The following is a 115,343-nucleotide window of genomic DNA, read 5'->3' as shown; positions in this document are numbered from 1 at the left end:
TGTTGCCAGCAACTGGCTCAAGAATAATACAAGAAATCGCTTCAGGGTGTTGCTCGAAGATAGCACGTACTGAATCTAGGTCGTTATAAACCGCGGTAAGTGTGTGCTTTGCAAAATCTTCAGGGATACCTGGTGAGCTAGGTTGACCTAAAGTTAACGCGCCAGAACCTGCTTTTACTAATAAACAGTCAGCATGGCCATGGTAACAACCCTCAAATTTAAGGATTTTGTCACGGTTAGTGAAGCCACGTGCTAAACGAATCGCACTCATGGTCGCTTCAGTTCCAGAACTTACCATACGAACTTGTTCAATTGATGGCACCATCTCAATCACTTTTTCAGCCATTTTGACTTCAAGTTCAGTCGGCGCACCAAATGAAAGGCCATTTTCCACAGCGTCTAATACTGCTTGGCGAATTTGTGGGTGATTGTGGCCAAGGATCATTGGGCCCCAAGAACCAACGTAATCGATGTATTTTTTACCATCAGCGTCAAAGATATATGCACCATCGGCTTTTTCGATAAACAGTGGCGAGCCACCGACACCATTAAATGCACGGACTGGAGAGTTAACGCCACCAGGGATGGTTTGTTTAGCCTGTTCAAAAAGCGCTTCTGAGCGGGTCATGTGTAATCCTTTTAAGTCGTTAGCCAATTATTTATCGGCTTTGCGTGAATACCAATTAACGGGGCACTCGTATTGTTGTAGTTGATTTTCAACCCCAAGTGTTAGAGCAAAAAGTGCCATTCTTATAAGTAAGCCATTATCAGCTTGTCTGAAAATTGCCAGACTAGGATGGCTATTTAAATCATTATCTAATTCATTGGCTTGAGCACGAGAGTCTCTTGGCAATGGATGCATTATCACAGTGTTAGATTTACAGTGTTTGGTGTAAATACTGTGATTTAAACGGAATTTTCCGCGATATTTATCCGCTTCATCTTGTGAAGGGAATCGCTCTTCCTGAATGCGAGTTAAATAGAGTATATCAGCCTGATGTAAATTACCTTCTAGCTGATCTGTAATTGTGATCTGATGACCAGCATTTTCAATGTCACTGATCACATAGTCAGGCATTGCTAAGTCAGTTGGTGAAATTAATGTGAACTTCACATCTTTATACATGCATAACAAACGTGACAAGGAATGTACCGTGCGACCATGTTTTAAATCACCGACCATGGCAATGTGCATGCCGCTGATATCTTGTCCGTGATGCCCCAATTCTTTTTGAATGGTAAATAAATCCAATAAAGCCTGTGTCGGGTGCTCGTTAGCGCCATCACCGCCATTTATCACAGGAACGCGGCTGCCTTGTGCGAATTCTTTAACTGAAAAAGCGTCCGGGTGGCGCATAGCGATAACATCTGAATAAGTCGATAATACTCTTGCAGTATCGTAAAGTGATTCACCTTTAGACAATGAGGATGAGCCCATGCCGACGGTTTCTCTTACGTTGCCACCAAGTAAATTAAATGCGCAACCGAAGCTGACTCGAGTGCGAGTACTAGGTTCGAAAAATAAATTACCTAAAATGGCGCCATCAAGCACTTTGGTTCGTTTTTCACGAAGTGCATAAGGGGTCATATCATTGGCAACGTTGAAAATAGTGTTGATTGAATCAATATTCAGTTGGTTAACTGAAAGGATGTGAGAACCTGTAAACTGTGTCATCAGCCTGATTTCCAATTATTAGGCGAGTAAATAGAACTATCTACTCAGTGGTTATGTAGGGTGGCTGAGGCGAGATTTTAACAGAGAGTGAACCAATATTAAATCATGCTAATGATTATTTCTGTTATTTAAGATCTCACGCCAATTATACTTGCCCAGAACGGATTTCTTGCCATAGGTTAGCCCAGCTAATGACCCCAACGACATTATTGGTATTATTCTGATAAATATACACTTCACCACTGCGTTTTAGTGACAATAGCTCGTACACTTCATTTAAGGTTGCGGTATCAGCAACGCCGTGCATCAAATGCCGTGAAAGGGTGGTTTTATCTTCAAAGGACTGCATCTCAAGGCTGAGCATTTCAATTTGGTTATCAGCATTACGTACCATCACTGGGCGGCCTTGCGCACGTTTCATGACTTCAAGCAGTAAGTCATTATCGTCATTAACGATCACAAAGCGTTTATCCATCAGCGCCCGTACGCCTTTCTTTTGCAGCCCAAGATTAACCGGCGGCACTTTATAGCCAAGCCCCATAATGTCCAATTGTTTTAAAAAAACCGAATTGGTATTAAAGCCCTGATAGGCAATCAAAAAGGCGGGGATAGTGACAAACATGGCAGGTAAAATAATCGCAGCGTCATTGGTGAGCTCTAATAGTGCCACTAATGCGGCTAGTGGCGCACTTAAACACACCCCCATCATCGCCGTCATTCCGATCACGGTATAAAGGCCAACATAAGGCGCAATTGACGGGAAAAAAATCGCACTAACAAGGGCTAACATGGCGCCAATTAATGCCCCTATTCCGTACAAGGGGCCAATTAAGCCACCAGGAATGCCAAAACTGATTGCAGCAATGGTGGCGATTATTTTAGCCACAAGCAATGCGCCTAAAAACCATAAACTTGGATGCTCGCTAATGGCGGCTTCAATGGCTAAATCACCAGAGCCTAGTGCTTGTGGCAGTATTAAGCCGATTAAGGTGGTGATGACCGCGGCAATCATTAATCGATAAATTAAAGGCCAATGCTGACCAATGGCGGTCATTTTAAGTAATGAGTGATTAAACAGCGCCGCAGTGCAGCCTAAAACGATACCGCCTATGGCAAGAATTGGGTATTGATCTAACGGAATACGAGTGACGTTGATTAAGTCATATTCATGAATATTGCCGAAAACTAACTGGCTTGATAATGCACCACATATGGCTGAAAGCATGATCGGAAAGAAGTAATGAATCTTGTATTCGCGCACAATCACTTCAAATACAAATAATACAGCGGCTAATGGCGCGTTAAAAATGGCGGCGATACCTGCAGCAATGCCACTGGCACACATAATGCGCACACTGTTGTCAGGCAATTTAAATTTTTCAGCTAAAAAGCTCGCGCTCACCGCGCCAAGGTGAATAGCTGGGCCTTCTTTACCCACTGAAAAATTTGCCACTAGCGCAATTAATGCTTGAAAAAACTGACCCGCAGCCGATGGTAACGGCACTTTGCCGTAATGTAATTTGAATCGGTGTAAGACATAGGCAATGCCCATACGGCGATAGCGTTTGGAACCAATACCAGCCACCAACCAAATAAGTAATGCGCCTAAAATGGGTAAGTAAGTGCGCCAATCACTGACTGTGTCAGTGAAATGGGTGGCTTCGGCAAGGGTATACACTTGTGCCCAGTTCAAGGTTAAGCGAAATAAGATGATCACACCGGAGGTAATGAGAGCAAATAAAAGCGCTAACGCACAAAGTTGCACACTAATTTTCGCTTGAGAAAGTTTATCTCTCAAATCGTTACGAAGATATTTGCGTGTAACTGCTTTGGTGTGAATAATAGCGGCTTTACTAAACTTGAATTGCACTTTATTGCCTAACTTCCATCTGTGGGCATATTGTTAGCATTGTATTTTATTAAAGGCTTGTTACCTAATGTTAAATTATCGTCGCTTGCTGAACCGCTTGCAAGTTTTAGAACGAAAAAAGCGCACTTCAGGTCTGTATTTATTTGGGCTGATTGTGATTAGTTTCACCATTGGGGTGCTGAGCCAACATTTTGTTATGTCAGAAGTGATAGAACCCGAGCTTAATGCGGAAGAAATTCAGGCATTACAAACGGCTTACCAGAAACAATCTCTGGTGATTTCACGGCTTGAAATGGCAGTATCAATTGCTGAAAAAGCCAATAGCAACATGCAAACCATGTTCAAAGAACAACTGCAACAGCAAAAAACTATCGAACAAGAGTTAGCATTTTATCGCAGCTTAGTGTCACCAGAAAAAGAGGTGGATGGCATTGCTATCCATGGTCTCGAACTGTCAAAAGGCTTAGTCGCCAATAGTTATCAATTAAGATTAATTTTGACCCAAAACCAAAAGCGTAAAACCAGCGTTAAAGGGGTTGCAGATATTGTGTTGGTGGGTTTACAACATGAACAGCAAGTTGAAATTTCATTATCTGACATTGATATTGAAAAATTTGCATTTGGTTTTCGCTACTTTCAAATATTTGATACTGAAATGAACCTGCCTGAAGGCTTTGCTTTACAACGTGTAAAAGCGGTAGTGCTAGTCTCAGCTGCCCGCGGGGTACGAGGTGGACGTATTGAGCAAACGTTCGATATCGCAGAGTTACTAGAAAGCTAAAAAAGAACTAAGGGTAATACTTGAACAAATTAGTCAGGTAATAGATAATCCCGATCTGAAACTGAAGTTAGAGGTAGTAATGACTGAACAAACAGATGCAGCAATGCCAATCCAATTTACCGATGCTGCGGCAACTAAAGTTAAAGGGCTGCTAGAAGAAGAGCAGAATCCTGAATTAAAACTTCGAGTATACGTAACTGGAGGCGGTTGTTCAGGTTTCCAGTATGGTTTTACTTTTGATGAAAAAGTGAATGAAGGTGACTTCACTATTGAAAAGCAAGGGGTACAACTGGTTGTTGATCCTATGAGTCTACAATATCTTGTTGGCGGTGAAGTTGACTACACTTCAGGCTTAGAAGGGTCACGTTTCTTCGTGAAAAACCCAAATGCAACAACAACCTGTGGTTGTGGGGCCAGTTTCTCAGTTTAATAGCTAAACTGAGACCAATAAAAAAGCCGTCATGTGACGGCTTTTTTGTGTCTTAAATTGACTATCAAATCAACTAATAATATTGAAGTTCATCCGCGGCTTAAACCACTTCAGCACTTTTGCATTAAAGCTAATCCACACTTGGATTAATGCCAAAATAATTAGCGCTGTAAAGATAATCCAATCAGGCAGTACCATTTGCATAAAGCCAAAATCAAAAGTAGTCGGCCCAGCGACTAAGTTGTCAGGATCATACATAATGACAGGTAGCATGCTATATAAGGCCAGCTGCAAGATCCCGTAGCCACGAAGCATGTATAAAGCCGCTTTTTGACGTCCTGTAATACCGAGCACCATCATTAAGGTCAATATACAGAGCAATACACCTTGCTGGGCCATTAAACCGCTGACGGACGAGATAACGTAAACCGCCAATAAAGCCATTAACCTTTTAGGGAAAACAGCTTTAGTTTGGCTTTCAGCGCTTTGCTCCATTGCGGGAGTATTATCTTTATCAGGGCATATCTCGCTTGTGGTCACATTTTTATCTGTCATGGTTTATATCTGTATTAAAGTATTATGTTTGTGCTTAAGAATTATTTTTTGCTTAAGAGTTAGTGCTTTGATTGCTTTTTCGGCGTTAAACGTGAATCAAGTTCAAATGGTGGGATCACTACACCCAAATCTTCATGAACTGGGAATACGGCAATGAATAAATCATCTTCTTCCATACCGCTTACCCAACGCTGTTGAAATTCATTAAGTGGAATTGATAATGGTTCACAATCACTCCATTCATCAACAGCCCATAATTTTGCCGCATCTTCAGAAGGCCACATTGGAATACAATCTTCATCTTCAGTGGTGAGCATCACGCAGCCATCTTGATCTTGTAGGCTCCAGATTTGCTGCTCTTGCTTAACTTGCTCAACAAGGTAATCGTATCTTGCTTCTGGGGTCATGTTTAATTGGTCGGCAATAGATTTTGGTTTGCTACTCATGGTGTATTCTCAATAAAATAAGTAAATAGGTTGCGGTATTGGCTAAATTGAGCAGCTAAAGAGCAAGCTTTAGCGTTACCAAATCCCGTCGGTGGCTCATGATAACATCGACTTTTAGATTGAAAAAGAAAAGAGCACTCAAGGTGCTCTTTTATTCGTGACTCAGTGGCTAATGAGTGTGCTTATGTATTGTCAGCTGGCTTTTCAAAAAAGCGATAAATCAAACCTGCAATAATCGCCCCTGCAATGGGTGCAAGCCAAAATAACCACAGCTGAGATACCGCCCAATCGCCGACAAATAATGCAGGCCCAGTGCTACGAGCAGGGTTAACTGAGGTATTTGATACTGGAATACTGATCAAATGAATTAACGTTAGCCCTAAACCAATCGCAATCGGGGCAAACCCCGCAGGAGCACGAGAGTCTGTGGCACCTAAGATGATTAATAAAAAGAATAACGTCATTACCACTTCAGTAATTAATACCGCCGTTAAACTGTAGCCACCAGGAGAGTGCTCACCAAAACCATTTGAGGCAAAACCGCCTGCTAAACTAAAGCCATCTTGACCTGTGGCAATAAGGTATAAAATACCTGCGCCAGCAATACCGCCAGCCACTTGGGCAATAATATAGGGCGCTAGCTCAGATGCGGGGAAGCGACCCCCAGCCCATAAACCAAATGAAACTGCTGGATTTAGATGGCAGCCAGAAATATGACCAATGGCAAATGCCATGGTGAGTACGGTTAAACCAAAAGCTAAGGATACGCCCAATAGCCCAATACCTACTTCAGGAAAAGCCGCGGCCAATACCGCACTACCACAGCCGCCTAACACTAACCATAAGGTTCCTAGAAACTCTGCAAACATTTTTTGCGAAATACTCATTTAACCTTCCTTAATTTAAATTGAATACTGCTGTACGAACAAAAATTAATCACTACAAAGAGTTAAGCAGTAATTTACCGTTATTACAATGTGACTTTGTACAAGAGAGGGAATTTAAAGAAAAAGTATTAACGCTGAACAAAGCTTGTGGGTGAAACCCCACTCACTTTTGTTCAGTTATATGCATCGCTTTGATATCGAGTTTTGATAGCGAGTTTAGGTACTAGTATTGCTATCTATTCACTTACTAAATAGCGCTGTAAAAGCTGCCAAGGATCGCCGCTCTACTTGCGCCAGTCACAGCGGGTAAGTTGGCCGTTAAGCCGTGGTGATGTCTCATAGCAAGCCAGGCAAAGGCGATGGCTTCAACCCATTTGGGGTCCATACCGATTGCTGTGGTACTTGACAGGGTAAAGTTAGGCACCAGCATGGCTAAACGCTGCATCAACTCAGTGTTAAAAGCGCCGCCGCCACAAACAAAAATATCGCCAGTATCCGTGAGTTGATTAATATCATTGGCGATTGTCTGACAGCTAAGATCAAGTAGCGTGGATTGAATATCCTCTAGTGCTAGATGAGAAAAATTAGCCAATTGCTGCTCAAGCCAAGCATGATTAAATAGCTCTCTACCAGTGCTTTTAGGATAGGCCATGGCAAAGTACGGGTGAGTTAACAGGTGAGTTAATAACTCGGCATTGGTGCTACCTGATGCGGCCCATTGACCTGATTCATCAAAACTGAGCTGCTGCTGTTGCAGAATGAATGCATCCATGAGGGTGTTACCTGGGCCTGTATCAAATCCAATAACCTGATCAGATTCCCCTGGCAAGTAAGTGATATTAGCAATGCCGCCAATATTTAAAATAATCCGTGGTGTGTGAGCTTTAGCAAATAACGCTTGATGAAATGCTGGTACTAACGGCGCCCCTTGACCGCCTAAGGCAATATCTTTGCGCCTAAAGTCTGCAATGACGTTAATACCCGTGGTAACCGCTATGGTATCCGCATCACCAATTTGTAAGCTGAAACCATGCTCAAGATTGGGCATGTGGCGAATGGTTTGGCCGTGACTACCAATGGCTATGACATCGGCTTTATTAATAGTGGTGGTTGCTAATAATTCGTTGACCGCCTGTGCAAACAGTAAGCCCATACTTCTGTCCATGCGGCCCATAATGTTCAGTTCATCATTATTAGGACTACATAGACGGTGTAATTGATGCAGAACATGCTCTGGAATTGCTACCGTATAGGTAGCGATTAAGCGGGTTTGGTTATTGCTAAAATCAACTAAAACAGCATCGACACCATCCATACTGGTGCCTGACATTAAACCGATATAATACTGAGGTTTATCCATGGTATTGGCTCATTTATGAAGCGGGCTAGATTCTGTATGAAACTAGCCCAACAAAGGAATGGGTGACTAGAGAAACGCTAGTTCAATCGCGGCATCACAGGTTAATTACTGGCATAATGCTGCTGCTTGTTTTGCTCAATTTTAGCCATTATTTGCTTGCTGAGTATATCAAACTGCGCTTTTTCTTTTTTATCAATTGGCTTAGATTGCGGTAACTTGATGGTTCTTGGATTGCGATGCACGCCATTAACGATAAATTCGTAATGTAAGTGAGCGCCAGTAACGCGACCTGTTTTTCCTAAAGTACCAATAATCTGCCCTTGCTTAACGGTTTCGCCACGTTTTACTTTGCGTTTTGTTAGATGCAGATATTTAGTGGTGTAGGTATCGTTATGCTTGATAAAGACATAGTTACCATTGTATTTGTTATAACTTGACTCAATCACTTTACCGCGACCTGCAGCTTTAATAGGGGTACCAATAGCAGCCACATAATCTACGCCACGGTGTGCTCTAACCTGGCCTGTGACTGGGTGTAAGCGACGCGGATTAAAGCTTGAGCTGACATATTTAAAGTCAACAGGTGAGCGAAGGAAGGCTTTTCGCATGCTACTGCCTGTTTCTGAGTAATATTCGCCATCGGTATAACGTACAGCTGTGTAGCGCTCACCTTGGTTAACAAATTCGGCGGCTAAAATGTTGCCGGTACCAATAAATTGGCCATCAACAAACTCTTCTTCAAACATCAATGAGAAATGATCGTCTTTACGTATATCTAGAGCGAAATCGATATCCCAACCAAAAATGTTGGCAAGTTGCATAATATGGTTAGCTGATAAACCGGCGCTGGCTGCAGCGCTCCAAAAATTAGTACTAATATTGGCGGTGATGAACTTCGTTTCTAAGGTAATGGACTTAACATTGACCTTTTCTTCGAATTTATCATCAAACTTTGAAATCAATAGGGTAGAGACTTTGTCCATTTGATAACTAATTTGAGTCACTTCATCTTGGGCATCTTTAGAGACAATAATCTCTTCACCGGGCATGATTTTGAGTAAATTTTTCTTAGATACAGGCAAACGGGTAATTTGATAAACATCTTTTGGACTTAAGCCTGCTCTATTGGCTAAGCCACCAAAAGTGTCACCTTTAGCGACTTTAAAGGTTTTATGTGACAGTAAATCTGCTTCACGATAGGGTACGGCATTTTCAACATCTGCTTGGGTGGCTAATAAGCCGTCTGAGGCTGTCATTAATGGGTTTAAATCAGCAATAGGATTACTTTCTTGCGAAGGGCGAAGCTGAGCATCATTATTGCTTGCCGTTATAGTGTTTGCTGGGGCGCTGCCTCCAGGCGGAGTTGGGGTTCTAAAGGCCAGCGGTACAGAGTATTGGCTTTGTTTGTCATTGTTACTGACATGACCTTCTTCAGACGAAGGGGCTTGGATGCCAATTCTATCGGAAATATCAACTGTACCAGTGTTAGCTTGTTTGGATGCTTGGGCATTATCTGATGGGAATAACACGATAACTATCGTGAGAATAACTAATGAACACAGTGCAATTTGGTGCACTTTAGGGAGCAATTTAAATAAAGTGATAAACTTTGCCATTGACCTAGGTACCAATTTCTCTTTTTCGTTGTAATCCCCTTAGTGTACACACTTTCAATTACTGTGGCTAACAAGTAACATAGGCGTCTTATTTTTTATCCAAGCTGCAGGAGTAGGTGCCGAAATGGCTGATTTAGACCAAGTGTTAGCAGAAATTAAACGCGGTACTGACGAGATTTTAGTTGAGTCTGATCTGCTAGAAAAACTTAAAGAAGGTCGTCCTTTAAGAATTAAACTAGGTGCAGACCCAACCGCTCCAGATATTCATTTAGGTCACACGGTGATCTTAAATAAGCTACGTACCTTCCAAGAGTTAGGTCATGAGGTGATTTTCCTTATTGGTGACTTTACCGGTATGGTTGGTGATCCTAGTGGTAAAAACACCACGCGCCCGCCATTAACTCGTGAAGATGTACTGGCCAATGCTGAAACATACAAAGAGCAGGTATTTAAAATTCTTGACCCGGCAAAAACCCGCATTGAGTTTAACTCATCGTGGTTAGAGTCACTGGGCGCTGCTGGTATGATCCGTTTAGCATCACAACAAACCGTTGCACGCATGATGGAACGTGATGACTTTAAAAAGCGTTATGCTGGTGGTCAATCAATTGCAATTCATGAGTTTATGTATCCATTACTGCAAGGCTACGATTCAGTCGCATTAAAAGCTGACGTTGAATTAGGCGGAACCGATCAAAAGTTCAACCTATTAATGGGTCGTGAGCTACAAAAAGCGGAAGGGCAAAAGCCACAAACCGTGATCATGATGCCTTTATTAGTGGGATTAGACGGCGTGAAGAAAATGTCTAAATCGGCACATAACTACATTGGCGTTAGCGAGCCTGCAAATGAGATGTTTGGCAAAATTATGTCAATCTCAGATGACCTAATGTGGAGCTACTTTGAATTGTTGTCATTCCGCCCATTGGCTGAAATTGCACAATTTAAGCAAGATGTTGAAAACGGTCAGAACCCACGTGATATCAAAATTGCCTTAGCAAAAGAAATCATCGCTCGTTTTCATGATCAAGCTCAAGCAGACTCAGCACATCAAGCCTTTATTGATCGTTTCCAGAAGGGCGCTATTCCTGATGATATCGAAGAAGTTGAGCTTGAAGCTGGCGAAGGCTTAGCGATTGCTAACTTACTTAAGAGTGCGGCACTGGTTGCTTCAACATCTGATGGCATGCGCATGATCAAGCAAGGCGCGGTTAAAATGGATGGCGAAAAGCTCACTGATACGCGTCAGGTATTTACTGCGGGTATGACCGCGGTATTCCAAGTAGGTAAGCGCAAGTTTGCTAAAGTTTCGCTTGTATAGGCAGACAATAAATTCTGATGGGGCTTAATCCCTAAAAGCAAAAAACGGCTCAATGAGCCGTTTTTTTATGGGTAAAATTTACCAAATAATGGCAATCTACACAGGTTTTTAGCGCGAGTTAACTTTATTGTGACTCAAGTTGATCGGACATGGTTTGATAGTCCATTAAGTCAACTTGTTCTGTCACCCGCTCGGTTTTCATATCGAACTTTAAGGTGGTAACACCAGGCACGGCGATTTCAATAATCTTGCCGGGTTTGCCAAATTGATCACCTGGGCCTCTAAGGTGGTAGTTACCAATGAGTACCACTAAAGAGCCAGTATTAAACATGTGCTCAATATTCAATTTATACTCAAGAACGCCATCATGGGCGCGCTGGAAAAACTCGATAATATGACGACCGCCGGTGTATTTTACATTGGCGGTTTTATCAAAAAAGACGCTTTCACGATTATAAAACTTCTTTAAAGTGCGGTAATCATGGCTGGTTAATGCTTGCATGTATTGCACTGCAAGCTGCTGCTGTTTTGGCATTTCGCCGCTATTAGCCAGGCTTGAAGTGCTCCAAATACTACTCAATAAACAGCATACTAATAAAATGAGTCGCATCTAATGGCCCTTAGTTTTTAAATCGAATGCAGGTAATGATAAATGCCAGCGAATTGCACTTAAGCGAATAATCAAGGTGCTAAACATGGCCAAAAACAGCGCGTAAGTGCTATCCATACCCACTGCAATACTCAAGGTATAACAGATACCGCCAACAATAGAGGCAGTGGCATATATTTCGGTGCGCAGTACCATAGGCACTTGCTGGCATAATAAGTCTCGGATAATACCACCACCGACACCGGTGATTAAACCTAAGATCACCGCAGACATGCCAGATAACCCTAGTTGCAATGCTTTTTCTGCACCAATCACGGTAAACAGAGCCAAGCCAAAGGCATCGGCTATGGGGAGGGTTAACTTAGGTAATTTATGAGGTTTACGAACTAAAATGAAACAGGCAATCACGGTTGCCAAAATGACCACCACATAACTGGGGTTACTGATCCAAAACACCGGTGTTGAGCCAATAAGCGCATCACGAATACTGCCGCCACCAATGGCGGTCACTGAGGCCAAAACAATTACCCCAAATGGGTCCATTTTATGCTTACCTGCGGCTAATGCGCCTGATAAGGCAAAGACCGCGGTGCCACACAAGTCAAAAAAGTAAATCCACTCAATCATTGCTAAGCTCTTTTAAGTGGATATTGAGTGCATCGACCGAAATACGGATTTCAACTACAGATAAAATCAGTGAATAAAGTAAAAATAATAAACTCACCCCAAATACCATTGAGCCGATATCAAACAGCCCCAAATAAATAAAAATCATGCTAATGACACAGATGGCAAAACTGATGACGCCTGCTTCTTGCATGCGTCTAATAATCTTAATGCGCTGACGAAGGTTTTTAATTTGTTCGCTATTAATTGGCTTACCTGAGGAGCTTAAGTTTCTGATTAAAGCTGCTAATGCGAAAAAACGGTTAGTGTAAGCTAACAACAATAATGAAATAGCTGGGAATAACAAACCTGGGGTCGTTAAAGATATTTGCAGATTATCTAACAAAAGGAGTCGCCTCTACATCAAACAACAAAAATGACTAAGCTGGGTATAATAACCTTTTTATAATAAAGTTACATCGCTTGAAACCACCTTAATGCGGTCCACAAAATCGGAATGGCAATGGTAAAGCAAATCCAAAAGCTGATTGCCCATGATGTCAAGCTGATCGCGTTGCGGATATCTTGAGTAAGCGGCATTCTTGATGGGTTTATCTTGCTTAATTCAACTCGTTGCAATTGGTGTTTTAAGATAAATTTTTGCGGCCCGCCTAACTCCACTTCCAACACTTTACTGCCAATGTATAAGCTTGAGTAACCGAACACTCCAGCTGTATGAGCTGGCTGTTTAACTAATGCTGATACGTTTTTTAATTTGCCTTGCAAAATTAAAGTCAGATTCCACAGTAAACTGGGGAGAGCAAAAATGATTTGGTTGAGGGCATAAATAGGGGCGCTGAAGTAGCGGTATTGCGGCACGTAATTAGGCCAGCAATGTTCTAATTGACGTAGCAAATGGATAAATAACACCAAGGGGGCACCGCCAATGGCAAAAAATAAGATGGTGGCGACAGTGCCATAACTTGGGCTGATTAATAGCCTTTCAATGGTGGCTTTACAAATACCGACTTCTGACAAACTATCGGTTTGCTGAATTAGCCATGGGCTCAGTAACTTTTTGGCTCGTTGTTTATCATTAAGCTTTAGGGAGTTTACAACGTCATTCGCGACGGGTCTAAAGCCTGCGTCACTGATGCAAAAATACACTAATAAAAAGTCAAAAAACCACGGGTATACCGCGAGCGACAAGATAAAGTAGACGCTAAACCACAGTGGTAAAATCAGTAACAGTGTTGCGAGTAGGCCGGCGGTAACTTGCTGTTGAGAAGAACGCTGTGGATGGTTAACTTTCGAGCTTAATTTATTAGCCAGTAGCTGAAAAAAAACAATTGGCTGCAAATGTCTAGGTATTGGCGCCACTCTAGAAATGAGCAACGCCATAAAAAGCACCAGACAGTTAGCTAGAAAACTACCATCAACCGTAATGAGCTGTTGGTAAAAAGAACTATCAAACAATGTCATAGCACCTTATTAGTCCACATCCACAGTGTTAACCCTATTGGCAGAACGACATCATTTTGCTGCCAATAACGGCTAAATTAAATTACCTTGGGCTTCTTTATAGGTTTTTTAGTAATGCAATGACCATTAATGCTGAGTAATGACCTGCTTTTACAATGTAGGAATCAAAATCAACAGGCGAGTCGTTGTTAGCATTATCTGATAATGAGCGGATGACAACAAACGGCACCTTAAATTGATGACAAACTTGCGCAATCGCAGCGGCTTCCATTTCACATGCCGCCATAGTTGGGAAGTTAGCCAGCATCACTTTTGTGCGTTCAGGATCGCAAATAAAGCTATCACCCGTGGCGATTAAACCTTCAATCACCTTAGCTTCACCTAATGATGAAATAGCCGCTTTTGCAGCAGTGACTAACTTTTCATCAGGGATGAAAGCAGCAGGCTGCGATGCCATTTGACCAATTTCATAACCAAAGGCGGTTACATCAACATCGTGATGACGTACTTCAGATGAAATAACAATATCGCCAATATTTAAACTGTCAACAAATCCACCTGCAGAGCCAGTGTTAATCACAGCGTCAACCTTAAAGTTGTTGATAACTAATGTGGTTGCAACGCTGGCTGCGACTTTACCAATGCCTGAACGGGTGACGACAACATCTTTACCTGAAAGTTGTCCTTCAACGAATTCGATTCCCGCTACAGTTGAGTGTACTGGATTGGTCATTGATTCAATTAGGTGAGCAACTTCAGGTTCCATTGCACCGATAATAGCGATTTTCATAATTAGCGTCTCAAACAGTTCATTTAAATAATGGCGGCTAATATAGCACAAAAGCAAACAGGGAATGAGCACTGTAGTAGCAATTTCAGCAAATAAAAAAGCGCATCAAAAGATGCGCTTTAAGAGCTTTGCTATCACAAGTTTTGCTATTAATCAGCCCAAGCTGTGTTATTGACCGCGGCTTGTCAGTGGCTGCAAAAGTGAGTTATGCGTCTTCAAAAGCGTTTAAAATCCCTTGAGCTGCATCGCGGCCTTCAGCAATAGCGGTAACGACTAAGTCTGAACCACGTACCATATCACCACCGGCAAACACTTTCGGGTTGGTTGTTTGGAAAGGGTTATCGTCAAACTTACTGGCTTTTACTAAACCCCATTCATTGGTTTCAATGCCAAAGTCGCTAAACCAAGCTGCAGGGCTGGCTTGGAAACCAAAGGCAATGATAATGGCATCAGCTTCAAGGGTTTGCTCACTACCGGCAATGACTTCAGCTTTTTGACGACCAGATTCATCGGCTTCGCCCATTTGAGTTTCTACACACTCAATGCCTGTGACTATGCCATCTTGCTCTTTGATTGCCACCGGTTGACGGTTAAATAAGAAGTTGACGCCTTCTTCGCGGGCATTTTGCACTTCACGGCGAGAGCCTGGCATGTTTGCTTCATCACGACGATAAGCACAAGTGACGCTTTTAGCCCCTTGGCGCACAGCAGTGCGGACACAATCCATAGCTGTATCACCACCGCCTAATACCACCACGTTTTTACCTTCAAGGCTTAAATATGGGTTTTCAGAGCATTCAGTGCCCATTAAATGATGAGTATTACCAATCAAGTAAGGCAGTGCTTGAATGACACCTTGACTGTCTTCACCGGGTAGGCGAGCTTTCATTGCTGTGTAGGTACCCATGCCGAGGAACACAGCATCATAACCATCTAGCAGGCTTTGAAAGGGAATGTCTTTACCAACGGTAACGCCCATTTTAAATTCAATGCCCATACCTTCAAGTACACTACGTCGGGTGGCCATAACCTCTTTATCAAGCTTGAAAGATGGAATGCCATAAGTCAGCAAACCACCAATCTGTGGGTATTTATCATATACCACAGCTTTAACACCGTTACGACTTAAGATATCAGCACAACCAAGGCCCGCTGGCCCTGCACCAATAATTGCCACGCGCTCTTTGCGTGGCTTCACTTTTGTCATATCGGGTCGCCATCCCTGGCTGATTGCAGTATCGGTAATGTATTTTTCAACATTACCAATGGTGACTGCGCCGAAATCATCATTGAGGGTGCAAGCCCCTTCACATAGACGATCTTGAGGGCACACTCTGCCACATATTTCTGGCAAGGTATTGGTTTCATGAACCAAATCTGCCGCTTCTAGAATACGACCTTGTTCGGCCAGTTTTAGCCAATTAGGAATGTAGTTATGCAGTGGACACTTCCACTCGCAATAAGGATTACCACAATCTAAACAACGGTCTGCCTGCTCAGCCACTTGAGGCTGAGAAAACGGCTGATAAATCTCAATAAATTGAGTTGAACGTTTCGAAGCGGCGTGTTTAGTTGGATCTTTACGATCGACTTCTATAAATTGAAAATCATTACTCATCTTAATTTACCCCGCCTTTACTGCAAGTTCCGGGCTTTTTTGCTCAATTTTGAGCAAGTCAGCAACGGCAATGTTCTTCGGCTTCACTAATACAAAACAATCTAACCAGTTCTCAAAATCACTTAAGATCATTTTGGCATGCTCACTGCCAGTGGCGCTTGCATGCTCTTCAATCAAGCCTTTAAGGTGTTGCTGCTGTATTGTTGATTCTAGTTTTTGGGTATCAACAAGCTCAGTATTAACTCGGCGACTAAAGTGATTAAAGCGATCAAAGATATAAGCAAAACCACCCGTCATACCTGCGCCGAAGTTAACCCCTGTTTTACCAAGAACAACTACGATGCCGCCAGTCATGTACTCACAACCGTTGTCACCCACACCTTCAACCACAGCTACGGCGCCAGAGTTACGCACCCCAAAACGCTCGCCAGCTTGACCTGCAGCATAAACTCGGCCGCCAGTTGCACCATATAGACAGGTATTACCCATAATGGCACTGCGCTCACTTTGGAATGGGCTGCCAACAGGAGGATGGATAATAATCTTACCGCCAGACATGCCTTTACCGACATAGTCATTAGCATCACCAATTAGCTCTAAATCTAACCCCGGGCTATTCCATACCCCAAAGCTTTGACCTGCACTGCCGTTAAATTGCAGTGTGATAGGTGATTTAGTGCCTTCTTTACCAATGTTGGTGGCAATAAAACCTGATAATGTCGCGCCGATTGAGCGGTCGGTATTGTTAATGGCATATTGCTTGGTTAACGCCTCACCGGCTAATACCGCTTGGGCTGTGTCTGAAACAATTTGTAGATTTAACTCACCTTTATCAGAAGGCGGGTTTAACTCTTTCCAAGTTATAGCACTTCCGTCAGCGACTTTTGGCTGATATAAAATTGGCGCTAAATCGAGTCCTAACTGCTTGGCTGTTTGGCCTTCAAGGGCATATAACCAATCAGTACGGCCAACTAAATCTTCAAATTTAGCAACGCCTAATTTTGCCATCCATTCACGGACTTCTTGAGCGACAAACTCAAAGTAAGTAATTACTCGCTCTGGCAAGCCATGATAATGCTTGTCACGTAAGTTTTTATCTTGGGTTGCAACACCGGTTGCGCAGTTGTTTAAATGACAAATACGCAGGTATTTACAACCTAAAGCAATCATAGGTACGGTACCAAAGCCAAAGCTTTCTGCACCTAACAACGCGGCTTTAATGATGTCTTGACCGGTTTTTAAGCCGCCATCGACCTGTAAGCGAATTTTATGACGCAAACCATTCTCAACCAGTGATTGATGCACTTCCGCAAGGCCAAGCTCCCATGGTGAGCCAGCATATTTAACTGACGTAATTGGACTGGCACCAGTACCGCCATCGTAACCTGATATGGTGATCATATCGGCGTAAGCTTTCGCAACACCCGTTGCGATGGTGCCAACGCCCGGCTCAGATACCAGTTTCACTGACACTAAAGCTTTAGGGTTGATTTGCTTTAAATCGAAAATCAGCTGGGCTAAATCTTCGATAGAATAAATGTCATGATGCGGCGGTGGCGAAATTAAGGTAACCCCAGGGCGCGCATGACGAAGACCAGCGATTTCAACACTCACTTTATGGCCAGGTAACTGACCACCTTCACCGGGTTTTGCCCCTTGAGCGACTTTAATTTGCAATACATCAGCATTAACAAGGTAGTGGGCTGTAACGCCAAAACGGCCAGAGGCAATTTGCTTAATCGCTGAGTTACGTTCGCTATTGAAACGACTTGGGTCTTCACCACCTTCACCAGAATTTGAACGGCCACCAATGCGGTTCATAGCAACGGCTAAGGCTTCATGGGCTTCCGGACTTAATGCGCCGATACTCATTGCAGCGCTATCAAAGCGTGGGAATAAGTTTCCGGCAGCTTCAACATTTGACTCGTCAATGGCCGCATTTGTGCCTTTAATGCCAATTAAGTCACGTAAGGTCGCAATAGGGCGGTCATCGACTAACGCTGCAAATTTCTTATATTTCGGGTAATCCTGATCTTTAAGACTTTGCTGTAACGTATTGACGACATCGGGGTTGAAACTATGATACTCGCCGCCTTCAACATACTTTAATAAACCGCCTTGTGGCAGTGGTATGTGAGCGCGAAACGCTGCAGTATGAAGCACTTTTTGATCGGTAGCTAAATGTTCAAAGCTTGCACCTTCAATACGGCTAATCACGCCTTTAAAGCACAATTCAATTACATCTGAAGATAAACCAATGGCTTCAAATTGCTGGCTACAACGGTAAGAGCCTACAGTACTGATCCCCATTTTCGACATGATTTTACGCAGGCCTTTTTCAATACCTTGGCGGAAGTTCAACATCAAGATACTGTCATCTTCTACTTGATGTTTCTTTGCCATGGCTGAAATAGACTCATAAGCCAGATAAGGGTAAATCGCTGTCGCGCCAAAACCTAATAGCACGGCAAAGTGATGTGGGTCGCGCGCTGATGCAGTTTCAACAATAATGTTGGTGTCACAACGTAAGCTTTGATCAACAAGGCGTTGCTGCACCGCGCCCACAGCCATAGCGGCAGGGATCACTTGAACATTTTTAGCGGCGGCTCTGTCTGACAGGATTAGTAAGGTTGTGCCACTTCTTGCTAAACGCTCAGCTTCATCGGTAATGCGCTCGATAGCTTGCTTTAAGTTTTCGTGGGCGTCGTAGTTTAAATCAATAGTATTCGCACGGTAGTAACTGCTATCAAGACCAAGTAACTGATTAAAATCACTAAAAAGTAAAACGGGTGATTCAAACATCACTCGATAAGCCACGCCGGTTGTTTCGCAAAATAAGTTTTGCTCGCGCCCAATACAGGTGGTTAACGACATCACATGTTTTTCACGTAATGGATCAATAGGCGGGTTGGTGACTTGTGCAAACTTTTGACGGAAATAGTCATACAGTGAGCGAGATTTTTTCGACAATACCGCCATTGGAGTATCATCACCCATTGAGCCAGTAGCTTCTTCACCTTTACTTGCTAGCACCCAAATAACTTGCTCTAACTCTTCACGGCTGTAACCAAATTGCTTTTGATACTGAAGTAACACATCAGCACTAAAATTACTGGCGCCTTGTTGAGCGGCATCAATTTTGGTCGCAGGTTTTAAGGTGCGGCTATTTTTAGCCATCCATTCTTTGTATGGGTGGCGACGTTTTAAGTCATTATCGATTTCAAATGACGAATACAAACGGCCATTCATGGTATCGAGTACTAATAATTCGCCAGGGCCAACACGGCCTTTTTCTACCACTTCATCGGCAGAATAATCCCAAATACCCACTTCTGATGCCAGTGTTAGGATGCGATCCTTGGTTATAACGTAGCGAGAAGGGCGTAGGCCGTTACGGTCTACGGCGCAGGCAGCATGGCGGCCATTGCTCATTACGATGCCAGCAGGGCCGTCCCACGGCTCCATATGCATCGAGTTGAAATCATAAAATGCTTTCAACTCATCATCCATTTCAGGATTACTTTGCCAGGCTGGTGGTATAAGTAAGCGCATAGCACGGTATAAATCCATGCCACCGGCTAATAGCATTTCCAGCATATTATCCAATGATGATGAATCAGAGCCAGTTTCATTAACAAAAGGCGCGGCTTGTTGTAAATCAGGCAATAGCGGTGAATTAAATTTATAAGCACGGGCTCTGGCCCATTGGCGGTTACCGGTAATGGTATTGATTTCACCATTATGTGCTAAAAATCTAAATGGCTGCGCTAATGGCCACTTCGGCGAGGTGTTAGTTGAAAAGCGCTGATGGAATAAGCAAATGGTGCTTTTGAGACGAATATCGGCTAAGTCAGAATAAAATGCTGGCAAGTCTGCAGGCATCATTAAGCCTTTATAGACAATAACCTCACCCGATAAGCTGGCAACATAGAAGTCGCTATCATCGATGATTTGCTGTTCAAGACGGCGTCTGGCCATATAAAGCCGACGTTCTAAATCTTTTTCACGCCAGCCCACAGGGGCATTAATTAACACTTGGTAAATTTGTGGCAGGCTTTTGCGGCCAATCTCACCCAGTACATCAGGGTTTACAGGCACCTTTCTCCAACCGGCAACACTTAAGGTTTCACGCTGGAGTTCTTTTTCTAAAATGGCTTTTGCGGTTTCAGCTTTGACTGGATCTTGGCTGAGAAATAGCATGCCCACTGCAAACTTGCGGCTAAGGTGCCAATCATTTTCAGTTGCAATGGCTGCAAAAAAGTCTTTCGGCATCGACATTAATAGTCCACAGCCATCACCTGTGCGACCGTCTGATGCTATCCCACCACGGTGTTTCATTCTATCCAAACCGTGAATAGCAGTACGGACAATACGATGGCTAGCATCGCCATCCATTTGGGCTATTAAACCAAATCCACAATTGTCCCGCTCAAAACTGGGATGATATAAGCTCATACAAAAACTCCCTAAACCTAACTTAATACGACTCGGATAATGCGGAGAAGTTCTCATAGATATGCACCCGAACCACCCAAATTAGCTTGATAATGGATAAAGGTCAAACTTAAATTACTCAACAAAATGAATTGTTACTGTTATTACAAATGTTATAAAAAAGCTACTTTACGTTAACGTAAGATGTTTTTTTGTTCGTATAACCTTATGAATAAAAAGAATTTTAAAATTACAAAATTGCCACTTTTACTTTTGGTTAACATTTGATGTTGATTGATATTGATTTATGGATAGTGAATTTATTTTCAAGTACAGTTTGAACAGGTAAATTGCCTTAAATGATTATTTATTCAATTAATTTGACTAAGAGTTGTAACTGCCAAGTTCAAAAATGTGCCCTTTGTCACTGTGTGAATATAAATTAATCGATTTATTTACTGTTTTTTTGATGTGGCACTAAGTTTTTATCTGTCAGAGCCTGTATTGTCTGCCACTTTTTGCCGTCAGGAGCAATTGTGGGTTTAGATGATTTTGTAAATACCTTCGGTGCAGTATGTAAGCAGCAATATGGCGGCAGAATTAAAAAGCTGACAATTGATGCTAAGTTCACTTGCCCAAATCGAGATGGAACCTTAGGTAAAGGCGGCTGCACTTTCTGTAATGTGTCGTCATTTAGTTATGAGCAAGGCACTGAAGCCAGTATCTCTGAGCAATTAAAGCAAGGTAAGCAGCGCTCGCTAAATGATAGTGCCAAATATATTGCCTATTTTCAGGCTTATACGAGTACCTATGATGAGTATCAGGTGCTAAAGACGAAGTATGATGAGGCCATTAAAGATTCAGATATTGTTGGCTTACATATTGGTACCCGCCCGGATTGTGTACCAGATGATATTTTAGATTTGTTAGTCAGTTATCAAGATAAGGGGACTGAAGTCTGGCTTGAGCTTGGCTTACAAACTTCAAACAATGACACCTTAAAGCGCATTAACCGTGGTCATGACTTTGCTTGTTATCAAGATACAGTGCAGCGCGCTCGAAAACGTGGCATTAAAGTCTGTGCTCATTTGATCCTTGGCTTGCCCGGTGAAGACTATAGTGATTACTTGCGCAGTTTGAACAGTGTCATTGAAACCGGAGTTGATGGCATTAAACTGCATCCATTACATATAGTAGAAGGGAGTGTAATGGCTAAGGCATGGCGTCATAAAGGGATGGCATTACTCACAAAAGAAGACTACGCCAACTATGCCAGTGAGCTTATTCGTCATACACCTAAAGATATTATTTTTCACAGAGTCACAGCTTATGCTAAAAAACCGCTATTACTGGCGCCTGATTGGTGCGGTTATCGATGGGAAGGCTTAGTGGCTATCGTGCAAAATTTAGCGGCTAACGGTGGACAAGGGCACTATTTGTCAGCCCAAAAAAACTAAAACTCAATCTTTAACTGCAATTTATGAAAGTTTATTTACTTACTTTATAAGGTTTTTTTAACAGCTTGTTAAAATACTGTACTCATTTGCCAGAAATTAGACTTGAAAAGCCTTGTTTAGTTGCATAGGGGATTTTAGCGAGTATTATAAATTCAATTTTAAAGTTATGAATTGATTAAGAGGTGCCGAGATGGCCACAGTTGAGTTAGAGTCTGTATTGGATCTCAATACGTTAGAGCAATATTGTAGTGCTATTGGTGCTGGAACTTTATTAAAAAGTGTCGTGTTATTTGAGCAGCTAATGCCTGAATATTTAGGAAGCCTCATTAAAGCGAATGAAGCGAATGACAAAGATACCCTTTGTGCTGAAGCGCATAAATTTAAAGGTGCTGCAGGTTCTGTTGGATTAAAGCGTATTCAGCAATTTGCACAGCTTGTTCAACATGGCGAAGAGCCAGCTTGGGATACTGAGCATGATAAATGGTTAGGTCAAATCGTTGAGCATGCAGGTTCAGATCTACAGCAATTAAAAGAATTTTTAGAAGCAAAAGCTTAATTGCTTTTGACTTTTAAAAGCCCCGCAAGGGGCTTTTTTTTGCCTTTAAAAAAGGAACAGCATTAAATTTGCTGATTATGCGGACTAGATCCAGCTTAATTTATTGTTATTTATGTTTAGTTAATTCATTATTTGAATGACATCATCTTATGGTAATCGATTAAATGAAAAACCTGCCAAGCCTTAAAAATCTATTTTATTTAGTGAATTTGCATCAAGAGCAAAACTTTAACCGAGCGGCAAAGTCTTGCTTTGTTAGTCAGTCGACTCTTTCAAGTGGGATTCAAAACCTTGAAGAGCAATTGGGATATCAGCTTATCGAGCGTGATCATAAATCATTTATGTTCACAGCCATTGGTGAAGAGGTGGTTGATAGAGCGAGAAAATTATTGACGGATGTTGATGATCTTGTCGAATTAGTTAAAAACCAAGGTGAACCAATGACAGGTGAAATCCGCTTAGGTTGTATTCCGACCATAGCGCCTTTTTTATTGAGTCGAGTGGTAAAACAGTGCCAAGCTGATTATCCCCAATTGAGTTTATTGCTAAGGGAAGACACCACAGAAAGTTTGTTAGCATCACTGGGAAAAGGTGAGCTGGATTTACTTATTTTAGCTTTGCCTGTGGATACTACAGGTTTTCATAGTATGAAAGTGGGCATTGACCCGTTTAAAATGGTGGTTCATCAGGAACTATCTAATGGGATCCATGTGCCTATTGATTATCAACAAATGCCCGATGAAAGTATTTTCTTACTGCAAAGTGAGCATTGTATTACTGGCCATGCGATTACGGCTTGCCAATTAGGCAATAGCGCTAAGATTAACCCCTTTGCCGCCACGAGTTTACATACTCTGGTGCAAATGGTGGATAGTAAGTTAGGAACGACCTTTTTACCGCAAATGGCCATTGATGCTGGTATTTTGAATGACACTGAACTTAAGATTATGACACCGCCTGGTGAAGCGCCATATCGTGATATTGGATTGGTTTGGCGACAAACCACTAGTCGTATTTCAACCTTTAGAACCTTAGGCTTGATGCTAGAAGGCTTATTGCAAAAGCAGTAATCAAGCTGGCAACGGTTTATCTTGTTTGGTGTTGTTTCATTAAGGGGTTATTTTCGGAGCTACACCAAATACTTCAATTTCGTGTTTTTTACCTTTTAGCATCATTGCACCTAAATCAGTTAAATCGTATTGGCTGGTTTGACGTTCTAAACGGTGGGCGACTTCACCGGAGATCAACATTCTCTGACCTAAAGGGTTACACTGATCTTGAAGCCTTGCGAGGGTATTGAGTACATCGCTAAAGTAGCTAATTTCTTGCTTATGAACGCCAACTACGGCAGCGACAACCTGACCACAATGGGCAGCAGCTTTAAATTTGGGTACAAAACCATAATGTTCTTCAAAGTAAGCGCGATGCCAGTTTAACTGTTGGCTGAATTCATAATAGATATTCATACAGCGATCTTCTTTAACACCTTCATCTAACGGCCAATGAATTAATACGGCATCACCCATATAACGGTAAATTTCAGCTTCATTATTGGTTACTGTATCTGCCAGCATGCTAAAACTATCTTGGATTAGACGACTGAAACGGTAATCACCTAATGTTTCTGCATGAGCGGTAGATGACACCATATCCACAAATAAAAATAGTCGGTGTTCATAACGTGGCTGGTGGTATTTACCTAAACCTATGTTAAGTAACACTCTTGGGCCTACAAGTAGCGCCATTTGTTCAATAAAGGCTAAGCCGACGCGTACCACGGCGAGATAAATCACTAAGGCCTGAAATGCTGGGCTGTATAAAATATGCGCAGTAAGCATTTGCCTTAGTGATACTAAATGGTTTTCTATGGCCCACATGTTTAAAAATTGGGTGACATAAGCCAGCGTCATGGCACCGAGTAGTAAAAATAGGCCTTTAAATATGACTGAAAAAATATAGGGCAGGCGGCTGATGGCGCTAAAATCGGCAATAAGGTTAGACATCCAATGCAGGCAGCCGAATACGAAGCCCATAAAAATAGCTAGCGTTGCTAAGTCTATTTTTCCGATGGCCCATTGAGGTAAATCAGGAGTTTGTGAATATCGGAAAAAGACAAATGCGCTCATGGCAATACACCATGCTAAAATCGCAAATAATAGCTTTCTTGTCTGACGACGTACTTTCACAGGATTATATCGAGTCCGTTGATATTTTAAGACAGGCTAGTTTATAGAAAATTCCCATACTTGTCATAGTGGTATTTACAATAGTTTTAATAAAAAGCCTTTATATTTACAGTTTGTAACGCTAACTAAATGCATTTGTTAGTATTTGGTGGGTAAAGTTGATCTTTAAATAGAAACCTCGGGGATTAGAGAGCTTAATCAGACCGTCTTCGGCAATTGACTCAGTTAATGCTTGGCTATTGGCTGCCTTTGGTCTTAGTTGTAATACTTCACCATGACGAGCGGTGATTTGCTCTACTTTTCCTATGGCGATTAATTCCATTATCTCTTCCCAGTCTTGCTTTAACTGGACATATTGTTGTTGATTGGGTTGCCATAATACTGGTGAGCCTATTTTTCGCTCAGCGACAGGGATACTTCTTTCACCCTGAATGGGGATCCACAGCACGTGTTGTAATTTATGATAAACCACACTGTCTTCCCAAGTGAGCCCTTGAATATTGGTCAGTGGGGCAACGGTGACATAGGTTGTTTCTATTGGTTTACCCTGTTTATCAATTGGAATGGTTTTTAACTCAATCCCCAAATGAAGAAAGTCTTGCTGTGGTTTTGAGCCTGCCGTTGCCCCTAGCTCCATTTCAATCAGTTGTCCTACCCAGCCTTTGTCTCTTCTTAAGTTTTCTGGCACGTTTACGCCATGCTCTTTTGCTATGTCACCTAAACTGACACCAGCCATGTCATAGGCTCTTTGCATCAATTCATCGATTGAGTTTGGTGGGGTATTCATCATGGAGCAATGTCTTACTTTTAAAAGTTCGCGTGTATTAAAGTGTACTGTTTTATCTATTATTTTAAAATGACAACTACTGGTTGTTTTTTGAGCGCCTTGGCAGGTTAAAGTTATCCAAGGTTTTGCAGTAATATATTGCTTTGTTTATTAACGACTTTTATGAATGCTGGTGAGTTTGTTTGACCATTTTATAAAGTTACACTCCTTTTGCTCCACTATTTCACACACACTTATCCACAGAATGAATGAATAACTTTAATTTGTTTATGCTTAGCGGATATTTTTTTGACAGTCAATGGTGAAAAATAGCTTTATTTTGATATTTATAAAATAAATATGTTGTTTTTTGTGTATAACTTATTTCGCCTGTATGGCCACAATTAATAATTACCTTTGCTGTTTAAAAAGTGACCTCTTGTGTGATTTAATTATAAGTTAACAATGCTCCAAAAGGTCAAGTTGTTGTATTAATTCGTTTTTTCGCTGTTGATTTGGTTTTGTTAAGGACAGTGGCTGTCACTGTAATTTAGCCTGTTTAGAGTTATTTTAGAGTTTCAAACAGAGATATCCACAGATTTTGTGGATAATAATGATAACTAAGGTCATCATCTGTTGATAAAAGTTGCTAAGGGCTTATTTTATCCAAGTGTTCTATTGAAATAGTCGTTTGCCCGTAGGCGAGCTTTATGAAACAATCTAGTCATTAATTTGTAGTGAAATTGGAGTCCATGTGATTGATAGCGACGGCTTTCGCGCAAATGTGGGCATTATTATCTGTAACAAATATGGTCAAGTAATGTGGGCCAGACGGTTTGGACAACATTCATGGCAATTTCCTCAAGGCGGTGTAGATGATGGTGAAACCCCAGAACAAGCCATGTACCGAGAATTGTATGAAGAAGTCGGTCTTAAACCTGAAAATGTGCAAATTTTAACGTCAACACGTTCATGGCTGAGATATCGTTTGCCTAAGAGGTTAATTAGGCAAGAAAGTAAACCAGTTTGTATTGGTCAAAAACAAAAGTGGTATCTATTACAACTGAAAGGCAGTGACGACACCATTAATTTGAATTCCTGTGGTCATCCAGAGTTTGATGATTGGCGTTGGGTGAATTATTGGTATCCAGTCAGACAAGTCGTTTCTTTTAAGCGTGATGTTTACCGTAAAGTTATGAAGGAGTTTTCCTCTATTACATTGGCATTTCAAGGCCGCGAGCCTAGCCGAAAAAGAGGCCGTTATAGAAATTAGCTGATCAAAAAAGGATGTGAAGCAGTGCTAAATACGCTTAGGGATATTACACAGTCTGTCGCCAGTGCTAATAGCTTAGAGACGGCATTGTCATTATTGGTTTCCCAAACCAAGTTGGCAATGCAAACGCACTGCTGTTCTATTTATATTCTTGAACAGCAACAATTGGTGCTTTCTGCTACAGAGGGCCTTGCACCTAATTCCATCAATCGTGTCAAAATGCCTTTATCTGAAGGCTTAGTGGGCTTAGCGGCAGAAAAAGAAGAAGCTGTTAACCTTGCCGATGCAAAATCACACCCCAGATTTAAACTATTTCCTGAAGTTGAAGAAGAAGAGTACCGCGCATTTCTGGCAGTACCTATAATCTTTCAAAAACAGGTTGTCGGCGTCATTGTGGTGCAGCAACCGCAGCCGAGACAGTTTAGTGAAAATGAAGAAGCCTTTTTGATGACTTTGGCGGCCCAACTAGCGGTTGTGGTACGTAATTTGAAAAACAAAGCTGCGATCAGTAATGTTCAACAACAAGTCGTCTTCAAAGGTACTTCAGCGTCAAAAGGTATCGCCATTGCTGATGGCTTTGTGCTTGGTGGTGCTATCTCTCTCGATCAGCCCGAAGAACAAGCCACAGACTTAGCAACAGAAATTCAGCGTCTAAAAGCTGCTATGCAACGCTGTAGTGATATTATCAGCACTTTATCCCAACGTTTTGATCGTGAAAATGTAGATGATGTGGCCTCTATTTTTTCTGCTTTACAATTACTGTTAGGTGAAGCCAGTCTTGGTGGCGAGTATCTACGGGAAGTGAATTTAGGTTGGCAAGCCGAATCTGCCGTTAGCCGGGTGTCTAAACGCTATATTGAGCAGTTTATCGCGATGGAAGACCCGTATTTAAAAGAGCGGGCCAGTGATATTCGTGAATTAGGCCAAAAAGTTTTACGCCAATTAATCGAACCAGACAAAATAGAACTCGCACCTGATAAACCGGTCATACTGGTGGCGAAAGAGGTTGATGCCACATTATTAGCAGAGTTTCCTCGAGGAAAACTTGCAGGAATAGTCACAGAACTTGGCGGGGTAAATGCCCACGCAGCAATATTGGCAAGAGCCTTGGGTGTGCCAGCAATTGTTGGTGTTGATCAGGTTTTATCTGCAGATGTTGACAATAAAAAGTTAGTGCTAAATGCCAATAGCGGCCAATTATTAATTTCGCCATCTGATGCCATTATTCATGAATATCTTTGCTTAATTTCTGAGAGTAAAGCCCAGCAACGACAATTTTCTGCTGAAATATCCTTACCCGCTGAAACCTTAGACGGTCAAAGAATACAGCTTTATTTGAATGCCGGTTTATTAAGTGGTTTAAGCACCGATATGGCAGAAGGCGCTGATGGTATTGGACTGTACCGCACTGAAATTCCCTTTATGCTGCATCAACGCTTTCCCAGTGAACTTGAGCAAGTTCAAGTTTATAAACAAGTGCTATCGGCAGCGCGAGACAGACCTGTGGTGATGCGCACCCTTGATGTGGGCGGTGATAAACCATTGCCTTATTTTCCTATCACAGAAGATAATCCTTTTTTAGGCTGGCGTGGCATCCGCTTATCTTTAGATCATCCAGAACTGTTTTTAATGCAATTACGCGCGATGTTGACAGCCAATGCTGACTCTTCACAATTGCAGATATTGTTGCCTATGGTCAGTAATTTAGACGAAATCGATCGAACATTACTTTACCTAGAACAGGCATATTCAGAGCTGACTGAAGAGCTCGCAAGAGAAATACCCAAACCTAAAATAGGGGTAATGCTTGAAGTCCCATCTTTGCTTTTCCAATTAGAAGATGTGGCTAAAAGAGTTGATTTTGTTTCTGTAGGTAGTAATGACTTAACCCAGTATTTGCTTGCGGTGGATAGAAATAACCCCAGTGTCAGTTCATTATTTGATAGTTTTCACCCTGGCGTATTAAGGGCGCTAAAATGGACTATTACTGACTGTAACCGTTTTCAGCTTGATGCCAGTATTTGCGGTGAACTTGCTGGCGAGCCCATGGGCGCCTTATTGTTAGTGGCTATGGGCTACGAAAAACTCAGTATGAACCAAGGCAGTATTGCGCGGATAAACTATCTACTTAGACGGATTAACAAAGCTGAACTTGAGCGATTACTAGACCAGGTATTAAGCTTGTCTAATGGTGAGCAAGTCAGGCAATTATTGAATCTATATTTGCAACAGCTTAATTTGCTGTCGATTTTAGACTAATGACAGGCCAACGTGACGCTTATTGCAGTAATTTCAAATCAGCAATTTAAAATCTGCAAGTTGAAATAAAAATACTGAAGCAAAGTTAGTTAATTAAACAAGTTGATAAAAGCAACTTGGCTAAGTCAATTTACACATTTTTCATTGTTAGGGCTGTACGTTGGACAATATATTGTTAGTTTTTTCACTTTGCTTGTTATTAGGCGCAGTGGTTGGATTTTTTGCTGGTTTGTTAGGCATAGGTGGCGGGCTTATTATTGTACCGGCACTGATTTATTTACTGCCCTGGATAGGCATTGAGTCCAGCCAGCTCACCCATGTAGCCATTGCCACCTCGTTAGCCTCAATTATTATGACCTCGTTTAGCTCTGCTATTGCCCATCATAGACACGGTAATATCCCTTGGGAGCTTTTTAAGCCCATGTTGCCGGGTATTGTGGTTGGTGCGTTAGCATCGGCTTTTATCTCAGAACAAATAGCTGCCAATGTATTACAGCAGGCTTTCTCGATATTTGTCACAGTGATGGCAATACAAATGGCATTTCCATTAAAACCCAAAGCCGTAGCGAAAGTGCCAAGTTTTAAGCTGATGTTTATCGTTTCAATGCTAATAGCTGTTGTTGCCGGCTTAATGGGCATTGGCGGCGGGGTACTGCTGGTGCCTTTCTTGTGCTATTGCGGTTTACAAATGCGTCAAGCGGTTGGCTTTGCGTCGGTAACAGGTTTTTTAATCGCGATAGCGGGTACTGCGGGCTATGTTATTGCCGGATTAAATGCCACTGACTTACCCACTTGGACAGTCGGTTATATTTATATTCCCGCATTAGTGGGGATCATCATTACCTCTATGCTTATTGCACCTTTAGGGGTAAAGGCCGCCAGTATTTGGCCAACGCCGATACTGAAAAAGATATTCGCAGTTTTGCTGATGGTAATAGGTTTAAAGCTCGCGCTTTCTGCTTAAAAAAATTACACTAGCCACGAGTTTTGATAATTAATATTCTGCAAATAATAAACGTTTTAATAATAGGACAATAAAATGCGTCAGTATTTAGATCTCTGCAACCACATCGTTGAAAACGGCCACTGGATTGAAAATAAACGTACAGGTAAGCGCTGTTTAACGGTGATCAATGCAGATTTACAATACGATGTTGCCAATAATCAATTTCCCATTATTACGACTCGTAAAAGCTTCTGGAAGGCTGCAATTGCTGAGCTTATTGGCTACATTCGTGGTTACGATAATGCCGCTGATTTTCGCGCCATCGGCACTAAAACCTGGGATATGAACGCCAATGACAACCAAAGTTGGTTAAACAATCCACACCGCAAAGGTGAGGATGATATGGGCCGAGTATACGGAGTGCAAGGAAGACGCTGGCAAAAACCTTGTGGTGGAAGCGTTGATCAGCTTGCTAAAATTGTCGATAACTTATCTAAAGGGGTTGACGATCGTGGTGAGATTACCACTTTCTATAATCCTGGTGAGTTTGACATGGGCTGCTTAAGACCTTGTATGCATACTCATACTTTTTCGCTTCTCGGTGATACCCTTTACCTAACAAGCTATCAGCGTTCATGTGATGTGCCTTTGGGGCTTAACTTTAATCAAATTCAGGTGTACACCTTTTTAGCACTAATGGCGCAGATCACTGGAAATAAGCCAGGTCTGGCTTATCACAAGATCATCAATGCGCACATTTATGAAGATCAACTTGAATTGATGAAAACTGAGCAACTTGTCCGTGATCCATTCCCATCGCCACAGTTGAATATTAATCCTGATATAAAAAGTTTACGTGACTTGGAAACTTGGGTCACCATGGATGACTTTGAAGTGATTGGTTACCAACATCACGAAGCAATTAAGTATCCCTTCTCCGTATAAATCACATTTCAGCCATCATTTCACCCAATGGCTTTGGTTTACATCTAAACCAAAGCGATTGTCTTCTACTGCGCAAAGTATCGACGATTTTTAAACCCGATAATGAAAATAACAGCTAACCTTTAATGATTTTATGGGGACAGTGTATGCAAAACAGCCTCATTGCTAAGTTGCTTTTTAAGACTAAAAAGACAATGTTAGTTAATAATGCTTGTGATAATAATTTTGCAGAGTATTGTAAATAAAAGATTAATTAATTTAGCTGATTGTATTTTTATTCAGCAGTTGATATTTTTTTCAAGAAGCTTGTTGGTAATTGATTAGCTTAAAAAAGCGATATGTTGGCAATTTGGGCTCACGTTAATACACTTAAATGTGATCTTGTTCGTGTTATTTTGTTTGATACCTCGGAAATCCCGATATATAAGACCCAAACTAACGATTATGATTGTTTGAATAATTCCGCTAGACTCGAATTAATTGTTTTTTGTGGAGAAAATTATGGAACGTGCAATTAAGAATTTCTTAAGTCAAGAATCTGCAGGGGGTATCATTTTGATGATCTCTGTAGTGCTGGCGATGTTAATGGCAAATTCGCCATTAGCGGGTTTATACAGTGGTTTTCTTGATACAGAAGTCCAAGTACGTATCGGTTCACTGGATATAGATAAGCCATTACTGTTGTGGATTAATGATGGTCTTATGGCGTTATTCTTCCTACTAATTGGTTTAGAAGTTAAACGTGAACTGCTAGAAGGTGCGCTTTCAAGCGTTTCAAAAGCATCATTACCTACCTTTGCTGCTATTGGTGGTATGTTGTTCCCAGCGTTATTTTATTTAGCGTTCAACTACTCAGATCCTGTGACTCAAGTGGGCTGGGCAATTCCAGCTGCGACTGATATTGCCTTTGCACTCGGTATCATGGCGCTACTTGGTAGCCGTGTTCCGGTGGCATTGAAAGTCTTTTTACTTGCATTAGCCATTATCGATGACTTGGGCGTAATCGTCATTATCGCACTATTTTACAGTGCTGATTTATCGATGGTAAGCTTGATTGTTGCAGCTATTTCAATTGTATTAATGGTTGCTCTGAACCGCAAAGGTGTCAGCTCACTGATCCCTTACGGTTTACTTGGTCTGATCTTATGGGTTGCAGTGCTTAAATCTGGCGTACATGCCACATTAGCAGGTGTGATTATTGCGTTCTGTATTCCATTGCGGGCTAAAGACGGCTCATCACCATCTGAGCATTTAGAGCATAGCCTACACCCTTGGAGCACCTTCTTCATTCTACCCGTATTCGCCTTTGCCAATGCAGGCTTATCACTTGCAGGTATGAGCGTAACCTCGTTAGTTGAGCCAGTAACTATCGGTATTATCTTAGGCCTACTATTAGGTAAGCCTGTAGGTGTATTACTGTTTAGTTATGTTGCGGTAAAACTAAAATTAGCTGAATTACCACCAGGAATTGGCTGGAGTCAAATTATCCCTGTGGCAGTGATGACTGGTATTGGTTTCACTATGTCAGTATTTATTTCGTCGCTTGCCTTTGATGGTGCACCTGATCAATATGGTGATTTTGCAAGATTAGGTATTTTAACCGGTTCAATGCTAGCTGCATTAGTGGGTTATTTCTGGTTAAACAAGGTGCTTCCTAAAGCTGAAGCAAAATAAGCTGGAGTGATTAAATGAAACTTAAACTGCTAATGTTAGCCTTTGCTATTGGGGCCGTTGTTCCTGCCCAAGCAACGTCATTCAATGTTTGTCAAAAGGATGTTGAATCAAGCGAGTGTAAAAGTTACTTAGATGGTGTGGTTGATGGTGCATTGATGTACCACGACGACGCTTCTGCTAGCCGATTAGACGCTGATAGTGGCTATGAGTCTCGAGCGCTTAAATACCGCGCAGGTAAACGCTATCAAGAGGCTAACCGCAGTTTTTGTGCAGAAAGAGTCCCTGACAAGGCAGATATTGTTTTGGCCATTCAAGAACAAACGGCCAATAAAAACATCAATGACCTAAATGAGTTGTCGATATTAATTGATAGCTTGTTGAACTGCCAGAGACTAAAATAAGTCATCTTTCATTAGCTGGCTTATATGAATGCAACATTTAAATTATAACCATCTATATTATTTTTGGATGGTTAGAAAGAAAGGGACGGTAGCCAAGGCTGCCGTCGCTTTATGTTTAGCCCCGCAAACTATCACAGGTCAAATTCGCGCTTTAGAAGAACGCCTCAATGGCAGTCTATTTAAACGTGTCGGCCGCAACCTTGAATCCACCGAACTTGGTGAAATCGTATTTCGTTATGCTGATAAGATGTTTAGTCTAAGCTACGAAATGATCGATTTACTCTCTTATCAAAAAGATGACTCAGTGTTATTTGAAGTGGGTATTGCTGATGCCCTGTCTAAAGCCTTAGCCAGTCGCGTTTTACTGACAGTGATCCCAAGTGACGGTTCAATGCATTTGAGCTGTTATGAATCAACCCATGAAAGCCTGATAGCAAGGTTACGTGAACATAAATTAGATATGATTTTATCTGATTGTGCTGGCGTATCACTTAAATACCCTGAAATCTTATCCAAAAAGTTAGGCGAGTGCGGTATTAGCTTTTTCTCTTCATCAAAGCCCTCTGCTGACTTTCCAGCATGTCTTGAGCAAGAGAAATTACTGATCCCAGGCAAGCGTACTTCCCTTGGGCAACAGTTACATCGCTGGTTTGCTGAAAAAAATCTTAATGTGAGTATTTTAGGTGAGTTTGATGATGCAGCTATGATGAAAGCATTTGGTTTGTTTAAGCGCGGTATATTTGTTGCTCCCTCTATTTATCGTCATGATATACTCTCCCAAGGCATGGTATTACTGGGTGAAACCACTGATATTAAAGAAGAGTATCATGTCATGTTTGCTGAGAGGATGATTCAACACCCTGCGGTTCAACGCTTGTTAGAAACAGACTTTAATGATTTGTTTGCTGGTGTTGATCCACAAGTTCAAGATGTTGAGCATCGAAGTTTGCAACATCTATAAAGTATCCGAAGAGATGTTAGGAGAAGTACATTGGAATTAATGAATATAGCAAGAGTGCGCTGGGCTTGTCGAAGAGGGATGCTTGAGTTAGATGTTCTTTTTCAACCTTTTGTAGAGCAACATTACCAAGCTTTAGCTGATAAAGATAAGCAAACCTTCATTGATTTATTAGCCTGTGAAGACCCTGAGTTATTTGCTTGGTTTATGGGGCATGAAGTTTGCCCTGATGCTGCTATGGCTGACATGATAGTTACGGTTCGTGGTCGCCCTCAACCATAAGCTAGTTTATAGCGATATGAGCTTACTGCAAAAGATGAAGGTGCTTAACTGATGCATTTCAGCTTAAGCGCTTCATTTAATCAATTTTTATCACATATTGTATTGCTCTGTGTGTGTTTAAGCAGCTTTATTCTTTGGCCAGATTATCGCCACTGGGCTTATCAACTGGCATTCTATTTTATTCTTATCTCGTATCTGGCTTTTTTTGTCGCTCATCTGTTGGCGTTAAGGCATTGGCGTTGCCAATTTTCTTTACTTGATGCAAGTAAAGGTAAGTTATCCCAAGGGCAAGAATTTCAATTATGGCGCAGTTCAATAGTCACTGTATTTGCTACAGTGATGTTTATTGAACTTGACGTTTTAGATGAGCGGGGAGTTGCAACTCGGGGAAAAAGGCAGTTATTAATTGTCTGGAGCGACATGCTTGACGACAGCAGTTACCGAAACCTGTGTCGTCAATTAATCGCATATCAAAAGCGTTAATAATCTTAACGCTATCGTTCAGGTTGTAAAATAGTTGGCTTTGGATTATCGACTTGCTCTGGGTAATCGGCATTATAGTGTAGGCCACGACTTTCTTTTCTTTCCATGGCGCAGCGAATGATTAACTCAGCTACTTGAACCAAGTTTCTCAATTCCAGTAAATTGTTACTGACTCTGAAGTTACTATAATATTCTTGAATTTCTTGTTGTAACAATGCGCAGCGGCGTAGCGCGCGCTCCAAGCGTTTATCGGTTCTAACAATTCCTACATAATCCCACATGAATAAACGCAGTTCATGCCAGTTATGGGCAATGACCACTTCTTCATCTGAGTTACTAACCTGACTTTCATCCCAGAGTGGCACAGGCCCTGGTGTCGGCACTTTTTCAAGCAAGCTTTCAATATCTTGAGCAGCAGCTCTAGCAAAAACCAAGCACTCTAATAAGGAGTTACTGGCCAGTCGGTTGGCACCATGTAAGCCGGTGTAGGCTACTTCACCAATGGCATATAGGCCATTGATATCAGTTTGACCATGCAAATCTGTCATGACGCCGCCGCAGGTGTAATGGGCTGCAGGCACCACAGGGATGGGATCGGTGGTGATATCAATACCAAATTCTAAACAGCGACTGTAAATCGTGGGAAAATGTTTGATGACAAATTCAGCGGGTTTATGGCTGATATCTAAATACAGACAATCAGCACCCAAGCGCTTCATTTCATAATCGATTGCCCTTGCCACAATATCACGGGGAGCAAGTTCCGCGCGTTCATCAAATTCAGGCATAAAACGGCTACCATCAGGTCGTTTTAAATATGCGCCCTCACCACGTAATGCTTCAGTGAGCAGATAATTTCTAGCATCAGCATGATACAAGCAAGTTGGATGAAATTGATTAAACTCCATGTTGGCAATACGGCAACCCGCTCGCCAAGCCATGGCGATTCCGTCACCACTAGCAATATCCGGATTAGAAGTATATTGATATACCTTTGAACAGCCACCTGTCGCGATAGCAACAAATTTGGCTGTTACCGTTTCAACGTGCTCAGCATCGCGGTTCCAAATATAAGCACCCACTACACGATTACCGGGGCGGTTTAATTTGCGAGTGGTGATTAGGTCAATGGCATTATATCGTTCAAGGACCTTAATGTTCGGGTGCGCGATTGCGCGTTCTTGCAAGGTTGTTTGTACGGCTTTTCCTGTTGCATCGGCTGAGTGCAAAATACGTCGATGGCTGTGACCACCTTCACGAGTCAAATGATAAGGTGCTGCGCTTTGATCGCCGTCAGTTTCTTCTTTATCAAATGCCACACCGCATTGAATTAACCATTGCATCGACTTTTTGGCATTTTCAGCCGTGTAAGTCACCACTTCTTTGTCACAAAGTCCTGCGCCAGCAATGAGCGTGTCGTTAACATGTGATTCAATAGTGTCCGATTCATCGAATACAGATGCGATTCCACCTTGGGCATAATAAGTCGAACCTTCCGCCAAAGGGCCTTTAGAAAGTAAAATAACTTTAGACTTTTCAGCTAGATGCAGGGCAAGTGTTAATCCTGCTGCACCGCTACCTATAACCAAAATATCAGACTGGTGTTCAACTGCTTGTTTCATAAGGTATCATGGAGTACTTAATATGTTCCTCAATGGTAAATCAATTACGCTTTTTTGGGTACTTAGACATTACTATTAGATGGGGTAATCGCTAATTTTTTAATTAAATTAATTTTTTTTCATTCAATATCGAACTTTTTCAAAGCATGCGAGTCTACTTTAATGTGAATATGATTCGAGCGACTGAGAAATCAGTATTATAGATTTAGGAGTAGTCGGCTCGGATGAGTGGACAAATAAGTGATCAACAGTTAGTTGAACGTGTTCAGCGTGGTGATAAAAACGCCTTCAATTTGCTAGTCCAAAAATACCAAAATAAGGTAATGAGCTTAATTTCGAGATACATACGAAACCAAGCGGACATAGCAGATGTTGCACAAGAAGCCTTTATTAAAGCTTACCGTGCATTACCCAACTTTCGGGGTGAAAGTGCTTTTTATACTTGGCTTTACCGTATTGCAGTAAACACTGCAAAAAATCATTTGGTTTCTCAGAGCAGAAAAACACCGGCTAACAGTGTTGACGCCGAAGAAGCTGAATACTACGAAGGCAGCGATGCATTAAAGGAATTTGCTTCACCAGAACGCTTGGTGTTATCAGATGAAATTAATCGGGTGATTTTTGAAACGTTAGAAACGTTGCCAGAAGAATTGAAAATTGCAATATCATTACGAGAACTCGATGGTATGAGTTACGAGGATATTGCCAATATCATGGATTGTCCTGTTGGGACGGTGAGATCAAGGATCTTCCGCGCACGGGAATCAATCGATAAAAAACTCCAGCCTTTGCTGGAACAGTAACAGTCTTTATGACATGGGTGAAAAATGCTTAAATCAGGTCAAGAATGGGTTTCATCAGCAGTTGACGGCGAAGTTGATGCAAAAACATTAGCGGAATTGTCAGCAGACGAAGGCTCACATAGCAAATGGCAAAACTATCACATGATAGGCGATGCAATGCGCGGCGAGTTACCACAGACAATTGATTTGGATCTTTCTGCTAATATTGCAGCGGCAATAGAATTAGAGCCAGCCATTATTGCACCTCAGACTCAAACAACTTCAGTACATGATACTGAAACCGTGAACGAGACTAAGAAAGATAATGTGGTACCGTTTTTCAAACAGTTTGGTCAATATGCAATTGCTGCAACTGTGGCTATGGTAGCAATTGTTGGTGTGCAAAATTATGAGCAAGACCCAAGTGTCGACTCACCATTACCTGTGTTAAATACTCGTCCTTTAATTGGGACTGCGTCACCTGTTAGTCTCCAAACTGGGGCTGTACAAAATCAATCTAATATCAGTAACGATAATATGGTTGAGCAACGTCGCCGTATAAATTCTTATATCCAAGACCATATGCTACAACAAAGGTTGAATTCAGGTGCGGTTGTGGACAACAATAGCGAAATTGAACTAAACGATTTTAATCATTAATTCGGAGTTAGCTTGCGTCTAATCCTGTTAGTACTTGCTGTATTGGCTTTCCCTAGTATTGCCGAAGAAGAAAAATCAGCGAAAGCTTGGCTTGAAAGTATGAGCCAAGCATTACAAACCAAACAATTCAAATCTTCTATTATTCAACTGCAAGCCGACCACATACGACCACTGGTTTATCTGCATGGTACGGTCAATGATAAAGAAGTCGCTTTTCTAGAGTACCTCAATGGCCCCCCTAAAAATGCGGTCAGAGTTGCTGATACGGTAACATTTATTGAGCATGACCAACCGGCATACAGCATCAGCGCTCCCCGTATTCAAGGTCTTTGGCCTGCTATTTTTGCATCTAATATCAATTCTTTAGAGCAGGGGTATCAATTTGTTTTAGGTGGAAGAAGCCGTATAGCTGGGCGCCCTGGGCAAATGATCCGCATTATTCCGGTTGATGAACACCGCTTTATGTCACAAGTTTGGGTGGACATGGAAACCCATTTACCACTGCGTTATGACATGATTAACCAAGACAAACAGCTTATTGAGCAAATGATGGTCATTGAGCTAATAGAGCTTGGTGAGCCAGCGAGCATTTTAGTCGAAGCTGAAAAGCAAGAACTGCCGCCTGTGATGAACCCAGCTGAACGGATTGAAGGACAGAATTGGCAATTTACTTGGTTACCTGCAGGGTTTCATTTAGTAGTAAAAGATCATCACCGCTTACTTGGCAGTGATGAATCAGTTGAATATATCGCTTTAACCGATGGCTTAGTTAACATTTCAGTGTATGTGGCCAGAATGGGTGATAGTCCAATGCCTGATGAGCTAATTACCCGCAACGGCCTTTCAATGGTGGTTGAGCAAGTGGGCAATGTTGAAGTAGTTGCTGTGGGTAAAGTGCCTGCAGATACGCTTAATCGTATTGCTAAAAGCCTAGTGTTGAAATAAAGATTCTTGAAATAAATGGTCTTGAAATAACGAGTATTAAAGTAACTAGCCATAAAACAAGCGTTAAAATAAGTGCTAGAATCACTAGCACTTAACCTACAGGGCGCCTTTCGCTATGACTCAACAAGTAGACTCAACATCAGCGCAAAAACCTCAATCACCTCCAGCATTATCGCAATCGATGTTGGAGGAGGTGGCGACGGTAATCGCTTACGATCCCAAAGGGTGGGTCACCGTTGAGATTGAACTTAAGAGTGCTTGTAATCATTGTTCAAGCAGTGACAATTGTGGCACCTCAACGGTTGCTAAAGCCTTTTCGATTAAAAAGCAGCAATTCTCTCTGATGGCAGAACAAGCCTGCGAAGCGGGTGATTTACTGAAACTTGCTCTGCCTGAATCCGTGATATTAAAAGCAGCAATGCTGGTTTATATCACTCCTTTAGTTGGGTTATTTTTAGGCGCTATTATGGGGCAGGGCTTAGCTGGTCTTTTGGATATCAACACTGACCATGGCGCAATGATGCTTGCAGCGATAGGCAGTTTCATGGCTTGGAAAGCCGGTAAAAGCAAAGCGCTAACGCTTGAAAAAGCCTCGACGCCCATCATTACAGCGTATTTAGGCCAAGGGATCAGCCTTTCGCGGGGGTAGATAGCATTATTTATCAGATATGAAGGGTGATTTTATTATTGTTTTTTGTCCAGTTATTGATTGTGATTGGTATTAACCCCTTTATCAGGTACAATTCAACCTCATTATATCCACCATTTTAGTAGTAGCCATTTCACCCACATGAAACACATTAGAAACTTCTCAATTATTGCCCATATCGACCATGGCAAATCAACATTGTCTGATCGCCTTATCCAATTTTGTGGTGGTTTATCAGACCGTGAAATGGACGTTCAAGTTCTCGATTCTATGGATATCGAACGTGAGCGCGGCATTACCATTAAAGCGCAGAGTGTTACCCTCGACTATAAAGCCGATGATGGTGAAACTTATCAGCTGAACTTCATTGATACACCCGGCCACGTTGACTTCTCTTATGAAGTATCCCGTTCACTTGCTGCGTGTGAAGGTGCATTGCTAGTAGTTGATGCCGGTCAAGGCGTTGAAGCACAGACACTTGCAAACTGTTACACCGCCTTAGAAATGGATCTTGATGTGGTACCGATTTTAAATAAAATCGATTTACCTCAAGCCGATCCTGAGCGTGTCGCTGCAGAAATCGAAGATATTGTTGGTATCGATGCTATGGAAGCTGTGCGCTGCTCAGCTAAAACGGGTATCGGTATTAAAGATGTACTAGAAGTCATCGTATCGGATATCCCACCACCAGAAGGTGATATCGATGCACCACTTCAAGCGCTGATTATTGATTCATGGTTTGATAGTTACCTTGGTGTTGTCTCGTTAGTACGTATTAAGCATGGCGTCTTGAAAAAAGGTGACAAGTTTAAAGTTATGTCTACCGGTCAAAACTACAATGCTGACCGTGTTGGTATCTTTACGCCTAAACAAACAGATACACCTGAGCTTAAAGCCGGTGAAGTTGGCTTTGTTATTTCGGGCATTAAAGAAATTCACGGCGCACCAGTAGGTGATACCTTAACTCACGCTAAACATGGTGCCGAAGAGCCTTTACCTGGGTTTAAAAAGGTTACACCGCAAGTTTATGCCGGTGTATTCCCAATTTCGACAGATGAGTTTGAAAGCTTCCGTGATGCATTAAACAAGCTAAGCTTGAACGATGCATCGCTGTTTTTCGAGCCTGAATCATCTTCAGCATTAGGTTTTGGTTTCCGTATTGGTTACCTTGGCTTATTGCACATGGAAATCATTCAAGAGCGTCTTGAGCGTGAATACAACCTTGATTTGATTACCACAGCACCGACGGTTGTTTATGAAGTTCAATTGAACAATGGTGAGGTGGTGTATGTAGATAACCCATCAGATTTACCGCCAATCAATAACATCGACATGATCCGTGAACCTATTGTTGAAGCAAACATGTTGGTGCCTAAAGAGTACTTGGGTAACGTTATCACTTTATGTGTCGAGAAGCGTGGCGTACAAACCAATATGGTTTATCACGGTAATCAAGTTTCTGTGACTTACGAATTGCCAATGGCTGAAGTCGTCATGGATTTCTTTGATAGATTGAAATCAACCAGTCGTGGTTATGCCTCATTAGAGTATAACTTTATTCGTTTTGAAGAAGCGGATATGGTGCGTTTAGATATCTTGATCAATGGTGACAGAGTTGATGCGCTAGCAATGGTTATTCATCGTTCAAACATTCGTCATCGCGGCTTAGCTTTAGTTGATAAAATGAAAGAGCTGATCCCAAGACAGATGTTTGATATCGCGATTCAAGCTGCGGTGGGTAGTCAGATTATTGCCCGCTCAAACATTAAAGCAATGCGTAAAGACGTTACCGCTAAATGTTATGGTGGTGATGTCTCGCGTAAGAAGAAACTACTAAATAAGCAAAAAGAAGGTAAGAAGCGCATGAAGCAAGTCGGTAACGTTGAAGTGCCTCAAGAAGCGTTCTTAGCTGTATTGAAACTTAATGATTAATCCTGCATAGGTTTCATTAGAGTTCAGATAACGCCGCAGTTTGCGGCGTTGTCATTAGCAAAAGTTAATTTTGCAACAACGGTTTATTCGTATAATTTGTAACATTACAGTTAGTGCTTAACGATGTATTCCATAGGATACTCATTATTCAGCGGTTTATTCATTAAACTATTATTTGAAAGTGTTAAAGGCAGGAGCTTAAATTTCAATGGCAGCCCATTTTTCTCTTATTTTAACCATAATAACCCTTGTGAGTGGGTTAATTTGGTTAATCGATGCAACGATATTTGCCCCTAAACGTCGTGAAAGCTTAGCCCTTGCAGAAGCAAAGCAACCTGATTTGAGTGATGATGCAAAATACAGCATTACGCGTGAATCAACCTTGGTTGAATTTGCCCATTCAATTTTTCCGGTTATCGCATTTGTATTGATATTGCGTTCATTTATTTATGAGCCATTTCAAATACCATCAGGCTCAATGAAACCGACTTTACTGGTAGGTGATTTTATTCTGGTAGAAAAATTCAGTTATGGTTTACGTGACCCCGTCTTTCGCAGCAAGCTAATTGAAACAGGTGAGCCTGAGCGTGGCGATGTGTTTGTGTTCAAATATCCTCAGCAGCCTGAAATAGACTATATTAAAAGAGTGGTTGGTTTACCCGGTGACCGTATTATTTACCAAAATAAGCAATTTCTTATTCAGCCTAAATGTGATGCAGCAACAAATTGTCCGCCAGCAAAAGCAATTAAGCTAACGCCAGTTAATCGTGGTGAGTTTACCCATGAAGGTGTGTCGTTATCTCGCTATACCGAGCAGTTAACTGATGTAGAACATGATATTTTAATCAACCCATCTCGCCCTGATTTTAGCTCACATTTCTTTGAGCAACCGGGTACGGCAGTGGGTGAATTTATTGTGCCAGAAGGTCAGTACTTTGCCATTGGTGATAACCGTGACAACAGCACTGATAGCCGCTTTTGGGGCTTTGTCCCTGAAGCTAACTTAGTAGGTAAAGCGGTAGCGATTTGGATTAGTTTTGAATTTGAACGACCTGCAAGTAGTTGGTTACCAACATGGGTACCAACCGGGGTGCGTTTTGACAGAGTAGGTGCGATCAAGTAATGGAACCAATTAAAAACTTACCGCGACTGTGTCGTACGCTGGGTTATGAGTTTACTAATGTTGATTTATTAACTCAGGCATTAACTCATCGTAGTGCTGCATCAAAACATAATGAGCGCCTAGAGTTTCTAGGTGACTCGATTTTATCAATCATTATTTCTGATGCCCTTTATCATCAGTTCCCTAAGGCTACTGAAGGTGATTTAAGCCGTATGCGTTCCACCTTAGTCAAAGGTGAAACCTTAACGGTTATCGCAAAAGAATTTAAGCTAGGCGATTACCTCTACTTAGGCCCTGGCGAGCTTAAAAGTGGTGGATTTAGACGTGAGTCTATTTTAGCTGATGCGGTTGAAGCAATTATCGGGGCGATTTATTTAGATGCTGACATAGAGACCTGTCGTAAGTTATTACTGACCTGGTACCAGCAGCGTTTGGCTGAAATCAAACCTGGCATCAATCAAAAAGATCCGAAAACGATTTTACAAGAATATCTGCAAGGTTATAAAAAGCCCTTACCTGAATACCATGTTGTTGATGTAAAAGGTGAGGCCCATGACCAGACATTTACAGTTGAATGTCGCGTAGCAGAAATCAATAAAGTAGTGACAGGCGTCAGTACTTCAAGAAGAAAAGCTGAGCAGCTAGCTGCCGCTCAGGTATTGGAGCTTATTAATAAATGACCAAAAAAACAGACTTGCCAGAGAACTCACCAGTTGAGCCGAGTTTAGATGAATTATTGGCAAGGATGAATGGCGCTGCGCCAGCCGCTACAGCAAAATACGAGATCACCTATTGTGGCATGGTTGCTATTGTCGGCCGCCCTAATGTGGGTAAATCGACCTTACTGAACAAGTTACTTGGGCAGAAGGTCAGTATTACCTCTAAAAAACCGCAAACCACTCGTCATCGCATTATGGGTATCCATACCGATGAAGCTAGGCAAATTGTTTTTGTTGATACTCCAGGCTTACATATTGAAGAAAAGCGTGCGATTAACCGCCTCATGAACCGTGCTGCAGCAAGTTCGCTTGCTGATGTCTGCATGGTTGTGTTTGTGGTTGATGGCATGACGTGGACTGAAGATGATGAGATGGTGCTCAAGAAATTAGAGCAAGGCAGTGGTCAGCGTAAAACGGTTTTAGCTATCAATAAAGTCGATAATATTAAAGATAAAGAGTCTTTATTCCCTTATCTTGAAAAGTTATCTGCTAAGTTTAAATTTGATGAAATTCTGCCTATCTCGGCTACTAAAGGCACGAATATTCAACGAATTTTAGATTTAGCCAGTGAGTCGTTACCTGAAGCTGGATTTTATTTCCCAGAAGATTACGTCACTGACCGTTCGCAACGCTTTATGGCATCAGAAATTGTCCGTGAAAAGCTAATGCGCTTCTTAGGTGATGAATTGCCTTATGATGCCACCGTTGAGATTGAACAGTTCAAAATGATGGAAAACGGCGTTTATCAAATCAATGCTTTGATTTTGGTCGAGCGTACGGGCCAAAAACGTATGGTTATCGGTAATAAAGGTGAGCGTATCCGCACTATCGCCACCCAAGCTCGACTTGATATGGAAACCTTGTTTGATAATAAAGTTTTCTTAGAAGTTTGGGTTAAGGTTAAGTCAGGCTGGGCAGATGACGAACGTGCTTTACGAAGCTTAGGCTATGGTGAAGACTAAGCCGATGCTTTACTTAATACCGACTTTAGCGACTGTGTAACCCTGCTATGTTAAGGGGGTACATACTACATCATCGACCATACAGAGAATCCAGTGTGATCGTTAACCTGTTAGTTGATGATGTAGGAAGGGTCGATGCCTTAGTCAGAGTAGGTAGCGGAAAAAAATCCCTTAAAAGTATCATTCAGCCATTTCAGCCGCTGATATTCCAGTTCAATAGCAAATCAGGCTCTACTGATTCTTCGCTTAAATTTATTACCCAAGTTGAACCCGCAGCGCCGGCATTACCCCTTAAAGCTGAAAGTTTATATTCTGCTATGTATCTTAATGAGCTGCTGGTTAGGGTACTTAATTCAGGCCAACATGCTGAAGGGTTATTCCTGCATTATCACCGCAGTTTAATGGGCTTGGCGCAGCAATTTAGTTCCAGTCATTTACGCTATTTTGAGATGGAGCTACTTTTAGAATTAGGTGCTTTGCCATCACTGGACTACGACACCTTAGGTGAGATGATCATGGCAGGTTGCAGCTATCGTTTTGTTACTGATGCCGGTTTTGCTGTCGTAAATCAAGCCGCATCAGAGCATTTTACAAGCAGTCGTAACTTGCTCGCTGGTGAGATGCTCATTCAGCTCAAGCAAAAACAATTAACCCCAGAGCACCTAAATCAAGCCAAAGGGCTCATGCGCTATCTGTTAACGCCGCTATTAGGCGGTAAGCCATTACTTAGCCGTAAGTTATTTATTAAACAATAACTTTTTAATATATGAGCAGCCAGTGGTTTACATTAGAATAGGCCCACTAGTTTGAAATATTACTTTTTAGATTTGCTAGTTAGCGAGTCAGTTTTGCCAATTAAGGAGCCACAATGAGTGGAATTTTATTAGGAATTAACATCGATCACATTGCCACTCTTCGTCAAGCTCGTGGAACCAGTTACCCTGATCCTATCCATGCCGCAGCGGTTGCAGAACATGCTGGCGCAGATGGCATCACTATTCATTTACGAGAAGATCGCCGCCATATTCAAGACCGTGATGTGTATTTGTTGGCTAAAACCCTTAAAACGCGGATGAATTTTGAGTTTGCCGTTACCGATGAAATGATTGCGATAGCCTGTGAAGTTAAGCCCGCCTATGCCTGCCTAGTGCCAGAAAAGCGTGAAGAGCTGACCACAGAAGGTGGCTTAGATGTGGCAGGTCAACTTGATAAAATCACTCAAGCTGTCACGACGTTAGCTGCAGAAGGCATCAAGGTATCTTTATTTATTGATGCCGACAAAAGCCAAATAGATGCTGCTGTAGCATCGGGCGCACCTTATATTGAAATCCATACCGGTTGTTATGCCGATGCTGAAACGGATGCTGAGCAGGCTATAGAGTTGGCGCGCATTACTGAAATGGCCAAATATGCTCACAGTAAAGGCTTGATTGTTAATGCAGGACATGGATTGCATTACCATAACGTCAAAGCTATTGCAGCTATCCCTGAGTTGTATGAGTTAAATATTGGGCATGCTGTTATCGCTAGAGCAGCCATTGACGGTTTAGCGACTGCAGTAAAAGATATGAAAACATTAATGCTAGAAGGGCGTAGAGGCGAATAATGGCCATTGTGGGTATTGGTACAGACATTATTGAGATAAACCGCATTGAGCTGCAATATGCCCGTTTAGGGGATAAGTTAGCTAAGCGTGTACTCACGCCTACAGAGCTTGAAATTTACCAATCTTCAAAAATAGCCCATCGATACCTAGCAAAACGTTTTGCTGCCAAAGAAGCCGCAGCGAAAGCCTTAGGCACTGGTATTGGCCGCGGAGTTTCATTTCAGCATATTCATATCAGTAATGATGACAATGGTGCGCCACTAATTAGCTTTACTGATGGTGCATTAGCAAGGCTTGAGCAACTAGGCGCGACCCGCGGCCATATTACTATTGCTGATGAGCAGCATTATGCCGTTGCAACTGTGATTATTGAGTCTTAGTGACTGAAATTGTTAATATTAAATATCTAAAGGCGCTTAATGCGCTTTTTTGTGGTTGAGTCTTTTTAGGGCGAAACTTGAGTTTGCTGATATCGATAGGGTAAGTTAACGTGAGTTAACCATTACTCACAAAAAACTAACAACTAAAGGTGGTGATATGAAATCAGCGGTCGAGCAGTTAGCAACTTATAAAAGTGTGCACTTAAACCCGAATAATATTCGCACCCATTTCATCGGCGTACCGCTGATTATCTGGTCAGTATTTTTGATGTTAAATTTTATACCGGTGAATTTGCTGTCTTTGCCAAATTTGTATATCAATGTGAATGTGGCATCCGCGTTTGCTATCGGTACTTTAATTTACTACTTCATCTTGCATAAAGGTTTAGCGTTAGGATTAACGATTTTTATTGTTCCAGTGCTTATCACCACTACGCTGGCAGCGCAGCATGGGGCGGGCTGGCTTGTGGCCATTGCTGTATTTGTTGTTGGTTGGGCGATTCAGTTTATCGGCCATAAATACGAAAAAGCCAAACCAGCTTTTATTGACGATTTAAATCAACTTTTGATAGGGCCGTTTTTTTTAATGGCAGAGTTGTATTTTATGCTTGGCTTTGGCAAAGAACTTGAAGAAGAAATCACCCCAATAGCGCGGGATAAACGCAGAGCGTTAGAGGCTAAAAAGCGTCAAACCGCATAAGTTTGATTGAATTTTCGGTATTAAAAAAGGCGCTCAATGCGCCTTTTTAGCTTTTTAATAGCTTAAAACTAACTAATGTTAGTCATCCTGCTCAACTTCAGTAAGCGCAGCATCCGGTATGACTTTTACCGTTTTAATCATGTTATCTGATACCTCTAAAACCTCAATGTCATAGCGGCCTATTTTAAGGCGAGTACTGGCTGATGGTATCTCTTCAAGGTGTTCGATGATCAACCCATTTAAGGTTTTAGGTCCATCGATGGCAAAATCCCATTTCATTTCTTTATTTAAGTCACGTATGGTGATGCTGGCTTCGATAATGAAACTGCCATCTTGTTGAATATCAATATCTTCACTGGCAGTGGTAATCATTGAAGTGGTGAAATCACCGACAATTTCTTCAAGAATATCTTCTAACGTCACCAAACCTTGAATATCACCATATTCATCCACTACTAAGCCAAAACGTTCTTTATTCTGCTGAAAGTTAGACAGTTGTACCGTTAACGGCGTGCCTTCTGGAATGAAGTACAATTCTTTTACGGCTCTTAATAATGTCGACTTACTAAATTCTTCTTTTGACTGCAGTCTTAAGGCATCACGCAGGTGGATAAAACCGACGGCATCATCGATATTATCGCGATACACCAACACTCGTGTGTGCGGGCTTTGAGTCACCTGTTTATTAATCAGTTTGAATTCGTCATTAACGTTAATGGCATAAATGTCTGAGCGCGGGATCATAATGTCTTCAACCGTGACTTTTTCTAAATCTAGAATCGACAAAAGCATTTCTTGATGTCGCTGCGGGATCAATGCCCCAGCTTCATGAACAACCGTGCGTAATTCTTCTTGACTAAGGGCATCATTAACACTGACATTTTTAATTCCTAATACCCGTAAAAAACCAGAAGTGATTAAGTTAATTACTTTCACTAGCGGCCATAATATCGACAGTAAGGCTTTTAATAGCAAGCTTGACGGAAAGGCAATACGTTCAGGGTGTAAGGCGGCAATGGTTTTTGGGGTGACCTCGGCAAAGATGAGAACCACCAAAGTCAAAACACCTGTGGCAATAGCTACGCCCATGTCACCAAATAAGCGCATGCCAATAATGGTTGCTATAGCAGAGGCTAAGATATTAACCAGATTATTACCAATTAAAATCAGGCCGATTAAGCGGTCGGGTCGCTCTAACATTTTTAGTGCACGAATAGCACCTTTGTGGCCGCTAGCTGCTAAATGACGTAAGCGATAGCGATTTAAGGTCATCATGGCGGTCTCACTACCCGAAAAATAGGCTGAGATACAAATTAACACCAACAGAGAGAAGAGGAGTGCGCTGGTAGAAATAGCGTCCAAAAATGGCTCCAGTTATTGTAGTAAAAAAAAGACGAATGATGAGTATCAATCATTCGTCATGAGTGTCAAGCTTGGTTAATACTATTCAACCAAATATACGGTTATCGTAAAATAATTTCAGTAACGATTCGTGCGCCAAAATAAGCCAGAGAAAGTAACGTTGCCCCAGATAAGGTATATATTACAGCTGTACGAACACGACAACCGATGCTGTAATGCTGCCAAAGCATCACACAGTAAACCACCCAGGCCATAATTGATAAAATAGCCTTGTGACCTTTGCCATCTTCAAACATATCTTCCAAGAAGATAAACCCTGTCGCCAGTGATAATGTTAGTAGCATCACTCCGATAGTCACCAAATGGTACAGCTGTTTTTCAACTGTCATTAATGGCGGCATGCCGGGGCTCATCATGGTTTTCTTGTTTTTCAATTTATTTTGGATTAGCCACAACTGAATAGCGTACAAAGCTGCAATCATCAAGGCACTGTAGGCCATAAGCGATAATACAATATGTGCTAGGATTTCTGGGTGAACATCAAAGTGGATGATGTATTGAGGGGGAATGAGCCACAGCACAGCAACCGAAATAACTGAGCAAGCATAAACCACAGGCACCACAACAATCACTTTTAAGCGGTGCATGATAATGGTAAAGCTAAAGGCAATAATCCAATTAACCAGTGAAATCACATTGGTTAAACTAAAGTTTTGCCCATCAGCGGTAAAAATGGTTTGTGATAATGCAATGCCATGAAGCACAACGGCAATGGATGCAAAGATAGCAACGAGCTTGCGATTGGGACCTTCTACGTGGAAAAGTCGGCTTGTCACTAAAATAAGTGCAATGCAATAAAACAACATCGCCGAAGCTGGGAAAATGACCATCTGGAATAAACCTATCAAGTTATGAGTGCCGTTGTTTTTTACAATATAAAATCAGCACATCTTTAGTTAGTTAAGATTAACACGAACGCCCCCCAATAGTGGAGTGACCTAAGACTCAAAATTTAACAGTTTCCATCATTTAACTGCAAATTCTTTACGAAAGATGATGAATATCAAATCTGATAGCGCAGGCTGATGTCGCATCTTGAAGTAGTTTGGGTATAATGGGCGCCAATTATGGAATCGTTTAAGGTATACAGCAGCGCATGTTTGAGAATCTATCTGACAGACTGTCACGCACCCTCAAGAATATTAGTGGTCGTGGTCGCTTAACCGAAGACAACATTAAAGATACCTTACGTGAAGTGCGCATGGCGCTGCTTGAGGCTGATGTTGCTTTGCCAGTGGTACGCCAATTTGTTAACAGTGTAAAAGAACGCGCTGTTGGTCAAGAGGTGTCAAAAAGTTTAAGTCCAGGACAAGCATTCATTAAAATTGTCCAAAACGAACTTGAAATTGCAATGGGTGAGGCCAATGAAGCCTTAGACCTCGCTAGTCAACCGCCAGCAGTATTAATGATGGCAGGTTTACAAGGTGCGGGTAAAACCACCAGTGTTGCCAAACTGGCTAAATTTTTACGTGAACGCGAAAAGAAATCAGTACTGGTAGTGAGTGCCGATGTTTATCGCCCTGCAGCGATCAAACAGCTAGAAACCTTAGCCACCGAAGTAGAAGTTGAGTTTTTCCCATCGGATGTGAGCCAAAAGCCAGTAGATATTGCTACTGCCGCGATTGCCCATGCCAAGCTTAAGTTCATTGATGTTGTGATTGTCGATACCGCAGGTCGCTTGCATGTTGATGAAGCGATGATGGATGAAATTAAAGACCTTCATGCAGCCGTTAATCCTGTAGAGACGCTCTTTGTTGTCGATGCTATGACTGGCCAAGATGCAGCTAATACTGCAAAATCATTTAATGAAGCATTACCGTTAACCGGTGTGATCCTGACAAAGATTGATGGTGATGCACGTGGCGGCGCGGCGTTATCGATTCGTAATATTACTGGAAAACCGATTAAATTCTTAGGTGTCGGTGAAAAAATTGATGCCCTTGAGCCATTCCACCCTGAGCGTATTGCTTCACGTATTCTTGGTATGGGCGATGTGCTTTCACTCATTGAAGAAGTAGAACGTGGCGTTGATAAAGACAAAGCCATGAAGCTTGCTTCAAAAGTGAAATCAGGTGGCGGCTTTGATTTAGAGGATTTTCGCGAACAACTGCTGCAAATGAAGAATATGGGCGGCATGATGAACATGATTGAAAAGCTGCCAGGTGTAGGCCAATTACCACCCGAAGCGTTAGCCCAAGTTCAAGATGGCAAGATGACCGGCCAAATGGAAGCTATTATTAATTCAATGACACCAGGTGAGCGCAAGCGTCCTGATATCATTAAAGGTTCACGAAAACGTCGTATTGCCTTAGGTTCTGGCACTCAAATTCAGGATGTTAATCGTCTTTTGAAGCAGTTTACTCAAATGCAAAAAATGATGAAAAAAATGTCAGGTAAAGGTGGCATGAAAAAAATGATGCGCAGTATGGGCGGTATGATGCCTCCGGGAATGAAGTTTCCAGGACGTTAATGCCTAAGTTTTTCATGGATATCTATTCAAATACCGCCGGTTAGATTTATTTTGACCTATTGCAGGCATTAGCCTTCGATGTAAAAATCGTCGGATTTGGTTGCAATAGTTGAAAAGTCAGGTAAAATCTTCCGGCTTTCTACTGGGGCCCTTCGCGAACACGGAGTCCCAGTTTTTTATTTTTGCTTCTAGCAAATCATTAGAGGAATAAAACGCATGGTTACCATTCGTTTAGCTCGTGGCGGCGCAAAAAAGCGTCCATTTTACAGTATCGTTGTAGCAGATAGCCGCAATGCACGTGACGGTCGTTTCATCGAACGTGTTGGTTTTTTCAACCCTTTAGCTAAAGGTCAAGAAGAAACTTTACGTTTAGATTTAGATCGTGTTGATCATTGGGTTGCAACTGGTGCTGCAACTTCAGATCGCGTAGCAAAATTGATCAAAGACGCTCGTAAAGCTGTTGCTTAATAGCGTTAAGGTATAAAGATGAGTAGTAATCAACAACCCATCGTACTAGGCAAAATAGGTTCTAGTCATGGTATTAAAGGTTGGATGAAAATCACCTCTTATACCGATTCTGTTGAAGGTATTTTTGAATATTCCCCTTGGTACATAAAAGAACAAGGTGAATGGCGTGAGGTTAAGGTCTCTCAGTGGCGTTTTCAAGGTAAAGCACTCGTGGCTTGCTTAGAAGGCGTAAATACACGAGAGGATGCGCAAGCACTTACAAATTGTGAGATTGCCATTCAGTCAGACCAAATGAAAAACTTGTCAGAAGATGAATTCTACTGGCGAGATTTGATTGGTTGTACTGTGACTAACACCAAAGGTTACAACATGGGTGAAGTCGATCAGATCGTGGAAACAGGATCGAACGACGTACTCCTTGTTAAAGCTAACGTAAAAGATGCTTTTGGCAAAGCGGAACGAATGATTCCCTTTGTCCCTGAGCAGTTCGTCCTTGAGGTGAACTTGCAAAGCAAACAGATATTAGTGGATTGGGATCCAGACTTTTAAGTCGAGGTACATCATATGCGGTTAGGGGTAGTAACCCTGTTTCCTGAGATGTTTCGTGCCGTTACAGACTTTGGAGTCACGGGTCGAGCCGTTAAAAACGGCCTGTTAGAGTTGCAAACGTGGAATCCTCGTGATTTCACCCATGATCGACATAACACTGTTGATGACCGACCTTACGGTGGTGGTCCAGGCATGTTGATGATGGTGCAACCGTTACGCGATGCTATTCATGCAGCGAAAGCTGCGGCAGGTGACGGTGCAAAGGTGATTTATTTATCACCTCAGGGACGTAAGCTGGATCAGCAAGGCGTTTCTGAGTTAAGTAAATCAACAAGTTTAGTGTTGGTATGTGGTCGATACGAAGGTGTTGACGAACGTATTATTCAATCTGAAATTGATGAAGAGTGGTCAATTGGTGATTATGTGCTTTCGGGCGGAGAATTACCGGCGATGACCTTAATTGATTCAGTTGCAAGGTTAGTACCTGGTGTACTAGGTAAGCAAGCGTCAGCAGAGCAAGACTCTTTCTCTGATGGCTTATTGGATTGTCCACACTATACACGCCCTGAAACTTTAGATGGTGTCGGTGTACCAGCAGTGCTTTTAAGCGGTGACCACAAAAAAATTAGACTCTGGCGGTTGCAACAAAGTCTTGGTAGGACTTTTTTAAGACGACCAGAATTATTTGAAAATCTAGCTCTGACTGGCGAACAAAAGACTCTTTTAGCGGAGTTTGTCAAAAATTTAGACAAACCTGTGTAGTCATAAGCCCAGTTATTTCTAGAACGGAGTAAGTTATGAACAACATCATTAAAATGCTCAACGAAGAGCAAATGAAAACAGATGTACCTGAATTTGGTGCTGGTGATACAGTAGTAGTTAAGGTACGTGTAGTTGAAGGCAACAAAGAACGTCTTCAAGCGTTTGAAGGTGTGGTTATCGCTAAGCGTAACCGTGGTCTTCATTCTGCATTTACAGTACGTAAAATCTCTAATGGCGAAGGTGTTGAGCGTGGTTTCCAAACGCACAGTAAACTAGTAGCTAGCATCGAAGTTAAGCGTCGCGGTCGTGTTCGTCGTGCTAAGCTTTACTACTTACGTGATCGTTCAGGTAAATCTGCACGTATCCGTGAAAAGTTGGCAACTAAGTAAGACTAGTTACCCGCTTAAAAAAATTAGATGCAGTGTTCGCACAATAGCCCGCCTTTATGGCGGGTTTTTGTGTTTTTGGAGAAAATTAAATTTAGTGGTTGATTAGTGGCTTAATCCAAGGCATAGTTAGCCCAACCTTGTAATGGCGTAGCGGTACAGTGTTACTTTTTAGTAAGGTCAGTTAGTGCAGTCATGGTTTACGCGATAGCCCCAAGACAGAAATAATTTTTTAAGAAGTGAGAAATATCATGCAGCAAGATACGATTAATAACGTTCATATTAGTTCAGAGAAAGTACTGGTCACCCCAGCAGAATTAAAAAAAGCATTGCCGCTGTCTGATCACGCTTATCAGTACATTCTTGACGCACGTAAAACCGTTGCCGATATTGTCCACAAACGTGACAATCGAGTATTAATCGTTACTGGCCCATGCTCTATTCACGATATCGATGCTGCCAAAGAATACGCCCTAAAGCTTAAAAAATTACATGATGATCTCAGTGATGAGTTTTATATCTTGATGCGGGTTTACTTTGAAAAACCACGTACGACAGTAGGTTGGAAAGGCCTTATCAACGATCCTGATATGGACGAGTCATTCGATGTTGAAAAGGGACTGAGAATGGCGCGTGAGTTGATGATTTGGCTTGCAGAGCTCGAGCTGCCGGTAGCGACTGAAGCGTTAGACCCCATTAGCCCACAATATATGTCAGAGCTGGTGACTTGGTCGGCCATTGGTGCCAGAACCACAGAGTCGCAAACTCACCGTGAAATGGCATCTGGCTTATCCATGCCAGTAGGATTTAAAAACGGCACTGACGGTAAACTTGGAGTGGCGATTAATGCACTGCAATCTGCGGCAAGCAGCCACCGCTTTATGGGCATTAACCAGCAAGGGCAAGTGTCATTACTGCAAACTGCAGGTAACCCCGATGGCCATGTGATTTTACGTGGTGGCAAAACACCTAATTATGATGCTGACAGTGTGGCAGAGTGTGAAGCGCAGTTACATCAAGCCAAATTAAATGCCAGATTGATTATTGATTGTAGTCATGGCAATTCATCAAAAGACTATACAAGACAGACACTAGTTTGCGAGGATGTATTTAAACAAATACATGCAGGTAACCGTTCAATTATTGGGGTGATGCTTGAAAGTCACTTAAATGAAGGTAATCAATCCAGCAATAAGCCTCTGTCAGAACTGGCTTATGGGGTATCGGTAACCGATTCTTGTATAAATTGGCAAACTACTGAGACATTGTTGCGTAGCAATGCTAATTTACTTAAAACAGTATTACCTAATCGATTCGCAGCATAAACGCGGCGATGGATGGATTTAAGCGATGAATGAAAAAACCACTTTAGATTTAGACAATTTGCGTGAGCTCATTGACGGCGTTGATCAGCAACTACTGCATTTATTACGTAAGCGATTAGATCTTGTTGCTCAAGTCGGGGCGGTTAAGCATGCTGCTGGGGTGCCGATTTACGCACCGCAGCGTGAAGCGTCAATGTTGGCGAAACGCCGTAAAGAAGCCAGTGAGATGGATGTTTCACCGCAACTTATTGAAGATATTTTACGTCGTTTAATGCGTGAGTCCTATTTGAATGAAAAAGATGTCGGATTTAAGCAAGTAAAAACGGATCTTGGTCATATTGTCATTGTTGGTGGTGAAGGCCAACTTGGTGGTTTATTTAGTCAAATGCTGACGCTGTCTGGCTATACTGTAAAAAGCCTTGATAAAAACGACTGGCATCGCGCAGACGAGTTATTTGATGGCGCTGGCATGGTGATCGTTACCGTGCCAATTAATGTCACTTGCGAGGTGATCAGCAATCAATTAAACAATTTAGCTGATGATTGTATTCTTGCTGATTTGACCTCAATTAAAACTGAGCCTTTAAATGCCATGCTTGCCGCTCACAATGGCCCTGTAGTGGGTTTACACCCAATGTTTGGCCCTGATGTGGGCAGTTTAGCAAAACAGGTTGTGGTGGTGTGTGATGGCCGTGAACCCCAAGCTTATCAATGGTTGCTCGATCAAATTATTATTTGGGGTGCACGCATTGTTAACGAAGATGCACAAAAGCATGATAAAGCCATGCAACTAGTGCAAGCCATGCGTCACTTTTCAACTTTTGTTTATGGTTTGAACTTATGTAAAGAGCAGGCCGATATTGAGACGCTTTTACAATTTAGTTCGCCTATTTATCGTTTAGAGTTGGCTATGGTGGGGCGTTTGTTTGCTCAAGATCCAAAGCTGTATGCTGATATTATTTTTGCCCAAGAAGGTAGCCAAGTCGCCATTAGTGATTATCTCGATAACTATGGTCAAGCGCTTCAACTACTTAAGACCGGCAATCGAGATGAATTCGTGTCTCAATTTGAGCAAGTTGCAAAATGGTTTGGGGATTTTGCGCCACAATTTCAGCAAGAAAGCCGCGCTATGCTACAGTCTGTCAATGATATGAAGACCAATTAAGCCGAGTTAACGCTGAATAATATTGCGAAATCATCAAACAGGGATTAAGGTTAAAGGGAGCTGCTTTTAAGTAGCTCTTTTTTTCGGACTAATAGGAGTGATAATCTAATGACAAATACTGAGGTTTACACCGCAGAAGATTTATCGCTTGGGCATTTTTTATATGCACTAATGAGCGCCTTTCCACTCTTTTTTTTACCAGTGTTTTTTAGTTTATTAATTAATATTTCCCAAAACCGTATTCCAGCAAGCTCTTTGCTGGGCTCTCATTTAAGATGGCAACGTAATAGCATGACAGGTTTGATGCCATTATTGATCTTAGGCTATTTTACTCCTCAATTATGGCTTAGTGTCCCGATATTTGTATTAGCTTTAGGCTGGTTTAGTTATCGTATTTTTAAAGGATGGCTTGGGTTAAATGATAATGTCAGCATGTATTAATTGTTGATTAACCAATAAAAAACCGAACTTAAAGTTCGGTTTTTTATTGGGCTAAAAGCAACCGCATGGTTTGGATAAATGATGCGGTTGGTTGCTGGTTTTATTGATGAAGCTCGTGTAGCAAGTGATGTTGGTCATCTGCCTCTGCCAGTTGTTGCTCATTCAGAATCAGCCCGTTGGCCTGTAGTTGCTTAACCGCTATGGCTTGCTGATGTAAAAGTGGGCTGTTAACCGCGTAACTGGTATTAACAATAACTGGCAAGTGGCATTGATGCTTTATTGCAATTAATCCGGCTAAATCCAATGACAGTTGCTCAGGATTAGTAAAGCTTCTAATGCCTGCTTCAACCAAGATCAGTTGTTGATTACCCGTGGTTAAAACTCTATCTGCAGCAGTAAGCCAGTCAGAGGTACTTGCCATAGTATTGCGCTCAAGCAATACCGGTTTACTGATAGCGCCAGCTGCATCTAACAGTTCTTTATCAAACATCGCCTTACCGGCAAGATAAACCATATCGGCCGACTTTACTGCGATATCGAAGCTGCTTACTGAGTCAACTTCAATGGCACTGAACAAGCCTGCTTGCTCAACGATATGACAATAGTTTTTAAGGTTTAACGGCGATAAGTTATCTGTAGATGAAGCTTGTAGCAATACCCCTTGATAACCAGACTCTTTCACCTGCTTCACCTTAGCGGCAAATAAGTCATCGGTGTCTGTAAGGGTCATTTGTTGCAGCGCAACTAAGTCCTTTTCACCAATGGCACACTGTTTGGTTTCAATAATGGTCTGCTCTTGTCGATACAACTTCGAATGCTTAGGGGCATCAAGATTGTCACTGGCAGTTTTATTGGGGGCTTTAGAGCTATTTGGCTCAATCACTAGCTGACTACTATTAAGTTGAGTTGGTTTGACGGTTTCACAAGGGTAACAGCCCAGCACTTTTATAAAGCGTGTCAGTCTTTCTAATTCTTTTAAGGCTTGCTGCATATCATGGTTTGCAAGATTTTCATCAACATCAAGGTAGAACATTTCTTCCCACGGGGTGCCAGGGATTGGGCGAGACTCTAACTTACTCATATTAATGTTATGGGCTTTTAATACGAGTAGCGCCTCAACTAGCGCGCCGGGCTTTTGTCCTGTAGCCATAATCAAGGTGGTTTTTGCCGGCAGTTGTGACGGCACTGCTACAGCTTTGCGTGCAACCACAATAAAGCGGCTTTGATTAATTTTTTGGTTGGCTAACCCTTTTTCTGTGGCACTTAATTGATATAAGGCGCCGCCTTCAGCACTGCCAATAGCGGCAACACTGTCATCATCTGCGTCAATGACTTGCTGCATGGCTTCAGCACTGCTTGAGCAATAGGCCAGCGTTAAGTTTGGATGTTGTGATAACCACTGACTGCATTGGCTAATGGGCTGTGGGTGAGCAAATACGGTTTTGATTTGTTCTAATTCAGCATTATTTTTGGTGAGTAAGCAATGGCCCACTTCAATGGTTGTTTCTCCGACAATTGAAAGAGAGGTGTGTTGCAGCACGTCATACACTTCATTAATTGAACCCGATGAGGTATTTTCAATAGGTAAAAAACCTAAGTCAGCATGGCCGAGTTCAACTGAACTGATAATTTCATCAAAACTTTGGCAGCCTAAATCAATCATTTCTACTTGGCGGCGCTGACAAAAACGGCTGGCGGCGAGATAAGAGTATGAGCCTCTAGCACCTAGGTAGGCGATGGTCGATTGTTGTTGCTGGATTTCAGGGTTAGCACGGCCATGTAAAAAGGCTTGTTGATTCAAGACTGAATCTTCAATAATGCTTTGATAAAGTGAGATAACAAAGTGAGCATCTAAACCTTGCTCTCTACCTTGTTGAACTAAGCGTTCTAATAATTCTTTTTCCCGCTGCGTATCTCTGATGGGCCTAACATCGACTTCTTTACTTCTGGCGACATCAAGGCTTAATTCACGCCTTTTGGCTAGTAAGGCTAATAAGTCCTTATCTAGTGAGGTAATTTGTTCTCTGGTCTGACTCAATTCTGGCGCTTTTTTCATAATAGCCTCAATGACGACTGCTTAGCTGACGTGGTGTTGAACAGCGAGCATTAAATATTTAATAATAAAAAGCCCCCCAGTTGGGAGGCTCTAAATTTCATTTTCGTTTTTACACAAAAAATCGGCCTCAATATGGGGGCTGAATAAAAAAGAAAATAAAATTGCGGCTAGTGATATTTTTCATACTGTAAAATTAAAGCGCTAAGCTATCAGTGTCAATCAAATAATGATCAAGTTTGCCCATTGTTTATGGTTTGCATAAAAAAGCGCACCCGAGGGCGCGCTTTGGTTTAAGAGTAATAAAAAACATCAAGCTGCGGTTTCCTCCTTATAGACATACTCAAAATCATTATCGGTTTCAGTTGTTGGTGAAACGTGACGTTGAGCCTGGGGTTTATGAGTCAGGCGATTTAGCTGTTTTTCCAGCTTTTTACCCATTGCAGTTATTGCTGCGTAAAGGTTTTCATTTTTCGCCTGGGCGAATAGTTCTCCACTTGGCAAGCCTACTGACGCTTCTATCTTAAAGAGCTGCTTTTCCTGAGTGATAATTACATGCGGGTTAATGAGTTGTAGATCATGTCTTGCGAGTTTTTCAATTTGTCCTTCGATACGTTCAAGAATCGGTGCAGTTACTTCAAGTTGCTTGCTAGTGATTTTCAGCATATTTCGAACCTTCTGTTGTTTGCTTAAGTTCAGATTACCAAGCTCTGAAAGAAAAATCGTGATCTAAATCACGTTTTGTAGGCCTTTTTAGACTGTTTGATTCATATTTGATCGCTTAGACAATTTAGCTAAAAAACCGCTTAAAAAGTCTTGAAACTCAATCTAAATAGGCGCATATTTGAATGGATAACAACCTAGCTTACCTCCCAGTTTTGAACGATTTTTGTTCACCAACTCCATTCTATGCAGCGGTTCAACGTCATTGAAACCATGTTTGCTGCCAACGTTTATACTGCTTGTCATCACTGGCTCCAAATATCTTTCTAAGTTTGACACTCATATCCAGATTTAAGGCCGTACTTATAGGCAAAGCCCTATTTTCAGAGCTGATTAAATAAACCCAAGTCTTGTGTTTTAATCCAATAATACAGAAACATGTAAGCTGTTGATGCTAATTGCTCCACAAGTGCTAGAGTTTGCACTTGTTTGATGAAACGCTGTAATACTTAATTACTTTTCTTTACCTTAAGGGTCTATGAGTGCAAGAATTTGCTCTTTATAATCAAGCATATTAAAAGAACTAAGCTTAAGGCACATCTATGAGTATAGAACAAAAAAAAATTAAGGTATGGGATATACCCACTCGATTATTCCACTGGTTTACGGTGGCGTTGCTGATTTGTTTGTGGTGGACAGCAGATGCAGGAGAGATGGAGTGGCACCAAGTTTGTGCTTATAGCTTTTTAGTGCTGATTGTCTTTAGGTTACTGTGGGGGGTTGTAGGTAGTGATACCGCAAAATTCAAAGACTTTGTCGCTGGACCTAAAAAAGTTATTGGTTATTTACGTGAGCCGTTAAAAGAGCCTGTTGTTGGCCATAACCCTATGGGTGGTTATATGGTGATACTAATGCTATTTGTGCTCACATTGCAGTTGCTAACGGGCCTATTCGCTACAGATGATATCTTTACCGAAGGACCGCTTTACGCCATGGTGTCTTCTGATACTGCTTCATTTATGACATGGTTACACAAAATGAACTTCAATTTTATCCTTGGGTGCATCGCATTGCATCTTTGCGCGATTACGATTTATGCCATTAAAGGACACAAGTTAGTAGGTGCGATGATTTCGGGTAAAAAAACCTTAACCCATGAGGAACATAAATTACTGAGCGCTGAGCCTAAAATGAAATCACCGTTACTTGCTTTTGGGATTGTCATGATACTTGGTTCAGGTGTCTGGGTATGGCTTATTGCACCTATCATTGCGTTTATGTGATTGAATTAATTCAAGAGACTGTCAGAAAAAAGCCCACTTCAGTGGGCTTTTTATTAGCGAGCTTAAATATGAATAGCATATTTAAGGCGCTGAATTTTTAACAATGTTTTATGGTTAGTCTTTCTTGTACATGTCATGGCAGCCTTTACAGCTTTTGCCTGTATTACCAAATGCTTGCTTGATTTGCTTTTTATCACCTGTTTGGGCTGCCAAGTCTAACTTAACCGCATTTTCTTGGAATTCGGTCATCTTAGTATCAAAGTCTGCTTTATTTGACCAGATCTTTGCTAAAGCTTCTGTATCGCCGTTATCAGAGCCTGCAATAAAACCTTCATGAGGGATTTTAGCTAGTGCCGCTAAATTAGCAGCGCGAGTTTGAAATACGGTTAATTCAAACTCTTTTTTGCCTTTCATCATTGCAGCCATATCGCCAAATTGGTAGCGGATTAAACTAAAACCTGCTTTACGATAATCGATAGCGTCATTGGCATCTTCAAAGTTATGTGCGTTGACAGTTGGAATAAGCAATGCGCTGACAGCTAAGGCCAATATTTTATTTTTCATGACAGATCTCTTTTTATTTATTGATTTATAGGTGTTTGTCACATTTTAAGCATAAATTTGAACCAAGTGCGAGTCTAGTTTTGTGTTTAATTGTAAATTTGATTTTTACAATAATTATCAGGCATATTTTGCATATATGATTTCTGTAAAAGCTGAATTGTTGCTACACTTTGTACTGTCGAGGCATTACTAAAAGAGAGCGTTATGCGAGCTAATTGGGATTCAGTTGTAGAAAAGGTACTAAGCTACCCAAATTCTGACGAATTAGGCATTTTATTTCAGTTATTAATGACAGAAGAAGAGCGTAGTGCAGTTGCTGGTAGGTTAAAGGTTTTTCAACTTTTATTGCAAGGTGAGCTAAGTCAGCGTCAAATATCTGCAGAATATCAAGTGAGCATTGCGACCATTACTCGCTGTTCAAACTATTTAAAAAATATGCCTCAGGCGCAAAAAGACAAAGTCCAGCAGCTGATACTGGACTAGTTACTTATGTCGCGCTAGCTATCTAAATTTAGCTTTAATGTTCGTTGAGGGATGCTTATGGCATCGATAGCTGATACGGCGCAGTAATATATAGCCTCCGTATGTAAAAAGCCCTATCGACAGTAACTGTGCTGAATCTTGAGGGAAAAAACGAAAGGTGATTACGGCCGAAATAATGTAAATGAATGGCATAAAGCCATATATTGAATCGGGTAGGTAACCCTCGACTCGTTTTCTTTTCTTATCCGTTCGGCGGTTTCTAGAGCGTAGGTTCCAGACATGAGCGCCGTAAAAAAAGACTAATATTGAAGCAACGACAATATAGGGTTGTTCAATGAAAGGTACGCTAGCTGCGCCGACAATCATATAGGCGTAAGGTAAGATTTCGTATAGCGGTTTAATTAACATAAGCACTCCTTCGCTTTAAATTAATTTTCAAACAGCAACAAAGGTTAACTCTATAACCTTCAAACCCAGCTGCTTTCTAGTTACCAAAGCACAGAGAAAGAAACAAAACCTGTGCCCAGCAATGCTTGTGGTTAAGTTTCACAGACAATCTATCTATGATTAATAATAACGTAAAAAAAATACGTCAACCTAAAAAAGGCTAACGTATTTAATAATTCAAACTTTAGGCTGAGTTAATCCAGTCTAAGTTATTGAATCAATGTCTAGGACAAAAATTGTTTATTAGACTTTAGTGGCAGCCACAACCGCCATTGCCATCACAACCCGGTTTGTCAGTACCACAAGCTTCATGGGCGTGCTCGCTGCCACAACCACCAGCAGCATGAATATGACCATGGGCAATTTCTTCGGCAGTTGCTTCACGTACATCCATCACTTCAACGCTGAAGTTTAATGCTTGACCAGCTAAAGGGTGGTTGCCATCAACAACGACTACAGTATCTTTTACTTCAGTAACTTGAACTGGGCGTTGACCCATTTCAGTTTCAGCAATAAAACGCATACCTGGCACGATGTCTTCGATATCGCCGAATGCTTCAAGAGGGACTTCTTGTTTTAGGCCGTCATGGTATTCACCATATGCTTGTTCAGTTGGAATATTCGCGTCAAATTTGTCACCAACAACTTTACCTTCTAGCTCAGTTTCTAAGCCTGGAATTAAGCCTTCAGTTCCGTGTAGATAAACCATAGGTTCAGCTTCAAATGAGCTTTCGATTAAACGACCTTCTTGATCGGTTAAACTGTAGTGAATAGTTACTGCTGCATGTTTTGTGATTTTCATAACGACTCCAATTCTGAATGTGGCGGCATAATACTATTGTTTTTACAAAGTCGCGATAATTTGTATCAGCTTTTGCTTATTCAATCACATGTTTTTAAATCAAGTATCTCGCTGGCTGACATTTGCTTTAAATCGTGGCGCATCCGGTTACTTATCCTTTGACAATGGATGTTTTTACCATTGTTGCTGTGACTAAATTTACGCGCAGTACACAGGTCACTGTTTTTAAATAGATTAGATGAATCATTTTCATGGTGATTTGCGCTGCCATGTTTATGAAAATGCTAATTTTAGTGCTTAGGCACTGAAATTTAATGCAAGATGACTTTTGGCGCTTTTGAATAACCATATAAAAATCATAATAATAGTAAGCATCTGACTTGTAAGTATTTATTTTTGTATATCTTTTTTGGATTACGTTTACGTAAACATACTAAAAACTTGTTTTGGAGGCGTTTTTTAGTGTGATAGCTGCGATTATTGTGATTTCAGCAGTGATTCAGCTTGTTATCAATAGAGTACTTAAAAATAAACCACTAATTAGGGGTTGACAACCTACCTTAAAAAAAGCAATTCTGTTATCAATTCAAAACAAACACATATTAAATCGAGTGTAATGATGAAATCCGTTAACCATGTTGTAGTTACCATTATTACAACCACCACAATTAACATTGTGGGGGCGGGCTGATTACACCCTAAAGATTTATAACGACAAGCCCGCTTCCCACAAAGAAGCGGGCTTTTTGTTTTCAGATTTAAAATTAATATTTAGTGCTAGCGAGTTAAGGGAGAAGAATATGAAAGTGATGAAGTTTGGTGGAACCTCGTTAGCCAATTGGCAACGTTTTTTGATGGCAGCAGACATTATTGAACAAGCTGCAGCTGAAGAGGCTATTGCGACTGTGTTATCAGCGCCTGCAACTGTTACCAATGCCTTGTTAGAGTTAGTAAGTCTCGCACAAACCAATCAAGACTATGCAGCGGTATTAGCCCATATTGAGTCGGTTTTTAGTGGCCTTTTTAGTGACGCTGAACAAGCGTTAATTTCACCGCAGCAAAAAGCGCTACTGGATGAAAAGCTGGCGCTGCAATTAACTGACTGGAATGACAAAGTCACTGGAATAAAGCTGCTTAACGAATGCCCCGATCATGTTCAAGCGCAGGTTATCGTCTCTGGCGAGCGTTTATCGGCAGCCTTAATGGAACAAGTGATGCTGGCAAAATCACTTACCGCAGCGCAATTTGACCCAAGAAAATTATTCTTAGCCCATGGTAAGCCACTTGAATCTATTGTTGATATCAATGAAAGCAAACCGCGTTTTGCTGCGCTTTCATTAAATGAAGCACGGGTATGGATTATGCCAGGTTTTACTGCTGCTAATGAGCAAGGTAAAACAGTGACTTTAGGGCGAAATGGCTCAGATTACTCTGCAGCGGTTTTAGCAGCTTGTCTTGATGCCTCGAGCTGTGAAATTTGGACCGATGTCGATGGGGTTTATAACACGGATCCACGCGTGGTATTAGACGCTAAATTACTTGAACAACTTAGCTATCAAGAAGCTATGGAGCTTTCTTATTTTGGTGCTAAGGTGTTGCACCCTAAAACCATTGCACCGATTGCTCAGTATCACATTCCTTGCTATATCAAAAATAGTTTTAACCCATCAGCGCCTGGCACATTAGTGTCTAATCGGCCTGACAAAACAGGCTTGCAGGTCAAGGCCATTTCTAACCTTGATGAACAAACCATGTTTAACATTTCAGGCCCTGGCATGAAAGGCATGGTGGGCATGGCCAGTCGTACCCTTGAAGCGATTTCTCGCAGTGGTATTTCAGTTTCATTAATCACTCAAAGCTCGTCTGAATACAGTATTAGCTTTTGTGTTAGCTCTAATGAAGCTTATAAAGCAAAACAAGCATTAGAAGTTGAATTTGAGTTAGAAATCCAGTCTGAGTTACTCGAGCCTATCGAATTAAGACAAGATTTAGCGATTGTGTCGCTTATTGGTGATGGCATGAAAACCCATAAAGGCGCCGCTGCTAAGTTTTTCAGCGCCCTGGCTAAAGCCAGCGTTAATATTATCGCCATCGCCCAAGGCTCGTCAGAACGTTCGATTTCTACTGTAATTGAGCAACGTAAAACTAAGCATGCCATTGCCGCCTGTCATCAAGCCTTCTTTGATGTTCAGCAGTATTTAGATGTGTTTTTAGTAGGCAGTGGTAATGTGGGGGCAGGGCTATTAGAGCAAATCAAACAACAAGCCTCGATGCTTAAAGAGCAGCATATAACCATGCGAGTATGTGGTATTGCCAATTCTCGTAAAATGCTTCTGAGCAGTGCTGGGCTAGATTTAAATAATTGGCAGGCTTTATTGGCTGATAGCGATACAAGCTATGATCTCGCAGAGATGCTGGCCTGGGGTAAAGAACAGCAACTGCTAAACCCTGTTTTAGTTGATTGCACTTCAAGTGAGTTGGTTTCAGATCGTTATCTTGATGTGATGAATGCTGGCTACCATGTCGTCACCCCGAATAAGAAAGCCAACACTCGTGATTATGCTTACTACCAACAATTGCGCACAACGGCGTTATTGCAGCGCAGACAATTCTTGTATGAAACAACCGTAGGTGCTGGCCTGCCAGTGATTGATAACTTAAAGAAACTGCTATATGCCGGTGATAAGTTACAGCGATTTAATGGGATCTTATCTGGTTCATTATCTTATATATTCGGCATGTTAGATGAAGGCATGAGCTTATCAGAGGCCACCTCAATCGCTCGTGATAAGTGTTTTACAGAGCCGGATCCTCGTGAAGATTTAAGTGGTTTGGATGTGGCGCGAAAAGTACTAATTCTTGCTCGTGAAGTGGGCATGCCATTAGAACTTGATGATATTAATGTTGAATCAGTTCTGCCAAGCTCGTTTGATGATTCAGGCGATGTAGACACCTTTATGAATCGTTTACCACAACTTGATGCGCAAGTCAGTGCGCGAGTTGAATCGGCAAAAGCGCAAGGTAAAGTACTGCGTTATGTGGGTCAGATTGAAGCAGGTAAGTGTCATGTACGTATTGTAGAGGTTGATTCATCAGATCCGTTATACAGCGTAAAAGGCGGTGAGAATGCACTGGCATTTTACAGCCGTTATTATCAGCCTATTCCATTTGTATTACGCGGTTATGGTGCGGGTACTGATGTGACTGCAGCTGGCGCGTTTGCGGATGTATTAAGAACTTTAAACTGGACTCGCGAGGTGGGGCTATGAGCAAACAAGTCACTTCGGATAAAGCGATAACTGTTTATGCTCCTGCTTCAATGGGTAATGTCGGTGTTGGATTTGATCTACTCGGCGCTGCGCTTGCGCCAATTGATGGCAGTTTACTGGGTGATAGAGTGATGATTGAAGCGGCTGATGCTGGTGTTCATTATTCTCAAACGGGTCCATGGGCGCATAAGTTACCAGAAGATGGTAAACAGAATATCGTCTATCAATGTGCTGTGTTTTTTCTTGAAAAACTTAATGCTAAACAAGGTGTGGCTATTTGTTTAGAGAAAAATTTACCAGTTGGCAGTGGGCTTGGTTCTAGTGCAAGCTCTGTGGTTGCAGCACTTTATGCATTAAATGAGCATTTTGAGCAGCCTTTTGATGAACAAGCATTATTGCTTTTAATGGGCGAGTTTGAAGGAATGATTTCAGGCAGTGTTCATTTTGATAATGTTGCCCCTTGTTATTTAGGCGGCATGCAGTTGATGCTAAATACTCCCAATAAGGTGTGCGCTGGTATTCCTACGTTTAAGCAATGGTATTGGGTGGTGGCCTATCCGGGGATCTCACTGTCAACGGCCAAGATGCGCGACTTATTACCACAGCAATACGATAAAGCGGTAGCCATCGATTTTGGCCGTCATTTAAGTGCATTTGTGCATGCAAGCTATCAGCAAGATCCAAAGCTTGCTATTAGCGTTTTAAAGGATGTGATGGCTGAGCCTTATCGAGCCGATGCGATTCCGGGTTATAGCCATGCGCGCGCAGAACTTGAAACCTTAGGCATGTTAACCACCGGCATATCAGGAAGTGGCCCAACGCTGTTTTCTGTAACCGATAATCTAGAAACTGCTAAAGCTGCTAAAGCATGGTTAGAGCAGCATTATTTATCACAGGCTGGTGGGTTTGCCCATGTCTGTCAACTTGATGAGCAAGGTACGCGTCGAGTTTAGTCACCACATTTTAATTTTAAAGGCGTTTAGAAATGGAATTATATAATTTAAAGCACCCATCACAAGTGGTCAGTTTTAGTGAAGCGGTAAAATTAGGTTTAGGTAAAGATAGAGGGCTTTTTTTTCCAAAATCTATTCCTGTGCTTGATAATATCGATGAGCTACTCGCGTTACCTTTTGTTGCAAGAAGTCAGCGTATTTTAGGGGCTTGGCTTGCTGATGAAATTGGTCAAGATAAAGTTAATGAGTTAGTTAATGCAGCATTCATTTTTGATGTGCCTTTAGTGAAAGCTGATGATAAACGTGCGTGTTTAGAGTTATTTCATGGGCCTACATTGGCATTTAAAGACTTTGGCGCGCGCTTTATGGCGCAATGCGTTAATTTATTAGCGGGTAATGAAAAGCTGACTATTTTGACGGCGACCTCAGGGGATACTGGCGCGGCGGTGGCAGATGCTTTCTTTGGCCTTGACGCTGTACAAGTGGTGGTGATGTACCCCAAAGGAAAAATCAGTGAGCTGCAAGAGAAGATGTTCACGACTCTAGGTAAGAATATTCATACTGTCGCTGTTACGTCAGATTTTGATGCTTGCCAAACACTGGTTAAGCAGGCATTTGATGATAGTGATGTTCGTGATGGGCTGCACTTAAACTCGGCTAATTCAATCAATATTAGTCGGTTATTGGCGCAAATTTGTTACTACTTTGAAGCGGTAGCTCAAATGAAGCAAACCAGCAATGCTGAGATTGTGCTGTCAGTGCCTAGCGGTAACTTTGGTAATTTAACCGCAGGTTTATTTGCCAAGGCGATGGGCTTACCTATTAAGCGCTTTATTGCGGCGACTAACTCAAACGATACTGTGCCACGTTACCTTGCTGCAGGTGATTGGGCGCCAAATACTACCGTTGCGACTATGTCTAATGCGATGGATGTGTCCGAGCCATCAAACTGGCCAAGAGTCGAAGCCATTTGTGAGGCGTTAAATTGGCCGTTATCGTCTATTACAGGGGTGGCGCTTAATGAAGCGCAAACAACTGCGGCGTTAAAAGAGTTATATCAGCTGGGTTATCAATCTGAGCCTCATGCCGCAATTGCCGCACAAGCTTTATCTGATGAGCTTAAAAGTGGTGAAACCGGTATTTTCTTAGGAACGGCGCATCCAGCGAAATTTAAAGATGTGGTCGATGTGCAATTACAAATCGATTTACCATTACCCCAAGAGCTTGAAGCTGTAGTGAATAAGCCGATTTTATCTGCAGAACTGAGCGCTGATTTTACCAAGCTGAAAGAGCACTTATTTAACATTCTTAAATAATAAAGCTTTAATATCAGCTTACTAAAGCACCTTAGGGTTCTTTTTGTTATTTAAACTCATCTGAATGTTTCAGATTTGTATTTTATGATCTCGGTCATAACATCTGCGCAATCCATAGTGTAGATTAATAATACTAGAGGTTTAAACTTTTTAGACATGAAGGAATTGTGGTAATGGAGAAGATGATACTTAAAAGGCTAATGAATGATCACAAACACATAGCCATATTATTGAATATTCTAGCCAAGAAAAATCACAAACTTTCTCAGGGTGAATCAGTTAATTTTGCGCTTATTCGTGATGTCGTCGAATATATGCAGGTTTATGCTGAGCATAGTCACCATCCGGTAGAAGATATTACTTTTGATTACTTTATTAAGCACTTTCCTAGCCCTAGTACGACCAGGCTTCATGATGAACATAGCAGTCTAGCAGAGTCATCTGGTGCATTGATGTATAGTCTGAATTTGATACTTTCAGATGTGGTGATTTCCCGAGAAAAGTTGGTTTCCGACTTAAAAGCGTATGTTGAAATCCAAATGGCTCATATGCAATATGAAGAAAAAGAGCTATTTCCTCTGTTTGCTAAGCACATGCAGGGCAGTGATTGGGATAAAATATGGCAACAATGTGAGCAGCGTTTAGTTGATGATCCGTTATTTAACGATAGTGATGATAATATCTTTGAAGAGCTTAAAGAGCATATTGCTGAAGTTGAACCACAGTAGCTGACTCTGTGTTATCTCCCCTAAAGGATTAATGATAACGAGTTACAGTTAAAAGCATTGCAATTAAAAAGAGCGCTATAAGCGCTCTTTTTATATATAGACCTTTGAATAACTATTCAGTTAGTTATCTTGCTTACAATGGCATCGCATCGAAATCAAAATCGAAACTTGTGTCAATGTCTTGAAGTTCCTTAAGTAAGCGCTGTTTATCCTTTAACGCTTCTATTTCTCGCCATTTACGTTTTTTATTTGAGCTTTTTGAGCGAGTTGGTCTTTCAACAACTTGGTCTAGCGCACCACCATAGTCTAAACGATCCATGGTAAACCTCCCTTGTTATTATGATGTCTCTATTCAAATAAATATCATATTCCGTCACTATAGTGCAATAGTTATGTTTCAATATTGTTAATGGGAGGTGATATTTAAGTGATGTTCAAGTGGTGTTTTGCTGGCGTATTTAGAGGCTTGTGCTATGAGGAAATGAAAGTGCATATAAAAAAGCCAGCTTTAGCTGGCTTTTTTAGTGTTTAAATCTGACCTTGACGGTATAAATTAATTAATGAATTACTGGAGCTATCAAGCTCTGTGGCATCATTTTTGGCGCCGATGCGGTCTAGGACATCGTTGCCAAGGACTTTACCTAATTCCACCCCCCATTGATCAAAAGAGTTAATTTGCCAAATAGCGCCTTGAACAAACGTGCGGTGTTCATATAAGGCAATTAACGAACCTAAGGTCGTTGGAGTTAGCTTATCCATTAATAAGGTATTACTTGGCTTATTACCTGCCATTGTCTTGTGCTTAGCAATAAGGGCTTTATCAGCATCAGGCGTATCTTTGCCTGCCAATTCCGCTAAAGCTTCTTCATAAGTGCGACCTTGCATTAATGCTTGGGTTTGGCCAAAGCAGTTTGAAGCAAGCTGGTTATGATGTTCACCTAATGGATTGTGACTTTGCAGTGGCATAATAAAGTCAGCTGGGATAAGTGCTGTACCTTGATGTAACAACTGGTGATATGCATGCTGACCATTGGTGCCTTCACCACCCCAGATCACTGGGCCGGTATTGAAATCTACCTGAGTTCCATCAAGCATGACCGACTTACCATTACTTTCCATATCAAGTTGCTGGAAGTAAGCGGGTAAACCACGTAAATAATGATCATAGGTCAAAACTACATGGGATTGTGCATCATGAAAATTGCTATAAAGCACTGACAACATGCCCATAATCACAGGCATATTTTGTTCAAGTGGCGCTTGGGCAAAATGTTGATCCATTTGGTTGGCACCATCAAGCAGTTGCTTGAAGTTATCCATACCCACTAATAACGCTATGGGTAAGCCAATGGCTGACCATAATGAATAACGTCCACCCACCCAATCCCACATAGGGAAAATATTGTCAGCATCAATACCAAACTCAGTCGCTTTAGCAACGTTTGATGTTACTGCAACAAAGTGCTTGGCGACATCGGCTTGGCTACCACCTTGCTCGAGGAACCAGTCTTTAGCGCTTAGGGTATTGGTCAGTGTTTCTTGGGTGCCAAATGACTTAGATGACATAACAAATAAGGTTGTTTCAGCATCTAAGTTTTTAAGCTTCTCACAGATAGAGCTTGCGTCAACGTTAGCCACAAAATGGCAATTAAGGCCTTTTTGCCAATAAGGCCTTAATGCTTGAGAGACAATTTTAGGGCCAAGGAAAGAGCCACCAATGCCAATACTGACAATATCAGTAATGGTTTTGCCGGTGTAACCTTTCCATTCACCTTGAGATACAGACGCCACAAACTGAGTCATCTTTGCTAGTGTTTGCTGCACTTCAGGGACGATATTCGCCCCTTCAGCCATAATTACTTGCTCAGGATTACTCCTCAGCGCTGTGTGTAATACTGCACGGCCTTCGGTGTTATTGATAATATCGCCATTAAACATGGCAGAAATTTTAGCTGATAACTGGGTTTCTTCAGCTAATGCAAACAATAATCCTAAGCCTTCCTTATCGATACGGTTTTTAGAATAATCTAATAATAAACCGCAGCTTTTGAGGCTCATCTTCTCAAAACGTTTAGGGTCATTAGCAAATAGCTCCCGCATATGGGGAAGCGCTGCTGTATTTTTCTTTAGCTGCTGCCAAGTATTACTCTGAGTTAAATTAGTCATGCAAATCACTCCGTTGATTAGCTAAGTTTTGCGTTTAGCATAACCTCAAGTTTACCTTGGTCGATGGCAAAGTTGCGAATGCCTTCAGCAAGTTTATCAACAGCCATTGGGTCTTGGTTATATTCCCAACGGAACTGTGCTTCGGTTAATGGTGCTGGCGCGGCAACCGTTGTTGTTGCAGGTTTTAGCTTTTGGCTAATAACAGTATCGCTATTGGCTAACTCTTCTAATAGCGCAGGGCCTATCGTTAGGCGGTCACAGCCCGCAAGCTCGATAATTTCGCCAGTGTTACGGAAACTTGCACCCATTACCACAGTGTTATAGCCGTGAAGCTTATAGTAGTTATAGATATCGGTTACTGATACCACACCAGGATCGGTTTCAGCGGTGTAATCAAGACCTGTGTCTTTCTTATACCAATCTAAAATACGACCAACAAATGGCGAAATAAGGTAAACACCTGCTTCAGCACAAGCTCGGGCTTGAGCAAAGCTAAATAATAGCGTTAGGTTACAGTTGATGCCTTGTTGCTCAAGCTCTTTTGCTGCGCAGATCCCTTCCCAAGTAGATGCTAACTTGATCAGAATGCGAGATTTATCAATACCGGCTGCTTGATATAGGTTAATTAGCTTATGGGCTTTTTCGATAGAGCCTGCTTTATCAAAAGAAAGTCTGGCATCGACTTCTGTTGAGATGCGGCCTGGAACAATCTTAAGAATTTCTACACCGATGTTGACGGCTAATTTATCACCTGCGTCTTCAACTTGCTGAGCTGTGTCATTTGACTGCTGTTTTGCCCAAGCAATAGCATCATCAATTAATGGGGCATATTCAGGAATTTGCGCCGCTTTTAAAATTAGAGAAGGGTTGGTGGTTGCGTCTTCTGGTTGGTAGCGTTTAATTGCTTCAATGTCGCCGGTATCAGCAACGATTGTGGTTAGTGCTTTTAGTTGAGCTAACGTGTTCGCCATGGAAATTTCCCTCTCAAGTAACAAAGTTATTTTGTTCAATACAGTTATTAAATGCGATCTTACTGTATTTTCCAACAACATTTGTAAAAAAATAACGCAAATAAACGTGAAATGAGCTCATAAGCAACTAATTGTGTAATTTAATGCCTGATTTATTAGTTGTTTAAGTTGTTTTTATCGTTGAAATAAAAATGTTACCGATAACATCTCTTTATTGGTAAGGGTTTTTATTTTTTAGCTGATGGCTACAAAAACAAAAAAGTCGCTGCAAGCAGCGACTTTTTATTACCAGCTTAATTAGTTGATTATTTTAGAACCGCACGTTTTTCTGTGCCGGTTACGATAGCTTCAATACGACGATTTTGCTTATGGGCTTCAGCGGTATTGCCTTCCATAATAGGTTTAGTAATACCATAGCCAATAGCTTGAATACGACTTGCTTCAATATCATATTTAGCTGCTAAAGCTTCAGCGACTGATTTAGCACGACTCTCAGAAAGGGTCATATTATATGCAGGCTTGCCAACATTAGAAGCGTGACCTTCGATTGATACGGTATGCTCAGGATTTTTCTTCAAGTAATTAGCTAATTTTTCAATGTCAGCATAAGAAGCTGACTTAATAACAGAAGAGTTGTTATCAAATAAAATACCACCTAAGTCATGATTGTCTGTTACAAATTCGTAGACAGTACAACCATTGGCATCAACTTTGTGAGTTGCTGGTGTATCTGGACAGCTATCTTGATCATCCATTACGCCATCGTTGTCGGAATCAATTGGTGCAACAGCAGCTGCAACAACAGGGGCTGCTGCTTTAGCTTTACCAAAGCGGTAGCTTAATTCTAAGCCCCAATAGTTACTTTCCATTTCAAGGGTATTATATTTATCATCGTCTAAGTTTTCGTAGCGACGATATTTAGCCTGCAGCTTTAAGTTTTCGGTAAAATTATAACCGATACCAGCACCGATATAGGGCGCAATACCGCTGTCACTGTAATACTCAGTGCCATAATTTTTTATGTTCTTTAAAAGGTAGTTCATTCCGCCAGCCTCAGCAGACAAACTCCACTTGTCAGCGAAAGGATAAAAACCGACTAAACCTAATGCCATGCCTCTAGCGCCGACATCATTACGTTTATTACTGAAATCTGTCCATTGAATACGACCTAAGTCTCTATAACCGAGTTCAATACCAAAATAGTCATTAAATAAGTAACCACCGAAGACATCCCAAGCATAAGGGTCATCATCTTCACATTGGGTCATTGTTTTAAGGTCGCAATGTGGTTCGTAATTATTAATCCCTAAACCACCACCGACATACCATGGCGTTAACTCTTGTTCTGCGACAGCGGCAAAAGGCAACATTGAGGTGAGTAATACTACTTTTAAGGTGTTTTTCATCATATATAGTCCATTGTTATTTTATGTCACCAAAACACATGTAAACCGATTGTTTACCTTAAGTGTCACCAGCACTTATTTGGCGTTCCTATTATGATTTAGCTGGCAAGCTAATTATCGTCTTAAATTCAATGGTTTTCCATAGTAGTTACGAATATTTTTAAAATATTACCAACAAATACCTAACGAACCCCCGCAAGATGTTGCAGTGTTGGTTTTTTCTAATGAATTGACGATGGGCTTTGTTGTCCGTGGTATAAAGAAAAAGCGCCCAAAGGCGCTTTAACTCGTTATAAACGATTGTAGTTTGTTTTTTGAACTCTAATCTAATTACCGAGTCCAAACCCAATTTTCAATGTCTACTGGGTCAACACCGTTGGCCTTAATGTAGTTACGGTGTTCTACTAATCTTTGGAGCATATCCGTTGTGATTTGAACATGCTGAGTTTCATCAATAACACCTTGTTGGAATAGTTTGTATGCCATATCAATCACAAGGTGATAACGTGATGTGCCATTACGAACGCCCATATCAAATGGTGTTGTAGTTGAACCTTCTTCTTCATAGCCTTTAATGCGGAAACGTTTACTGCCTTTATAATCAAATACCAATTTCTTGATGGTATTTGGATAACCATGGTAGTTAAATACCACGCCTTTATCTTCAGTAAATATTTCATCCATTAACCAAGGCTTATTTTGGAATTTACGACTACCTAAACCGTTACTATTAAGTTCAGTTACACTGACATAACGAATACGCACTCTTGGCAGTAGTTCTCTAATGAGTACTAATGACGCCATACATTCTTGAGTGACATAATCACCACAACCTGCAAGTACTACATCAGGATTATCATCTGATGCAAAATCCCATACCATCACGCCATCTTTAGTTTGCTTACGGGCTTCATCTAGTGATAGCCATTGAGGTAACTCTTTTTTACCTGCAACTAAAATGTTGAGTTTGTCGCGGTCTTCATATGCACGCTCTGTATAAGTGAGTGTACTGTTACCATCAGCAGGTAAATATGCAGAAATAATATCTGGATGCTTTTCTAACATAGCACCTAGAAATGAAGGGTTTTGATGCGAATAACCATTATGATCTTGACGCTCTAATAAAGAAGACAAAACAACATTACAAGAAGGTACAGGTTTACGGAAGTGAACCCCTTGACTGGCATACACATATTTACAGTACTGATCAGCCATTGATGAAACTACTTGAGAGAAGGCTTCATAGGTTGGGAACATGGCATGCCGACCTGTTACTGTGTAACCGTGCATCATACCGAAAAGTAAGTTTTCCGATAGCAGTTCAATAACACGGCCATCACGCGCCATATCTTGATCCCAGCTTTCAATCGGCCATTGCCATGCACGATCTGTTTCTTCAAATACCGCTTGCAGTTGATTTGAGTATGTTTCATCTGGGCTGAAGATACGTAAGTTACGTTGATCTCGATTTAATTTGAATGCGTCACGCATCCACTCGCCCATTTTGTACATTGATACGCCGCGAGTACCACGTGGGGTTTCTGGACCATAACTTAGTTTTTTAAGATCTGGTTGAGCAAGTGCACGGACTACTTCACCGCCATAACTTAAGTGTTGGCGACCACAACATAACTGCTTAGGTGGAATCAAAGATTGAATTTCTTCATCAAAGGTAATTTCACCTTGCGCATTGATACTGCACAGTTCATCAAATTTGTAACTTGCTAACCAGTCATTAAGCGCTTTTAGGTGACCTGCATCTGTTGCACACTTATTGACGATGACTTGATGAGATTCGCAGTTGCCAGCTAGCTTCTTACCGCCAAACTCAGATGTACCTGTCCAGCCTTTAGCTGTTCGCATAAGAATAACCGGCCAGCGAGGCTTACAAACATCTTCGCCGCGACGGGCACGAGTTTGGATATCATTGATCATCTCGTAAGCTAAGTCCATAGCCTCTTTCATTTGAACAAACACATCCTCTTCAAGTTGATCATCAACAATAATGGGATGATAACCTAAACCACGAAATTCAAGATCTAACTCTTCATGACTCATGCGTCCCATACGAGTCGGGCCTGAGATTTTATAGCCATTAATATGCACAATGGGCAGTACCGCACCATTGGTTGCAGGGTCGACTAACCGGTTGGCATACCATGATGCAGCTAATGGCCCTGTTTCAGACTCACCATCACCAACTAAACAAGCTGCGATTAAGTTTGGATTATCAAGAACGGCGCCCCAAGCAACGGATAATGAATAACCTAATTCGCCACCTTCTAAAATTTGGCCGGGGGCTTCAGGGTTTGCATGAGAAGGGTAGCCATATGCTGCTGAGAACTTTTTACAGATATCTTCAATACCTGATTCGTTATAGGGGATGGTTTCTGGATAAAAATGGCTTAAAGAACCTTCAACAAACAGGTTAGCTTGAACTGCTGGGAAGCCGTGACCAGGACCGACTAAATAAATGAATTCTCTTTCATGCTTAACGATTAAGCGATTAACGTTTGCATACACAAAATTGATACCTGGACAGGTACCCCAATGACCTAAAAGTCGAGGTTTAATGTCTGTATGTTGTAGCTCTCTTTTAAAAAGCACATTTTGCTTAAGATAGATTTGTGAGGTAGCGAGGAAGTTAGTTGCTCTAACATATTTTTTAAGAGCAGTGATTTCATTTTGCTGTGTCATAGTGACCTCATTATGAAAGATAAGATTGATTTAGCTTTTAATGAGAACACTGTATTCCCTAAATTGAACCAATAATGTGTTATTGATCTAACTTTGTATTAAAAAAAATCATTAATAAAATGATGTTAGGTTAAGAAATTGTTGAGTCACTTGGTGTTAGGCGATTTGCAATTGTTATTCTAGATGGGGCTTTAGGCGGCTATTTAAATAAATGTGATCACTGTCACCTATGTTTGAAGTTTTTCTATGCTAGTTTTTTCTCGCATTTTTTTGAGAACACCTATAACTAAGCGATAAGTGGTAAAGAGTGGTAATGTTTGCTGGGCTTTACTGGTTAAAGTCAGTAAAGTTAACTTGAATAATGCTAAATAATAATTAACTAATATATTCGCTCACTGAATTTAATAAACAGTAACAGCTTGGCTATTTACGAATACATGCTGAGGCTGCGAACTTAGATTTTGATGAGCTCATTATAATAATTCGATAATTTTATTTTGTCTGAAGGTGTTGCTCGGTTTAAGCATATTTTTACAAAATAAAGTTATTCCAAGGAATAGATTAAGCAAATGGCAATGTTAGAAACAATTGTTGGTTTCATGAACAATTTACTCTGGGGTAAATTGTTAGTTTATGGGCTGGTAGGCGCAGGTATCTTTTTTACTGTTCGTCTTGGCTGTATTCAAATTACTCATTTCGTACACGGCGTTAAAGTATTAGCGATTAGCCGCCGCCCTGGTAAGCATGGCTTATCTTCATTTCAAGTTTTTTGTACCAGTATGGCTGCCCGTGTCGGAGCCGGAAATATGGCTGGTGTTGCGGTTGCAATCGGTGCCGCAGGTCCTGGGGCAGTATTTTGGATGTGGGCCATTGCCATGCTCGGTATGGCGACGGCAATGATCGAGTCAACGTTAGCGCAAGTTTATAAAGTTAAAGACGTTGACGGGCAGTATCGTGGTGGCCCTTCATATTATATGGAAAAAGGCCTTGGCCAACGCTGGATGGGGATTCTATTTTCAATCCTACTGATTATTTGTTTTGGCTTAGTGTTTAATGCTGTTCAAGCAAATACTATCTCTGGTGCAATGACTGCCGTATTTGATTTAAATCCAATTTATGTCGGTCTTGGGATTGCGCTATTGAGTGGCCTCGTGATTATGGGCGGTCTTAAAAAGGTCGCTAGAGTGTCAGAAATTATCGTTCCGATTATGGCATTAGCCTACATTGCGATTGCCTTGGTTGTTGTTTTAATGAATGTTGAGCAATTGCCTGCCGTATTTATGTTGGTGATTAACAGTGCATTTGGCTGGCAAGAGGCCGCTGCTGGTGGTGTAGCATACAGTGTTGCTCAAGCAATGCAGGCGGGTATTGCTCGCGGCTTGTTCTCTAATGAAGCAGGTATGGGTAGTGCCGCCAATATTGCAGCAAGTGCTTCACCGAATCCTAATCACCCAGCGTCACAAGGTTTTGTGCAAATGATGGGTGTGTTTGTGGACACTATTGTTATCTGTACTGCTACTGCGGCAATTATCTTATTGTCTGGTGATGGTGGCGGCTCTGGTGATGGTATTGCAAGAACCATTAATGCATTAACGCATCATGTGGGTGACTGGGGTGGGGCATTTATTGCCTTTGCTATTTTACTTTTCTGTTTCACGTCAATTATTGCTAACTATTCGTATGCAGAAACTAACGTGATGTTTCTATCTGGCAATAAAAAAGGTGCACTACCAATCTTCCGTATCGCAGTATTAGGTATGGTTATGTTTGGCGCAGTGGCTAAGATTGGCATCGTTTGGGATTTAGCCGACGTTTCTATGGGCTTGATGGCGTTAGTTAATATGATTGCCCTGCTGTTATTGTCAGGTTTAGCGGTGAGAATTATTAATGATTACCGCCAACAAGTTAATAAGGGTGAAGATCCTGTATTTGATACGACTAAGTTCCCAGAGCTTGAAGGTCAGATAGAAGATGGGATTTGGATCAATAAAGAAGTTGAAGTGACCAAGTAACTCACTTTACTTAATCGCGAATGTTAATTGCAGATTAATCAAATCTGAAAAAAGCATTTAGCACAATCTAAAAAACCATGCAGTAATTGCATGGTTTTTTTTATGAAGCTCAGTATGATAGATAGCATGAATTAGAGTCCATTTTATAAAATAGGATTATCAGCAATGCTAGTATTAGTTTCTCCTGCCAAAACACTTGATTTTGAAACGCCTGCATCAACCAAGAAGTTTACTCAACCGACTTTGCTAGATTACAGCCAACAATTGATTGACGTATGTCGTGAATTGACGCCAATGGATATTGCCTCTTTAATGAAAGTGAGCGATAAAATAGCAGGTTTGAATGCGGCTCGATTTGCACAGTGGCAACCACGTTTTACTCTAGATAATGCCAAGCAAGCTATGTTTGCCTTTAGGGGCGATGTATATACCGGCCTTGATGCTGATTCACTGTCTGATATGGAAATCGATAAGGCTCAAAAGCACCTACGAATTTTATCTGGTTTGTATGGCTTACTGAAGCCGCTGGATTTGATGCAAGCCTACCGTTTAGAAATGGGCACCAGCTTGGTAAACCCCGCAGGTAAAAGTCTTTATGCATTTTGGGGCGAGACAATCACCAATGAAGTTAACGCAGCTGTTGCTAATCAAAGCGATGATATCGTCATTAATTTAGCCTCAAATGAGTATTTTAAAGCGGTTAAACCCAAACTACTTAAGGCCACTTTAATCACCCCGGTATTTAAAGACTGCAAAAATGGTCAATACAAGGTGATCAGTTTTTATGCCAAAAGAGCCCGCGGCTTGATGGCGCGTTACATTATCCAAAACGATGTGACGTCATTGGCACAATTGCAGCAATTTGACTTAGATGGCTATTATTACAGTGAAGACTTATCGACACCTGCAGCGCCAGTGTTTTTAAGAGAAGAGCAAATTAAGTAACCACTACAAGTTTCAGTGTAATGTAACGGGTAAAAAAATACTTAATAAAAAAGCAGCTAAGGTTTGAACTCCTTAACTGCTTTTTTGCGATAAAAGGCTGATAGATTATTTCTTATCGGCCTTTTTAGCTAATGGGCGTAAGTTAAGTTCTGATTGCGCCATGATATAAGCAAATTGCGCATAAGCAGCGACATTTTGCGCTAATGCGGTAGGGTCGATTTTATCTAAAGTGTCGTTAGGGGTGTGGTGATAATCAAAGTAATCAGTACCATCTTGTCGAAGGGACGCCACAGGGACACCTAGAGAGGGCATCATAGACACGTCAGGGCCACCAGAAGCGTTATTGTTCCCTAACTTAACCCCGTTGATGGTCATTGAACTGTGCTCAGTTTTAACTTGCTCAAATACGTGTGGATTAACGTTGAAATCAATTTGGTAAATCTTGCCTGCGCCAAAATCAGATTCTGCGGCAATATAATGATTAACCAGCTCGTCAGCATGTTGCTTTGCATAAGCCTTACCGCCAACTAATCCCACTTCTTCTGCGGCATATAATACCACTCGAATGGTTCTCGCTGGTTTTTGAGGTAAATCTTGAATCAATTTCGCCGCTGCAGTCACAATCGCAACGCCTGCACCATCATCAATTGCACCCGTGCCTTCATCCCAAGAGTCAAGGTGAGCGCCAATCAGCACCACTTCTTCAGCCTTACTACTGCCAGTTACCTCGGCAATAACATTGTAGGATGTAGCGACCCCTAAATTCTTTGAAGATAGGTTAAGTGATAAGCTGATGTTCTTATCTCTTTTTAACATGGCATTAATCATATCAGCATCTGGTGCAGACAATGCAGCAGCTGGAATTTTTGCCACTCCATCTTTGTAACGCATCATGCCGGTATGGGCCATGCGGTCATGATCGGTACCTATTGAGCGAATGACCACAGCGACAGCGCCTTTTTCTGCTGCAGCAACCGCGCCTCTTGAGCGGCCGCCAACAGACTGACCATAGCCTTTACCACTAATATGGCGCTCGGTTTTATGATCAATAAAGACAATTTTGCCTTCGACTAATGCTGGATCGGCGACTTGTAGTGCAGCAAGGGTGTCAAAGCGCACTATCTGGGCTTGTAAACCTGACTCAGGCGTTGCCACGCTGCCACCTAGAGCGCTAATGACCAGCGGTTGCTCAAACGGTGAGACGATTGATGCCTGAGCATGGCCTCGTGACCAAGCTGGGACTTGGACAGATTCCTTATAGACCTTATCAAAACCTAAGCTTTTGAGTTTATTCATCGCCCATTCGACTGCGATGAGATCTTTCTCGGAACCGGCGAGTCGAGGGCCGACTTCCACTGTCAATGATTCAACAATGTCATAACCTAAAGTAGAAGATAACGCCTTTGTGGCTAGTTGCTGGCTAATTACATCGTTAGCAGACGGTGGTAATTGTGTTACTTGGGTATCATTTGTCTGGCTTTGACAGCCTGATATAGCGGCTAAAACTATCCCTGTAAAAATTGATTTCTTATAGTTTTTCATGAGTTTCCTTCATTTTTATTAGCTACGTCTCATTTTTAAAAACAATCTACCAAAAAGTGTGCTTCATGTCGCTGCCCGATTTGTTAGGGAAGGCTATATTAGTCTCAGTGATGATTAAGGAGAGCTAACGCGTGATGAATATAGAAATGATGCAGCAGCGAGCAGATCATGCTGTGGTAATGCTAAAGGCACTGGCAAATGAACGCCGTTTATTTATTTTGTGCCATTTGCTGAATGAAGGCGAAATGTGTGTCGGTGAGATGAATAAAAAACTAGGTCTAAGCCAATCTGCGTTATCGCAGCATTTAGCTTGGCTGAGAAAAGACAATCTCGTTTGTACACGTAAAGAAGCGCAAACTGTGTTTTATTCACTTAAAAGTGATGAAGTTCGTGAGCTAATAAAAGTATTGGATAATTTATACTGCCATTAATGGCAATAATTTTGATACCTATAACGTCTTAACAATATCTTGCTACTGATGACAGTAAGATCGAGTTAAGGCGTTTTTTTATGTCTTAAATATGGATTTGATATTTAGCGCAAAAATGTCCGTAAAAGCTTGAAGGCAGGGCAAGTGGAGAGAGTATTTTTTGTGAGTTATTTTATTGCAGGTATAAAAAAACCGACCTAAGTCGGTTTTTGTAATATAAATCGCTAAAATTAAGCAGCTAGTGCTTTGATTTTTGCGTTTATACGTGCCTTTTGACGAGCAGCTTTATTCTTGTGAATAAGGCCTTTAGTCGCCATACGGTCAACAATTGGTTGTGCTGCTGCGAATGCTTCGGTAGCCGCTTTGTGGTCACCGCTCTGGATAGCAGCGATAACTCTTTTAACGTATGTACGTAACATTGAACGACGACTAGCGTTATGCTGACGACGTTTTTCAGACTGAAGCGCGCGCTTCTTTGCAGACTTGCTATTAGCCAAGGTGCAACTCCTAAAACTGGGTTTAATACTTTGAGGGCGAGGAATATGCCTGCTTTTATTCATTTTGTCAATGAATATGATAGAAATAACGTCGAAAAGACAAATAAAACTACCTGGCTCGGTTATCTTCAACCCAACTCGTGTAAGATGTGGCGCAATTCTATCAGTTCTTATACCCCATAGACAGCATTAGAATCGAAAATTTGAGATATATCAGACTTAATTTAAACGCTTGTGTGCGGCTTTGGAGTGATGCTTGAGTAAATCGTTATTAAAATCAGGTGCTATCGTCAGTGTTATGACCTTGATATCTCGGGTGCTTGGCTTGGTTAGAGATGTAGTCATTGCCAACTTAATGGGTGCAGGTAGTAGTGCCGATGTGTTTATCTTTGCCAATAAAATTCCCAATTTTTTACGTCGATTATTTGCTGAAGGTGCTTTCGCACAGGCATTCGTGCCGGTGTTGACAGAATACCAACAAAACAAAACCCCAGCTGAAACCCGTGAGCTTATAGGTAAAGTGGCCGGTACTTTGGGCGGCATAGTGAGCGTTGTAACCTTAATTGGTGTTATCGGCTCACCGATACTTGCTGCATTATTTGCTGGTGGCTGGTTTTATGATTGGATGAACGATGGGCCGGATGCGGCAAAGTTTGAACTTGCCTCTATGATGCTCAAAATTACCTTCCCTTATTTATGGTTTATTACCTTAACCGCACTGGCTGGCTCAATATTAAATACCCGCGGTAAGTTTGCAGTTTCTGCCTTTACGCCGGTATTTTTGAATATTACCATTATTATTGCCGCTTTAGTGTTTGCCCCCAAGATGGAACAACCTGAAATCGCTTTAGCTTTAGGGGTGTTTTTTGGTGGTTTAGTGCAGTTTTTGTTACAAATTCCGTTTTTACTACGTGAAAATGCCTTAGTAAAACCGTCATGGGGCTGGAACCACAGTGGGGTCGTGAAAATCAGAACCTTAATGATCCCTGCATTATTTGGCGTTTCTGTTTCGCAAATCAATTTACTGTTCGATACCTTTATTGCCAGTTTTTTAATGACAGGCTCTATTAGTTGGCTTTACTACTCAGACCGCTTACTTGAGTTCCCTTTAGGATTGTTTGGTATTGCCATTGCGACGGTTATTTTGCCAGCTTTATCTAGAAAGCATATTGATGATAAAGGCAGTGGTTTTAGTGACACTATGGACTGGGGAGTAAGAGCCATTTTATTATTGGGCATGCCAGCCATGCTGGGATTAATCATTCTTGCTCAGCCGATGTTAATGGTGCTTTTTATGCGCGGCGCATTTACAGTATCTGATGTTGAGATGGCATCGTACAGTTTAGTGGCTTATGGTTGTGGCTTACTGAGTTTTATGATGATTAAAGTATTGGCGCCGGGGTATTACTCACGCCAAGATACTAAAACCCCAGTTAAATTCGGTATTATCGCCATGGTAAGCAATATGGTGTTCAATATCATTTTTGCCATTCCATTTGGCTACGTAGGACTTGCAATTGCCACTTCTATGTCAGCCTTTCTTAATGCCGGCCTGTTATATCGAGGCTTACACCTAGCTGGTGTCTATAAAGTCAATCGTTCAACCATGGTATTTTTCGCTAAAGTGGTCATTGCGACACTCGTGATGGCAGCGCTTTTAGTTTACTTATTACCAGAGCAGCAAATGTGGTTAGATATGGCAATGCAAGTTAAGGTTTACAGCCTGTTAAAACTCATCATATTAGGTGCATTAGCCTATTTATTCAGCTTAGTGCTAATGGGGCTAAAACCTTGGACAATGAAACGTCGATCATGAATGCTGATTATCCATTCTATCTAGTATATAATCAGCCGATTTACAGTAGCAGTTGTTTGGCGTAATGGAACTAATTCGCGGTATACATAATATTTTACCTTCGCATAATGGATGCGTGCTCACTATTGGTAACTTTGATGGTGTGCATCGTGGTCATGCGCAAGTGATTAATAATTTAGTTAATAAAGCTAAACACTTTCAGCTACCTGCTGTAGTAATGACCTTTGAGCCACAACCGCAAGAGTTATTTCGCCAACAAGATGCCCCTGCAAGAATTAGCTTATTAAGAGATAAAATTAGTTTGCTAGAAGAGCTCAATATTGATCGTCTTCTGTGTGCTAATTTTAATACTCGTTTTGCTAATCAACCGGCAGAGCAATTTATTGAAGATTTATTAGTCAATAAATTAGGGGTGAAGTATCTAGTGGTTGGTGATGATTTTTGTTTTGGTAAAAACAGAACTGGCACCTTTGATATGTTACTTGAAGCGGGTAAAAAGTTTGGTTTTACTGTGGTCAGTACCCAAAGCTTTATCTTAGGTTCGACCAGAGTGAGCTCCACTGCGGTTCGTGAGCAGTTAGCATTAGGGAACTTAGAGCAAGCAAGGCGTTTACTCGGGCACCCAGTGTTACTGTCAGGTAAAGTGGCCCACGGCCAAAAAATTGGGCGAACCATTGGTTTTCCAACTGCCAACATTGCATTAAAGCGCAAAGTATCACCTGTTAGAGGGGTGTTTGCGGTAAAAATGTATTGGGATGGCAGTGATATTTATGAAGGCGTTGCTAATGTTGGTTTTAGGCCAACTGTTGAAGGGCAAGTCTGTCAATTAGAAGTGCACTTATTCGACTACTCTGGTGACTTATACGGTAAAAGAGTGGAAGTTGAATTAGTGGCAAAAATCCGTGATGAACATCCGTTCGAGTCACTGGATGCGTTAAAAAAACAAATTTTGAATGATGTAAATGAAGCAAAAGCTTTATTTAGCAATGATGCAGGTTGAGATTAATCAGCCCAAATAATGGTATAGGATCAATGACCGACTATAAATCTACTTTGAATTTGCCGGAAACCGATTTTCCGATGCGCGGTAATCTGGCTAATCGTGAGCCAGCTATGTTAGACCGTTGGACTCAAGACGAACTTTATCAAAAAATTCGTGACAGTCGAATTGGTCGCAAACCGTTTATTTTGCATGACGGCCCCCCGTATGCGAATGGCAATATCCATATTGGTCACTCGGTAAACAAAATATTAAAAGATATCATTGTTAAGTCTAAAACAATGGCAGGTTTTGATGCGCCTTATATTCCTGGATGGGATTGTCACGGCTTACCAATTGAATTAATGGTAGAGAAAAAAGTTGGCAAACCAGGTCAAAAGATTTCAGCTGCTGATTTTCGCGAAGAATGCCGTAAATACGCCGGTAAGCAAGTTGACGGTCAACGTGAAGACTTTATTCGTTTAGGTGTATTTGGTGATTGGCATAATCCTTACTTAACCATGGATTACAGCACTGAAGCTAACATCGTACGTTCTTTATCTAAAGTGATTGAAAGCGGTCACCTGCACAAAGGTGTTAAACCTGTTCATTGGTGTACTGACTGTGGTTCAGCGTTAGCAGAAGCAGAAGTTGAATACGAAGATAAAACCTCACCCGCTATTGATGTGGCATTTAATGCCGTTGATAGCGCAGCGGTTGCAGCGAAATTTGGCGTTGAAGGTTACACAAACACGGTTTCAGCGGTTATTTGGACCACGACGCCTTGGACTATCCCTGCTAACCGTGCATTATCATTAAGCCCAGAGCTTGATTACAGCCTAGTTGAGCTCGTTAAAGATGGCGTAACTAAAACCGTTATTTTAGCTGAAGTGCTAGTTGAAGGCTGTTTAACCCGCTTTGAAGCTGAGTCACATCAGGTTATCGGTACTACAAAAGGCGCTGAGCTTGAGCTAATGCGTTTCAAGCATCCTCTTTCTGCATTTGATGTGCCTGCCATTCTTGGTGACCACGTAACAACTGAAGCTGGTACTGGCGTAGTTCATACTGCACCAGGTCATGGTCAAGACGATTTCGTGGTTGGTCAAAAGTACGGCTTAGAAGTCGCAAACCCTGTTGGTGACAATGGTGTCTATAAAGCTGACACTGAGTTTTTTGCTGGTCAACACGTATTCAAAGCCAATAAGAGTGTTGTTGATTTATTAGAAGAGAAAGGCCAGCTGTTGTGTCATGTGGCATATCGTCACAGCTACCCACATTGCTGGAGACACAAAACGCCCATTATCTTCCGTGCAACGCCACAATGGTTTATCTCAATGGATAACCATGGCTTGCGTAAGCAGGCGTTATCTGAAATTGAACAAACGCAGTGGATCCCTGACTGGGGCCAAAGCCGTATTGAAAAAATGGTTGAGAACCGTCCTGACTGGTGTATTTCACGCCAACGTACCTGGGGCGTACCAATCACGTTATTAGTTAACCGTGAAACTGAAGAATTACACCCTGATAGCGTTTCTATCATGGAGCGCGTTGCGCACCGTATCGAGCAACAAGGTATTCAAGCTTGGTGGGATCTTGAGATCAGTGAACTGATTGGCGATGAAGCCGATCAATACCGTAAAGTGACTGATACTTTAGATGTTTGGTATGACTCAGGTTCTACTTTCTCATCAGTTGTTGCATCACGCCCTGAATTCCAAGGCCACGAGATTGACTTATACCTTGAAGGTAGCGATCAGCATCGCGGCTGGTTCATGTCTTCATTGATGATTTCAACGGCAATGAATGGTAAAGCACCTTACAAGCAAGTACTAACACACGGTTTCACCGTTGATGGTAAAGGCCGTAAGATGTCTAAATCAGTAGGTAACGTGATTGCACCGCTACAAGTTATTAATAAGCTTGGCGCTGACATCTTACGCTTATGGGTTGCAGCAACTGATTACAGTGGTGAGATGACGGTTTCTGATGAAATCTTAAATCGCAGCGCTGATTCATATCGCCGTATTCGTAACACCGCGCGCTTTTTACTTGCTAACTTAAGTGGCTTTAATCCAGAAACGGATATGATTGCTACTGAAGATATGGTGTCACTGGATCGCTGGGCAGTACGCCGCGCTGCAGCACTACAAGAAGAAATCATTGAAGCTTACGAGCAATATAATTTCCACTTAGTGACCCAAAAACTAATGCAGTTCTGTTCTGTTGAGCTTGGTAGCTTCTACTTAGATATCATTAAAGATCGCCAGTATACTGCTAAATCAGATGGTCACGCTCGTCGTAGTTGCCAAACTGCTTTATACCATATTGCTGAAGCAATGGTACGTTGGATTGCACCAATCTTAAGCTTTACCGCTGATGAAATCTGGCAGCTACTTCCTGGTGAACGTGAGCAATACGTGTTTACTCAAGAATGGTACCAAGGCCTAGAGTCAGTGACCTTAGCTGACGATTTAAATGATGAATACTGGCAGCAACTTTTAGCTGTTCGTAACGAAGTCAATAAAGTATTAGAGCAAGCCCGTCGTGATAAGCGTATTGGTGGCTCACTGCAAGCTGAAGCGACTTTATATGCTGATGAAGAGTTAGCGGCAAAACTGGCTCAAGTGAATGATGAGCTACGTTTTGTATTGTTAACATCTAAAGCGATTGTTGCCCCATTAAGTGATGCGCCAGCTGATGCAATTGAAACAGAGCTTGCTGCATTAAAGCTTGTTGTTGCAGCAAGTGAAGCCCAGAAGTGTGAGCGTTGCTGGCACTACAGCGAAGATGTTGGCACTGTCGAGTCTCATGCGACATTATGTGGCCGCTGCGTAACTAACATCGAAGGCGATGGCGAACATCGCGACTTTGCATAAAGGACTTGCTTGATGCCACTAACATGGAAAGAAAGCGGCATTCGTTGGTATTGGGTAGCTGTATTGGTATTTATTGCCGATCAGCTATCTAAGCAATGGGTGTTAGCCAATTTTGAGCTGTCTGAATCAATACAGCTGTTACCTATTTTTAATTTCACCTATGTGCGTAATTACGGCGCCGCGTTTAGCTTTTTAAGTGAAGCCGGTGGCTGGCAGAGGTGGTTTTTTACCATCATAGCCGTTGGTTTTAGCACACTGCTGACGATATGGCTGCGTAAACAGTCAGCGTCGCTGTGGCGCACCAACCTTGCGTATACGCTCATTATTGGTGGCGCCATTGGTAATTTAGTTGATCGTTTAATGCATGGTTACGTAGTGGACTTTATCGATTTCTATTGGAAAACCAGCCACTATCCAGCATTTAATATTGCTGATTCAGCTATTTTTATCGGTGCAGCATTGATTATTTGGGAAGCGTTTAAACCCGAAACCCAAGCGGCAGAAAGTTAGGGAGTCTATTTTGTCTGAGCAACAACTTGCACGTTCCATAGTGTGTCATATGAATATCATTTTAGAAGATGGCTCAACGGCAGAAAGCACCAAAGCATCAGGAAAACCAGCGCGTTTTAATGTTGGTGATGAGAGCTTAAGCCCTGCATTTGAATCAGAAATTTCAAGCCTGAATAAAGGTGATAAGCACAGCTTTACCTTAGATGCGATTGATACTTTTGGTGAGTCTAATCCGGATGCTGTGCATCATATGGACAGAAGTAAATTCCCTGCTGATATGGCATTAGAACCTGGTGTCATTGTTAGTTTCGGTGGTCCAGGCGGCAGTGAAATCCCAGGTATGGTTCGTGAAGTTGCTGGTGATTCAGTGACTATTGATTTGAATCACCCACTAGCTGGGCAAAAGTTAACCTTTGAACTTGAAGTGGTAGAGGTACTTTAAAATGCTTAAAGTTGATCCTACATCGCCAGAACTGAACATCTTACTGGCAAATCCGCGCGGTTTTTGTGCTGGTGTTGATCGGGCGATTAGCATTGTCGAACGTGCTTTAGAGTTATTTGAACCACCGATTTATGTCCGCCATGAAGTCGTACATAACCGTTACGTGGTACAAAACCTAAAAGACCGCGGCGCTATATTTGTTGATGAGTTAGAGCAAGTGCCTGATAACAGTATTGTGATTTTTAGTGCTCATGGTGTTTCTCAGGCTGTTCGCAAAGAAGCAAAAGTGCGTGGTTTAAAAGTATTTGATGCCACGTGTCCTTTGGTCACTAAAGTGCATCTTCAAGTTACTCGTGCAAGCCGTAAAGGCGTGGAGTGTATTCTGATTGGCCATGAAGGCCATCCAGAGGTTGAAGGCACTATGGGTCAATACGACAACACTGAAGGTGGGGTTTATTTGATTGAATCCCCGGAAGATGTAGCGTCTTTAAAGGTTAATAACCCAGATAACCTATGTTTCGTCACGCAGACCACATTATCAGTTGATGACACGCTAGATATTATTGCGGCCTTGCAACAACGTTTTCCTTCCATTGAAGGGCCGCGTAAAGATGATATTTGTTATGCCACTCAAAATCGTCAAGATGCAGTGCGCAATATGTCATCAGATGCAGACTTAATGATTGTTGTAGGCTCAAAAAATAGCTCTAACTCCAATCGACTGCGTGAACTCGCTGAGAAAACTGGTACAGAAGCCTATTTAGTTGATACCGCTGCCGATGTTGATGAAGCTTGGTTTAAAGATGTAAAAAAAGTAGCAGTGACTGCTGGCGCTTCAGCGCCTGAAGTGCTGGTTCAACAAGTTGTTGACGCGATAGCTAAATTTGAGCCATCGGTAATCACTGAGGTTGAAGGTCGTAAAGAAGATACTGTCTTCGCTGTACCCGCTGAATTGCGCTAGCACTAAATAAACACGCAAACTAACTAAAAGCTAAAAAACCGTAAATCTGTAAAGGTTTACGGTTTTTTTATATCTGCAACTAATAGACTATACTCTTGAAACAGTCTAAGTTAACGATTTACTTATATTTGGCAAACAACTAGACACCTTTCGGTTACATCTTGCTCAAGTGTAGGTAAACAGATATTATTAACCGCTAAGTGATGGATTTATAAAAAGATAGTGATTTAACATTCGTCAATGTATTGGCAAATAATGGAGATTTAACACTCATGCCTGTTAAAAGGAATGGATTTTCTTTAATAGAAGTTATGGTTTCTCTGGTGATTCTGACTGTAGGGTTAATTGGGATTTTTAATCTTCATATTGTTTCTAAACGAGGTAGTTTTGAATCATTTCAGCAAACCCAAGCTTCTTACTACGCCAACGATATTATAAACCGCATGCGATTAAATCCGTCACAGCTAGCCAAATATGCAGAGGATTCACCCTATTCGGGGGCACCAGATCCAGCCAGTAAAATCTGCGAGGGGGGAGCAATATGTACAACTGCTGAAATGAGAGAGTGGGACATATTTGAATGGCAGTCAGCATTTACTGGCGAAGCTGAAAAGGATGGCACTAATAATGTTGGTGGGCTGCCTTCTCCGAATGGTTGTATTTATGTCGAACTGAATAAAGTTGTTGTTGTGATGAGTTGGACTGGGATCAGGAAATCCCATGGCACAGAGACTGGCTACTCTGAATACGTAAAAAGTTGTGGTACTAAAAATAATAAAAAAAGAATTTTCGAAATTCAAACAGCAATCTTTTAGGTTATAAAAATGATTAATAGACAAAAATTTCAAATAGGTATGTCGCTTGTTGAGTTGATGATTGCAATGCTTATCAGCCTATTCATTTCTGCTGGTTTGTTTTCAATGTTCAGTATGTCTTCCAGTAATGTCACTACAACAAGCCAATTTACTCAATTACAAGAAAATGGACGCATCGCACTTGCCATAATGGAGCGTGACATCAGTCAATTAGGTTTTTTCGGTGATATTACAGGAACAGATTTATTACTGGGAGTAAATACATCAGTTTCTGCAACTGGGCCAACCAGTGATTGTGTTGGAGATGGGTTCAATAATGAAACATTTCCAATTAATGTACCTGCACATTTTAGACGTTTATGGGGATATGAACAGGGCAGCAGTTTGAATACATTAAACTGCAATTCTGCAATTTCTCCGAATAGTGGCACTGATGTTATTCAAATCAAACGCTTAATTGGCCCAGCCACTCTTGAAGCTGACTTAGATGACAATCGATATTATGCATCAGTAGCTTCAAATGAAATTGAATTTTTTAATGGTAATACCACTGCAGCCCCAAATAAATTGAATAGTCGAATCTGGGAGTTTCAGCATCGTGTTTATTTTATAAAAGATGATTCAGGCATCCCAATTCTAACTAGACGTACACTCAGTCTCACTGGGGGCATGAGTAATGAAGACCAATTAGTTGAAGGTATTGAAAATATGAGGTTTTTATACGGATTCGATGATGATGGTGACTCTACCCCTGACTCTTTTATGCCTGCTGATCAAGTTTCTACCATGATGTGGGACAATCAAGGATTTCAACGTTTAGTGGCTATTAAAATCTATGTACTTGTACGCTCTATTCAAGAAGATGACAGTTATGAAAATGAAATCGTTTATCAACTTGGTGATAAAACGATTGCAGCAACAAACGATAAATATAGAAGAAAAGTGATGTCAACGACAGTAGTACTTGATAACCCAGTACTTATTAGAAATTAAAAATTAGGTATTTCAATGATTAATCCAATTAAGAAACAACAAGGAATGGTGTTATTTTTTTCCTTGATTGTTCTCATTGTTATGACAATTATCGGAGTCGCTTTAGCTGTTAACTCTAGTCAATCCTTAAGAATGGCTGGTGCTGGCGGGGATAGAATATCCGCACTTTCAAAAGCTCAAGGCGGCTTAAATATCGTTATTAATGATAGCGTAGCCCATAGTTTTAGCACAAGGACTGTTGATGATGATGATGATGTGGCAGAAATGGATGGAACACAAAATATTAAATTGATGCCTGCAGATAACCCAGGGATTGATGTGAATTGCCAGCGAACGGAAAAAGCCAACGCTGCAAATTTGATTAGCTGCAGACGATTAGAAATTTCGAGTTCTGCTACATTTGGTAGAGCCGGTGTCGGTCAACTTACCGTTACAACTGGCATTGAGCAAGAAGTGCTCACTGGGAGTTAAACATGATTACTAAAATAACTACAATTGCTTTAAGTTTTGTTGGATTAGGTTTAATTGCTAATAGTTTCGCCGATGACACAGAATTATATGTACTAGAGTCTTCAGTTAGAAGTGGCGATAATCCACAAGTCCTTATTATTCTTGATACTTCAGGGAGTATGGGAGGGGGAGATGGATTAGGTGATATGGAAACATATCCTTTTCTTGCCTCTGAAGCGCCTACAAGCACTACTAAATTATATTACTCCTTAAGTGCTGATGATGTTCCTGAAGCAGGTAGTCAACAATATTTTTTATACCAAGATAATAGGTGCCAATCGTCTGCACAATTTATTGAAAATTTTGGGGTTTATTCTGGATACTTTAGAGAGTACCAATCGAGCACCTGGCAAGAATTACCAGTAAATGACGGTAGTAATATAAACGTTGTTGATTGCTTTGAAGATATATCAATTGCTGATAGCGGTAATAATGGAGCTGCAATCGGTTTTCCTGTTGATGGTCTGGCAAATTCTTATAGCAATGATGCCAATGCACTAGAAAATGCCAAATTAACCAATTTTGGATTAGGTCAGCCCATAACGGTATTTACAGACCGTTATGTCAATTGGTTCCATAACAAACCCGCGAAACAGACAACTAAACGAATGGACGTTGCAAAACGAGTATTGAATGAAGTTATCGTCAATACTCCTGGAGTAGATCTGGGTTTAATGATTTTCAATAAAAATACCAACAATGAAGATCGTCACGGCGGAAGGGTTATATCAAAAATTGAACCTGGAAATATCACAAATAAGAAGAGCTTAGTTACTAAAGTAAATAATACAATTTCAATAGATGGTAATTCCACACCGCTTTGTGAAACTTTATATGAAGCCGCATTATATTTGCACGGCAAAGATGTCGATAATGGGCATAAAACGTCAGGTTCTACTGCGAATCCAAGTTATGACACTGGAGCTGAATCTCCCCCAGGAACATATTTAAGTCCTTTTATTGATAAGGAATGCGGCTCCAATGCATCGATTATTTATATCACAGATGGAGCCCCTCAGCGTGATAAAAATGAAAATGATAAAATAAAAACATTATTGGGATACTCTACAAAAACTGAAGATAAAGATGTAACAGGAAGCGTTAAAGTAACAGCTTATAGTTGGGATGAGCATTATAGTTTGATGCCTCCTTTAGCAGGCTGGTTGGCTAATAATGACGTTAACCCTTATTCAGAGGGTACTCAAATTGTTACTACGCATACTATTGGTTTTAGTGAGGGTGTTGGCAATGCAACTGTATTACTTGAAGCCGTTGCGGATTACGGTAAAGGAGATTACTACTACGCTGAAAACTCTGCTCAATTACAAGCTTCTTTAATTAAAGCTATAGAAGCAATTAAAGCTGATAGTTCAAGCTTTACCTCTCCATCAGTTGTACTTGATAAAACTCAAACTGGTGACGCTGCTTATTTTGCTATGTTTTTGCCTGGAGAAGGTCCTAGGTGGTCTGGAAATCTAAAAAAGTTTAAGGTAAGCGGGACTGGTGATGTTTTAGACAGTAATGACAATTTTGCTTTTGATGATAATGGCAGCATTAAGGTGGATGCTTGTTCATTATGGAGTGCGAGTGATTGCGCTAATTCAGATTATGAGGGTTATGATGTCAATGATGGTGGTGTACTTTCGATATTAAGAGATGAATATAATACAGATGTAAAACTAGCTAATCGAAAGGTTTTAGTTAACACAGGAACAACTGGCGAACTCGTTGATTTAACTGTAACAAATGCCAAAAAATTAGGTAGTTTGTCAAATGAGGAGTTAGCTTTACATTTAAAGGTAGATATTGACACAATTGAAAGTACAATTGATTGGGCAAGAGGAGCCAATGTCGATAGTGAGCTATATGATATGAATACAGCTCCATTTCTAAGACAAGATATTATCGGTGACCCATTGCATTCAAGGCCATTAGTGATTGATTATGGCTCTTTAGGCACCAGAATATTAATGGGAACTAATCATGGTTTTCTCCATATGTTCAAAGATGAAATTGGGGAAAGCTCAACTAGCGTTTCTGAGTCTTGGGCTTTTATTCCGCATGAGCTTTTACCCAACATAAAAGGGTTAAGAGATAACCCTAAAACAGGTGTTCACTCAATATATGGGTTAGATGGAAGTCCTGTAGCACATATTGAAAGAAGTGGCTCGGGTGATGTGACAAAAGCTTGGGTGTTTATCGGTATGAGAAGAGGCGGCAGTTCATACTATGCTCTTGATATTACTTCACCTGACTCGCCTACATTAATGTGGATTAAAAGTGATAATGATTATTCTGATTGGGGACAATCTTGGTCAGAACCGATAATTACGAAGGTTCCAGATTGGCCAAGTGGTGCAACGAGTTCTGCAGATGCTGACCCAGTGATTATCGTTGGGGCTGGATATAATCCGAATACAAAGGATGGCTCTTCAGTTGGTGGTAATGATGTCATTGGAACAGGTGTTTATATACTGGATGCTAGAACTGGTATTAAAGTTCATAGTTTCGGGCGTTCAGGATCTGATACCAATATGCCAAGCATTTCCGATAGTATTCCTAATAAAGTGGCAATTCTAGACAGTAATAATGATCAACTCACAGATCGCATTTATGCAACTGATACAGGTGCAAATGTTTGGCGGTTGGATTTACCCGGTCTATCGACAGACTCCTCAAACCCTTGGAGTGCTTTCAAATTTGCAAGTCTAGGTGGCGGAACAACAACAACTGATATTCGTTTTTTCTCTGAGCCTGTAGTTGCACAAACTACATTTAGTAATGTTGCTGAGCACACCCATACCGAAGGTGGTACAACTACAACGACAATGACATATCAGAGCATACCTTACGATGCTGTCGTAATTGGAAGCGGTCATAGGCCGCATCCACTAGATAAACAAAGAGCGGATAAGTTTTTTACACTTCAAGATAGAAACATCGTTACTAAATCTTATAGTTCAGCTGCTGGAAACACAGCACCAGATACTCTTGATAATACTGATTTGTATAATGTCACATCAGAGTCGCCCGCATCGGATTCAGAGTTAGTCACTTTTGGAGCGAAACGCGGTTGGTATTATAACTTTAGTGATGCGGGTGAGAAGTCATTATCGGCCGCTACGATTGTATCTGGTAGAGTTTTTTTTACATCATACGTACCAGAAACTGGAGCGTCTGAAAACGCTTGTTTAGTGCCAGGCCAAGGTAGATTGTATGGGTTTGATCTACATAAAGGTGCAAGGACATATAACCATACTGAAGATTATTTTGTCATGGGTGAACAGGTTCCTGATACTCCAACACTTGTTGTTCCAAAAAATGGTGATTCAGATAGTTATATGTACTTAATCGGCATTGGTGATGCTGCAAATGAAATGATTAAAAATGATGTACTAGGTGACGATGGTTGCGCTGAAGGAGATGATAAGTGTATCGGTGGTGGCTTAGGTGTTAACAGGATTTACTATCATCAACATGAAAACTAAAATGAGATATAAATGAATAGATTCAATAGAAATAATGGATTTACGTTAATTGAATTGATGATAACCATTACTGTCATTGGGATACTCGCTGCTATTGCTTATCCTAACTATACACAGTTTGCTGCTAAAGGCGCTCGCGCCGATGCACTTTCCGGTTTAATGAATTTGGCGAATAGACAAGAGCAATTTTATTTAGATCACAAGACATTTACTAAGAACATGAAACAACTAGGAATGGATGATGATCCATATATTGTCGATAATGGTTTTTATGAGGTTGATGCTTTTTCAATTGGTGACGGTAGCAAATATACATTAAAGGCGACAGCGATAGGCACTCAAGCTACACGTGATACTGCTTGCCCTGTTATCCAAATAACTTCAGACGGTGTTAAGACTCCTACGGAGTGCTGGGGGAATTAAGTAAATTCTTCATTAGATAAAAAAGAGTTTATGGTTAACCATAAACCCTTTTTTATTATGTTTTTTTGTGTAGCTTATGGCCTTTGATAACGATAAGTAATGTACTGTTGATTATCTCAGAAGAGTTTAAGTACAGTTTACATTGTCAGAAATAATCTGAACTCTGCCAGAGGCGCTTAAAGAGACTTGTTTTGAGTAGGCACTGTCGGTTGTTCCAGGACAATAGGTAATTGTTTGAGCGTTAGAGCCGCTAACTAAGCCATCGGAATTAAAAGTTATGATTGCTGATGATGATGTTTTTATAAAGTCATCGCTATTAAAGCCATCTATATAGCGCAATACATCAGTGTTATTATCTTTAACACCATTTTGATCGTCATCAATAAAGATGGCAATACCACCAAGCCAATCAGTTGTGCAACCACTGCCATCTCCCGGGCAAACAGTCACTCTTCTGCCAAAGCTTACTGCTTGATTTCGTGCGAACACTAAGGCTGACTCGATAGAGCTTGTGGCTGAGCTGCTTCTACTACTTTCATAAAGACTTGATAATCTAGGTACAGCAACACCTACTAAAACTCCTGCAACTACAAGAGTGACCATTAGTTCAACTAAAGTGAATCCGTTTTCAAATCCGTTTTTCATTTGATTCATGCATATTTTCCTCTGCAATACTTAATTAAGTATAAGCCAATATGACTTTGAAATCAGTGTTTTTGTAAGCCTAAAGTTCACTTGAAACACATACGAATCTACTAGTTTTGTTTACATTCTATTTTATTTTTGCGTGAAAACCTTATTCGACCGGATTGATTTACAATGACAGCTTTTGAAAAAGGGCTATTATAAATTTCTGGGCAATATCTAAAGGTTCCATTGGTACCAGATGCAAGCCCATCCGGTTGAAATCTTATGGCTTTTCGATTGTAGTAAACGATATCGTTTGGATTAAAGGCTGGTGCAATATGTAAAATGTGGTCGCCAGTATTGATGATATTTGACTCTCCTCCATCAATGAATATAGTGAAACCTTGTTGCCAGTTGTTAGTACATTGGTTATTTTCGATAGGACAAACAGTTATCCGAGCATTTAGGCTAATGGCATGATTACGGGCCAACTGGATAAGTTGTTGTATAGATCTGATATTGCTTTTACTGCGAGCATGGTTAATCAGATTATTAAGTGATGGAGCTGCCATGGTCGAAATAATTGAAGCAATGGAAACAGCGACCATAACTTCAATTAGGTTAAATCCCTTTAACTGGGTATTCATAAAAATCATCCTTGATTTTTAAGGTTCATTATCTGAGTAGTCGAAAAAGTATAGAAGCTTTTGCTGACTCTGCTAGTTTTAAACTGATTAATACCTACTTTATAAAATAATGAGCAAATTATTCTGGCTTAAAGTAAGATAGTTCAAGTATCCAAACTATTAATAAATAGATTTAAATTTGAGAATGAAAATTTAAATCTATATTTTCCCAAGTGATTAGGAGTGTGTTGATGAAAAAAGTAGAAGCCATTATTAAACCATTTAAACTTGATGATGTGCGAGAGTCACTTGCGGAAATAGGTATAACAGGCATGACGGTTTCTGAAGTGAAAGGCTTTGGGCGTCAAAAAGGTCACACTGAATTATATCGTGGTGCTGAGTATATGGTCGATTTTTTACCGAAAGTAAAAATCGAGCTTGTTATTCAAGATGAGCAATTAGACCAAGCCATTGAGGTTATTGTTGATACTGCTCGTACGGGTAAAATCGGCGATGGAAAAATATTTGTAACCGATATTGAACGTGTTATTCGTATCCGTACTGGCGAAGAAAACGAAGATGCTGTTTAATCTACAATAGATTAAATTAAAAAAGCCTCAATAAATAATTTATTGAGGCTTTTTTATTGGGGATAAATTATAAGCTCACTATTGCCATCATGGTTTGCTTGATGAGTCCCGAATAACCGGCTCAGGCGTAAATACCATCGATTTTTTCTCAGTCGTTTCTTTGCTATTGGCGATTAACAGTTCAGTGGCGACTTTGGCAATTTTCACGTTTGGTTGATGCACTGTGGTTAATTTGGGCCACGTCTGTCGGGAGAAGGGGCTATCCTCAAATCCTACAATGGATAAATCTTTTGGTATATCAAGCCCAGCTAAACGCGCAGCAAATAAAGCCCCTGCAGCTATTTCATCGTTACAGGCGACGATTGCCGTAGGCCGTTTGGTTAAGTTAATCAATTTATTGGCACCTTCTACCCCAGATTCGAAAGAGTATTTACCATCTAAAACCCAGGTGTTATTCACGTTAAGATTATTGTGCTCAAGGGCATCTTTAAAACCAGCTAAACGCTCTTTGGTTGATTCATGCTGCTGATCGCCACTTAAAAATCCAATATCTCTATGACCCATATCAATTAAGTGTTGGGTGATTTCTAAAGCGCCATGTTTATCATTGACAAGTACAGTAAGCCCATTTTCTGCATCAGTGCTTTCGCCTGCAATAATTCTTACATAATTAGCATCTATTTCATCAAGTGCTGCAAGTATCTTCGGGTCTTCTGACATTGGCGGGGTGAGCACTAAACCCGATAGCCGAGAGTGTTTGACCATTTTGGTTAGTTCATCACAAATTGTGTCAGAGGTAGCATTACAAGGGTGGATCAACAACTCGTAGCCTTTATCTTGGCAGGCAGAAAGAATACCGTTCTGCATATCAATAATATAATAAGCATTGGGGTTATCATAAATAAAACCAATAACATAGGATTTTGTGCTTGCTAGATTTCTTGCTGCTAAGTTAGGTTGATAATTTAGCTCATTAATTGCTGCATTGACCTTGTCGACCGTGGTTTGTCTGACTGACGATTCGTTATTGGTGACCCGTGAAACGGTTTTAATTGATACGCCAGCATGTTTGGCAACATCATTTATGGTTACTTTCATTATTTGTTAACTCTTAAACTCAGGCGATGAACTTAGCATTGTATTTATATTGATAACAATCATCCCCAAATGAAGGTTATCAATATTGTAGGTAAAAACAAAAGCTAAGCCGATTTAACTCTAATAGTGCTGATTTTTATCCTAATAGGCAATCTCGAATTGCTTTTCTGGTTGGATGAGTTCACTTTAAAGTCTATTTGTTCTTAATTTGATACAAACATCGTCAACATTTAAGTGTCTGATTTTTATTTATTAATTGTGTTTACATCTGTTTTATATAAGCTGGCTTTGCACATTTTGTCTGCAATAAAGTTATTTTGTTGTGGCAAGACTGTTAAATATTGTGTAATGTTTGCTCTAGACATGACAGCGTTGTCATTCCGATTGGGATGGTTATGTATCCAAAAACGATAATAAAGTTATGGAAGGGAAATGAAGATGCGACCTATTAATTTTAAGAAAAATGTTTTAGCAACTAACATTGCTATCCTACTTGGCAGTATGGTTTCAGTTGCTGCGTTTGCAGCAGATGCTGAAACTACAGAAGAAAATATCGAAAAAATTGAAGTAAAAGGCATGCGTGCCTCGATGAAGGCTTCAGTTAATGATAAACGTTTTTCTAACTCTGTTGTTGATGCGGTAACGGCTGAAGATATCGGTAAATTTCCTGATGGTGACGTGGGTGAGTCATTAGGGCGTATACCAGGTGTGGCTGTGAGCCGTCAATTTGGTCAAGGTCAAGGTGTTTCGATTCGTGGTGCTTCTAGCAGCTTGACTCGTACATTATTAAACGGCCATTCAGTTGCATCTACCGGTTGGTACGATCAACAGTCAATTGACAGAAGCTTTAACTACAGTTTACTACCATCAGAAATGGTCGGTGGAATTGAAGTATATAAATCGTCTCAGGCTGATTTACCTGAAGGTGGTGTTGGCGGTACCGTTATCGTTAAAACCCGCAAGCCATTAGATTTAGATGCCAATACTGTATTCCTTAGTGCTAAAGGCGACTACGGTACAATTTCTGAAGAAACAGATCCTGAATTATCAGGCCTATACAGCTGGAAAAATGAAGATGAGAACTTTGGTTTCTTAATTTCTGCAGCTGGCTCAGAAACAACTTATCAACGCAATGGTATTGAGTCATTAATTGGTTGGGGTGATATTGTTCCGACGACTTTTGAACAAGAGCGTGAACGTACTGCTATTAACGGTTCATTCCAATACAGTCCAACAGATAATTTAAATTTCGGTTTAGACATTATGAGTCTGGACATGAAAGCGAACAACGCAAATACCTCATTATTCGTGATGTTCCCAGATGATAAAGACGAAGCGTGTGAACAGCGTAACTCTTTAGGCACTTGTACTTTCTATCGCCGTGATGGTAATGGTGAAAACCCAGGTTGGGCACAAACTTGGGCGCGCCAAGCTAGCATGGACTCAAATACTTACGATTTCAATTTCGATTACGAAAATGACATGTTTAAAGTAGAAGGTCGTGTGGGTAACACCAAGTCTGAAGGTGGTACTGATTTAACTTCTAACTATGGTTTCTGGTTAGGTACCGCTGCTGATTATGCTGGTACTTATGATGCGACTGGTGAAATCATCAAAATAGATGTTGCTAATAAAAACTTCACCGCAGATGACTTTGGTGGTCAATTGTCCCCTGCAGGTTGGGCACTTAAAAAGCAGCCAAACTCAGATGAAGAAACTTACGCACAATTAGACTTTACTATCCCGACTGATTTAGGTGCGATTACCTCATTCAAAACAGGTGTTCGTTATGCAGATCATGATGTTAGCATGTTAACTTTACCTGCAATCGTTAATGCTGATATAGCAGCAAAAGATGCATCAGCATATTACAGTGGTCAAATTTCATCGGGTGCAGGTTATACCTTACCTAAGCCAGATATGGATGCCATGTTACGTGATGCTAAGGCTGCAATTAATGGTTTCTCGACAGAAGGGACCGTATATAAGGCTGGCTACGGCACCATTAACGAAGAAAACCTATCGTTATATTTAATGGCTAATTTTGAGTCAGACGGTATGCGCGGTAACTTCGGCTTACGTTATATATCAACAGATGCATCATCTGATTATTTCGCGCTGCAAGCTGATGGTACTTATGCCGATAACTTAAGCACTAAAGATGCAAGTTATAATGACGTATTGCCAAGTATCAACGTTGCATTTGATGTGGCGCCAGATGTCATTATCCGTACTTCAGCATCACAAGTGATTTCACGTCCTAATTATGCTGATATGTTTGCAGCTTCGGCACTGCAAGGTTACAACGATGACGTTGCAGGTAACCAAGTGGTTAGTACCGGTAATATCGCCCTTGAGCCATTTAAAGCGACTCAAGCTGATTTAGGTGTGGAATGGTATTTTAGTCCTGACGGGTTAATGAGTGCTTCTTACTTTATCAAAGATATCAGCTCTTTTATCACCTCAGAGCAGAAGCTAGATCAAAGCATTGGTATTGTTGATCCTAATTCAGGTGAAGATAACTGGACTGTTTCAACGAAGAAAAATGGTACTGGCGGTCAAATCCAAGGTATAGAGCTGCAAATCCAAGATGGTTTTGACAACGGCTTTGGTTACTCTGCTAACTATACCTTTGCTGATTCTGATGCTGCAGCTGAGAACTACCCTGATCAAGTTAGCGTATTTTCTGACTCTTCTAAGCACACTGTTAACTTAGTTGGTTACTACGAGATGGATGACTTCTCAGCACGTGTTGCTTATAACTGGCGTAGTGAATACATGATGCGTGAGTTACCAGGTTTCTACGGTAACCGTGAACATCAAGACTTCGGTACACTTGATTTAAGTGCTAACTACAATATCACTGATTACTTAGGTATCACATTTGAAGTAGTTAACTTACTTGAAGAAGACAGTGTTCAATTAGGTGTTGCACCTGATGATGCTGACGTTAAGCCTGAGCTAAAAGGTGGTTACCCAGCATGGAGCTTTGAAGGTGAAGCTCGTTATAAGTTAGGTTTAAACTTACGTTTTTAATCTGATTTAGAAGCATAAAAAGCCTAGCACTTGCTAGGCTTTTTGATTTTAACTTTCCACTGGTAAATACGGTTAAAATCCAATTAGCGACTTATCTACAGTTAACAGTTAAGAGGCGTAATATGAAAGTGCAGAAGATTGTTATTATCGGTGGTGGCACAGCAGGTTGGCTTGCTGCAAATCATATTGGTAAAGCGGTGCAATCATTGGCTGATGTGTCCGTTACGTTAATCGAGTCTCCTGATATTCCGCCCATTGGTGTTGGTGAAGGCACTGTACCTGCGATTAGGCAGTCATTACAAAGCTTTGGAATAAGCGAAACCGAGTTTATTCAGCAGTGTGATGTGAGCTTCAAGCAGTCTATCCAATTTCGAAACTGGCTCGATAAAACCAAACATGGCGCAGATAATCGCTACCATCACTTATTTGATGTACCAAGCCCATTAGGCGATGACTTAAGCGCCTTTTGGAACCAAACCGCCACTGAGGATATGGCTTATAGTGCAATGGTTTCACCTCAGCATTATATTTGTGAGGCATTAAAGGCACCTAAATCCATCACCACCCCCGAATACGCTGGCTCGGTGAGTTATGCTTATCATTTAAATGCGGCAAAATTTGCCCAATTATTAGCCACTAACGCCACAAGTAAATATGCCGTTGAGCATATCAAAGCCAATGTGTTAGATGCCGCAATAGATGATGTAGGCAATATCAGCCGCTTAAAAACTGATAAGCTCGGCGAGTTAGCTTTTGATTTTTATATCGACTGCAGTGGCTTTGAGTCCATTTTGTTAGCCAAAAAGCTTAACGTCGGCTTTGTGGATAAATCCCATCAGTTATTGGTGAATAAAGCCATTGTTGCCCAAGTGCCGACAGACATTACTGAAGCGATTGCCCCTTTTACCATTGCCACAGCGCATCAAGCAGGCTGGATTTGGGATATCGCTTTGCCAGAGCGCCGCGGTACTGGTTTTGTGTATTCTGATAACCACATGACAAGCGCACAAGCTGAGCAAAAGTTTAACCGTTATTTAGGCGGGAAACTAGACCAGTTACACCATCGTGAAATCCCCATGAAAGTGGGCTACCGCGAACAATTTTGGGCAAAAAACTGTGTAGCATTAGGCCTAGCACAAGGCTTTTTAGAGCCAATCGAGGCAACCTCAATACTATTAACTGATTTTGCCGCCGGTTACTTAGCTAAGCGACTACCGCAGACACTGGCGCAAATGCCAGCATTGTCTGAGCGCTTTAATCACACTATAGGTTACGCGTGGGAGCGAGTAGTGGAGTTTGCTAAGTTGCATTATTGCATTTCAGATAGAACTGACAGTGATTTTTGGTTAGATAATCAAAAGCCTGAAACGATACCTGAATCCTTGCAACAAAAATTGCAATTATGGCAGAGCTTTAGCCCGATAACCGATGATCTATTCTCACGCTACGAAGTGTTTAATATTGATAATTACCTGTATGTCTTATACGGGATGCATTATCAAACAAAAAACGTGTCGCTCGAGGCGCAGTACCTTAAAAGTGCCCAGCAGCAGGCCAATAAAATACAGCAAATAGGCCACAAGCTGGCGCTAGACTTACCAGAGCATCGAGCACTGCTTGATAAAATTAACCGTTACGGTTTACAAAAGGTTTAGCTACAGGATTAATAAACTTAGAACCCAGTTGAGTGAAATTTATACTTATAGATGAAAGTTGGCACGATTTAGGTGAAATATCAGCGAATAGCTAGTGGTACTTTATTGCTTGATACGGTAACGTAAGCTGCAGATTAAATGATAGTGGGCTTTATAATAAGTCTCCAGCTAAAGATTTTGGGATTTTTTATTTTAATCTACTAACAAAAGTTTAAAACAAAAGGGATTTGAATCCCTATTTTTATGTATATCATTATTGATTAGAAGCGCCTGAAGGAGCCAAGATGTCTAACCAAATTACGTTACTTGAACACGCAAAGCACGGTGATTTAAAAATTACCGCAACTAATTTTGCACACGTTGCAGATCAACATATTGTTCCAGTAACTTTGCATGAGATTGCTCGTGCAGCTACAGAATACCCAATTGTATTCGTTAAAAACACTGATAGCGGTGAATTCCAAGCTGTTGCTATGTTAGGTCTTAAGCCTGGTCAAAACCTGAGTATTAAAGACGGCAAGTGGCAAGGACTATATATCCCTGCTGTTGTCCGTGACTATCCACTTGGATTAGTACTTAACCCAGAAGTAAAAGACAAAGTATGGATTGGTATTCGCGAATCTGCTGCTGAAGTCAGCAAGACTGAAGGCCAAGCATTATTTGAAGGTGAGCAAGAGTCTGCTTACTTAGAAAACCGCAAAAAAGCCTTAATCGCGCATTTTGAGCAAGATCAAGCAAGCCGCAACATTCTTGGTTTCTTGGCTGAAAAAGAGTTACTAACAACCCAAACATTAACGGTTGATGTAGCGGGTGAGAAGCGCAACATCAATGGCTTATACTTAATTGATGAAGCTAAATTAAATGAATTGTCAGATGAAGATTACTTAGAACTTAGAAAGCGCGGCTTACTAGGTCCTATCTATGGTCATTTAGCATCGTTAAACCAAGTTAACCGTCTAGCACGCACTGAGATCATGGCTAAAGCTTAATCTTATTGTATCGCGCGTATTAAGGCATTATTTCATATATTGAAATAATGCCTTTTTTATTAGTAGCATATTTAGCATAAGATTCTTTTGCTTAAAGCTTTTTACTTCATTCAATCCTTTCTTTACCACTAGATGCCAATATTCTTGGTTATTACTAAGCCAATTAAGCTTAATTTAAGCAATTAAGCCACTGTTATTATTTGTTTTTAATGTCTATTGTTGCAAACCTGTGTCAAAACATAAAAAAAATGTAGAAATCTCGTTCTATATTCGGTAGATTATTAAATGACAGCGTTGTCATTGCTTGTGTGTGAATCGTTGTTTTAAGGTCGACATGGATAATTTATAGGTCCCTATTATCCATGCCTTAATGCTATTTCGGTCGGGCGAAATAGCATTAATTTATACTTTTAGTCTCTCCCCAGAAACGAGTATAAGCTGGGGACAATTTTTGTTCCCAGCTATTTTTTTGCCGGTTTCTTAGTAAGGATAAAACCTAGCAGTTAACGAGACATAGATATTGAACAGGCTAAATACACTAATAAATTTAATCAATTAAATACTGTTGCCGCTAAAAATTAGCTGCAGTAATTTCGCTAAAATAGGCTAACGTCAGTAGTCAGTCAACGCGCGGCATCTCATCAGATGATCATTTAGGGATAAATTGAGGAATATATGAAAAAGACCATCCTTGCATCAGCATTATTACTATCAATAGGCGTAGTGGGTTGCCAGTATTCTTCAGCTCCTTCTACGTCTGATGATGCTCAATCAGCTAATGGTTCAGATCTGCAACATAAGGCTAATCAAGCCGCTGATAGCGCTTGGACTCAAGCAAGCCTAAAACAATTTGCCGCAGATCTAAAAGTCACTTATCGCATGGTGACCAATGTCCCTGAAGAAAGTTGCTCAGCAACACAGCCTGATGAGCAATGTTTTATCGCTGAAATTGATTTAACCAGTTCAGTTAATATTCCCCATGCCGACTGGGCAATTTATTTCAGTCAAATGCGCCCAGTACAAGCGGTGTTAAATCCGCAGTTTAGTATCACTCGAGTACAAGGTGATTTACATAAAATTGCCCCCACCGAACAATTCACTGGCTTTAGCGCTGGCGTAACCCAACGCATTGGTTTTAGAGGCGAGTTATGGCAATTATCTGAAACTGACCCAATGCCAAACTATTACATTGTGGTGGATGGTTTAGAGCCTGTCGTGATAGCTAGCACTCAATTAAGTATTGACGCAGAAACCGGCATGGAAGTTAGACCCTATGTTGAAGCCTTTACGGATGAAAAAAGGCAATATCGCAGAACCGCAACCGATAACTTAGCGTGGAGCCGTGCTGAGGTGTTATTTGAAGCCAATAATGCCCTTGTAGTTAATCGCGAGGCTGCCATTAATCGCATTATTCCAACGCCGCTCAGTGCTAGCGTTACATCAAGTAATACACCGGTAGATTTGTCTCAAGGTATTGAGGTTAATTACCAGCAAGTTGACTCAGCAGCAGTTGCCGCAGCTTTGTCGAGATTAGCGAGACTTGGGGTTAAGCAATCAGATACAGGCTTGTCGTTAGCGTTTGTTAAAAACAGCAAGGTTACAGCAGACGAGCAAGGGATTGATGGCGCTTATCAGCTCAAGGTGGCCATTGACGGCATTACCATTACCGCCGCCACCGACAGTGGTTTTTCATATGGTCTTTCGTCACTTGCAGCGTTAATCGATACTCGAGAACTCAGTATAAATACTATGGTTGTTGATGATGCACCGCGTTATGATTTTCGTGGTATGCACATTGATGTCGCGCGTAACTTTCACAGTAAACAACTGATATTTGATTTAATCGATCAAATGGCAGCTTATAGGCTCAATAAATTACACCTACATATGGCCGATGATGAAGCATGGCGCTTAGAAATTGATGGCTTACCTGAGCTTACTGATATTGGTAGTAAGCGTTGCCATGATTTAACCGAAAGCACCTGCTTAATTCCCCAGCTGGGCAGTGGCCCTTTTGCTGATGCCAGTGTAAATGGTTTTTATAGCAAAGCCGATTATATAGACATTTTGCAGTATGCCAGCGCCCGCCAAGTAGAGGTTATCCCGTCAATGGATATGCCTGGTCACTCACGTGCAGCGATAAAATCTATGGATGCCCGCTACCGTAAGTTTATGGCAAGTGGCGAAAATAATGCTGCTAATGAGTACTTACTGACAGATGCTAACGACACCACAGTGTATTCATCGGTGCAGTATTATAACGATAACACCCTAAATGTGTGCTTGGAGTCGACCTATCACTTTGTCGATAAAGTCATTGATGAAATTGCTAAATTGCACCAACAAGCAGGCCATCCGCTAAAACGCTACCACATTGGCGCTGATGAAACGGCAGGGGCGTGGAAGCAATCACCACAATGCGTAGACTTTGTTGCTAACAATGACAAAGGGGTTAAATCGATCGATGATTTAGGTGCTTATTTTATTGAGCGCGTCGCCAATATGGTCAGCGCTAAAGGTATTGAACCTGCAGGTTGGAGCGATGGTATGAGCCATACTAATGCAGACAATATGCCGGCTAAATCACAAACCAACATTTGGGATGTGATTTCACACCATGGTTATCAAAGAGCCCACAGCCAAGCCAATTTAGGTTGGGATACTGTGCTTTCAAACCCTGAAGTGTTGTACTTTGATTTCCCCTATGAGGCTGATCCTAAAGAGCATGGTTACTACTGGGCGACCCGAGCGCTAAACAGCCAAAAATTGTTTAGTTTTATGCCAGATAACTTACCTGCGAATGCGGAACAATGGAATGATATCGAAAATAACCCCTTTACCGCCGACGATAGCGTTAAAAAAGATGAGCAAGGTAAGGTGACCTCAGCGCCATTACAACAAGGTAAAGGCTTTAGTGGTATTCAAGGTCAAATCTGGAGTGAAACTATTCGCAGTGATGAAGTCGCTGAATATATGATGTTTCCACGGCTGCTAATGCTAGCTGAAAAAGCTTGGCATAAAGCAAAGTGGGAAGTGCCATATCAGTATCAAGGCGCGGTTTATCATCAAAACTCAGGTTACTTTACTGCTGATATGCGTAAGCAGCAGCAACAGCAATGGAATGACATCGCTAATACCTTAGGCCATAAAGAGCTGGCTAAGTTAGATGTGGCTAACATTGAATATCGGGTGCCAACCGTTGGGGCAAAAATTGAAGCTGGACTGCTTTATGCCAATATTGCCTTTCCAGGGCTTAAGATTGAGTATCGTCAACTCAGTGAAGAGAGTGACAATAACGCTGCTGAAACAGCATCATGGCTTGAATACCAAGCTCCTGTAAAGGTATCAGGTAATATTGAGATAAGAGCAATTTCCGCATCAGGAAAACGCAAAGGGCGCTCGTTGTTTTTATAGCTGGCTTTTATTGCTGCGCAGTTAACTAAATACAAAGGACGTTAATCGAATGGTTAACGTCCTTTTTTAAAAGCAAATCAGCAAAACATCCAAAACTTTCAATTTAATTACCTAGCTAAAATCAATATAAATCAGAGCTTTAATAGTTACTTCGCTGTTTGTTTTATAAACACCACAAAAAGTAAATGACAACGCTGTCATTTGTGGTGTAACATAAAGTTAACTTACAAAAGAGCCTATAAAAATCAGTTATAAAAGGCTTGGGTAATAGAGACAAGAGGGATGTCATGAGCGTTAATCAGCAAAATGAATCACAGCTTTATATCGGAATTGACGGTGGTGGCAGTAAGTGCCGCGCCAGCATATTTTGCCCACAAAAAGGTGTAATTGGCACTGGTGTAGCAGGTAGAGCTAATCCTCTTCACGGACTAGAACAAACTTTTAATTCAATTATCGAATCAACCAAGCTTGCCTTGGCAGATGCAAACATAGCACCAAGCTACGCTCAGCAGTTAATCGCCGGTGTCGGCCTCGCTGGCGTGAATGTGCCGCGTTTGTTTGACCAAGTGAACAACTGGCAGCACCCGTTTGCCAAAATGTACCTCACCACAGACTTACATACTGCCTGTATTGGTGCCCACAACGGCGATGATGGTGCCGTGATTATTACCGGTACTGGCTCTTGTGGCTTTGCCCATGTAGGCGAGCAAAGTTTATTAATTGGCGGCCATGGCTTTGCATTAGGTGACAAAGGCAGTGGCGCATGGTTAGGCCAAAAAGCCGCTGAGCATGTATTACTGAATTTAGACGGCTTTGCCGCCGACACCGCACTAACACAATTATTACTAGCACACTTTAATGTTGATGATGCCATGGGCATTGTCGAGCATCTTGCCGGACAGTCTTCAAGCACCTACGCCAAATTAGCCCGTATTGTGCTGTTATGCGCCGACAATGGTGATGAGGTTGCCATTGATATTGTGCAACAGGGAGCGGGTTATATTAGTGAAATGGCCAGAAAGTTATTTGCCATTCATCCTAGTCGTTTTTCGATGATTGGCGGCCTAGCAGAGCCATTATTACATTGGTTAGACATTGATGTGGCTAGCAAAGTGGCTGAAGCGCTATCACCACCAGAAATCGGCGCTATCTTGTTTGCGCAGCAACAGTTTGCCGCAGATAACGGCAAGAGTCTGTAACTCGCCAAATTATCTTGAACTTGCTTAAAATTTTCAGTGTCAACGATAAATTCATCGCCATGCACTGCTCAGTAACTTGATACCTCAATGGATCAACTTGAACATAAATTAAGGTTAACTCGATGACAAATACAATTATGGAACGTGAAGCGCGTTCAGCACCGCAGAAAATCGCTGAGCAACTGGCTGCTAATGCTGGCTTAACCAAAGAGCTTGGTGAAAAACTACGTAGTTTTAAGCCAAAGTTTGTGATGATTGTTGGTCGTGGCTCATCAGATCACGCAGGGGTATTTGCTAAATACTTATTTGAAATTGAAGTGGGCATTCCAACTTTTGCTGCAGCGCCATCAGTTGCCAGTGTTTATGGTAAAAGCTTACAACTTGAAGGCGGATTAGTGATTGTTATTTCACAATCAGGCCGTAGCCCAGATATATTGGCTCAAGCGAGAATGGCTAAAGAAGCCGGCGCTTTTTGTGTCGCATTAGTCAACGATGAAACAGCACCAATTAAAGATATTGTCGATGTGGTATTACCGCTTAGAGCGGGTGAAGAAAAAGCCGTCGCAGCGACCAAAAGCTACTTAGCGACTTTATCAGCCATTGTGCAGTTAACTGCTGAGTGGACCCAAAGTGAGTCGTTAGCTGCAGCCGTTGATTCAATGCCAAGTGCATTACAAACAGCCGTTGACGCAGCGCCGCAATTAACCGCCGAGTCTTTAGCAGGGGTTAATAACCTTGTGGTTTTAGGTCGTGGTTTAGGTTATGCGGTAACCAAAGAAATTGCCCTTAAAATGAAAGAGGTTTGCTCTATTCATGCCGAGTCATTCAGTAGCGCTGAGTTTTTACATGGCCCGGTGACTTTGGTTGAAAAGAAACTGGCTATTGTCGATGCCTGCATTAATGATGAGTCTTATGACAGCCATATCGAGCAAATTGAAAACGTAAAACAACGTGGCGCAGATTTGGTGCATTTAAATCAAACATCATCTGAAATTCACCCGCGTGTTGCGCCATTAGCATTGCTACAACGTTTTTATATCGATGTCGCCGCCGTTGCTGTTGCCCGTGGTATTGACCCAGATCTGCCAGAAGGTTTGAAAAAAGTCACTCAAACACTATAAGTTTGGCTCGACTGTGAGCATTAAGAAGTAAGCAGTTAAAGATTAACGCAATATAAAGAGAACATTATGAGACAAACCCTAATAGCAGACGGTTTTTTTGATGGACAGCAATTTCATCAAGATGCGGTGATCTCTATTGAAGACGGCCACATCATCGCCTTAGATTCAGTATCGAATGCGAAAGAAGTGCGTTTACAAGGCACGTTAGTGCCAGGGTTTGTTGATGTTCAAGTCAATGGCGGCGGCGGGGCACTGTTTAATAGCGCACCAACCCTTGATTGTATTGAGACCATAGGTCGAGCACATGCTCAATTTGGTACGACCGGTTTTCTGCCGACGCTCATTACCGATAAAGTTGAGGTGATGGCGCAAGCCGCTGATGCCGTTGCCGAGGCTATTAAGCTGCAATCTGCAGGCGTGTTAGGGATTCACTTTGAAGGGCCACATTTAAGTGTGCCTAAAAAAGGCGTGCATCCACAATCGTTTATTCGCAGTATTTCAGATGAAGAACTGGCGATATTTTCACGACAAGATCTTGGTATAAAAGTGGTCACTTTAGCCCCTGAAAATGTCTCAGTTGAGGTGATAAAAACCTTAATCGCTAACGACGTAAAGGTGTGCTTAGGTCACTCAAATGCCGATTATGACACTGTGCTGGCGGCGTTAAATGCTGGCGCTAACGGTTTTACACATTTGTTTAATGCCATGTCAGGCTTTGGCTCTCGTGAGCCGGGCATGGTGGGCGCAGCGCTAGAAAGTGATGCAGCATGGTGCGGATTGATTGTCGATGGCCACCATGTTCACAGTGCGACTGCAAAAGTTGCCCTTAAAGCTAAGCCCCAAGGCAAAATCATGTTAGTAACCGATGCTATGCCACCGGTGGGACTGGATGATGATGCCAGCTTTGAACTGTTTGGCACCGAGGTCATACGTCAAGGTGATAGGCTCAATGCCAAATCAGGTGAGCTAGCAGGTTGCGTACTTGATATGGTTGGCGCAGTTAACAATACGGTTAGCATGCTTGGCCTAAGTTATGAAGAAGCCCTTAGAATGGCATCGTTATATCCAGCGCAGTATCTACAGCAAGCTAAGCTTGGCACCATAGCCGTAGGTCAGCGCGCAGACTTAGTGTTGTTAGCTGCTAATGCAAACGATAACTCGCGTTATCAAGTTAACCAAACCTATATTAATGGCGATGTGGTTTTTAGCCGATGCGATAAAGGCTAATGTATGTCGACTAAAACCGCTTTGAAGCCAAGATTAATGTCATTGGACGCCCTGCGTGGTTTTGACATGTTTTGGATCCTTGGCGGCGAAGGCCTATTTGCTGGATTATTTATATTAACTGGCTGGGCAGGGTGGAATTGGTTTGACGGCCAAATGCATCACAGTCAATGGCATGGATTTACCTTTTATGACGTTATATTCCCGCTGTTTATTTTCCTCTCCGGTGTGGCTTTAGGCCTGTCACCAAAACGCTTAGATAAACTACCAATGCAGCAGCGGCTGCCCTTGTATCGTCATGCTATAAAGCGCCTTGGTTTACTTATTTTTTTAGGGGTACTTTATAATCATGGTTGGGGCGTTGGTATGCCTGCAGATCCCGACAGTGTGCGTTATGCCAGTGTGTTGGCACGTATTGGTTTTGCATGGTTTATAGGCGCGATGTTGGTGTGGCATACCAGCCTTAGAACCCAAATTATTGTCGCCATTAGCCTATTAATTGGCTATGGGCTTATTCAGTTATATCTTCCTTATCCCGATCTCACGCTATATTCTGGGCTAGTTCAAAACCCAGAATTAGCTCAAGCAGCTGTTAATCAAACAAGCCAAACCTTTGCCCGCTTTAGCGCCGAAAATAGTATTAACGCTTACGTGGATTCAATACTGCTACCTGGTAGCGCATATCAAAATAGAGCCGTAGATCCTGAAGGGGTGCTATCCACACTGCCTGCGGTGGTAAATGGCTTAATCGGTGTGTTTGTCGGTCACTATATTGTTAAAGCCAAGCCGCCCTTATGGGGGCTTAGGGGTGAATGGCTAAAAGTCTTGAGTATGGTGATTATTGGTGCGGCGTTATTGTCATTAGGCTGGCTATTAGACTTGATTATTCCGGTCAATAAAGACTTATGGACCAGCAGTTTTGTGTTGGTAACCAGTGGTTGGAGCATCATCTTACTCGCCATTTTTTACGCCATTATCGACGTACTTAAATGGCACAAATGGGCCTTTGTTTTTGTGGTGATTGGCACTAATGCCATCATCATCTATATCGCATCTAGTCTGGTTAATTGGCAATACTTAGCCAATAGTTTATTGGGCGGCTTTATTCGCGCCACCTCAGCAGACTGGCAACCATTACTCTTTGTACTGAGCTTACTGACAGTGCAATGGCTAATTTTATTGTGGCTTTATCAACGTAAAATTTTTATTCGCATCTAAAGGCTGTTTATAAGAGCTGTCACTAAGAACTGTTTATAAGAGCTGTTTATTAGAACTGTCACTATGGACTGTCACTAAGAACTGCATGCAAGATTTATTTTGGGGCTTGTGGTGTGATCAATGATGTTTAGTTGCTAATGAAATGACAGCGTTGTCTTTGCTGTATTTATGTTTTAACATGAAATGCACAACGATTATGATCTGCAGCAACATTGCTAGGTCAAATTGTTGATAAAAACTCAATAATAATAAGACTCATATGGGGCGCTAGTAGGAAGTCAGTGCCGAAATATCAATGACAATAAGAAGCAGGGTTTATGGAAACAACAATGAATAATAGTCAGCAAAAAAGCAGCATAGTGCCCATGGCCATTGTGGCAATACTCTTTTTCGTATTAGGGTTTGCGACTTGGCTTAATGGTTCGTTAATGCCATATCTAAAGCAAATCCTTCAGTTAAGCCCTTTTCAAGCGTCACTAATTCTATTCTCTTTTTATATAGCAGTAACTTTTACCGCACTACCTTCAGCTTGGGTCATCCGTAAAGTGGGCTATAAAAACGGTATGGCGCTGGGTATGGGCGTGATGATGGTGGCGGGTTTACTCTTTATTCCAGCCGCTAAAACCCAAGTGTTTGCTTTGTTCTTACTCGCGCAACTGGTTATGGGCACCGGACAAACATTATTACAAACCGCTGTTAACCCTTATGTGGTTCGCTTAGGCCCTGAAGAGTCTGCTGCAGCACGCGTTAGTGTTATGGGGATTTTGAATAAAGGCGCGGGTGTTATTGCTCCTATGGTGTTTACCGCATTAATCCTTGATAGCTTTAAAGATCGCGTCGGCACCACCCTAAGTCAGGTTCAAATTGATGAAATGGCTAACAGCTTAATTCTGCCGTATTTAGGCATGGCAATCTTCATTGGTATTTTAGCCTATGCTGTTAAGAAATCACCGCTACCAGAGCTTGAACAAGATGAAGCTGAAGAGGGCACCAGTAAAGGTCAAATTAAACAGGCACTAGCAAAACCCAACTTAGCCCTTGGGGTGGTGGCCTTGTTTGTTTATGTGGCTGTTGAGGTAATCGCTGGTGATACCATTGGTACGTATGCACTCACCTTAGGGGTTGAAAACTATGGGGTGATGACCTCATACACCATGATATGCATGGTAGTGGGTTACACCTTAGGGATTATTTGTATTCCACGGTTTATATCTCAGCCTAATGCGCTACTTATTAGCGCCATACTTGGGGTGGTGTTGTCCTTTGGTATTGTATTTGGTGATAGCAGCTCATCGGCTATTTCTGACAGTGTATTGGTGCCATTTGGCGGCGCGCAACTGCCAGATACCTTACTGTTAATTGCCTTTTTAGGCTTGGCTAACGCAATTGTTTGGCCAGCAGTTTGGCCGTTAGCCTTATCTGGTATGGGTAAACTAACCAGCACAGGTTCAGCACTACTCATCATGGGTATTGCTGGTGGCGCATTTGGCCCAGTATTCTGGGGCTTAACCAGCTCAGCAACCTCCCTTGGCATGCAAGGCGGCTACTTAGTGATGATCCCATGTTATCTATTCATTTTATTTTATGCCGTTAAAGGCCATAAGATGAAAAGCTGGAAATAATCCTGTTACTCCCCTTCAGGATAATCAAGAGAGCCAATAGGCTCTCTTTTTTTATGCCCAAATCTAGACTGCCATTTTGAACAAATCAAGGTCATGGTGTTGCTCCCAGATCAGATTTAAACCGACATTCTACCAGCACAGGTTGTTTCTGAAATAAATCTGGAAAGGCTTAAATGCTAAGGCGTAATAGCCTTTTCCAGAAAATAAGGTGCTTTCTCGTTTTTTTCCTGAAAATTGAGTTTGATAGTGCTACTTTCCAGAAAGTTTTCATGACTTTTATTCTGCAATCTCAACTTTCTTTTCTTCAGGTTTAATAACCCCTTTTTCCTGTAGCTTGGCTCTTATCCATGTGCGTATTTCACTCACATATGAAGCCCACTTTCCAGGGTTGCTTTGCTGAATCGTCTCAAGTACGCTCTCTTGAATATGCCTTTTAGTGCAGTATTTTTCTAACTCGGTATAGTATCTATGCCAATCAGGTAAGTGTGCCACTTGCTTAGATGCGGCTAAGAGAGAACGGTTGCCGTTATCTTCTTCGATTTCTTCTAACCATCTTTTGTGATTGTATTCTGGAGCTGCTTTTGTATTTACTGGGGTTTCATACTCCAATACAAACTGCCTGATATTTTCAATGGCTTTGTTTCGAAACTGTACTGCTTGATGGTCTTCACCCGAAAGATACTTCTTAAGCTTATCTAACCTATGTTTATTAGTTTTATCTACATCCCCATCAAGTACACATAAGACATCATTGATCGGCTGTTGAGAAAGAAGTAATCCCGCTAATACAACATAGGCATTATCACCAGCGCCAAAATAAGAAACTGAGACATAGTCTTGCCACTGCTCTTCTTCTAGAAGTAAATCTAAAGCTAATTGAGCAAGGTCATCTTCCACGTAGATCTTTAGTAATTTTTGGTTTTTGCCAGTTAGTTGGTTAAAAATTCGAGGGTCAAGATTGGGCAATGTCATCACATTTGTACCTGTATTCCAGATACCACAAATGTTAATGCGTTCTCTGAAGTCCGTAATGGTCTCTCTGTGAGTAGTGAATACAACCTCTAAATTTAATGTTTCTGAAGCAGAAACTAAAACCTCTACAAGTCTTGCGAAAGCACTTGAATGAAGTAAAGCTTCCAGTTCATCAATGATTAAAACGCCATTTTTAAGTTCTGGTGAAAAAAGTTGCCGCAATATTTCAACGACCCTTTTTTCGCCAGCACCCATTGTATGCTCACTATATATTAGTCCGTTAAATCCCAAACCCCAGAAGGTTTTTGTTCTGCTTTTACAAAGTACAAGGGAGTCATATTGGCGACCTAAGACGTATGACATTTTTTCAATGACCATTTGTTTTTTAGGGTGTTCAAGCTCTTGAACTTTGTAATTTGCAAATCGTCCAGCCCCTCGGTTATCAGCAAGTGTAGGAAGGTTTTGCAATCCTATATATTGACTTGGTCTTTCTGGTCATCGGGCATAAATTGGTCTCCAACGGTTGTTCTTTCCGTATTCAACCGTTGATTTTATTCGCTTGGAATTTCCATTTTTTGTCTCAACTTGTGTGTATGAGTGGGTTAGAGTGAAATGGGTATCAGTCCAAGTTGAATGAGTGTGTGGAGTAAAGAAGTCTGGGAATCGATTGTCTGGGTTAGATGATGAACCTATTGGTTTAAAGCAACAAGAAAGAGCATGTAAGATGCTACTCTTACCCGAACCATTTATGCCCATAATCGCGGTTACTCTATGAGGTGAAAAATCAATTTCACAATCGTTCAGGCCCTTCAGTTTAGTTATTGATAATTTATTTAGCCTGAAGTCCTTACGAACAATGGTTGGTTGTGGTTGTTTGGCCATGACTATGCTCTGCTTGTAAATATTTTATTATTATACAGTTGGTTAGTGGTTGGATAAACGAAGATGTACAATTAGTTTCATTTATCGTAGAAGAATGCTCAATTTGAGAAATACTATTTTAGGATGAGCCTCAATATATATCATTTAATCGGTACGATGTTTCTTTTGTTGAGTTTGATTATTCGGTCATTCAGTTCTCTATTTTCGTACTCCCAACAAATTAACATGGCCACCCATTCCAGGTGGCTAAATATCAAACACTCTACTAGGCTTTGGTCATTACTTAATATTAGG

General features: G+C 41.3%; 103 protein-coding genes and 1 other annotated feature (1 of these 104 running past the window's edge). Of the genes, 65 read left to right on the top strand and 38 right to left on the bottom strand.

Annotated elements, in window-relative coordinates; genetic code table 11:
• The 3 genes from hemL to Q4557_RS02370 form a co-directional block, all read right to left on the bottom strand.
• Positions 1 to 628, bottom strand: the 5' end (the start) of a protein-coding gene (gene hemL, locus Q4557_RS02380) for a glutamate-1-semialdehyde 2,1-aminomutase (RefSeq protein ID WP_102439265.1). It extends 665 nt beyond the left edge of the window; only the first 628 of its 1,293 coding nucleotides appear in the window; it begins with the start codon at positions 626 to 628; its stop codon lies off the left edge, out of view.
• A gap of 27 nt (positions 629 to 655) precedes the next feature.
• Positions 656 to 1,675, bottom strand: a complete 1,020-nt coding sequence (locus tag Q4557_RS02375; protein ID WP_102439264.1) for an aspartate carbamoyltransferase — start codon at positions 1,673 to 1,675, stop codon at positions 656 to 658.
• Between the two features lie 145 nt (positions 1,676 to 1,820).
• Positions 1,821 to 3,545 carry a chloride channel protein gene (locus Q4557_RS02370; RefSeq protein ID WP_102439263.1) on the bottom strand — a complete coding sequence of 575 codons (1,725 nt, stop codon included), beginning with the start codon at positions 3,543 to 3,545 and terminating at the stop codon, positions 1,821 to 1,823.
• A gap of 67 nt (positions 3,546 to 3,612) precedes the next feature.
• Here Q4557_RS02370 and Q4557_RS02365 point away from each other — a divergent pair, with 67 nt between their 5' ends.
• Positions 3,613 to 4,326 (top strand): DUF6776 family protein, encoded by a 714-nt coding sequence (locus Q4557_RS02365; protein ID WP_102439262.1) that lies wholly within the window; start codon positions 3,613 to 3,615, stop codon positions 4,324 to 4,326.
• Between the two features lie 79 nt (positions 4,327 to 4,405).
• Positions 4,406 to 4,756, top strand: a complete 351-nt coding sequence (erpA, locus tag Q4557_RS02360; protein ID WP_055024237.1) for an iron-sulfur cluster insertion protein ErpA — start codon at positions 4,406 to 4,408, stop codon at positions 4,754 to 4,756.
• A gap of 69 nt (positions 4,757 to 4,825) precedes the next feature.
• Here the strand turns inward: erpA and Q4557_RS02355 are convergent, their stop codons facing one another.
• From Q4557_RS02355 to Q4557_RS02335, 5 genes are all read right to left on the bottom strand, one after another.
• Positions 4,826 to 5,251 (bottom strand): hypothetical protein, encoded by a 426-nt coding sequence (locus tag Q4557_RS02355; protein WP_102439287.1) that lies wholly within the window; start codon positions 5,249 to 5,251, stop codon positions 4,826 to 4,828.
• 119 nt (positions 5,252 to 5,370) lie between these two features.
• Complete coding sequence (locus Q4557_RS02350; RefSeq protein ID WP_102439261.1) at positions 5,371 to 5,757, bottom strand: DUF2750 domain-containing protein; 387 nt, start codon at positions 5,755 to 5,757, stop codon at positions 5,371 to 5,373.
• A 182-nt stretch (positions 5,758 to 5,939) separates the two neighbouring features.
• Complete coding sequence (gene aqpZ / locus Q4557_RS02345) at positions 5,940 to 6,644, bottom strand: aquaporin Z (protein WP_102519303.1); 705 nt, start codon at positions 6,642 to 6,644, stop codon at positions 5,940 to 5,942.
• A 247-nt stretch (positions 6,645 to 6,891) separates the two neighbouring features.
• The gene (locus Q4557_RS02340) at positions 6,892 to 8,004 is read right to left on the bottom strand and encodes an anhydro-N-acetylmuramic acid kinase (protein ID WP_102439259.1); all 1,113 of its coding nucleotides are present in this window, start codon (positions 8,002 to 8,004) and stop codon (positions 6,892 to 6,894) included.
• Between the two features lie 101 nt (positions 8,005 to 8,105).
• Entirely contained in the window at positions 8,106 to 9,620 is a 1,515-nt protein-coding gene (locus tag Q4557_RS02335) for a peptidoglycan DD-metalloendopeptidase family protein (protein WP_102475601.1), read from the bottom strand.
• Positions 9,621 to 9,744: 124 nt separating this feature from the next.
• Here Q4557_RS02335 and tyrS point away from each other — a divergent pair, with 124 nt between their 5' ends.
• A complete protein-coding gene (tyrS, locus tag Q4557_RS02330; protein WP_102439257.1) occupies positions 9,745 to 10,941 on the top strand; it encodes a tyrosine--tRNA ligase in 1,197 nt (398 codons plus the stop codon).
• A gap of 124 nt (positions 10,942 to 11,065) precedes the next feature.
• Here the strand turns inward: tyrS and Q4557_RS02325 are convergent, their stop codons facing one another.
• The 7 genes from Q4557_RS02325 to gltB form a co-directional block, all read right to left on the bottom strand.
• Positions 11,066 to 11,551, bottom strand: a complete 486-nt coding sequence (locus tag Q4557_RS02325; RefSeq protein WP_102439256.1) for a nuclear transport factor 2 family protein — start codon at positions 11,549 to 11,551, stop codon at positions 11,066 to 11,068.
• Positions 11,552 to 12,178, bottom strand: a complete 627-nt coding sequence (locus Q4557_RS02320) for a trimeric intracellular cation channel family protein (RefSeq protein WP_102439255.1) — start codon at positions 12,176 to 12,178, stop codon at positions 11,552 to 11,554.
• Positions 12,171 to 12,551 carry a DUF2721 domain-containing protein gene (locus Q4557_RS02315; RefSeq protein WP_102439286.1) on the bottom strand — a complete coding sequence of 127 codons (381 nt, stop codon included), beginning with the start codon at positions 12,549 to 12,551 and terminating at the stop codon, positions 12,171 to 12,173. The genes Q4557_RS02320 and Q4557_RS02315 overlap by 8 nt, the downstream gene beginning before the upstream one ends.
• Before the next feature lie 80 nt (positions 12,552 to 12,631).
• Entirely contained in the window at positions 12,632 to 13,639 is a 1,008-nt protein-coding gene (locus Q4557_RS02310) for a cobalamin biosynthesis protein (protein ID WP_303410420.1), read from the bottom strand.
• Positions 13,640 to 13,736: 97 nt separating this feature from the next.
• Positions 13,737 to 14,429 (bottom strand): 5'-methylthioadenosine/adenosylhomocysteine nucleosidase, encoded by a 693-nt coding sequence (locus tag Q4557_RS02305; RefSeq protein WP_102439253.1) that lies wholly within the window; start codon positions 14,427 to 14,429, stop codon positions 13,737 to 13,739.
• Between the two features lie 205 nt (positions 14,430 to 14,634).
• A complete protein-coding gene (locus Q4557_RS02300; protein WP_102439252.1) occupies positions 14,635 to 16,047 on the bottom strand; it encodes an FAD-dependent oxidoreductase in 1,413 nt (470 codons plus the stop codon).
• Positions 16,048 to 16,053: 6 nt separating this feature from the next.
• Entirely contained in the window at positions 16,054 to 20,502 is a 4,449-nt protein-coding gene (gene gltB, locus Q4557_RS02295) for a glutamate synthase large subunit (protein ID WP_102475605.1), read from the bottom strand.
• Positions 20,503 to 21,017: 515 nt separating this feature from the next.
• Between gltB and Q4557_RS02290 the strand changes: the two genes are divergently transcribed.
• From Q4557_RS02290 to oxyR, 3 genes are all read left to right on the top strand, one after another.
• Complete coding sequence (locus Q4557_RS02290) at positions 21,018 to 21,938, top strand: TIGR01212 family radical SAM protein (protein WP_102475606.1); 921 nt, start codon at positions 21,018 to 21,020, stop codon at positions 21,936 to 21,938.
• Between the two features lie 190 nt (positions 21,939 to 22,128).
• Entirely contained in the window at positions 22,129 to 22,494 is a 366-nt protein-coding gene (locus Q4557_RS02285; RefSeq protein ID WP_076542524.1) for an Hpt domain-containing protein, read from the top strand.
• 164 nt (positions 22,495 to 22,658) lie between these two features.
• Positions 22,659 to 23,564 (top strand): hydrogen peroxide-inducible genes transcriptional activator OxyR, encoded by a 906-nt coding sequence (gene oxyR / locus Q4557_RS02280; RefSeq protein WP_303410413.1) that lies wholly within the window; start codon positions 22,659 to 22,661, stop codon positions 23,562 to 23,564.
• Positions 23,565 to 23,603: 39 nt separating this feature from the next.
• Here the strand turns inward: oxyR and Q4557_RS02275 are convergent, their stop codons facing one another.
• Positions 23,604 to 24,680, bottom strand: a complete 1,077-nt coding sequence (locus Q4557_RS02275; RefSeq protein ID WP_102439248.1) for an adenylate/guanylate cyclase domain-containing protein — start codon at positions 24,678 to 24,680, stop codon at positions 23,604 to 23,606.
• 121 nt (positions 24,681 to 24,801) lie between these two features.
• The gene (mutH, locus tag Q4557_RS02270) at positions 24,802 to 25,467 is read right to left on the bottom strand and encodes a DNA mismatch repair endonuclease MutH (protein ID WP_102439285.1); all 666 of its coding nucleotides are present in this window, start codon (positions 25,465 to 25,467) and stop codon (positions 24,802 to 24,804) included.
• A 733-nt stretch (positions 25,468 to 26,200) separates the two neighbouring features.
• Here mutH and rppH point away from each other — a divergent pair.
• The 9 genes from rppH to Q4557_RS02225 all read left to right on the top strand — a co-directional run bounded on the left by rppH (position 26,201) and on the right by Q4557_RS02225 (position 34,667).
• Positions 26,201 to 26,719: an RNA pyrophosphohydrolase gene (gene rppH, locus Q4557_RS02265; RefSeq protein WP_076542529.1), complete on the top strand. Its 519-nt coding sequence runs from the start codon at positions 26,201 to 26,203 to the stop codon at positions 26,717 to 26,719.
• 24 nt (positions 26,720 to 26,743) lie between these two features.
• Entirely contained in the window at positions 26,744 to 28,978 is a 2,235-nt protein-coding gene (gene ptsP, locus Q4557_RS02260) for a phosphoenolpyruvate--protein phosphotransferase (RefSeq protein WP_303410409.1), read from the top strand.
• Between the two features lie 160 nt (positions 28,979 to 29,138).
• Positions 29,139 to 29,942, top strand: a complete 804-nt coding sequence (locus Q4557_RS02255) for a sulfite exporter TauE/SafE family protein (RefSeq protein ID WP_102439246.1) — start codon at positions 29,139 to 29,141, stop codon at positions 29,940 to 29,942.
• A 75-nt stretch (positions 29,943 to 30,017) separates the two neighbouring features.
• Complete coding sequence (locus Q4557_RS02250) at positions 30,018 to 30,869, top strand: thymidylate synthase (RefSeq protein ID WP_303410406.1); 852 nt, start codon at positions 30,018 to 30,020, stop codon at positions 30,867 to 30,869.
• Positions 30,870 to 31,370: 501 nt separating this feature from the next.
• Positions 31,371 to 32,543, top strand: a complete 1,173-nt coding sequence (nhaA, locus tag Q4557_RS02245) for a Na+/H+ antiporter NhaA (RefSeq protein ID WP_303410404.1) — start codon at positions 31,371 to 31,373, stop codon at positions 32,541 to 32,543.
• Positions 32,544 to 32,557: 14 nt separating this feature from the next.
• Positions 32,558 to 32,944: a hypothetical protein gene (locus tag Q4557_RS02240; protein WP_102439243.1), complete on the top strand. Its 387-nt coding sequence runs from the start codon at positions 32,558 to 32,560 to the stop codon at positions 32,942 to 32,944.
• A 28-nt stretch (positions 32,945 to 32,972) separates the two neighbouring features.
• Positions 32,973 to 33,905 carry a transcriptional activator NhaR gene (nhaR, locus tag Q4557_RS02235; RefSeq protein WP_076542538.1) on the top strand — a complete coding sequence of 311 codons (933 nt, stop codon included), beginning with the start codon at positions 32,973 to 32,975 and terminating at the stop codon, positions 33,903 to 33,905.
• A gap of 30 nt (positions 33,906 to 33,935) precedes the next feature.
• A complete protein-coding gene (locus tag Q4557_RS02230) occupies positions 33,936 to 34,184 on the top strand; it encodes a succinate dehydrogenase assembly factor 2 (RefSeq protein WP_102439242.1) in 249 nt (82 codons plus the stop codon).
• 51 nt (positions 34,185 to 34,235) lie between these two features.
• Positions 34,236 to 34,667, top strand: coding sequence for a protein YgfX (locus tag Q4557_RS02225; protein ID WP_102439241.1), 432 nt, complete (start codon positions 34,236 to 34,238; stop codon positions 34,665 to 34,667).
• Positions 34,668 to 34,678: 11 nt separating this feature from the next.
• Here the strand turns inward: Q4557_RS02225 and nadB are convergent, their stop codons facing one another.
• Positions 34,679 to 36,289 (bottom strand): L-aspartate oxidase, encoded by a 1,611-nt coding sequence (nadB, locus tag Q4557_RS02220; RefSeq protein ID WP_102475609.1) that lies wholly within the window; start codon positions 36,287 to 36,289, stop codon positions 34,679 to 34,681.
• 224 nt (positions 36,290 to 36,513) lie between these two features.
• Between nadB and rpoE the strand changes: the two genes are divergently transcribed.
• From rpoE to Q4557_RS02160, 12 genes are all read left to right on the top strand, one after another.
• Positions 36,514 to 37,092 (top strand): RNA polymerase sigma factor RpoE, encoded by a 579-nt coding sequence (gene rpoE / locus Q4557_RS02215; RefSeq protein WP_102439239.1) that lies wholly within the window; start codon positions 36,514 to 36,516, stop codon positions 37,090 to 37,092.
• Positions 37,093 to 37,116: 24 nt separating this feature from the next.
• A complete protein-coding gene (locus tag Q4557_RS02210) occupies positions 37,117 to 37,731 on the top strand; it encodes a sigma-E factor negative regulatory protein (RefSeq protein WP_102439238.1) in 615 nt (204 codons plus the stop codon).
• Between the two features lie 12 nt (positions 37,732 to 37,743).
• Positions 37,744 to 38,676 carry a MucB/RseB C-terminal domain-containing protein gene (locus tag Q4557_RS02205; protein WP_102439237.1) on the top strand — a complete coding sequence of 311 codons (933 nt, stop codon included), beginning with the start codon at positions 37,744 to 37,746 and terminating at the stop codon, positions 38,674 to 38,676.
• A gap of 181 nt (positions 38,677 to 38,857) precedes the next feature.
• A complete protein-coding gene (locus Q4557_RS02200; RefSeq protein ID WP_102439284.1) occupies positions 38,858 to 39,325 on the top strand; it encodes a SoxR reducing system RseC family protein in 468 nt (155 codons plus the stop codon).
• A 141-nt stretch (positions 39,326 to 39,466) separates the two neighbouring features.
• Positions 39,467 to 41,257 carry a translation elongation factor 4 gene (lepA, locus tag Q4557_RS02195; protein WP_102475611.1) on the top strand — a complete coding sequence of 597 codons (1,791 nt, stop codon included), beginning with the start codon at positions 39,467 to 39,469 and terminating at the stop codon, positions 41,255 to 41,257.
• 208 nt (positions 41,258 to 41,465) lie between these two features.
• Positions 41,466 to 42,380 carry a signal peptidase I gene (lepB, locus tag Q4557_RS02190; RefSeq protein WP_102475612.1) on the top strand — a complete coding sequence of 305 codons (915 nt, stop codon included), beginning with the start codon at positions 41,466 to 41,468 and terminating at the stop codon, positions 42,378 to 42,380.
• Positions 42,380 to 43,060, top strand: a complete 681-nt coding sequence (gene rnc / locus Q4557_RS02185) for a ribonuclease III (RefSeq protein ID WP_102439234.1) — start codon at positions 42,380 to 42,382, stop codon at positions 43,058 to 43,060. Before lepB ends, rnc begins: the two co-directional genes overlap by 1 nt.
• On the top strand, positions 43,057 to 44,061 hold the full coding sequence (gene era / locus Q4557_RS02180; protein WP_102439233.1) for a GTPase Era: 1,005 nt from the start codon (positions 43,057 to 43,059) through the stop codon (positions 44,059 to 44,061). Before rnc ends, era begins: the two co-directional genes overlap by 4 nt.
• Before the next feature lie 47 nt (positions 44,062 to 44,108).
• A complete protein-coding gene (gene recO, locus Q4557_RS02175) occupies positions 44,109 to 44,816 on the top strand; it encodes a DNA repair protein RecO (protein WP_102439232.1) in 708 nt (235 codons plus the stop codon).
• A gap of 113 nt (positions 44,817 to 44,929) precedes the next feature.
• On the top strand, positions 44,930 to 45,667 hold the full coding sequence (gene pdxJ / locus Q4557_RS02170) for a pyridoxine 5'-phosphate synthase (protein WP_102439231.1): 738 nt from the start codon (positions 44,930 to 44,932) through the stop codon (positions 45,665 to 45,667).
• Positions 45,667 to 46,047, top strand: a complete 381-nt coding sequence (acpS, locus tag Q4557_RS02165) for a holo-ACP synthase (RefSeq protein ID WP_102439230.1) — start codon at positions 45,667 to 45,669, stop codon at positions 46,045 to 46,047. The genes pdxJ and acpS overlap by 1 nt, the downstream gene beginning before the upstream one ends.
• A gap of 157 nt (positions 46,048 to 46,204) precedes the next feature.
• A complete protein-coding gene (locus Q4557_RS02160) occupies positions 46,205 to 46,747 on the top strand; it encodes a DUF962 domain-containing protein (RefSeq protein WP_102439229.1) in 543 nt (180 codons plus the stop codon).
• A gap of 78 nt (positions 46,748 to 46,825) precedes the next feature.
• Here the strand turns inward: Q4557_RS02160 and Q4557_RS02155 are convergent, their stop codons facing one another.
• Together Q4557_RS02155 and Q4557_RS02150 are read right to left on the bottom strand one after the other, a co-directional pair.
• A complete protein-coding gene (locus Q4557_RS02155) occupies positions 46,826 to 48,109 on the bottom strand; it encodes an HlyC/CorC family transporter (RefSeq protein ID WP_102439228.1) in 1,284 nt (427 codons plus the stop codon).
• A 101-nt stretch (positions 48,110 to 48,210) separates the two neighbouring features.
• The gene (locus Q4557_RS02150) at positions 48,211 to 48,999 is read right to left on the bottom strand and encodes an inner membrane protein YpjD (protein WP_102439227.1); all 789 of its coding nucleotides are present in this window, start codon (positions 48,997 to 48,999) and stop codon (positions 48,211 to 48,213) included.
• Between the two features lie 266 nt (positions 49,000 to 49,265).
• Between Q4557_RS02150 and ffh the strand changes: the two genes are divergently transcribed.
• The 8 genes from ffh (at position 49,266) to Q4557_RS02110 (ending at position 55,735) form a co-directional block, all read left to right on the top strand.
• Positions 49,266 to 50,639: a signal recognition particle protein gene (ffh, locus tag Q4557_RS02145; protein WP_102439226.1), complete on the top strand. Its 1,374-nt coding sequence runs from the start codon at positions 49,266 to 49,268 to the stop codon at positions 50,637 to 50,639.
• Positions 50,640 to 50,855: 216 nt separating this feature from the next.
• Positions 50,856 to 51,107, top strand: coding sequence for a 30S ribosomal protein S16 (gene rpsP, locus Q4557_RS02140; protein ID WP_102439225.1), 252 nt, complete (start codon positions 50,856 to 50,858; stop codon positions 51,105 to 51,107).
• A gap of 18 nt (positions 51,108 to 51,125) precedes the next feature.
• On the top strand, positions 51,126 to 51,656 hold the full coding sequence (rimM, locus tag Q4557_RS02135; protein ID WP_076542574.1) for a ribosome maturation factor RimM: 531 nt from the start codon (positions 51,126 to 51,128) through the stop codon (positions 51,654 to 51,656).
• Between the two features lie 15 nt (positions 51,657 to 51,671).
• Positions 51,672 to 52,418: a tRNA (guanosine(37)-N1)-methyltransferase TrmD gene (gene trmD / locus Q4557_RS02130; RefSeq protein ID WP_076542576.1), complete on the top strand. Its 747-nt coding sequence runs from the start codon at positions 51,672 to 51,674 to the stop codon at positions 52,416 to 52,418.
• Positions 52,419 to 52,453: 35 nt separating this feature from the next.
• Entirely contained in the window at positions 52,454 to 52,807 is a 354-nt protein-coding gene (rplS, locus tag Q4557_RS02125) for a 50S ribosomal protein L19 (RefSeq protein ID WP_076542580.1), read from the top strand.
• Between the two features lie 248 nt (positions 52,808 to 53,055).
• Positions 53,056 to 54,129: a 3-deoxy-7-phosphoheptulonate synthase gene (locus tag Q4557_RS02120; protein WP_076542582.1), complete on the top strand. Its 1,074-nt coding sequence runs from the start codon at positions 53,056 to 53,058 to the stop codon at positions 54,127 to 54,129.
• A gap of 25 nt (positions 54,130 to 54,154) precedes the next feature.
• A complete protein-coding gene (tyrA, locus tag Q4557_RS02115) occupies positions 54,155 to 55,294 on the top strand; it encodes a bifunctional chorismate mutase/prephenate dehydrogenase (RefSeq protein ID WP_102439223.1) in 1,140 nt (379 codons plus the stop codon).
• 108 nt (positions 55,295 to 55,402) lie between these two features.
• Positions 55,403 to 55,735 (top strand): hypothetical protein, encoded by a 333-nt coding sequence (locus Q4557_RS02110; RefSeq protein ID WP_102439222.1) that lies wholly within the window; start codon positions 55,403 to 55,405, stop codon positions 55,733 to 55,735.
• Between the two features lie 100 nt (positions 55,736 to 55,835).
• Here the strand turns inward: Q4557_RS02110 and pheA are convergent, their stop codons facing one another.
• The 3 genes from pheA to Q4557_RS02095 form a co-directional block, all read right to left on the bottom strand.
• Positions 55,836 to 57,791: a prephenate dehydratase gene (pheA, locus tag Q4557_RS02105; protein ID WP_102531399.1), complete on the bottom strand. Its 1,956-nt coding sequence runs from the start codon at positions 57,789 to 57,791 to the stop codon at positions 55,836 to 55,838.
• A gap of 62 nt (positions 57,792 to 57,853) precedes the next feature.
• Positions 57,854 to 57,969, bottom strand: a sequence feature (Phe leader region).
• A 131-nt stretch (positions 57,970 to 58,100) separates the two neighbouring features.
• Positions 58,101 to 58,454 carry a ribosome-associated translation inhibitor RaiA gene (raiA, locus tag Q4557_RS02100; protein WP_102439283.1) on the bottom strand — a complete coding sequence of 118 codons (354 nt, stop codon included), beginning with the start codon at positions 58,452 to 58,454 and terminating at the stop codon, positions 58,101 to 58,103.
• Positions 58,455 to 58,616: 162 nt separating this feature from the next.
• On the bottom strand, positions 58,617 to 58,757 hold the full coding sequence (locus tag Q4557_RS02095; protein ID WP_157936104.1) for a hypothetical protein: 141 nt from the start codon (positions 58,755 to 58,757) through the stop codon (positions 58,617 to 58,619).
• 296 nt (positions 58,758 to 59,053) lie between these two features.
• On the opposite strand from Q4557_RS02095, the gene Q4557_RS02090 reads away from it, so the two are divergent.
• The gene (locus tag Q4557_RS02090) at positions 59,054 to 59,734 is read left to right on the top strand and encodes a cytochrome b/b6 domain-containing protein (protein WP_303410383.1); all 681 of its coding nucleotides are present in this window, start codon (positions 59,054 to 59,056) and stop codon (positions 59,732 to 59,734) included.
• A gap of 114 nt (positions 59,735 to 59,848) precedes the next feature.
• Here Q4557_RS02090 and Q4557_RS02085 read toward each other — a convergent pair whose 3' ends face one another.
• The gene (locus Q4557_RS02085) at positions 59,849 to 60,298 is read right to left on the bottom strand and encodes a cytochrome c (RefSeq protein WP_102439219.1); all 450 of its coding nucleotides are present in this window, start codon (positions 60,296 to 60,298) and stop codon (positions 59,849 to 59,851) included.
• A gap of 204 nt (positions 60,299 to 60,502) precedes the next feature.
• On the opposite strand from Q4557_RS02085, the gene trpR reads away from it, so the two are divergent.
• Positions 60,503 to 60,781: a trp operon repressor gene (gene trpR / locus Q4557_RS02080; RefSeq protein WP_102439218.1), complete on the top strand. Its 279-nt coding sequence runs from the start codon at positions 60,503 to 60,505 to the stop codon at positions 60,779 to 60,781.
• A gap of 18 nt (positions 60,782 to 60,799) precedes the next feature.
• Here the strand turns inward: trpR and Q4557_RS02075 are convergent, their stop codons facing one another.
• Both Q4557_RS02075 and Q4557_RS02070 read right to left on the bottom strand, forming a co-directional pair.
• Complete coding sequence (locus Q4557_RS02075; RefSeq protein ID WP_102439217.1) at positions 60,800 to 61,189, bottom strand: hypothetical protein; 390 nt, start codon at positions 61,187 to 61,189, stop codon at positions 60,800 to 60,802.
• Between the two features lie 289 nt (positions 61,190 to 61,478).
• The gene (locus Q4557_RS02070; protein WP_102439216.1) at positions 61,479 to 62,030 is read right to left on the bottom strand and encodes a peptidylprolyl isomerase; all 552 of its coding nucleotides are present in this window, start codon (positions 62,028 to 62,030) and stop codon (positions 61,479 to 61,481) included.
• Positions 62,031 to 62,830: 800 nt separating this feature from the next.
• Between Q4557_RS02070 and thrA the strand changes: the two genes are divergently transcribed.
• The 4 genes from thrA (at position 62,831) to Q4557_RS02050 (ending at position 68,296) form a co-directional block, all read left to right on the top strand.
• A complete protein-coding gene (gene thrA, locus Q4557_RS02065; RefSeq protein ID WP_303410379.1) occupies positions 62,831 to 65,299 on the top strand; it encodes a bifunctional aspartate kinase/homoserine dehydrogenase I in 2,469 nt (822 codons plus the stop codon).
• Positions 65,296 to 66,252: a homoserine kinase gene (gene thrB / locus Q4557_RS02060; protein ID WP_102439214.1), complete on the top strand. Its 957-nt coding sequence runs from the start codon at positions 65,296 to 65,298 to the stop codon at positions 66,250 to 66,252. The genes thrA and thrB overlap by 4 nt, the downstream gene beginning before the upstream one ends.
• Positions 66,253 to 66,284: 32 nt before the next feature.
• Positions 66,285 to 67,568, top strand: coding sequence for a threonine synthase (gene thrC, locus Q4557_RS02055; RefSeq protein ID WP_303410377.1), 1,284 nt, complete (start codon positions 66,285 to 66,287; stop codon positions 67,566 to 67,568).
• Positions 67,569 to 67,753: 185 nt separating this feature from the next.
• Entirely contained in the window at positions 67,754 to 68,296 is a 543-nt protein-coding gene (locus Q4557_RS02050) for a hemerythrin domain-containing protein (RefSeq protein ID WP_303410531.1), read from the top strand.
• A 133-nt stretch (positions 68,297 to 68,429) separates the two neighbouring features.
• Here Q4557_RS02050 and Q4557_RS02045 read toward each other — a convergent pair whose 3' ends face one another.
• The 5 genes from Q4557_RS02045 to Q4557_RS02025 all read right to left on the bottom strand — a co-directional run bounded on the left by Q4557_RS02045 (position 68,430) and on the right by Q4557_RS02025 (position 75,536).
• Positions 68,430 to 68,615 carry a DUF3545 family protein gene (locus Q4557_RS02045; protein WP_076542968.1) on the bottom strand — a complete coding sequence of 62 codons (186 nt, stop codon included), beginning with the start codon at positions 68,613 to 68,615 and terminating at the stop codon, positions 68,430 to 68,432.
• A 209-nt stretch (positions 68,616 to 68,824) separates the two neighbouring features.
• Positions 68,825 to 70,462 (bottom strand): glucose-6-phosphate isomerase, encoded by a 1,638-nt coding sequence (pgi, locus tag Q4557_RS02040; protein WP_102475621.1) that lies wholly within the window; start codon positions 70,460 to 70,462, stop codon positions 68,825 to 68,827.
• A gap of 17 nt (positions 70,463 to 70,479) precedes the next feature.
• On the bottom strand, positions 70,480 to 71,433 hold the full coding sequence (tal, locus tag Q4557_RS02035) for a transaldolase (RefSeq protein ID WP_102475622.1): 954 nt from the start codon (positions 71,431 to 71,433) through the stop codon (positions 70,480 to 70,482).
• 305 nt (positions 71,434 to 71,738) lie between these two features.
• Positions 71,739 to 72,842 carry an OmpA family protein gene (locus Q4557_RS02030; RefSeq protein ID WP_102475623.1) on the bottom strand — a complete coding sequence of 368 codons (1,104 nt, stop codon included), beginning with the start codon at positions 72,840 to 72,842 and terminating at the stop codon, positions 71,739 to 71,741.
• A 327-nt stretch (positions 72,843 to 73,169) separates the two neighbouring features.
• Positions 73,170 to 75,536 (bottom strand): phosphoketolase family protein, encoded by a 2,367-nt coding sequence (locus tag Q4557_RS02025; protein ID WP_102439209.1) that lies wholly within the window; start codon positions 75,534 to 75,536, stop codon positions 73,170 to 73,172.
• Between the two features lie 575 nt (positions 75,537 to 76,111).
• Here Q4557_RS02025 and Q4557_RS02020 point away from each other — a divergent pair.
• On the top strand, positions 76,112 to 77,548 hold the full coding sequence (locus tag Q4557_RS02020) for a sodium:alanine symporter family protein (protein ID WP_076542978.1): 1,437 nt from the start codon (positions 76,112 to 76,114) through the stop codon (positions 77,546 to 77,548).
• Between the two features lie 165 nt (positions 77,549 to 77,713).
• On the top strand, positions 77,714 to 78,493 hold the full coding sequence (gene yaaA, locus Q4557_RS02015) for a peroxide stress protein YaaA (RefSeq protein WP_102475624.1): 780 nt from the start codon (positions 77,714 to 77,716) through the stop codon (positions 78,491 to 78,493).
• A gap of 105 nt (positions 78,494 to 78,598) precedes the next feature.
• On the opposite strand, the gene Q4557_RS02010 is transcribed toward yaaA, so the two are convergent.
• On the bottom strand, positions 78,599 to 80,035 hold the full coding sequence (locus Q4557_RS02010; RefSeq protein ID WP_303410376.1) for a M20/M25/M40 family metallo-hydrolase: 1,437 nt from the start codon (positions 80,033 to 80,035) through the stop codon (positions 78,599 to 78,601).
• A gap of 134 nt (positions 80,036 to 80,169) precedes the next feature.
• Here Q4557_RS02010 and Q4557_RS02005 point away from each other — a divergent pair, with 134 nt between their 5' ends.
• On the top strand, positions 80,170 to 80,466 hold the full coding sequence (locus Q4557_RS02005; RefSeq protein WP_076542961.1) for a metalloregulator ArsR/SmtB family transcription factor: 297 nt from the start codon (positions 80,170 to 80,172) through the stop codon (positions 80,464 to 80,466).
• Positions 80,467 to 80,696: 230 nt separating this feature from the next.
• Here the strand turns inward: Q4557_RS02005 and rpsT are convergent, their stop codons facing one another.
• Complete coding sequence (rpsT, locus tag Q4557_RS02000; protein ID WP_076542960.1) at positions 80,697 to 80,963, bottom strand: 30S ribosomal protein S20; 267 nt, start codon at positions 80,961 to 80,963, stop codon at positions 80,697 to 80,699.
• Between the two features lie 256 nt (positions 80,964 to 81,219).
• Between rpsT and murJ the strand changes: the two genes are divergently transcribed.
• The 11 genes from murJ to Q4557_RS01945 all read left to right on the top strand — a co-directional run bounded on the left by murJ (position 81,220) and on the right by Q4557_RS01945 (position 94,776).
• Positions 81,220 to 82,779 (top strand): murein biosynthesis integral membrane protein MurJ, encoded by a 1,560-nt coding sequence (gene murJ, locus Q4557_RS01995; RefSeq protein ID WP_303410375.1) that lies wholly within the window; start codon positions 81,220 to 81,222, stop codon positions 82,777 to 82,779.
• A gap of 64 nt (positions 82,780 to 82,843) precedes the next feature.
• Positions 82,844 to 83,779 (top strand): bifunctional riboflavin kinase/FAD synthetase, encoded by a 936-nt coding sequence (ribF, locus tag Q4557_RS01990; RefSeq protein WP_102439205.1) that lies wholly within the window; start codon positions 82,844 to 82,846, stop codon positions 83,777 to 83,779.
• A gap of 32 nt (positions 83,780 to 83,811) precedes the next feature.
• Positions 83,812 to 86,634, top strand: coding sequence for an isoleucine--tRNA ligase (gene ileS / locus Q4557_RS01985; protein ID WP_303410372.1), 2,823 nt, complete (start codon positions 83,812 to 83,814; stop codon positions 86,632 to 86,634).
• A 12-nt stretch (positions 86,635 to 86,646) separates the two neighbouring features.
• Positions 86,647 to 87,144 (top strand): signal peptidase II, encoded by a 498-nt coding sequence (lspA, locus tag Q4557_RS01980; protein ID WP_102439203.1) that lies wholly within the window; start codon positions 86,647 to 86,649, stop codon positions 87,142 to 87,144.
• 10 nt (positions 87,145 to 87,154) lie between these two features.
• Entirely contained in the window at positions 87,155 to 87,586 is a 432-nt protein-coding gene (fkpB, locus tag Q4557_RS01975) for an FKBP-type peptidyl-prolyl cis-trans isomerase (protein WP_277869342.1), read from the top strand.
• Positions 87,587 to 87,617: 31 nt separating this feature from the next.
• Positions 87,618 to 88,547, top strand: a complete 930-nt coding sequence (gene ispH, locus Q4557_RS01970; RefSeq protein ID WP_198589266.1) for a 4-hydroxy-3-methylbut-2-enyl diphosphate reductase — start codon at positions 87,618 to 87,620, stop codon at positions 88,545 to 88,547.
• A 272-nt stretch (positions 88,548 to 88,819) separates the two neighbouring features.
• Complete coding sequence (pilV, locus tag Q4557_RS01965; RefSeq protein ID WP_303410371.1) at positions 88,820 to 89,362, top strand: type IV pilus modification protein PilV; 543 nt, start codon at positions 88,820 to 88,822, stop codon at positions 89,360 to 89,362.
• A gap of 9 nt (positions 89,363 to 89,371) precedes the next feature.
• Entirely contained in the window at positions 89,372 to 90,355 is a 984-nt protein-coding gene (locus Q4557_RS01960) for a PilW family protein (RefSeq protein WP_303410370.1), read from the top strand.
• 27 nt (positions 90,356 to 90,382) lie between these two features.
• The gene (locus Q4557_RS01955) at positions 90,383 to 90,826 is read left to right on the top strand and encodes a pilus assembly PilX N-terminal domain-containing protein (protein ID WP_303410527.1); all 444 of its coding nucleotides are present in this window, start codon (positions 90,383 to 90,385) and stop codon (positions 90,824 to 90,826) included.
• Between the two features lie 2 nt (positions 90,827 to 90,828).
• Complete coding sequence (locus tag Q4557_RS01950; protein ID WP_303410368.1) at positions 90,829 to 94,353, top strand: pilus assembly protein; 3,525 nt, start codon at positions 90,829 to 90,831, stop codon at positions 94,351 to 94,353.
• Positions 94,354 to 94,365: 12 nt separating this feature from the next.
• The gene (locus Q4557_RS01945) at positions 94,366 to 94,776 is read left to right on the top strand and encodes a type IV pilin protein (RefSeq protein ID WP_303410367.1); all 411 of its coding nucleotides are present in this window, start codon (positions 94,366 to 94,368) and stop codon (positions 94,774 to 94,776) included.
• A gap of 126 nt (positions 94,777 to 94,902) precedes the next feature.
• On the opposite strand, the gene Q4557_RS01940 is transcribed toward Q4557_RS01945, so the two are convergent.
• Together Q4557_RS01940 and Q4557_RS01935 are read right to left on the bottom strand one after the other, a co-directional pair.
• Positions 94,903 to 95,430, bottom strand: a complete 528-nt coding sequence (locus tag Q4557_RS01940; protein ID WP_303410366.1) for a GspH/FimT family protein — start codon at positions 95,428 to 95,430, stop codon at positions 94,903 to 94,905.
• A gap of 101 nt (positions 95,431 to 95,531) precedes the next feature.
• Positions 95,532 to 96,050, bottom strand: a complete 519-nt coding sequence (locus tag Q4557_RS01935; RefSeq protein ID WP_303410365.1) for a GspH/FimT family pseudopilin — start codon at positions 96,048 to 96,050, stop codon at positions 95,532 to 95,534.
• A 230-nt stretch (positions 96,051 to 96,280) separates the two neighbouring features.
• Here Q4557_RS01935 and Q4557_RS01930 point away from each other — a divergent pair, with 230 nt between their 5' ends.
• On the top strand, positions 96,281 to 96,619 hold the full coding sequence (locus tag Q4557_RS01930; protein WP_102475633.1) for a P-II family nitrogen regulator: 339 nt from the start codon (positions 96,281 to 96,283) through the stop codon (positions 96,617 to 96,619).
• 87 nt (positions 96,620 to 96,706) lie between these two features.
• Here Q4557_RS01930 and Q4557_RS01925 read toward each other — a convergent pair whose 3' ends face one another.
• Entirely contained in the window at positions 96,707 to 97,717 is a 1,011-nt protein-coding gene (locus tag Q4557_RS01925) for a LacI family DNA-binding transcriptional regulator (protein WP_303410363.1), read from the bottom strand.
• 438 nt (positions 97,718 to 98,155) lie between these two features.
• Here Q4557_RS01925 and Q4557_RS01920 point away from each other — a divergent pair, with 438 nt between their 5' ends.
• From Q4557_RS01920 to nagP, 9 genes are all read left to right on the top strand, one after another.
• On the top strand, positions 98,156 to 100,753 hold the full coding sequence (locus Q4557_RS01920; protein ID WP_102439280.1) for a TonB-dependent receptor: 2,598 nt from the start codon (positions 98,156 to 98,158) through the stop codon (positions 100,751 to 100,753).
• A gap of 122 nt (positions 100,754 to 100,875) precedes the next feature.
• The gene (locus Q4557_RS01915; RefSeq protein ID WP_102475635.1) at positions 100,876 to 102,408 is read left to right on the top strand and encodes a tryptophan halogenase family protein; all 1,533 of its coding nucleotides are present in this window, start codon (positions 100,876 to 100,878) and stop codon (positions 102,406 to 102,408) included.
• Between the two features lie 284 nt (positions 102,409 to 102,692).
• Complete coding sequence (locus tag Q4557_RS01910; protein ID WP_102439190.1) at positions 102,693 to 103,397, top strand: SapC family protein; 705 nt, start codon at positions 102,693 to 102,695, stop codon at positions 103,395 to 103,397.
• Between the two features lie 675 nt (positions 103,398 to 104,072).
• The gene (locus tag Q4557_RS01905; protein ID WP_303410362.1) at positions 104,073 to 106,811 is read left to right on the top strand and encodes a family 20 glycosylhydrolase; all 2,739 of its coding nucleotides are present in this window, start codon (positions 104,073 to 104,075) and stop codon (positions 106,809 to 106,811) included.
• A 287-nt stretch (positions 106,812 to 107,098) separates the two neighbouring features.
• Entirely contained in the window at positions 107,099 to 108,010 is a 912-nt protein-coding gene (nagK, locus tag Q4557_RS01900) for an N-acetylglucosamine kinase (protein WP_102519282.1), read from the top strand.
• Between the two features lie 122 nt (positions 108,011 to 108,132).
• Positions 108,133 to 109,131 carry a glucosamine-6-phosphate deaminase NagB-II gene (nagB-II, locus tag Q4557_RS01895; protein WP_303410358.1) on the top strand — a complete coding sequence of 333 codons (999 nt, stop codon included), beginning with the start codon at positions 108,133 to 108,135 and terminating at the stop codon, positions 109,129 to 109,131.
• Between the two features lie 66 nt (positions 109,132 to 109,197).
• Complete coding sequence (gene nagA / locus Q4557_RS01890; RefSeq protein ID WP_102532169.1) at positions 109,198 to 110,358, top strand: N-acetylglucosamine-6-phosphate deacetylase; 1,161 nt, start codon at positions 109,198 to 109,200, stop codon at positions 110,356 to 110,358.
• A 3-nt stretch (positions 110,359 to 110,361) separates the two neighbouring features.
• On the top strand, positions 110,362 to 111,573 hold the full coding sequence (locus Q4557_RS01885; protein ID WP_102439185.1) for an acyltransferase family protein: 1,212 nt from the start codon (positions 110,362 to 110,364) through the stop codon (positions 111,571 to 111,573).
• A gap of 317 nt (positions 111,574 to 111,890) precedes the next feature.
• The gene (gene nagP / locus Q4557_RS01880; RefSeq protein WP_303410357.1) at positions 111,891 to 113,195 is read left to right on the top strand and encodes an N-acetylglucosamine MFS transporter NagP; all 1,305 of its coding nucleotides are present in this window, start codon (positions 111,891 to 111,893) and stop codon (positions 113,193 to 113,195) included.
• 276 nt (positions 113,196 to 113,471) lie between these two features.
• Here nagP and Q4557_RS01875 read toward each other — a convergent pair whose 3' ends face one another.
• Entirely contained in the window at positions 113,472 to 114,635 is a 1,164-nt protein-coding gene (locus Q4557_RS01875) for an AAA family ATPase (protein WP_303410356.1), read from the bottom strand.
• Positions 114,636 to 114,662: 27 nt separating this feature from the next.
• Entirely contained in the window at positions 114,663 to 115,049 is a 387-nt protein-coding gene (locus tag Q4557_RS19915; RefSeq protein ID WP_368506484.1) for an AAA family ATPase, read from the bottom strand.
• Positions 115,050 to 115,343: the final 294 nt, after the last annotated feature.

The sequence above is a fragment of the Shewanella sp. 5_MG-2023 genome (assembly GCF_030547465.1).
In the GTDB taxonomy this organism is placed as follows: Bacteria; Pseudomonadota; Gammaproteobacteria; order Enterobacterales; family Shewanellaceae; genus Shewanella.
Note: the sequence above shows the minus strand (reverse complement) of the source record. Positions and strands in the feature narration are given on the sequence as shown.

Bases quoted from the DNA above. Each gene is read 5' to 3' on its own strand.
- Q4557_RS02375 (WP_102439264.1), bottom strand. From the start codon at position 1,675: ATGACACAGTTTACAGGTTCTCACATCCTTTCAGTTAACCAACTGAAT.
- Q4557_RS02365 (WP_102439262.1), top strand. From the start codon at position 3,613: ATGTTAAATTATCGTCGCTTGCTGAACCGCTTGCAAGTTTTAGAACGA.
- erpA (WP_055024237.1), top strand. From the start codon at position 4,406: ATGACTGAACAAACAGATGCAGCAATGCCAATCCAATTTACCGATGCT.
- Q4557_RS02355 (WP_102439287.1), bottom strand. From the start codon at position 5,251: ATGGAGCAAAGCGCTGAAAGCCAAACTAAAGCTGTTTTCCCTAAAAGG.
- Q4557_RS02350 (WP_102439261.1), bottom strand. From the start codon at position 5,757: ATGAGTAGCAAACCAAAATCTATTGCCGACCAATTAAACATGACCCCA.
- aqpZ (WP_102519303.1), bottom strand. From the start codon at position 6,644: ATGAGTATTTCGCAAAAAATGTTTGCAGAGTTTCTAGGAACCTTATGG.
- Q4557_RS02340 (WP_102439259.1), bottom strand. From the start codon at position 8,004: ATGGATAAACCTCAGTATTATATCGGTTTAATGTCAGGCACCAGTATG.
- Q4557_RS02335 (WP_102475601.1), bottom strand. From the start codon at position 9,620: ATGGCAAAGTTTATCACTTTATTTAAATTGCTCCCTAAAGTGCACCAA.
- tyrS (WP_102439257.1), top strand. From the start codon at position 9,745: ATGGCTGATTTAGACCAAGTGTTAGCAGAAATTAAACGCGGTACTGAC.
- Q4557_RS02325 (WP_102439256.1), bottom strand. From the start codon at position 11,551: ATGCGACTCATTTTATTAGTATGCTGTTTATTGAGTAGTATTTGGAGC.
- Q4557_RS02320 (WP_102439255.1), bottom strand. From the start codon at position 12,178: ATGATTGAGTGGATTTACTTTTTTGACTTGTGTGGCACCGCGGTCTTT.
- Q4557_RS02310 (WP_303410420.1), bottom strand. From the start codon at position 13,639: ATGACATTGTTTGATAGTTCTTTTTACCAACAGCTCATTACGGTTGAT.
- Q4557_RS02305 (WP_102439253.1), bottom strand. From the start codon at position 14,429: ATGAAAATCGCTATTATCGGTGCAATGGAACCTGAAGTTGCTCACCTA.
- Q4557_RS02300 (WP_102439252.1), bottom strand. From the start codon at position 16,047: ATGAGTAATGATTTTCAATTTATAGAAGTCGATCGTAAAGATCCAACT.
- gltB (WP_102475605.1), bottom strand. From the start codon at position 20,502: ATGAGCTTATATCATCCCAGTTTTGAGCGGGACAATTGTGGATTTGGT.
- Q4557_RS02285 (WP_076542524.1), top strand. From the start codon at position 22,129: ATGGCCACAGTTGAGTTAGAGTCTGTATTGGATCTCAATACGTTAGAG.
- oxyR (WP_303410413.1), top strand. From the start codon at position 22,659: ATGAAAAACCTGCCAAGCCTTAAAAATCTATTTTATTTAGTGAATTTG.
- mutH (WP_102439285.1), bottom strand. From the start codon at position 25,467: ATGAATACCCCACCAAACTCAATCGATGAATTGATGCAAAGAGCCTAT.
- Q4557_RS02250 (WP_303410406.1), top strand. From the start codon at position 30,018: ATGCGTCAGTATTTAGATCTCTGCAACCACATCGTTGAAAACGGCCAC.
- nhaA (WP_303410404.1), top strand. From the start codon at position 31,371: ATGGAACGTGCAATTAAGAATTTCTTAAGTCAAGAATCTGCAGGGGGT.
- Q4557_RS02240 (WP_102439243.1), top strand. From the start codon at position 32,558: ATGAAACTTAAACTGCTAATGTTAGCCTTTGCTATTGGGGCCGTTGTT.
- nhaR (WP_076542538.1), top strand. From the start codon at position 32,973: ATGCAACATTTAAATTATAACCATCTATATTATTTTTGGATGGTTAGA.
- Q4557_RS02225 (WP_102439241.1), top strand. From the start codon at position 34,236: ATGCATTTCAGCTTAAGCGCTTCATTTAATCAATTTTTATCACATATT.
- nadB (WP_102475609.1), bottom strand. From the start codon at position 36,289: ATGAAACAAGCAGTTGAACACCAGTCTGATATTTTGGTTATAGGTAGC.
- rpoE (WP_102439239.1), top strand. From the start codon at position 36,514: ATGAGTGGACAAATAAGTGATCAACAGTTAGTTGAACGTGTTCAGCGT.
- Q4557_RS02210 (WP_102439238.1), top strand. From the start codon at position 37,117: ATGCTTAAATCAGGTCAAGAATGGGTTTCATCAGCAGTTGACGGCGAA.
- Q4557_RS02200 (WP_102439284.1), top strand. From the start codon at position 38,858: ATGTTGGAGGAGGTGGCGACGGTAATCGCTTACGATCCCAAAGGGTGG.
- lepA (WP_102475611.1), top strand. From the start codon at position 39,467: ATGAAACACATTAGAAACTTCTCAATTATTGCCCATATCGACCATGGC.
- lepB (WP_102475612.1), top strand. From the start codon at position 41,466: ATGGCAGCCCATTTTTCTCTTATTTTAACCATAATAACCCTTGTGAGT.
- rnc (WP_102439234.1), top strand. From the start codon at position 42,380: ATGGAACCAATTAAAAACTTACCGCGACTGTGTCGTACGCTGGGTTAT.
- era (WP_102439233.1), top strand. From the start codon at position 43,057: ATGACCAAAAAAACAGACTTGCCAGAGAACTCACCAGTTGAGCCGAGT.
- recO (WP_102439232.1), top strand. From the start codon at position 44,109: ATGTTAAGGGGGTACATACTACATCATCGACCATACAGAGAATCCAGT.
- pdxJ (WP_102439231.1), top strand. From the start codon at position 44,930: ATGAGTGGAATTTTATTAGGAATTAACATCGATCACATTGCCACTCTT.
- acpS (WP_102439230.1), top strand. From the start codon at position 45,667: ATGGCCATTGTGGGTATTGGTACAGACATTATTGAGATAAACCGCATT.
- Q4557_RS02160 (WP_102439229.1), top strand. From the start codon at position 46,205: ATGAAATCAGCGGTCGAGCAGTTAGCAACTTATAAAAGTGTGCACTTA.
- Q4557_RS02150 (WP_102439227.1), bottom strand. From the start codon at position 48,999: ATGGTCATTTTCCCAGCTTCGGCGATGTTGTTTTATTGCATTGCACTT.
- ffh (WP_102439226.1), top strand. From the start codon at position 49,266: ATGTTTGAGAATCTATCTGACAGACTGTCACGCACCCTCAAGAATATT.
- rpsP (WP_102439225.1), top strand. From the start codon at position 50,856: ATGGTTACCATTCGTTTAGCTCGTGGCGGCGCAAAAAAGCGTCCATTT.
- rimM (WP_076542574.1), top strand. From the start codon at position 51,126: ATGAGTAGTAATCAACAACCCATCGTACTAGGCAAAATAGGTTCTAGT.
- trmD (WP_076542576.1), top strand. From the start codon at position 51,672: ATGCGGTTAGGGGTAGTAACCCTGTTTCCTGAGATGTTTCGTGCCGTT.
- rplS (WP_076542580.1), top strand. From the start codon at position 52,454: ATGAACAACATCATTAAAATGCTCAACGAAGAGCAAATGAAAACAGAT.
- Q4557_RS02120 (WP_076542582.1), top strand. From the start codon at position 53,056: ATGCAGCAAGATACGATTAATAACGTTCATATTAGTTCAGAGAAAGTA.
- tyrA (WP_102439223.1), top strand. From the start codon at position 54,155: ATGAATGAAAAAACCACTTTAGATTTAGACAATTTGCGTGAGCTCATT.
- Q4557_RS02110 (WP_102439222.1), top strand. From the start codon at position 55,403: ATGACAAATACTGAGGTTTACACCGCAGAAGATTTATCGCTTGGGCAT.
- pheA (WP_102531399.1), bottom strand. From the start codon at position 57,791: ATGAAAAAAGCGCCAGAATTGAGTCAGACCAGAGAACAAATTACCTCA.
- raiA (WP_102439283.1), bottom strand. From the start codon at position 58,454: ATGCTGAAAATCACTAGCAAGCAACTTGAAGTAACTGCACCGATTCTT.
- Q4557_RS02095 (WP_157936104.1), bottom strand. From the start codon at position 58,757: ATGACAAGCAGTATAAACGTTGGCAGCAAACATGGTTTCAATGACGTT.
- Q4557_RS02090 (WP_303410383.1), top strand. From the start codon at position 59,054: ATGAGTATAGAACAAAAAAAAATTAAGGTATGGGATATACCCACTCGA.
- Q4557_RS02085 (WP_102439219.1), bottom strand. From the start codon at position 60,298: ATGAAAAATAAAATATTGGCCTTAGCTGTCAGCGCATTGCTTATTCCA.
- trpR (WP_102439218.1), top strand. From the start codon at position 60,503: ATGCGAGCTAATTGGGATTCAGTTGTAGAAAAGGTACTAAGCTACCCA.
- Q4557_RS02075 (WP_102439217.1), bottom strand. From the start codon at position 61,189: ATGTTAATTAAACCGCTATACGAAATCTTACCTTACGCCTATATGATT.
- Q4557_RS02070 (WP_102439216.1), bottom strand. From the start codon at position 62,030: ATGAAAATCACAAAACATGCAGCAGTAACTATTCACTACAGTTTAACC.
- thrA (WP_303410379.1), top strand. From the start codon at position 62,831: ATGAAAGTGATGAAGTTTGGTGGAACCTCGTTAGCCAATTGGCAACGT.
- thrB (WP_102439214.1), top strand. From the start codon at position 65,296: ATGAGCAAACAAGTCACTTCGGATAAAGCGATAACTGTTTATGCTCCT.
- thrC (WP_303410377.1), top strand. From the start codon at position 66,285: ATGGAATTATATAATTTAAAGCACCCATCACAAGTGGTCAGTTTTAGT.
- Q4557_RS02045 (WP_076542968.1), bottom strand. From the start codon at position 68,615: ATGGATCGTTTAGACTATGGTGGTGCGCTAGACCAAGTTGTTGAAAGA.
- pgi (WP_102475621.1), bottom strand. From the start codon at position 70,462: ATGACTAATTTAACTCAGAGTAATACTTGGCAGCAGCTAAAGAAAAAT.
- tal (WP_102475622.1), bottom strand. From the start codon at position 71,433: ATGGCGAACACGTTAGCTCAACTAAAAGCACTAACCACAATCGTTGCT.
- Q4557_RS02030 (WP_102475623.1), bottom strand. From the start codon at position 72,842: ATGATGAAAAACACCTTAAAAGTAGTATTACTCACCTCAATGTTGCCT.
- Q4557_RS02025 (WP_102439209.1), bottom strand. From the start codon at position 75,536: ATGACACAGCAAAATGAAATCACTGCTCTTAAAAAATATGTTAGAGCA.
- Q4557_RS02020 (WP_076542978.1), top strand. From the start codon at position 76,112: ATGTTAGAAACAATTGTTGGTTTCATGAACAATTTACTCTGGGGTAAA.
- yaaA (WP_102475624.1), top strand. From the start codon at position 77,714: ATGCTAGTATTAGTTTCTCCTGCCAAAACACTTGATTTTGAAACGCCT.
- Q4557_RS02010 (WP_303410376.1), bottom strand. From the start codon at position 80,035: ATGAAAAACTATAAGAAATCAATTTTTACAGGGATAGTTTTAGCCGCT.
- Q4557_RS02005 (WP_076542961.1), top strand. From the start codon at position 80,170: ATGAATATAGAAATGATGCAGCAGCGAGCAGATCATGCTGTGGTAATG.
- ribF (WP_102439205.1), top strand. From the start codon at position 82,844: ATGGAACTAATTCGCGGTATACATAATATTTTACCTTCGCATAATGGA.
- ileS (WP_303410372.1), top strand. From the start codon at position 83,812: ATGACCGACTATAAATCTACTTTGAATTTGCCGGAAACCGATTTTCCG.
- lspA (WP_102439203.1), top strand. From the start codon at position 86,647: ATGCCACTAACATGGAAAGAAAGCGGCATTCGTTGGTATTGGGTAGCT.
- pilV (WP_303410371.1), top strand. From the start codon at position 88,820: ATGCCTGTTAAAAGGAATGGATTTTCTTTAATAGAAGTTATGGTTTCT.
- Q4557_RS01960 (WP_303410370.1), top strand. From the start codon at position 89,372: ATGATTAATAGACAAAAATTTCAAATAGGTATGTCGCTTGTTGAGTTG.
- Q4557_RS01950 (WP_303410368.1), top strand. From the start codon at position 90,829: ATGATTACTAAAATAACTACAATTGCTTTAAGTTTTGTTGGATTAGGT.
- Q4557_RS01945 (WP_303410367.1), top strand. From the start codon at position 94,366: ATGAATAGATTCAATAGAAATAATGGATTTACGTTAATTGAATTGATG.
- Q4557_RS01940 (WP_303410366.1), bottom strand. From the start codon at position 95,430: ATGAATCAAATGAAAAACGGATTTGAAAACGGATTCACTTTAGTTGAA.
- Q4557_RS01935 (WP_303410365.1), bottom strand. From the start codon at position 96,050: ATGAATACCCAGTTAAAGGGATTTAACCTAATTGAAGTTATGGTCGCT.
- Q4557_RS01930 (WP_102475633.1), top strand. From the start codon at position 96,281: ATGAAAAAAGTAGAAGCCATTATTAAACCATTTAAACTTGATGATGTG.
- Q4557_RS01925 (WP_303410363.1), bottom strand. From the start codon at position 97,717: ATGAAAGTAACCATAAATGATGTTGCCAAACATGCTGGCGTATCAATT.
- Q4557_RS01920 (WP_102439280.1), top strand. From the start codon at position 98,156: ATGCGACCTATTAATTTTAAGAAAAATGTTTTAGCAACTAACATTGCT.
- Q4557_RS01915 (WP_102475635.1), top strand. From the start codon at position 100,876: ATGAAAGTGCAGAAGATTGTTATTATCGGTGGTGGCACAGCAGGTTGG.
- Q4557_RS01910 (WP_102439190.1), top strand. From the start codon at position 102,693: ATGTCTAACCAAATTACGTTACTTGAACACGCAAAGCACGGTGATTTA.
- Q4557_RS01905 (WP_303410362.1), top strand. From the start codon at position 104,073: ATGAAAAAGACCATCCTTGCATCAGCATTATTACTATCAATAGGCGTA.
- nagK (WP_102519282.1), top strand. From the start codon at position 107,099: ATGAGCGTTAATCAGCAAAATGAATCACAGCTTTATATCGGAATTGAC.
- nagB-II (WP_303410358.1), top strand. From the start codon at position 108,133: ATGACAAATACAATTATGGAACGTGAAGCGCGTTCAGCACCGCAGAAA.
- nagA (WP_102532169.1), top strand. From the start codon at position 109,198: ATGAGACAAACCCTAATAGCAGACGGTTTTTTTGATGGACAGCAATTT.
- Q4557_RS01885 (WP_102439185.1), top strand. From the start codon at position 110,362: ATGTCGACTAAAACCGCTTTGAAGCCAAGATTAATGTCATTGGACGCC.
- nagP (WP_303410357.1), top strand. From the start codon at position 111,891: ATGGAAACAACAATGAATAATAGTCAGCAAAAAAGCAGCATAGTGCCC.
- Q4557_RS19915 (WP_368506484.1), bottom strand. From the start codon at position 115,049: ATGGCCAAACAACCACAACCAACCATTGTTCGTAAGGACTTCAGGCTA.